This window comes from Micromonospora sp. ATA51, assembly GCF_016802855.1.
Taxonomy (GTDB): Bacteria; Actinomycetota; Actinomycetes; order Mycobacteriales; family Micromonosporaceae; genus Micromonospora; species Micromonospora sicca.
Window position 1 is genome coordinate 1 of record NZ_JAEVHJ010000004.1, and the last position, 87,500, is coordinate 87,500.

Here is an 87,500-nt window from a genome sequence, read left to right on the forward strand (position 1 = left end):
AGCCCGGTGCGGGGACGACCCGCACGCCGGGTTCGGCGGGCGGGGACGAGAAAACCGGCAGCCGAAACGCTGCACGGCGTCTCGTCCCCGACCCAACAGATTCAGGCGTTGGACCGTACCCAGCCGAGCCTGCCGCTCAAGCCCGGCCGGGCCGGCACGATGACCCACGACTACAAACGGCATGGCACCACGACCCTGTTCGCCGCGTTGGATGTGCTGACCGGCAAGGTCATCGGCAAGTGCTTCGCCCGGCACCGCCATGACGAGTTCCTGCGCTTCCTGCGCACCATTGACACGTCGGTGCCCCGCAAGCTGCAGATCCACATGATCGTGGACAACTACGGCACCCACACCCACCCGAACGTGAAGGCCTGGCTGGCCAAGCATCCACGCTTCCACCTGCACTTCACCCCGACCAGCTCGTCCTGGCTGAACATGGTCGAGCGCTGGTTCGCCGCACTGACCGACAAGATGATCCGCCGTGGCGTGTTCCGCAGCGTGGATGACCTCGTCACCGCGATCGAGGAGTACCTGCGGGTACACAACGACGACCCGAAGCCGTTCGTGTGGACCGCGACCGCCGAATCGATCCTCGCCAAGGTCCGACGTGGACGCGTCACCCTCCAACAACCGGCTAGTCAAAACTGAGACGGAACACTAGCAGCTCACGCGGACGTCCTTCAGGCGCCGGTCGCGGCCGGCCAGCCGGCGTGCTCCACGGCCCAGGCCAGGACGTGGTCGCGACCTCCTCCCACCCCTTCTGCGCGGGCAGCAGGTGCGCCATGCCTTCGTATTCCTTGATCTCGGTGATGGTCTTCGACGACTTGTAGTGCTTGGCGTTGGACCGCTGCACGCTCGGCGGCATGAGGTGGTCCTCGCTGCCGGAGACGAACAGCAGCGGCGCCCGGTTGTCGTTGTGGTAGTCGACGTGGATGTCCTGCGGGCCGGGCTGGAAGTTCGCCAGCACGCTGTTCCAGAGGATCCGCCCAGATGCCGGGATGTGGTACCGCTGGTAGAGCTCGAGGGACTCTTCCTCGGTAAAGGTGTTGGCGAACGTGTACTTCCACTGCTCGGGCGTCAGGCCGACGCCCTTGTGCCGGTTCGCCGGGTTCTTCAGCACCGGGAACGTCGACTTGATCTGGGACAGCGGCGTGACGAGCACGCCCTCGGTCGCCGCGGAGTTGAGTGCCACGCCCGCGGCGCCGAATCCGTGGTCCAGCAGGACCTGCGTGAACGCACCGCCCGCGGAGTGGCCGATGATGATCGGCGGCTCATCGAGGGCGCCGACCACCGACTCCAGGTGCGAGATGATCGCCGGGGCCGTCACCTCCCCGATCGGCGTCGGGTCGGCGTTGAGTGCCTCGACCTCCACCTCGAACCCTGGGTAGGCGGGCGCGATGACGTGGTAGCCGGCCCGCTGGTAGCGGTCGATCCAGTGTTCCCAGCTGCGCGAGGTCACCCAGAAGCCGTGGACGAGAACGATGGTCTTCATGCGGGGGCGGCCTTTCCGGCGAGGTACTCGATCTGCTGAGTTACACCTATTAGACCGAATAGCTCGGCGAAATGTGACAGGAACGAATCAGGCGGAGCACCCCACCCGGCGTGTCACCAACACGGTGAACCTTCTCGGTCAGCGCACTGTCGATCACCCCGGCACGGCCGGGCTTCGGGCTGTCGTAGGCCGTTCAAAACAGAGTCAGGCCCATTCGGGCGTACGGGCCGTGCCACTGCAAACCCGGTGGCACGGCCTACGGGTTCTTTTGCATCAAGTCGGTGGCAATCGCGACGGCCGCAGGGGCCGGGGTGGTGCGTACCTGGTGAATGCCGGTGGCATGGGCGCGTCGGTGAAGGTGCGTCCAAGGTCCAGGACGAGTTGGTACGGGTCGCCGAGCCCACGGGCGGTCTCGTTCAGGGTTCGGGGACTGGTGTCCGGCCAGCGACCGGTGTGGATGCGGGTGAACAGGGTGCGGAGCATGGCGATCTCCTCCGCCGCGCTGAAGGAGCAGTGCCCACCCCGGTTGACGTAGAGCTGGCGCAGCATGTCAGGGTTCCCGGCACGACGGACCTGCTCGGCGTACCAGCGTTCCTGGTGTGGCGGCGCGCCTCCGTCGCCGAGGGTGTGCATGGTGATCACCGGCACCGGGGTGCGGCCCTGTGGGACGGCGATGTGGTGCATGTAGTCGACCGCAACCGGGTCGGCGGCGATCCGAGGTGCGGCGGCGAGCCGGTCCAGGTCTGCCCGCAGGTTGAGCCCGGCCGTCCGGTACGCCTGCTCGACCTGGCTGGTCTGGGCGGATCGGGTTAGTTGACGCCGGTAGTCGACGCCGACGTTGGAGGACGGGTTGCCGCCGGCCCGCCGCTCCAGGTCCAGCCGTCCCGGCGGACCGTAGCCCAGGGTGTACGCGTACTGCAGCCACTCGGCCTGGTTGTGGATCTGCTCGACCGGGTCGGTTGGTCGTGGCTCGTGCGCGGAGTACCAGCCGGTGACGTTGCTCAGCGCGGCGGCCAGCGCCAGCCGCGCCTGCCCGTGCTTGGTGGTGAGCGCCTGCTGGATCGCGTCGGTGAGGGCCCGGGCGCCGCCGGTCGGGTCGTCCGGGTGTACCAGGTCGATGTCCTGGTCCGGCGCGAGCAGGGTGCGGATCGCGAACAGTACGTCCAGCCCGGAGTTGAAAGTGGCATGGGTGTCGTATGCGCCGCACATCGTCGCCACCCCGGCGAACCGCTGCGGGTGACGCTCGGCGAGTTGGGTCGCGATCCCCGCGCCCATCGACTGCCCGGTGGCGACTGTGTGCCGCGGCGCACCCACGTTGGCGTCGAACCAGTCCAGTAGCGCGATCTGGTCGTGCAATCCACGTTCGACCGCGTAGCCGAAGCCCTCGTCGGCGAACTGGGATGCGGCCAGGGCGTACCCGTGGTCGAGCAGCCATGCCTCGGTCTCGGACCGGTCCGGCGGCCTGTTCGTCAGCCCGATCCCGAACGACGGGAAGCGTCTCTGGTTTCCTATGTGATCCTCAGCGAGCCGGACTCCCTGCCGGTACTTCCGTCCCGGTGGGTGATCGGGGTGGCGCGTACGTGGCGGTGGAAGCCGCGGCCGAGGACGGCCCCGCGGACCCGGTGTGGGTGTCGCTGGGCGGTGGTGGGAACCGTGTGCGGCACCTGGCGAACCGGCCCTGACGGCTGGGTTTCCTGGGGTGTCCGTCCCGCCGGACGCTTGCCGGCAGTTCCCGGTGGGGGTTCTGCCGGGGCGGGAACCTGCCGTCGCAAGGGCAGCAGGCGTGAAGTCTTGACCGTTGCAGGTCGGACCTGCCTCGGGGTAGGTGCGGTCTTGCGTCGATCCCGCACCGGCCTGATCGTGGCGGTTGGGGTTGGTCGACGCGGCCGGCGCCGGACGGGTGTGTCGGTGGCTGTCCGGATCGCGGTGTTGCCGTTACGGTCGCGGCGGGTTTTGGCCTGGTTGGCCAGGCCCCGGGCGGCGATCCGCTGCGCGGCGGCGTGGTCACGGTCCAGTGACAGGCCACACGAGCAGGTGGCCCACCGGCACCCGGCCACGCGCCCCTGCGGTGTTTTGACGTGTTTGACCACAGCCCCGCAGCGGGGACAGCCCGACGATGTGCCACGCGCCGGGACAGTGACCACGGCGATGCCTGCTTTCGCGGCAAGGTGGGCGATGGCGGTGAACACGGTGCCGCGCACCGCACCAGACAGTCGCCGGTTGAGGCTGCGTGACCGGCCACCGGCCTCGAGCGTGGCGAGGTCCTCGACGTAGATGGCGGTGGCGCCGACCGCGGTCGCGTGGTCGACGAGCCACCGCGCCGCCGACCAGGCAAGAGCCTTGTTGAGATGCCGGATCCGGGCGCACACCGCCGAATGCTCAGCCTCCAGGACGGCAAGCTTCGCGGTCAGTTCCGGGTCGGCGGGGACGTGGGTGGGCCGGCCGTCACGCAGCCGCGCCAGATGGTCGGCTTTGGTGTGGAGGTGTTCGCGGTGGCGGCGTAGCCGCACCAGTTTCGCCGACACCCCGGTCGCGTCGAACCGCAACGGACGCCCCCGCACCACCACCGAGCCCTCCTCGAGGTCGGCCACGGTCGCGGTCAGCAGGGTGTTCACACCCCAGTCGACACCCAGCGCCCGAGCGTGACCGTCCACCGGCGGCGGGGTGCGCGGGGTCTGCCAGGGCAGGTCGACCCGCACCTTGCCATCGCGGGGCCGCAGCGTCGGGCTGCACACCTTCACCCGGGCGGGCACCGGCGCCGGCAGCACCAGGTCGAAGGCGTGCCACACCCAGTCGCGGTACGAGGCCGGTGCCGCGCACATCGGAAGCTGCGACCACACCCGCACGATGCGGTCGTCGACCCGGTCGACGACGACCTGTTGCCGGTCGGCCGCGGCGAGGCTCACCTGCCGCGCCACGACCGGCGGACCCTCCAGCTCACACAGGTCCACCGGCAGCCGCCCATGCCTGCCGAGATATGCGGTGATCTGCCGGGTGCGGTTGCGGATCGTCGCGTTGTCGGTGCCCTCGGGTAACTGCGCACGCAACGCCGACCATTCCTCACCGGTCCGGGCGAACGGATCGGCCGGCCACGTCGCGAGCAGCGCGGCAACGACCGCACGACGGTGGCATCCCAGACGCAAAGCGCGGGCGGCTTCCTCCTCCGCGATCCGACGAACCCGGTCCGACACCACCACACCCGCCGGCGCCACCGCACCCCAACCGAGCCGGCGCAAAGCCATCCACCCGCTGCTCGGCAGACGCCTCCCATCAACCCCGACGCCACCACCAAACACCGCAAGATCGGCATCCGACCAGTGCGCCGCGATCACCCCGTCGGCCATGCCCCGAACCAGGTCCGCCAGCCACCCCACCCGGTCGGCGAACACCCGCCCAGCCACAGGCCTCTGAACTCCGGGTGCGTCGGGCTTACCACCGCACAACGCCCGGTACGCGGTGCACGTCGCGGTCGACGTCAACCACGCACCAGCCACTACCCCACGCCCCTACCCGCAGCTACCAACAGTCGACGCTCCACCATACGGGACCGGATCCCGCAAATCCGGCCGGCGAGCACGGCCACCAGCGAACCGAAACACCACATAGGATCACTTAGCCAACCAGCCAGCAGTGGCACACCCTTCCGGGAGGTACCCGTGGCTGTACAGCACGAGTGTGCCGTTCCAGCTCTGCGGCAGTTCCACCCGGAAGTCGGCGCCGTCGATGGTCCCGGTGATGGTGCGCCGACCCGATGCCGTCGTCGACGCCGCGCTGACGGCGACCGGGGGAACGGCCATGCCGCCGGCGGCTACCAGGGCGGCCGTCAGAGTCAGCCGTCGGGTCAGAGTACGTACCGCTCGCCGCATCCCCTGCTCCTTCCGTCGTCGCAGGTTCAGGCGTAGAGGGAGCGGCCGGTTTCCAGCAGTGACTTCAGGTCGCTGAGGACCTCCGCCCAGCCGCCACCGGCGCTTTCGATCTCGCCGTTGACCTGGGCCAGGGTCTGTGGCGCGCCGGCCAGCTCATGGGTCACGGTGAGCGAGGTGACACCGTTGTGCTGCTCGGCGATCTCGTATGTCAGCCGAGTGGCCGGCTCGTCCAGCCAGGTGGGCCGCCAGGTCTGAACCAGCTTGAACGGCGGGTCCACCTCGACCACCTCGCCCTCGACCGGCACCTCCGGCATGCCCGCCTGCTGGTGCTCCTCGATGGCGAGGGCCCGGTATCGACCGCCCGGCCGCAGGTCGTATTCGGCGATGCCCTGGTAGCCGTACTTCTGGGTCCACTCGGGCTTGGTGATCGCGTCCCAGATCGCTTGGGGTGTGGCCTTGATGTACACCCGGTAGACCTTCGTGGTCCCGGCCGTCGTCGTGGTGGTCATCGGTTCTCCTCCGGTTCGTCGCGTTCGAGCTCAGCCTTGAGGTCCAACAGCGCCGCGGCGTGGCCCTCGGTGTACTTGTCGATCCACCGGTCATGGATCAACCTGATCGGCACCGGGTTGAGGAAATGCAGCTTCTCCCGGCCCCGCCGTCGAGTGACCACGAGACCGGCGTCCTCGAGCAGGCGCAGGTGCTTCATGACACCGAAACGCGTCATCGCCAGCTCGGCCTCCAACTCCGTCAACGTCTGGCCGTCGCGGACGAAGAGGCGATCGAGCAGGGCACGTCGCGTCGGATCGGCGAGCGCCTTGAACACCAGGTCGTCGTCGCTCACAGGAGCCAGAATAGGTGACCGAATGGTCACATGTCAACGCCCGTACCCGAGGACGCCGCACCGACCGGACGACCATGCCGAGACAGCCCTTGACCGCAGGACGTGATCGGCTTAGCTTCATCAATCAGCAAAGTCTCTTTACGATTCGCTCCATTCCTCGTGGGAGTGCCGATGCGATCTCTCCGTCACCGCCGCCTCGCTGCTCTGGTCGCCCTGGCGACCGTGCTGGTCACCGCCGCCCCACCGACCGCCGCGAGCGCGGGTGAAAGCCCGAACCGCCGTGCCGGCTTCCACCGGGTCGGCTACTTCACCCAGTGGGGTATCTACGGCCGGGCCTTCCCGGTCAAGAAGCTCGACACGTCCGGGGCGGCAAGCCGTCTCACCCACGTCAACTACGCCTTCGGCAACGTGAGCGAGGACGGGCGCTGCTATGTGGACGGCGGGCCGGGCGAGGGCGACGCCTGGGCCGACTACCAGCGTCCGGTCCCGGCAGAGGAGAGCGTCGACGGGGTTGCCGACGCCTGGGGCGAACCGCTCAACGGCAACTTCGGGCAATTGGCCAAGCTCAAGGCCAAGCACGCCGACCTGAAGGCGCTGATCTCGCTGGGCGGCTGGACCTGGTCGACGTACTTCTCCAACGCCGCCCGCACCGACGCCTCCCGCAAGGCCTTCGTCGCCTCCTGCATCGATCTCTACCTGAAGGGGAACCTGCCGGCCCTGGACGGTGGCAGCGGCGGCCCCGGTGCGGCCGCCGGCGTCTTCGACGGCATCGACCTCGACTGGGAGTGGCCGAACTGGCCGGGCGAGCCCGGCAACGTGATCCGCCCCGAGGACCGGCAGAACTTCACCAAGCTGCTCGCCGAGTTCCGCCGGCAGCTCGACGCGTACGGCCGGCAGACCCACAAGCACTACGCGCTGACCGCTTTCCTGCCGGCCAGTCCGGCGACGATGGACGCCGGGTACGAGGGTCGCAAGATCTTCCGGTACCTGGACTTCGCCACCGTGCAGGGGTACGACTTCCACGGCGCCTGGGACGCGGTGACCAACCAGCAGTCGGCGCTGCGCGTGCCGACGGGAGCGCCGGACAACCCGGACTTCTCCGCTGAGGTGGCGATCGACGGCTGGATCGCCCGGGGTGCACCGCGCGACAAGCTGGTCCTCGGCATCCCGTACTACGGTCGGGGCTGGACCGGCGTCACCGGTGGTGGAAACGGCCTGTTCCAGCCCGCGGCCGGGCCCGCGCCGGCCACCTTCGACGCCGGGTACGAGGACTACCGGCAGCTCAAGACCCTGGCGGGCAATAGCTTCACCGTCCATCGCGACCTGCGTGCCGGGCACGCCTGGCTGTTCGACGGCACCACGTTCTGGACCTACGACGATCCGGCGGTCGTGCTGCAGAAGACGCTGTACATCCGGCGGGCCGGCCTGGCCGGAGCCATGGCCTGGTCGTTGGACGGCGACGACGACAACGCCACCTTGACCAGGACGATCAGCCTCGGCCTCGCAACGCCTTGACGTTCTCTCCGCCCTGAGGGGTGGAGGCTCCCTCCCAGCGTCCCCCGGGCGAGTATGTTGATCGCTGGGTTGACGTCCCGGTCGTGCACCGCCCCGCACAGGCAGGTCCACGACCGGACGAACAGCTCGGCCCAGACTCAGGTGTGCATCTGCCTCACGTTTCGCAAACACCTGAACACGCATCCATGCCTGCATAAACTCGCGCTTGGGGGGCGGGCATGAGTGCGATCGCTGAATTCTTCGTCGGTCTGGGGCCGCGAGGTCGCTCACTGTTGCCGCCACGGGTTCACGGGACGCTCCGTATTGATCTTGTCGACCAGGACTGCACCAGCCACTGGTATGTGGACATGACGGCGGCGGACAGGGTGTTGGTGACCCGCGACAGCAGGCCCGCCGACGCGGTGCTGACCACCACTCACCGCTTGCTCGAGCGCTTGGTGTGCGGGGACCAGTCGGCAATAGCCGCGCTGCTCCGCAACGAGGCAACATTCGCCGGGGACACCCGCTTGATCCTGGCCTTCCGCCGGTTCTTTCCGTCGCCCGCTGGCACCCGCGACCCGCGGGAGGTGGCGCGACAGCATGCACTGCACGGGCAGGCATGGCGGGAGCGCCTGCAGACACGGATCTCGTGAGTGCCATGGGCAGACCTATCAGCATGCTGGACGGCAACACCTTCCTGGTCTGCGACGACACGGGAGACATCGACGCCTCACGTAAGGTGCCGACAGGCCTGTTCTCCTATGACACCCGGTTCTTGTCCAACTGGCGGTTGAGCATCAACGGGGAGCGGTTGCACGCGCTGTCCGTCGACGACGTCCGGTACTTCGAGACCCGGTTCTTCCTCGTTCCCGGAGAGCCGACCCACTACGTCGACGCGAAGGTGTCCGTCATCCGGAACCGCACGATTGGCGGCAGTTTCACCGAGGACCTCGCGGTCCTCAACCACGCCGATCACGAGGTGGACCTGACGGTTCGGCTGGACATGGCGTCCGACTTCGCGGATATCTTCGAGATCAAGAATCCGCAGAGCAAGAAGGCGACTGTGTCGGCCACCGTGGAGGAGAAAAAGCTACGGCTGCGCTACCGCCGGGACCGGTTCCACCGAGAGACGGTGATCTCCACCTCGGCCGACGCGCAGATCGACTCCGGTGGGATGACCTTCCGCATCCGTGTTCCGGGCCAGTCTGAATGGCAGACACAGCTGCGCGTGCAAACCCTGGTGCTCGGTGCACACGAGCGGGACTTCCGCGACAGCCTTGAACTGCGCCACGTGCGTAATCCAGACGAGCTCGACGAGCAACTACGCGAATGGATGGCAGCAGCCCCACGGCTGTCGTGTGACAGCCTGGACATCGTCTCCACCTACAGGCGCAGTTTGGCGGACCTGGCGGCGCTGCGCTACTCGTCGATCACGATGGCGGCAGAACTGGTCGCCGCCGGGCTGCCGTGGTTCATGACCGTCTTCGGGCGCGACAGCATCTTCACCTGCCTGCAGGCTCTACCGTTCACCCCGCAGCTGACCCCGACCACCCTCGGCACCCTTGCCTACGGGCAGGGCAGCCGGATCGACGACTTCCGCGACGAGGAACCGGGCAAGATCCTTCACGAGCTGCGCTATGGCGAGTCCGCGGGGTTCGCCGAACAACCACACTCGCCGTACTACGGCGCTGCGGACAGCACCCCGCTGTTCGTGATCCTGCTCGACGAATACGAGCGGTGGACCGGCGACGACACCCTCGTACGCGCCTACGAGTTCGAAGCCCGCGCAGCCTTGTCCTGGATCGACACCTACGGCGACCTGCTCGACACCGGCTACATCTGGTACCAGACCCGCAATCCTGACACCGGCCTGGCCAACCAGTGCTGGAAAGACTCCTGGGATTCCATTTCCTATCGCGACGGCCGACTACCGCCGTTTCCGCGGGCCACCTGCGAGCAGCAGGGCTATGCGTACGACGCCAAGATGCGGGGGGCCCGTCTGGCCCGCCTGTACTGGAACGATCCCGCCTTCGCCGAGCGGCTGGAGCGGGAAGCCGCCGAGCTCAAAGACCGGTTCAATCGCGAGTTCTGGATAGCCGACGGCGAGTACTACGCGCTCGCCCTCGACGCCGACGGCGGCCAGGTCGACGCCCTGTCCTCCAACATCGGCCACCTTCTGTGGAGCGGCATCGTCGACGAGTCCCGGGCCGGTAGGATCGCCGAGCTCCTCCTCGGCGACCGCCTGTTCTCCGGCTGGGGTGTGCGCACCCTCGCCACCGACTGCGCCCGCTACAACCCCGTCGGCTACCACGTCGGCACGGTTTGGCCCTTCGACAACTCCATCATCGCCTGGGGCCTGTGGCGCTACGGCTACCGCCGAGAGGCCGCAACAATCTGTGAGGCCATGTTCGACGCCGCCCGGCACTTTCAGGGCCGGCTACCCGAAGCCTTTGCCGGCTACCCACGAGTCCGCACCAGATCTCCCGTGCAGTATCCGACGGCATGCAGTCCCCAGGCCTGGTCGGCCGGGACTCCCCTCTTGCTGCTGCGCGTCATGCTCGGCCTCGAACCACACGACGAACACCTCATCATCGATCCAGAGGTACCCGCCGGCATTGGACGAGTCGAACTCCTCGACATCCCCGGGCGATGGGGCAAGATCGATGCCCTCGGACGCAGCCGCACACCGGACGACGATTCTGAACAAGCAACGAGCCGGAACGGCGCCGGGGCCCTCACCGAAGGCAGACGCGGGGCCTGAACCAGATGATGTGCTCGGCATTCGCACAGGGCGCACGGGGTTACCGCAGCGAGACACCAGCAACCGACGCCTCTCGCCGAATCCCACGGGTGGAGGAGCCCGCGGCAAGCCGCCGGATGCCGCTACCAGGCTCCTCCACCACCACTGGCCTCACTACCCGGCCGTCAACCACATCGGGGGTAACGAGTCCCTCCGGCACGACTGGCACAGCCAGCCATCCCGCCTCCGGCGTGGGTCGGTGTGCAGGCGTCAGTGCCCGCGGTAGAGCGCTTCGACATCGTCGGCGAAGTGGCGCTGCACAACCTCTCGCCTGATCTTCAAAGTAGGGGTGAGTTCTCCGTCGGCTTCGGTGAGGTCCCGCGGCAGGATGCGGAAGGTCTTGACCTGTTCGGCCTTGGACACCGTCTGGTTGGCGCTGTCCACGGCGCCCTGGACCGCCGCACGCAGCTCAGCGTTGTCCTGCAGCTCGGCGACCTGTGCGTCCGGGTGGCCGTGTCTGACCCGCCACCGCGACCACGCCTGGGGGTCGATGGTGACCAGCGCCGCGACATAGGGGCGGTCGTCGCCGACGAGCATGCTCTGGCTGATCAGCGGGTGCGTGCGGATCTTCTCCTCGATCGGCGCCGGGGCGAGATTGTTCCCCGTCGCGGTCACGATGATCTCCTTTCTGCGTCCGGTGATGCGTAGGAAGCCCTCGTCGTCGAGACTGCCGAGATCACCGGTGCGCAGCCATCCGTCTGCGGTCAACGTGTCGCTCGTGGCCTCGGGGTTGTTCCAGTACCCGGCGAAAACGACGTCCCCGCGGACGAGAACCTCGCCGTCGTCGGCGATGCGGACCTCCACGCCCGGCAACGGGCGGCCGACCGTGCCGATCTTCATCGCCGAGGGCCTGTTCGCCGTCACCGCCGGGGACGTCTCGGTCAGCCCGTACCCCTCCAGCGGGGTGATGCCGGCGCCGCGAAAGAAATGCCCGAGCCGCTCCCCCAGTGGCGCCCCACCCACGATCGCCGTACGGCATTGTCCGCCAATCGCGGCGCGCAACCTGCGGTACGCCACGACATCACACACCGCGCGCGCCACCCGCCACAGCACTCCCGGGCCCCGCGGCGTGTCCATCGCCCGGCTGTACCGCACGGCCACGGCATCGACGACGGAGAACAGCCGTCCCCGGTGCGCGTCTTCGGCTTTGCGCCGGGCCTGGTTGTACATCTTCTCGAACACCCGGGGTACCGCGAGGATGAACGTCGGGCGGTACTTCCGCAGCTGGTCCAGCACCCCGGCAGCGGTGGCGCTGTGCACCATGGTCGCCCGCCTGTACACCATCCCAACTTGAATGAGCCGGGCGAACGCGTGCGCCAGCGGCAGAAACAGCACTGTCGACGCACCTGGACGCAACAAATCCGGCAGCACCGCGGCGGCACCCCTGACGTCGCAGAGAATGTTGTGGTGGGTCAGCACGCAGCCCTTTGGACGGCCCGTCGTGCCGCTGGTGTAGACGATGCTGGCCAGGTCACCGCCCGACACCGCCCGACGCCGGGCCTCGACCTGCATGTCGTCGACCATGCGGCCGGCACCCGCCAGGCCGATCAGGTCCCCGGCGTCGATCTGCCAGATTCGGCCCAGGGCAGGGAGCCTGTCATGCAGGCCGGCGAGCAGCGCGCCTTGCCCGCTGGTCTCGACCACACACGCCACCGCACCCGAATCCGACAGGATCCACTCCACCTGATCGGCGCTGGAGGTGTCATAGACGGGAACGGTGATCGCCCCGATGGACCACAGGGCGTAGTCGACGAGGGTCCACTCGTAGCGGGTGCGGCTCATCAGCCCCACCCTGTCGCCGTGACCCACACCGGCCGCGATGAATCCGCGCGCGATGCTGAGGACATCGTCGCGGAACTGCAGACAGGTCACCGGCACCGGACCGCCCTGCACTGACCGACTCGCCGGCCATGACCGGGGAACCGGATCCGGGCGGACGAATTGCACAGCGTCAGGGGCCTTTCGGGCGTTCTCCCACACCATCTCGGCCAAGCCGGGCATCCCCGTGCCGCTGACCGTCGGGTCCGCCGTCACGTCCTGCACGTCCGCTCCTTCGCTCGCTGCACCGTGACTCAACCGGCACCGAGTCATCATGACCTGATGAGCAGCTCAGCCGGGGTAAACCCGCGAACTTGACCAACACTGCGAACGCCAGCGGTGGATATCGGGCCCGAGGGCCGTCGAACCGTCCGTCATTCCAGACTCTCCCGACCACCTCGGCGCCCTCGGCGATGGCGGGGCGAAGGCCTACGAGGAGCCAGCTTGCGTGGGCGCTCGCTGGCGGATCCGCAAACGGACGTTCGTCGAAGCCTCGTGCTCGTCTCCCAAACTGGAGCCGGCCTCGCCGCGCCCACCTTCCGTCGCCGAACAATCACTCTAGGATGCACTCGTCGACGTCGGAGTAGGTGATCGCGGTGAGCACGACCGATCCTGCCGCCACTGCGGAAGTGGTCCCCGAGTCCGTCGCACCGGCTGCGCCTGAGCAGGCCGCGCCACCCGCGGGCGCTGGTCCGGCGCCACCGCCGCGCGACCGGCGGATCGGCTCCGTCGAGGTGCTCTTCGTGGTCCTCATCCTCATCGGCGTCCTGCATCGGCAGCTCGGCGGCCTGATGGCCGACCCGCGTCTGCAGACCTGGCTGACCGTGTTCGTGTCGGTGATGGTGCAGGCCGTGCCGTTCCTCGTCTTCGGCGTGGTCCTCTCGGCCGTCATCGCGGTGTTCGTACCCCGGTCGATCTGGGCCCGGGCCCTGCCCCGCCACCCGGCGCTCGCGGTTCCCGTCGCCGGCGTCGCCGGCGTGGTGCTTCCCGGCTGCGAGTGCGGCTCCGTGCCGATCGCCGGCTCCCTGATCCGCCGCGGCGTGACCCCCGCCGCCGCCCTGGCGTTTCTGCTCGCCGCACCGGCGATCAACCCGATCGTGCTCACCGCGACCGCCGTGGCCTTCCCGAAGAACCCGGAGATGGTCGCCGCCCGCGCCGGCGCCAGCCTGGTCGTCGCGATGCTGATGGGCTGGTTGTGGCTGCGACTCGGCCGCGCCGAGTGGATCCGCCTGCCATCTCGCGCCCACCTCGACGGTCTGCCCCGGATGGCGGCGTTCTGGGCCGCGTGCCGGCACGACATCGTTCACGCTGGCGGCTTCCTCGTCCTCGGGGCGATGGCCGCCGCGACCATCAATGTCGCCGTGCCCCAGACCTTTCTCCACGAGCTGGCGAAGCACCCGGTGCTGTCCGTGCTCGCCCTGGCCGTGCTCGCCGTACTGCTGTCGATCTGCTCCGAGGCTGACGCGTTCGTCGCCGCGTCGCTGTCCCAGTTCTCCCTGACCGCCCGGCTGGCGTTCCTCGTGGTCGGCCCGATGGTCGACCTGAAGCTCATCTCCATGCAGACCGGCATCTTCGGCCGGCGCTTCGCCGCCCGCTTCGCGCCGGCGACCTTCGGCCTCGCCGTGCTGGTCGCGGCCGGACTCGGGACGGTGATCTGGTGAACCGAGGCGCCCAGGCCCTGGTGGTGATGCTCCTCGGCGGTGCCGTACTGCGCGCCACCTGGACCGACGTCTACCTGCGCTACGTCAAGCAGGGCCTGCGGCCCTTCCTGATCGCCGCCGGCCTGCTCCTGGTCACCACCGCGGTGATGACATTGATCTACGAGCTGCGCGACATGCACCGGCCGGCAGACCACCCGGACGACGACGACCACGGCCACGCCCACGGCGGACCGGTCGTGGGCTGGCTGCTGCTACTCCCCGCCTTCGGACTCCTCATGATCGTGCCACCGGCTCTCGGCGCGGACACCGCCGCCCGCGCGGGCTCCGCCCTGACCAGCATCGAGGACACGGCCTACCCGCCACTGCCGCCGGGCGACCCGGCGAAGCTCACCCTGCTCGAGTACGGCTACCGCGCCGTCTACGACTCCGGCCGCACCCTCCGGGACCGCGAGATCCAGCTCACCGGCTTCATCGCCACCGGACCGGACGGCCAGCCGATGCTCGCCCGCATCATCCTCGCCTGCTGCGCCGCCGACGGCGTACCCATCAAGATCGGCCTTCGCGGCGACGTGCCCCGACTGGCGTCCGACACGTGGGTGCAGGTACAGGGTCGGTGGATCCCGCACACCGCCAAGGATCCGGTCAACGACTCCGACATCCCCTACCTCGAGGTCGACATTTGGCAGAAGATCAGCCCGCCCGCCGAGCAGTACGAGTGAACCGGTCGCTGGCACCAGCGGCAGTGCCAAGAACATCGAGAAGGCGCTCGCCGACCTGGTTGGCCGGACGCTGGCCAGCGCGGCCCGCCAATCACGATAGCTCGGCGGCTACTTGAGCTTTCGAGTCGATCGGGCCACGACATCGTCGTACTCCGGGTGCTTACCCAGCCACTCGCCGAGGAAGGGGCAGATTGGCACCACGAGCCGGCCCTTGGCCCGCGCGTCGTCCATCACCGCACGAGCGAGGGTCGATTGAGGCCCCTGCCCTCGAACTCCGGATCGACATCGGTGTGGGTGTAGACGATGATGTTGCCGGTCAGTTGGTAGGTGACCACCCCTGCCACCGCGCCCGCCTGGTCCCGTGCCTCGAACCGCTCCCGCCCTGGCGCGTCTGTCACGGTGAACTCCACCCGACCATCCAAGCACGGCTCCCGCAGCTTGACGTCTGAGGGCGCTCCCCTCGTAGGTCGGAGCCCATCCACCGCCGGGCGCCAGCCGACCTGGACCTGTCTGGCATCGGTCCCACGGCCGCTCCGCCCAGGCCGGCGGCTCGGCAAAAGGCGCATAAGACCGAATCGCGGCGCATCGAGGTCAGAGGCTGAGCCCCCGGTAGTAGCAACGCCGCACGGTCAAGGCGGCGCGATGGTTGTGAAAAGGGGCGCGTCGCCAACCGCCGGCGCGCGGCGACTATCACGCATGGTCGCGGCCGTAACGGGAATCGGAGATCCGCCAGCAGGACTTACGGAGGAGACGCGCCATGACGGACCCATCGCGCAGCGGGTCGAATCGTGCCCGTCCGCCGGAGTCGCCGCTGCAGCCGCATGACGTCGCGCCGACGGGCGGCTTCGCCGTCGTGGAGCTGTTCACCTCCCAGGGCTGCTCGAGCTGTCCTCCTGCGGAGGAAGTGCTGACCGAGATCGAGCGCGACGCCCGGAAGCGGGGACAACCCGTGTTCGCCCTCGGCTTTCACGTCGACTACTGGGACTACCTGGGCTGGCCCGACCAATTCGCCGACGTGGCGTACAGCGCGCGGCAGCAGGCGTACGCGCGCGCCTTCGGCTCCGGGCAGTTGTACACCCCGCAGATGGTCGTCAACGGCACCGTCGAGTTCGTCGGTTCCGACCGTCGGCGGGCGGCGACCGCGATCGCGTCCGCCCTGACGGTGGTGGCCACCACGCCGCTCGCACTGTCGGTCGAGGACGCCGCCGGGGGCACGGGCGGCGGGCACCGGGTGGTGGTGGACTACCGGACCGAGCGGCCGCCGGAGCGGGCGGTGTTGAACGTGGCGATCGTGGAGCGTGGCCTGGAAAGCGAGGTCGCCCGGGGTGAGAACGCCGGGCGGACGCTGCGGCAGGACAACGTGGTGCGCGGCTTCACGTCGTTGGGTCTGGACGCCGAGCGTGGGCGGGTGGAACTGGAGGTGTCGCCAGACCTTGATCCTCAACAAGCCTCGGTGGTCGGCTACGTGCAGCACGACGGTGACAAGGCCATCGTCGGCGCCGCGGCCATCGGCATGTCCGCCGAGCCTGGATGAGAGCTGCTGGTGACGGCATGAGCGGCGACGACGCGCCCCGTCCGAACCGGGCGGGGCGCAACGGCGCAGCTGCATCCTGACCGACGGAGCGATGATCGGCATGCTGCTGAACGCCCACAGCCTGCCTGGCGATCGCGGCCACACGCTTCAAACGGCGTCCATGATTCAGGATGGGCGGCTGTCAGAGGTTGTGGCGGTCGTCGGCCGGCAGCCGGGGCGGCTCCGGTGACTCGGCGGACTGGTCGGGCTGACCGAGCTGCGCGACATGGGTCGGGTCGAGGACCCGGGAGAGGAACGAGCGGGTCCGTTCGTGCCGCGGCGCGCCGAGTACCTCCTGGGGCGGCCCCTGCTCGACCACCACGCCGCCGTCCATGAACACGACCCGGTCGGCGACGTCCCGCGCGAACGCCATCTCGTGGGTGACCACCAGCATCGTCATGCCGTCCTCGGCCAGCTGGCGCATGACGGTGAGCACGTCGCCGACCAGTTCCGGATCGAGCGCGGAGGTCGGCTCGTCGAAGAGCATCAGCTTGGGGTCCATCGACAGCGATCGGGCGATCGCCGCCCGCTGCTGCTGCCCGCCGGAGAGCTGCGCCGGGAACGCGTCGGCCTTGTCGGTCAGGCCGACCCGCTCCAGGTTGCCCCGCGCGATCCGCTCGGCTTCGGCGCGGCCACGCCGGAGCACCCGGCGCTGGGCGATGGTGAGGTTGTCCAGCACGGTCAGATGCGGGAAGAGGTTGAACGACTGGAAGACCATGCCGATGCCGCGGCGGACCGAGTCGATCTCGACATCCGGGTCGGTCATCTCGGTCCCGTTCACCCAGATCTTGCCGGCGGTCGGCTCCTCCAACAGGTTGACGCAGCGCAGCAGGGTCGATTTGCCGGACCCGGACGGCCCGATGACGCACACCACTTCGCCGTGGCCGACCTCGAAGTCGATGCCCTTGAGCACTTCGAGCGACCCGAAGGACTTGTGCAGGTCGCGGATCTCGACGGCGGGCTGGGTTTGAGGAGTGGTCATGTGGGTCACCGAGCCTTGGCGTAGCGGAGTTCGAGGCGACGTACCACCTGGGACAGGGGCAGGGTGATGATCAGGTAGGTGAGGCCGGCCACCAGCAGCGGGGTGGCGTTCACCCGGTCGTTCAGCGTGTCCCGACCGAACTTCGTGACCTCGATGGTCTGCGCCGTCACGCCGAGCACGTAGGCGAGCGACGAGTCCTTGGTCAGCAGAATGAGCTCGTTCGTCAGCGGCGGGATCACGATCCGGAACGCCTGCGGGATGACGATGGTGCGCATCGCGGTGAAGTGCGACATGCCGAGGGTGCGCGCCGCCTCCATCTGCCCCTTCGGCACGGCCTGGATGCCGGCCCGGATGGTCTCGGCCATGTACGCCGCGGCGGTCAACCCGAGACCGATCGCGATCGATCCGAACACGCCGCCCGGAATCTCCCGCTCCGGGAAGGCGATGGGAATGCCGTATCCCACGAGGAAGAGCACCAGCAGCGCGGGCAGACCGCGGAACAGTTCGATGTACGCCGTCGCCACCCAGCGGTACGGAGCCACCCGGGACAGCCGCATCAACGCGAGGACGGTGCCGAACACGAGGCCGAAGGCGAACGCACCCAGCGTGTACAGGATCGTGTTGCGGAGCGCAACGGTGATGATCGTCGGGAACATCGACTCGATGATGTCGACCCGGAAGAACGCCTCGCTCAGCCTGCCCCAGTCCGCGGCAAAGATCACCACGGCGATGATGGCGACAAAGGCCAGGTACTGGAGCCAGAGGGACAGCCGCTCTCGCTGGCGGCGTCGCAGCTTCACCGTTCGACTCTCCTTGACTGGGCGGAGGTTGCCGACGCGCAGGGCGCGCGCCAGGCGCGCGCCCTGCTGCTACAAGGTTCGATCACTTGTTCGGCTGCTTGCCGATCCACTTCTCGTAGATCTTGTCGTACGTGCCGTCCTGCTTGGCCTTGGCCAGCACCTCATTGATCTTCTTGAGCAGTTCCGGGTTGCCGTCCTTCTTCACCGAGAACCCGTACTGCTCTCCGGTGTCGAACTCGGCCGCCACCTCGAACCCGCCCGAGTGCTCCTTGATGTACTCGGTCCAGACCGGCAGGTCGTTGATGGCGGCCTCGATCTGGCCGTTGGCCAGGGCCTGCTGCTCGGCGGCGAGGTCCTCGAACTCGACGAGCTGCAGGCCCTTCTCGTCGGCGAGCTTCTTGGCGTAGTCACGGCCAGTCGTCGCAGCCTGGACGCCGAGCTTCTTGCCCTTGAGGTCGTCGAGCGACTTGTACGGCTTGCCGGTCTTGACCAACATCGCCTGGGTTGCGTCGAAGTAGGGATCGGAGAAGTTCATCACCTTCTGCCGCTCCTCGGTGATCGTCATGCCGGCAGCCGCGGCGTCACACTTGCCCGTGTTCAGGTCCTGGCCGGACTTGATCCCCTCGAACGGCGTGTCGACGATCGTCTGTTCGACGCCGAGTTCCTTGGCGACCAGGTCCATCACGTCGACGTCGAACCCGACCACCTTGCCGCTGGAATCCTTGGACTGGAACGGCGCGTACGGCAGGTGGGTGCAGACGGTCAGCTTGCCCTTCTCGATGAGCTTGACCCCGCCCGCCTGGACCTCGCCCTCGTCCTTCTTGGCGCATCCCGCGCTCACCGCGAGGGCGGCGATCGCCACGACGAGGCCGGCCTTGCGGACTGCGCTATCGAACCTCACGGCTATGTCCCTCCGAATTCAGCCCCCATATGACGGGCAGCCAGGGTTGGTGCAAAGACGGTGTGACAGGCGACGGTACCTGATCTGACGAGCCGTACCAAGATCACGACGGGGCGCTAGACCAAGCTGCAACCGTTCCGCTCGGTAAACCCGGCACTCGCCACGCAACCGCACCTGGAAAGGCTGTGCCCGACTCCTCCGGGAGCCCCGGACGGGGCCACTCGGCTGCCGTACTTCGAGGAGACGATGTCCGGTCCCGGGGTGGTCGCCACCTTGCCGCCAAGGACTGAATGATGCTTCAATTCTTTGCGTGGCCTACCGGAGCACCGAGCGCGTGAAAGCTCGGCTGACCGCCTCCCGGGAGCGGATCATTGCCGCCGCACTGGAGATCATGGCCGGGCACGGATACGCCGGCTGCTCGGTAGCCGCCGTCGCAGAGCGGGCCGGTGTGGCGACCGGCAGCGTCTACCGCCACTTCCCCACCAAGGCCGACCTGTTCGCCGAGGTGTTTCGCACAGCCTCCCGGCGCGAGATGGACGCGGTCGCGCGCGCCGCAGCGCTGAAGACCGCCGTCGCCGAGCGCGTGTCAGCCGTCATCGAGACGTTCTCCGGTCGCGCGCTGCAGTCCCCGCGGTTGGCGTACGCCCTGCTCGCCGAGCCGGTCGACCCGGCGGTCGACGCCCAGCGGCTCGTGTTCCGCCGTGGATACGCCGAGCTGATCGCCGGGTACGTCGCGGCCGGTGTGGCGAGCGGTGAACTACCTCCGCAGGACCCGGAGCTGACCGCGACGGCTCTGGTCGGCGCCCTGGCCGAGGCCATGGTCGGTCCGCTGGCCGCCGGGGTCGCCGGCCCGAGCACCATCCCCAGCCTGATCACGTTCATCCACCGCGCGCTTGGAGTATCGCCGTGACGACACACGAGGTCTTCAACCAGGTTCCCCCGCTGACCGGCTACGACGCGGCGGACGACCCGCCACTGCTCGACGGGCTCGAGCGGGAGGGCGCCGGCTGGGCCGCCGCCGAGCTGCACGAGCTCGGCCGGATCGGCGGCAGCGAGCAGGCGATCGAGTACGGGCGGCTGGCGAACGAACACCCGCCGGTCCTGCGCACCCACGACCGCTACGGCCACCGGATCGACGAGGTCGAGTTCCACCCGGCCTGGCACGAGCTGATGCGCACCGCGGTCACGCACGGCCTGCACGCCGCACCGTGGGCGGACCACCGGCCGGGCGCACACGTGGCCCGGGCGGCCAAGTTCTACACCTGGCGCCCCGACGCCGGCCACGGCTGCCCGGTCTCGATGACCTACGCGGCCGTGCCGGCGCTGCGGCACAACCCGGAGCTGGCCGCGCAGTACGAGCCGCTGCTCACCGCCAGGGCGTACGACTTCGGGCTGCGTCCGCCGCTGACCAAGCAGGGGCTGCTGGCCGGCATGTCGATGACGGAGAAGCAGGGCGCTCGGACGTGCGCGCCAACACCACCACCGCCCGCCCCGAGCCGGACGGCACCTATCGGCTTCTCGGGCACAAGTGGTTCACGTCGGCGCCGATGTGCGACATCTTCCTCACCCTCGCCCAGGCGCCGGGCGGACTCACCTGCTTCCTCGTCCCGCGTGTCCTGCCGGACGGCACGCGCAACCCGATGCGGCTGATGCGCCTCAAGGACAAACTCGGCAACCGGTCCAACGCCTCGGCCGAGGTCGAGTACGAGCACGCGGTCGCCTGGCGCGTCGGAGACGAGGGCCGCGGCGTGCGCACCATCATCGACATGGTCAACCTGACTCGCCTCGACTGCGTCATCGGCGCCGCGGCCGGGATGCGCCAAGGCGTGATCACCGCCGCCCACCACGCCACCCACCGGCGGACCTTCGACCGGTACCTCGTCGACCAGCCGCTGATGCGCAACGTGCTCGCCGACCTCGCGGTCGAGTCCGAGGCTGCCACCGTCCTCATGATGCGGCTCGCCGGAGCGACCGACCGATCGGCGCGCGGCGACGCCGGCGAGTCCGCGTTCAAACGGCTCGCCCTCGCCGTCGGCAAGTACTGGGTCTGCAAGCGCTGGCCGGCGCACGCCGCCGAGGCCCTCGAATGCCTGGGCGGCAACGGCTATGTCGAGGAGTCGGGCATGCCGCGGCTGTTCCGCGAGTCGCCACTGAACTCGATCTGGGAGGGCTCCGGCAACGTCGCCGCGCTGGACGTACTGCGCGCTCTCACCAGGGAATCCCAGGTCATGGAGGCGTTCCGGGCCGAGGTGGCGGCCGCCGCCGGCGCCGACGCGCGGCTCGACGCCGCGCTACGCCAGGTGCAGGTTGACCTGTCCGACCACGGCGACCTCGAACTACGGGCCCGCCGCATCGTCGAACGGCTCGCACTGGTCCTGCAAGGCTCGCTGCTGGTGCGGCACGGCCACCCCGCCATCGCCGACGCCTTCTGCGCCTCCCGGCTCGGGGGCGACCACGGTCAGGCATTCGGCACGCTGCCGAGCGGTGTCGACTTCGCCGCGATCATCTCCCGCGCGGCACCCAAGCTGGGCTGACCGGAACCGCCGGGGCCCACGGCGGTTGTGCATCCGCGGTGAGCCATCGGCGCGGCGCGGCGGCACCGCACCCAGCCAGCTCATGGTCAGTAACCGGCGCGGGATGTCTCGGAGACGCGCGGTGCGCGTACAGTTCCGGGTCGGACTTGGGGTGGGCCGGGTAGATCCGGCGCAGGGAACGGGACGAGACAGCGACGGCATGACGGCGGACAACATTACCGAAAACGGTCAATACGGCATTGACCCCGGCCGGCTGGAGACCTGTCTCAGCGTCTTCGAGGCGTTGGAGGACCTGCCTCCCGATCACCCCGACGTGGTGCGGGTGCAACAGGCCACCGCGAAGCTCTACAAGGTGATCAAGCAGCGGCGACGCGAGGAGCGGCGGGATGCCATCGCGGCGGCCGACCGCGCGGTGACGGCGGCCACCGCCACCGGCGCCCCCGGCCGAATCGACGACGAGACCCAGGGCATCCCGCTCGCCTCCCCCACCGCGGGTGCCACGGCCGGTCTTTGCACAATCCGCGCGGCTGCTACGTCTGCAAGCAGCGCTACCGCGAGGTGGACGCCTTCTATCACCAGCTCTGCCCGCCCTGCGCCGCGCTCAACCGGGAGCGCCGGAACGCCCGCACCGACCTGACCGGCCGGCGCGCGCTGCTCACCGGCGGCCGGGCGAAGATCGGCATGTACATCGCGCTGCGGCTGCTGCGCGACGGCGCGCACACCACGGTGACCACGCGGTTTCCGCACGACGCGGTCCGCCGATTCGCCGCGATGCCGGACAGCGGGGACTGGCTGCACCGCCTGCGGATCGTCGGGATCGACCTGCGCGACCCCGCCCAGGTGATCGCCCTCGCGGACACGGTCAGTGGCCAGGGACCACTCGACATCCTGATCAACAACGCGGCGCAGACCGTCCGGCGCACTCCCGGGGCGTACGCGCAGCTCGTCGCCGCGGAGGCGGCGGCCCTGCCGGACGGCCCGCTGCCGGAGATGATCACGTTCGCCAAACCGGCCGGCCGGGGCGACTCGGCGGGCAGCCTGATCGCCCCGCCGCAGCCGGCCCCGATCAGCCCGCAGGCGCTCACCGCGCTGGCGCTGACGAGCGGCTCCGCCTCGCCGGAACGGATCGCGGCAGCCACCGCCATCGACGCCGGCGGTCTGGTGCCGGACCTCGACCCGGTGAACAGCTGGGTGCAGCGGGTGCACGAGGTGGACCCGGTCGAGCTGCTCGAAGTGCAGCTGTGCAACGTGACCGCGCCGTTCGTGCTGGTCAGCCGGCTGCGACCGGCGATGGCCGCAGCGCCCGCCCGGCGCAAGTACGTGGTGAACGTGTCGGCGATGGAGGGCCAGTTCGCCCGCGGCTACAAGGGGCCGGGGCACCCGCACACCAACATGGCCAAGGCGGCGCTGAACATGCTGACGCGGACGAGCGCCCAGGAGATGCTGGCCGACGGCATTCTGATGACCAGCGTCGACACCGGCTGGATCACCGACGAGCGGCCGCACCCGACGAAGGTGCGACTGGCGGACGCCGGCTTCCACGCCCCGCTGGACCTGGTCGACGGCGCGGCCCGGGTCTACGACCCGATCGTCCGCGGCGAACAGGGCGAAGACCTGTACGGCTGCTTCCTGAAGGACTACGCGCCCTGCGCCTGGTGATCAGCGCACCCCAGTACGGACGCTGGCGGGGCACGTCGACGGCGGTGAGCGCGCCAGTAAGCGGCTCGGCAGGAAGGCGCGTCAGCGCAACCGCCGGGCGGTGAAGCTGGCTGGCGGCTCGGCGATCGCGGCCTGGGCCGCGATCAGCTGGATCTCCCGGGTGCCCGCCGCGAGGGTCGCCTCCAGGACGGCGAAGACGGAGGCGATGGTGCGTTCCAGTGCCGTCGCGGGCGAGCCCGTCGTCCACAGATGCGCGAGGTACAGCGCGGCGGTGACGTCGCCGCCGCCGTTCGGGTTGATCGGCAGCAGCGGCGTGGTCACCGCCCAGGCGCCCTCGTCCGAGACGGCCACCACCTCCAGCGACCCCACCGGCACGTCGCCGTGCAGCACGCTGGTCACCAGGACGTGCCGCGGTCCCGTCTCGCGCACCACGTCGACCGCCTCCAGCACCTCCGCCAGCGAGTTCGTCCTACGGCCGGCGAGAAAGTCCAGCTCGAACTGGTTCGGGGTGATGATGTCCGCCCGCGGGACCACGATGTCCCGCATGTACTCCGGAATGCCCGGCCGCACGAACATCCCGCGGCCGGCGTCGCCCATCACCGGGTCGCAGCAGTACACCGCGTCCGAGTTGGCCGCCTTGACCTTGTCCACCGCGTCGAGGATCACCGCGCCCATCGCCGGGTCGCCCTGGTAGCCCGACAGGACCGCGTCCGCGCTGCCGAGGACCCCGCGGTCCGCGATGCCGGCGATCACCTCGGCCACGTCGGCCGGCGCCAGCAGCGGCCCGCGCCACGCGCCGTACCCGGTGTGGTTGGAGAAGTGGACCGTCAGTACCGGCCACACCTCGTGCCCGAGCCGCTGAAGAGGGAAGGCGGCCGCCGAGTTGCCGACGTGGCCGTAGGCGACCGAAGACTGGATCGACAGGATCTTCACCGGCTCATGATGGCGGTTCCCGCCGGTGCCGCACCTACTGCCCGCCGTTTCTGTCGGGTGACCCACTCCCGGGCCGTTCCTCGATGAGGAGGCCACGGGGACGGGTCTCTCACGCCATGGTGGCGGCCCCGGCCAGGCAGGCCACCACAAGCGGCGAGACCCGCACGGTCCGTGACGCGGCAGCACCCTTCCTCCAGCTACCCCCGGTCGGCATGAGCGCGCACCGGCTACGTCGGTGTCTTCGACGCCGTCCAGGCGGGATCAGCGCCGGGGCGACGGCTACATCCGGGAGCGAAGGCCGTTAACCTGTCGCCGAAGAGGTTCGGCTCGGTCGTGCGGTCGGCGAGCCACGTCGTGTCGTCAACGGCCCGTACGGGCCCGAGCGCGAACGGCGGCCGTAGCCGAGACACGGCGTCGGAGTCGCACGGCTGCGAACAGGCTGCCAGCAACACCCGCAGGCTGGCCTCCCGCAAGGAGTCGGAGGAGTCCTCGGTGCATTCCCACTCGGCGGCTGAGGAGGCGCCCACGTCGGGCAGGCTGAACACCACGCAGTGCCAGGGGTATGTGCTGGGCAGCATGAACACGATGGGCAGCCCCTGCTGGCGGAAGGCCGTCGCCTCGCCCGAGGCGAACAGCGCTCCGCTGCCGGTGCCCGAGCCGCTGATGGACGGCAGTGGCATCGGCGTCGACAGGGGATAGTGGGGGTCCCGCGGCAGGGATGGCATCGGGACCCGCGCGGCAGCCCGGTCCACCACCGCGGCCTGGGCCCGCCCCAGCGGCGTCGCGGCGGCCCTACCCAGGGTGCAGCCGCCCCAGGAGAGTGTCCCGACGATGAGGAGCACCGCGATCCAGGACAGCTTCATCCGCCGGCGCCGCGACCGCTCGGCTTCCAGCCAGTTGCCGGGCGTCTCCTCATCCGGGCGGGCCACCCCGCTCAGCACCTTGCGTAGCATCGTGCGGCCATCTCCTGCGCCACGATCCGCGTCGCTTCGAACATGGCGTCGCGGGCCGCGTACGGCGTGTCCAGCTGCGCCTCGATCGTCACCGTGCCGATGCGCACGCGCACCTGCGCGAACTGCCGGACGCCCTCGTATGTCCCGCCGTACTCGAAGGACTCGTCGCCGATCCGGACGGGCGTCGGCTTCGCCTGGCAGTTGGGGCAATAGGCGTTGACGACCTCGTACCGGGCCCGCTGCGCCGCCGATTCCCCCTGCGATCGCGTCGACCGGACGTAACCGAACCACAGGTGCACCTCCGCCCGGTGGGCGCCCTCGCCCGCCCAACCCGAGAACTCGCACCAGCTTTTCGCGGGCCCGATCTCGGGCGGTGACTTCGACGCATCCGGCACCAGCCGGGCGATCGTCTCCGGGCGGACGAAATCGCACACGTCGATCGAGCGGTCTTTGGCCGGTACGTCGGCGGTCACGGCCTGCCAGCCGAAGAGGCCCACACCGAGTGCCCAGCCAACCATCAGCGCACAACATAGCCAGATGCGGGTCTGCCGCGGCATACCACGGAAGTGTGGAACCTCGCCGCACTCATCCCTACCGACGAGCACCAACCCGACAATCTGGTGTGACCCCGGCGCGTGCGTTCGTGATCCCGAACCTGCAGCCACCCAATTTCGCTGCGAGCGCTCGCCGAGACCGGCCTGGCCTGACTGCCGCAGCAGCGACTGGCGGGGCGGTCAGCTACGGGAGCGCGGCAGGCAGCACTTCTTGTACTTGAGGCCCGAGCCGCACCAGCAGGCGTCGTTGCGCTCCGGCGGCCACGGAATCTGCGCGCCGGGGCGGGTCGCCAAGTCTCGCGCGTAGCGGGTGCGGACCTCCGGATCCGTCGGCTCCCCGTCGTGCCGGCTGGCGTAGTCGGTCAGCCCATCCACCGATGCGCTGAGCACGCTCAGCCCGGTCCGACCGGCGTTGGTCTGCTGGACGAGGTGCCGTTCCAGGCGGCCCCGGTGCGCGTCCCAGTCCGGCCCGTACGCCTCGGTCAACTCGGCGTGCTCGGCGAGCAGGCGGTCGAACTCGGCCCGGGGCCAGAAGAGCAGGTCGGGCTCCGTGCCCTGCCGCTGCTCCGCCCGGCGGAGGAGCTGAGTCTCCAGCCGGTCCGACAGATCGTCCTGCCGATCATGCGGCAGGTTCAAGTCCCGGCGCACCCGGTGCCGCTGCTGCAGCAGGAAGAACAGGACGCCGGGCGCCTCCGGAGGGCCGACCTCCACCGTCGCCTCGGCGGCGGGTACGGCCTCCGTGGGTGCTCCCGCCGCGGTGGCGCGCCTGCCGAGCACGGTATCGACCGCCTCGCTCAGCCACTCCTCGGCGATCACGGAGAGACCGCCGGCGTCCAGGGCCGCGCTGACGTACACCGGGGCCTCGGGCTGCTCGATCAGGAGCTGGCGCAGCGCGGTGAGTTCCGCCATCGCCTCGTCCTCCCGGCCGCCGGCCCGGAACATGATCCGGGCCCGCAGCGCCCGGGCGAAGCCGGCCCGGGCGTCCTCCACCGACGGGTACGTCTCCAAGGCCCGGTCCGCGTACCGGAGCGCGGCGTCCAACCGCCCTCGGATCTCGGCGATCTCCGCGGCCAGGGTCAGCGCGTCCCCGGCGTCCTCCGGCTCCGCCAGCCGGCCCTGCTCCACCGCGTCTGCCAGGCCGGCGGCGACGCCGAGCGGATTGGCTGTGCCGAGCGCCGAGCGGCGAAGCTCGTCGAGGTCAGCGCTGGTGATCACATCTCTCGTCGGCACGATCTCACGGTACGTCCGGCTCCGCCGGTAGCGCTGGCTGATCACCTGTTACGCCGATCTCACGCAGCCTCGGGCCGCCGTCCGGGCGGGGATCCGGGCCGCGCCGCCGCCAGCGCGCGACGTGAGTCCGGATGGCATGGGGCCGGGGCGGCGGTGCCGCTCCGGCCCCCTGACGAGCCGTGCCTACCGTACGGTCAGCGGCACCTCGATCTTGTCGACGTCGGGTGAGTAGACCGGCGTCGTACTGTCGATCTCGATCGTGTTGGCGCCGGCATGCAGCTGCACGGCCACGGTCAGCGTGGCCGGGATGTCCCAACCACCACTGGGCGGGAAGGCCAGGGTGACGGCGTTCTGGCCGTTGGCCGAGATGGTCGCCGAGCGCGGGTCGTTCGTGGTGTAGCGGATGTTCACCTGGTAAGTGCCCGTCTTCGGCACGGTGACGCCGTTGATGCGCAGCGCGCCGCCGTTGTAGAGGTTGCCGACCTTCGCGCCGCCGGAGCAGTTGGCGCAGCCGCCGACCGAGGCACCGCGTACGAGGCTGTTCGTGCTGGCCTCGGCCTCGTAGCTGGCCATCTTGACGGCCCCGTCCTTGGGCGTGACCTTGAACAGCCGGGAGCCGTGGGACGGCAGGGTCGCCGAGATGCTGCCGTCGTAGCCGCCGAGCTCCTTGTGCTGCCACAGGTCGCGCACGGTGGCCTTGCCGCCGAAGCCGAAGCTGCTCCAGTTCGCGGTGACCTGTGCCGGGAAGCTGCCCATGTTGAACAGCGCGATCGTGTAACTGCCGTCGACGTTCTTCATGCCCCAGACCTGCGCGGAGCCGGTGGGCGTCACCGGGCGGGCCGGAACGCCCTGCTGGTCGATCGCGATCACCTCGCTGTTGGTGAGCAGGGACAGGCCGTAGGCGTCGAGCTTGGTGAGGTCGTCACCGGCGTACAGCGGGGCCGCCGAGATCGCCCACAGCGTCGTGTAGCTCTGCCGCTCGTCCTCGGTGAGGCCGTCCATCTCGCCGTTGCCGACGTTGAGCGAGTCGAGGTTGTTCCAGCCGCCGGGGCCGGCCCAGGGCGTCCAGCCGGGTACGTCGTCCCACCGGATCTTGACGGAGTTGTTCCAGGTCACCAGGGTGTCGCAGTAGCACTCCACGTCGGTGTCGATCCGCCAGCCGTTCGAGTGCTGCTTCCAGTCGGCGGCGTGGTTGCGGTCCAGCGACCAGGACAGGACAAACTGGATCGGGCGCCGGTCTTGGCGATGGCCGCCTGCCAGGCGGCGACGTCCGCGACGTTGTTGTAGTTGTCGCCGCCGCGGAACGAGCCCGGCCCGACGCCGTCGAACTTGAGGAAGTCGTAGCCCCAGTCGGCGATCAGCTGGGCCTGCGAGTCGATGTACTTCTGGGCGCAGGGCTTGGAAAAATCGATCTTGTACGCCCCGTCCCAGCCGTTCGTCGTACGCAGGTCGGGGTAGACGATGTCGGCGGTGGTGCAGCCGGGAGCGTTCCAGATCGGCACCGTGCCGTTGCCGTACAGGGGCTTGTTCAGCCCGACGGTGAGGTAGATGCCGGCCTTGAGGCCCTTGGCGTGGATGGCGTCGGCCACGTATTTCATGCCGTGCGGGAACCGCTCGGGTGAGGCGATCTCACGCGCGTACCCGTCGAAGTTGAGCGCCCAGTCGTAGTTGGTGGACCAGCCGGCGTCGATGTTGACGTACTCGTAGCCGTAGGGCTTGAGCTTCGTGGCGAGGGCGTCGACCTGCTGGAGCAGGTTGGCCTCGTTCAGCCAGCTCGCGTTGCCGTTCGGGTTGACCCCGGGGTAGTTGGTGGCCTGCAGGCTCCAGCTGCTCCACCCCATGTAGGGGCGGTCCGCGACGCCCTGCGCGGCTGCCGCGGCGGCCGCCTTCTGCGCGGCCGCCCGGTCCGCGGGCGACGGGTCCTTCGTGGTGGCGCCGGGCGTCGCGCTGCTCGGCGTCGGCCTCGGCTTCGGACCGGGTACGGCGGCCTGCGTCCTCGGGACGGGTGCGGCAGCCTGCGCCGGGATGGCGCCCGCGCCGAGGGCCACCGCGAGGGTGGCGGCCAGGGCCACGCCGGTGCGGACTCGGCTCTCGCGCCGGGCGGGGGGTTCGACTCGCTGCGCGGTGGTACGTAACGGTGACTTCACAGTCACACCTCCTGGTTTGGGGGAGCCGGGGGTGGTGCCTGTTGCGAATTGGCCGGCCGGGGGCCGGATTGACGCCGGTGGGTCAGGGAACGACGAGCGACTGGACGCTCACGGCAGCCGGTCCGCGCGCCCACTCCTGACCCGTGTCCATGAGTGGGCGCGCGAACGTGGTGACGGCGGCGGAGGTCAGCCCGAGCCGGGGAGCGAGGCTGGCCAGAGGCAGTGGTCCTCCGGCCAGCACCGCCGTTGCCGATGGGGCCGCGACGAGCGAATCGGCGCCGGACTCGGGATACATGGACGAAACCTAAAATGAATAATTAACTTCGTCAAGCATTGATTTCCGTGCGCTCCGGGCGCTGCCCGTCCCGCTGCGGATCGTCGGCCTGACCAGCCACCCGGACTGACCAGGGCGCCCGGCAGTCAGGGCGGCCCGGCACCGTCGAGTTCGATGCGCACGTCGAAGCAGGACCGCAGGACGATGTCGGGCGTCTCCTGGCCGCGCTGGACGATGCTGTTGTCCCGGAAGCGGATCCCGCGTGTGCTCTTGGCGTCGAGCGCGGGCACGCCGTCGAGCACGAACTGGTTCTCCGTCACAACCACGCCACTGTGGACGGCGTGCCCCGGAGCGCGTCGGGTGCTCCTCGGATCGAGGTGGATTGCCGGTCCCCCCGGTTCGATGAACTTGTTGCCGCGGATCGTCAGGTCGCGCACTGGCCCGGACTCCCACCATTCGGCGGCGTCGCCGGAGACGTAGATGCCGGCCATTCCCATGTGCTCGAAACGGTTCTCCTCGATCAGCACGGCGCGGCGGGTCGTCACGAGCACTCCGCGCGTGGGGACGTTGCGGAAGATGTTGCGGACGATCCTCACGGTCGGCGTCCGGGTGACGTTCTCGACCGCGGTCCACCCGACGAGACCGTCCGGCAGTTCCACGTCGACAGTCACGAGGATGGTGCGCAGCGGTTGGTCGTGGTCGCGACCGCTCGGCTGTCGCACGGTCCGTACCGTGGCCGTGGCGATCGCCTGGAGCGTGGCGCGATCGACGAGCTCTACCTGGTCACCGGCCGCGAACTGGGGAAAGCCCGCCGTCTCCGGGTGTGGGTACGCCAGTTCGAGGGTACGAGGGTCCGGCTGACCGGCAAGCCGCAGATAGCTGCCGTGCACGTTGATCGGATCGTCATGCGGCCCGTCGAAGAGGCAGTCGCGCACGACAGCCCGTCCCGAGCAACCGGAGAACTGGATGAAGTCGGCGAAGCCGGCGCTGTGCCGCCCGCTGTCGGGCGGAGCCCGGAACTCGCACCCCTCCACCGTGACGTCCCTGCTGGTCTGAGCGACCACGCCGAAGCCGTGCAGGAAGCGGAACCGCAATCGCGACAGCGTCACGTCGCAACTGTCGAGCACGAGCGCACCGGGATGGTCGCGGGTCCTCGACCGCATCGAGTAGACCAGTCCCAGGTCGGCCGGTTCCTCGGCGTACCCGTAGTCGATCCGGATGTCGCGCTCCCTCACCAACCGGATCGACCGGACGTCCTCGAAAAGGGGGTTCGGGCCGCGCCACGTCCGCTGACCGGCGGGATCGTGGATCTGGGTGTACGCGAGCGCGTCGCGCCCGGACCAGGCAAACCCGCCCGATTCGAGCGCTTCCCCGTGCCAGCGGATCGACGCACCTTCGACGGAGAAGAGCGTGGCCGCGGGCACCCGGATCAGTCGGTAGGCCCGGCCTGCGGCGACGCCCGCGCCGACCACGGTGGCATCGACGACCGTCGGCACCGCGATGTCGAACTCGAGCCCCTCGACGCGTACCCGCTGCGAGTCGAGGACGGCGAAGGTCGTCTGGAGCCCGTGCAGGACGAGACGGGCGCCCTCCCCGGCGATGACCAGGTCGTCCGTCGCCTCCACGAGCAGCGCGATCGACTTGACGCGGTGTCGCGGGTCGTCCCCCACCGTGTTGGAGACGTACAGCTCACGTCCGTGCGCGCGGTCCGGCCACAGGTGGTATTCGCCTGGCGGGAAGCGAAGCTGCACCGGGCCGGCCGCGGCCCGTGCGGCGCGCAGCGCCGCCCGGACCGCGGGCGCGGCGTCGGTGTGCGGGTGCCCGGGAAGCGCCCCGAAGTCGGTGACGTCGAGCAGTGCCGGCATCTGCGTCACACCCCGGCCCGGTTGGCGACGGGCATTGCCATCGCTAACCCGCCTCGGGGACGAAGTCGAAGCCGAGCCGTACCCGGGCGGCGCGGTAACGCCCGGATGACCGGACCGGTGGACCGCAGCTCGCCGAGCCCAGTCCGGTGACGCCCGCCGCCAGGTGCACCCACAGGAGTCCCGCCTCGGCCAGCTCCGCCGCGTGCTGGGCGCGCTCGAGCTGCTCGGTCGACCAGGGCCGTACCGCGACCTCGAATGGCTGGACGCCCTCGATGCGCAGGCCGCCCTCGGGCACGGTCAACCGCAGCCGGCGCACGTCGGACCGATTGCCGTTCTCCTGCGGTACGACGTACGGGACCTGCGCGTCCCGGACCGTCATGCGGTGCCGGCCGTACCAGTTCGCGGAACGCGAGTCGGGGTAGCTCTCCCCCGGTCCGAGCCCGAGCCACTCGAGCTCCGTCGCGCCCGGCTCGGCGCAGCGCAGGGCGAGGACGACACCCAACCGGGGCAGGGGCAGCCGCCACTCGCCGCGGCGCTCGATCACGACGTCGAGCCGGAGGCGATCATCCCGCGCCGTCCAGTGGTAATCCACGTCGAATCCGCTGTCGAGACCGGGGGAACCGTAGCGCGCGACGCGTCGTACGGATCCGTCGCCCAGTCGAACCTCGACCGTACGATCCACCAGGCGATCGAAGCCGGCTGCCCGCCAGCGGGTTTCCAGCGACACTTGCTCGCCGAGTCCCGGGCACCGGTCGTTCTCCGTCGGCGCGCGCCAGACGTCGAGGCCGACCTGCGCGACCGCGAACGGACCCAGCGCCGTCGGTCGCGCCAGGTGATCGAACCGCTGGTCGACTGTGGTCGGCCGCGCCTCCGGGGCCGGCGGCAGTAGCTCCGCAGCCGTTGGCGGGGCAGCGGCACGGCGCCGCTGTTGCGTCCGCGCCAGGACGTGCCCGGCGTCGATTCCGGGGCGCGCGCTCCCGGTCGCCGCCGTAATCGTGAGCCACAGCTCCCCGCCCGCCGGTGTGTCCCGCTCCGCCCGGCGTACGGCGGGCGGGAGAGCAACCCGGCACTCCGACCGCGGCCCGACCACGATCGGGTCCAGCAGTCCCGCGTCGACGACCTCGCCGTCCAGCACCAGGAGCCACCGGAAGCCCACATCTTCGGTGGTGCTGAAACTCCAGCGGTTCCGCACGGAAAGCTGGTCGCCGTCCAGGCGCATCCGCACCGGCGCGATGACGGCCGCGAGTTCCGCGAGTCCCGGCGATGGGGTCCGGTCCGGGAAGAGCAGGCCGTCGATCACGAACGAGCCGTCGTGTACGGGCTCGCCGAAGTCCCCGCCGTAGCGGTACGCACGGCGTCCGTCCGGGCCGTCGCCGGCCAGGCCATGATCGATCCACTCCCAGACGAAGCCGCCGGCCAGCCTCGGGTACGCGTCGACGATCGCCTCGTAGTCGGCCAACCCGCCCGGCCCGTTCCCCATCGCGTGCGCGTACTCGCACATCAGCATCGGCAGCCCGCGCCGGCGACCGTCGCGGGCGGGGTCGGCGAGCGCAGCTTCGTCGTGCCGTCCGATCGCGTCGAGCTCGTCGAAGGTCGGGTACATCCGGCTGTAGACGTCGACCGCCTCGCATTCGACGTCCGGCTCGTAGTGGATCGGCCGGCTCGGGTCACGTTCCGCGGTCCACCGGGCGTTCGCCGCCAGGTTGACGCCCCACCCGGCCTCGTTGCCGAGTGACCACATCACGACGCTCGTCGAGTTCTTGTCGCGCTCGACCATTCGCCGCATCCGGTCGAGGTACACCTCGCCCCAGGCGGGGTCGTCGGAGGGGTTGCCCCGCCAGTCCACCAGCGAGAAGCCCTGCGTCTCGATGTCGCATTCGACCATCACGTACAGGCCGTACCGGTCACAGAGCTCAAGGAAGTACGGGTCGGGCGGGTAGTGACTGGTCCGCACCGCGTTGACGTTGTGCCGCTTCATCAAGATGACATCGCGCTCCAGCACGTCCCTGGTCAACGCACGCCCGGACCGGGCATCGAAGTCGTGCCGGTTCACTCCGCGGAACACCAGTGGCGCGCCGTTGAGCAGGAGCCGGCCCCCGTCGACGCGTACCGTGCGGAAGCCGATGTCGGCCGAGATCGTCTCGGCCCCGGTGGCGACCAGGATCCGGTAGAGCCGCGGCAGCTCGGCCGACCACGGTTCCACCGACGCGACCCGGATGGTCTCGCCGGCTACGCCGCGGACGCCAAGCTCGGTCAGCTCCACCGTCACCGGTTCGCGGCTGCGCGCCTCGACCCGGAGGAGGCCGTCGCCGGTGTGCTGGTCGTAGTCCGCGACGATGTGGACGTCGTCGATCCCGCCCGCGGGGCGGTGCAGCAGCGCGACCGACCGGAAGATGCCTGACAACCACCACTGGTCCTGGTCCTCGACGTAGCTGGCGAAGCTCCACTGGTGCACCCGCACCGCCAGGAGGTCGTCGCCCCCGGTGAGCAGCTCGGTCACGTCGAACTCGACGGTGAGCCGGCTGCCCGACCCCCGACCGACGAGCGAACCGTTCAGCCACACCTCGAACCAGGAGTCGACGCCGTCGAACCGGAGCAGCACGCGTCCGCCGTCCCAACCGGGCGGACGCCGCACGATTCGGCGGTACTCGCCGGTGGGGTTCGCCTCAGGCACGTACGGCGGGTCGATGGGAAACGGATAGCGCAGGTTCGTGTACGCGGGGGCGCCATAGCCGCACAGCTGCCAGTGCGCGGGAACCTGGATCTCGTCCCAGGTATCCCCGGGATCCGCGGGGTCCTTGCCGGAGAGCGCGGTCGGCGACCACGCGAACCGCCATCGCCCGTCGAGCGAGAGCTCACCCGCGTCCGAGCGGGTCCGGGCCCGGGGCGGCTGCGCTCCGACAGGCAGTGAGATGATCTCGTGAACTCCGGTCACCGCTTGCCTTCTTCGTGATCGTCGGTCAGGTCGCGCGGGCCGGCAGGCGCAGGCCCGACATGCCCCCGTCGACGGCGAGTGAGGTGCCCGTCACCGCCCCGGCGGTCGGCGACGCCAGATACACCACAGCCTCCGCCACCTCCTGCGCGGTGACCAGGCGGCCGGTGGGCTGGCGGGCGGCAAGCCGGCGCTTCTCGGCCTGCGGGTCGGCGGCGTTGGCCAGCAGCCGGGCCACCCACGGCGTGTCCACTGTGCCGGGTGCGACGCAGTTGACCCGGATTCCCTCGCCGACCAGGTCGGCGGCCATGGCCAGCGTCAGCGCGTGTACCGCACCCTTCGATGCCGAGTACAGCGCCCGCTTCGGCAGACCGGCGCCGGCCGCGATCGAGGAGATGTTGACGATCGCGCCCGCTCGGGATCGGCGCAGGTACGGCAGCGTGACAGCGGTGGTCCGGGCGACTCCGGTCACGTTCACGTCCAGGACGCGTGCCCATTGCGCGTCATCGTTCTCCTCGACCTCGCCGACGGCGGAGATCCCTGCGTTGTTGACCAGGATGTCCACCCCACCGAACGTGTGCGCGACCGAGGCCAGCGCCGCGGTGAGCGAGGCCCGGTCGGCCACATCGGCCCGTACCGCGTGGACGCGCGGATCCTCGGGTGCTTCCGTCGGATCGAGGTCGAGCACGCCCACCTGGGCGCCGGCGGCGTGGAAGGCCTCCACACAGGCGCGCCCGATCCCCGAGGCGCCACCGGTCACCACTGCCACCAAACCGTCAAACATGAAGAGTGCTCTCTTTCAGATCCGCCCGGTGGGGATTGACGCCGGGGATGCCCATGCCGGCCGTCGGGGTAGGAGTAGGTGGCGAGGCTTTCCTGGCTCATTTCGGCCGAAAAGCCGGGCTGGGTCGGGGCGACGTAGTGGCCGTTGCGGACGATCGCCGGGGCGAGGAAGTGCTCGTGCAGGTGGTCGACGAACTCGAGGACGCGGTTCTCGGTCGTTCCCGACACGGCCACGAAGTCGAACATCGACAGGTGTTGGACGAGTTCGCACAGACCGACGCCGCCGGCGTGCGGGCACACCGGCACACCGTACTTCGCGGCCAGCAGCAGGATCGCGACGTTCTCGTTGACGCCACCGACCCGGCACGCGTCGATCTGCACGAAGTCGACCGCGCCCGCCTGGAGCAGCTGTTTGAACACGATCCGGTTCTGCACGTGTTCACCGGTCGCGACCCGGATCGGCCTGCCCTCGGGTGCGGCGGTGGCCAGAGCGGCGCGGATCGCGGCGTGCCCGAGCACATCGTCGGGGCTGGTGGGCTCCTCGATCCACCACGGGTCGTACGGGGCCAGCGCCGTCATCCACTCGACTGCCACTGCGACGTCCCAACGCTGGTTGGCGTCGACCGCGATCCGGATGCCCGGGCCCACGGCCTCGCGAGCCAACCGGAAGCGGTGGACGTCGTCGGGCAGATCAGCACCGACCTTCAGCTTGATCTGGGTGAACCCGTCGGCCACCGCCTGCTTCGCCAGCCGAACCAGCTTCTCGTCGTCGTACCCGAGCCAGCCCGGTGAGGTGGTGTAGGCGGGGTATCCGCGGGCCTGCAGCGTTGCGATCCGCCCGGCCCGGCCGGGCTCGGCGGCCCGCAGGATCCGCAACGCCTCCTGTGGGGTGAGCGCGTCGGTGAGGTAGCGCCAGTCGACGAGGTCGACGATCTGCTCGGGGGTGAGGTCGGCGAGATAGCGCCAGACAGGTTTACCGGCGCGCTTGGCGACCAGGTCCCACATCGCGTTGATGAGTGCTGCGGCGGCGAGGTGTACGACCCCCTTCTCCGGCCCGAGCCAGCGCAGTTGCGAGTCGTGGGTGAGACTGCGGGCGAACGCGCCGAGGTCGACGGCATCGGGATCGACGCCGACGACGAACGGGGCGAGCACCTCGATCGCCACTCGACAGATGTCGTTGCCGCGGCCGATGGTGAACGTGAACCCGTGCCCGTCGGGCCCCTCGTCGGTGCGCAGGACGACGTAGGCGGCCGAGTAGTCCGGGTCGGGGTTCATCGCGTCCGAGCCGTCCAGCTCGCGCGAGGTCGGAAACCGTACGTCGAAGGTGTCGACGGCGACGATCACGGCCATCAGGCGCTCCTCAGGAGCGAACGCTGCCGGCCGAGGCCGTCGATCTCGACCTCCATCACGTCACCCGGCGCCAGGTACGGGAAGCGGCCCGAGAGCGCCACACCCTGCGGCGTGCCGGTGTTGACGAGGTCCCCCGGATCCAGGACGGAGTACTGGGACAGGTGCCACACCAGGTACGCCACGTCGAAGATCATGTCTTTGGTGGAGGAGTCCTGCCGGATGTCGTCGTTGACCCACGAGCGCAGCCGCAGCGCCTGCGGGTCGGTGATCTCGTCGGGCGTCACCAGCCACGGTCCGAGCGGCTGGAAGGTCTCGCACGACTTCCCCTTCGACCACTGCCCGCCCGACTGCGCGAGCTGAAAGTCCCGCTCCGACACGTCGTTGGACAGCACGAAACCGGCGATGTGCCCGAGCGCTTCCTCAGGGGAGGACAGGTACCGAGCGCGCCGGCCGATCACCACGCCCAGCTCGACCTCCCAATCGGTCTTCGCCGATCCGGGCGGGATCAGCACGTCGTCGAACGGACCGACCACGGTGTTCGGGGCCTTGTAGAAGATGATCGGCGTGGTCGGCGGCTGCGCGCCGGACTCGGCCGCGTGGGCGGCGTAGTTCTGGCCGACGCAGAGGATCACGCCGGGGCGCGCGACGGGTGCCCCGATCCGCTGTCCCACGATGTCGATCTCGGGCAGGCCGGTCGCCTCGCCTACGCGCCGCAGCCCGTCGGAGGCGAAGAACGCCGGGTCGAGATCGGCGGTGACCGATGACAGATCGAAGTGACGGCCGTCGGCGTACAGAACGGGCTTCTCCTCCCCCGCCGGTCCAACACGCATGAGCTTCAAGAGCCAACCTCCAGACGATAGGTACGGATCGCGGTGCCGGCCGCGATGGCGGTCCGCTCGCCTGCCGACAGCTCGCTCAGGCAATTGTCGATCGCCTCGAGGGCAGCGGGGTACGAGGCGACGAGTTCGCAGACCGGCCAGTCGGAACCGACCATGAGCCGCTCGGGACCGAAGAGGTCCAGAGCGGTGTCGACGTACGGCCGGATGGTGGAGACGTTCCACCGGGGGCCAGCCTCGGTCAGCAGGCCGGACAGCTTCGCGACGACGTTGCCACAGGCGGCCAGTCCCGCCACGGCCGCGCGCCACTCGGCGAACCCCTCGGCTCCCGCGCCGATCCGGGGCTTGCCGAGGTGGTCGAGCACGAAGGTGGTGCCCGGGGTGGCGCGCGCCGCAGCGGCGCTGGCGGCCAGCTGTCCGACCCGGACGATCAGGTCGTAGGTCAACCCCGCGGCGCCGATGGTGGCCAGCGCCGCCCGCACGTCCACCCGGGCGAGGAACGCCGGGTCGTCGACGCCCTGCACCTGGTCGCGGATACCGACGAGTTTCGCTCCGCCGGGCAGGTCGCGGTAGCCGGCCAGGGTGGCGGGCAGGTCCGGGTCGGTGAGGGACGCCCAACCGACCACGCCCGCGATGTGCGCAGTGGCGGCGGCCAGGGCGAGGAACTCGGCGGTTTCGGCGACGTCGCAGCGGCCCGCCTCGACCAGCACGCCAGCCGTGACGCCTGCCGCCGCCAGCCGGGGCGTGAGGTCGGCGACCGTGTAATCGCGCCGGATCGCCGCCAGACCCGGCGCGGCGAGCCACGGGTAGTCGGCGGTCCACAGGTGGTGGTGTGCGTCGACGATCACGGTGTGGGCACCTCCTCCGGCAGCAGGCCGTCCTTCTTCAGATCGGCCCACAGCGCCCGGGATCTCCCATTCGAACATCTCCAGGTTGTCGGTGATCTGCTCGGGATCCCGGGCTCCGACCACGACGCTGGCGACGGCCGGATGGCCGAGCGGGAACTGGATCGCCGCCGCCCTCAGTGGCACCGAGTGCCGCTCGCACACCGCCTGGATCGCCAGCGCCCGTTCGATCAGGGTCCGCTCGCGGGCGTAGTCGTAGTGGGCGCCCGGCTTCGGGTCGGCGAGCAGGCCCGAGTTGTACGCCCCGGCCGCGAGAACCGAGATGCCCCTCTCCAGGCACAGCGGCAACAGCTCGGCCGACCCCGATTGATCCAGCAGCGTGTATCGCCCGGCGAGCATGAAACAGTCGAAGTCGCCGGCCCGAGCGAGGTCGACCAGCATCTCCGCCTGATTCATGCCTGCGCTGACCGCGCCGATGTCGCCCCGCGCGCGCAAGTCGGCCAGCGCCGGGTAGGCCCCGCTCACCGCTTCGTCGAAGTGGTGGTCCGGGTCGTGGATGTGCGCGATGTCGACTCGGTCCAGGCCCAGCCGCTGGAGGCTCTCCGCGTGCGAGCGCAGCACCCCGTCGTAGGAGAAATCGAAGACCGGAGTGAGCTCGCTCGGCTCCGCCCAGAACTCCTGCTCCGCGACGCCGCCCGGCACGAGCAGCCGACCGACCTTGGTCGACAGCGTGAACTCCTCGCGCGGCTTGCCCGACAGCACCGCACCGGCCCGGCGCTCCGACAGGCCGCCGCCGTAGAGCGGGGCGGTGTCGAAGTAGCGCAGTCCGAGGTTCCAGGCCGCCTCGACCGTGGCCCGGGCGACCTCGTCGCCGACGGCGGTGAACAGCCCGCCGATTGGTGCGAGCCCGAAGCCCAGCCGGGTCACCTCCACCTCGGTGCGCCCCAGTCGGACCTTCTCTGTGGCTTTCACTCGCCCTCCCGCGAACCGTGGCTGAGATCGAGCTGGGCGTGGGGCGCCGGGGGCGCCGCCGCCGGAGTGATGGCGGTCGTCACGCGACTCGCCTGGACTCGATCGCGTCCCGGTCCCAGTCGATGCCGAGCCCGGGGGCGGTCGGAGCGAGAGCGTGGCCTCCCGCGACGGCGATCTCGGACCGGGTTACCGCCCGCAGCTGCGGGATGTACTCAAGGTATCGACTGTTGGGCACCGCGGCACACAGGCTCACGTGCAGCTCCATGAGGAAATGCGGGCAGACTTCGACGTTGCACGCCTCTGCCAGGTGGGCGACCTTGAGCCAGGGGGTGATCCCGCCGACCCGGGCGACGTCGACCTGGATGATGCCCGCAGCCTGGCGGCGCAGGTATTCGGCGAACTGCCCGATCGAATACATCGACTCGCCGACGGCGATCGGGATGCTGGTCGAGCGGGCGAGCAGCTCGTGCCCGGCGACGTCGTCGGCAGGCAGCGGCTCCTCGAACCAGGCGAGCCCGTACGGTTCGAGCAGCCGCGCCCGGCGGATGGCCTCCGCGGCGGTGAGCGATTGGTTGGCGTCGACCATCACGTCGAGCCGGTCGCCGACGGCGGCTCGGACCGCAGCGATGCGCTCGGCGTCCTCGGCCGGATCGGGCTTGCCCACCTTCAGCTTGACGCCCGGCCAGCCGGCCGCCTGTGCCGCTTTCGCCCCGGCGACCAGCTCCTCGGTGCTGAGCTGCAGCCAGCCGCCCTCGGTGTCGTAGAGCGGAATGCGGTCCTTGGCCCCGCCGGCCAGCATCCACAGGGGCAGGCCGGCGGCCTTGGCACGCAGGTCCCACAGCGCGGTGTCGACAGCGGCCAGGGCCAATGAGGTGATCGCGCCGACGGCGGTGGCGCGGGTGCTGGCGTAGAGATCTCGCCACACCGCCTCCACCCGGGCCGCGTCCAGGCCGATCAGGCGGGGCACCAGGTGGTCGCGCAGGAGCGCGAGCACGGCGGTGCCGCCGGTCCCGATGGTGTACGAGTAACCAGTACCCTGCTGGCCGTCGGCCGTGCGAACCTCGACGAAAACCGTCTCCTGCTTGACGAACGCCTGCACCGCATCGGTGCGGACCGTCTCGACGGCGATATCGACCAGGTACGCCTCGGCATGCGTGATCGTGGACATCACTGGCACGTCAGGTATTCCGCTCGATGAGAACCAGCCCGACACAGGCCAGCACAGTGAGCTCAAGCCGGTCCGCGAGGACATCTCGCAGCGTCGACCGTCGCGCCCAGCCGGCCGTCGCCGACCGCAGCGGCCTCCGCCTGCTCTGCGGCCGGCGCCGGCCGGCTGGGCGTAGTGTCACTTGCCGGCCTTGTACCCGTCGTAGTCCTTCTGGTTCAGTTCCAGGTACCGCTTCAAGCCGACGCCGTCGAGACCCTTGACGTAGGCGTCCCATTCGGTGTCGATGTTCTTCGACCCCGTGATGAAGGCCAGCTGGCCCTGGGAGACATAGCTGTCGAGGTTGGTCTTCAGCGTGGCGATCTCGGCGCTGGCACTCGGGTCGGTCCAGACCGAGACGGTCGGGAAGAATTGCGCCTTGTCATCGTGGCCCTCGTACAGCTTGGTTGCCTGGAACAACCGCCGCTCGTATCCGGCCTCGGCGTAGATGTCCATCGGCACCACGTTGGCGTTGCGGTAGGCGAGGGTCAGGTTGTACTGCGCCATCGCGTCCCAGGAGAGGTTCTTGGGCGCCTCCGTACCGGGCGTGCGCTTGTACAGCGGCTGGACACTGTTGTCGAGCGCGATGTCGCCGGCTCCCGGCTTGTTCCAGCCCACGCCCTCCGGACCCATCACCGCGATGTTGGTGCCCTCGGTCGTGTAGATGTAGTCGAGCATCTTGATCGCCGCGACCTGCGCCTCCTTGCTGGCCTTGTTGGTCAGCATGAAGGTGAAGGTGCTGGAGCTCGGGTAGTTCAGACCGCTGTAGCTCTTACCGGACGGCCCGGTGAGCGGCGGCGCGGCGTCGTACTGCTTGTCGCGGCCGTCCTTGGAGCCCAGCTGCACGAAGATAGCCGGGTGCAGGAGAGGCGACGAGCCGATCATGACGGCGTCGGGGTCGTTGCCGGTCGCCTGTAGTGCCTCGGCGTTCTGGGTGAACGAGGCCTGGTCGATCAAACCCTCCTGGAACAGCGAGTGGATGTACTTCAGGCCTTCGCGCCACTCGGGCGTGTTCACCGGAGTGGTGACCTTGTCGCCGTCGAGGGTGAGCAGCCCGAGACCGCCGTTGTTCGCACCGGCCGGCGGGTAGGCGAACCCGCCCATCAGGTAGTCGATCAGGTGACCGTCCTGCACGTCGGCGGTCATCGGGATCTCGTCGGCCTTGCCGTTGCCGTTCGGGTCCTTGGCCTTGAACGCCCGCAGGACCGTACGCAGCTCCTCGGTGGTCTTCGGCATCGGCAGGTTCAGCTTCTTCAACCAGGCACTGTTGATCCACAACTTGTCCGGGTAACTGCAGTGGAAGCAGTCCGACCATTGCGGCAACGCGTAGATGTGCCCGTCGGGCGCAGTCGACATCTCCCTGAGCGTCTGGTTGGAGTCCAACGCCTTCTGGATGTTCGGCGCGTTGTCCTTGATCAGCTTCTCCAGCGGCACCGCGACGCCCTGCTTGCCCAGCTTCAGCACGTCGGCCTGGGAAAACCCGTCCACCCAGGGGATAAGCATGAACAGGTCCGGGTAGTCGCCGCTGGCGAGCGAGATCTGCCTCTTCTCCCTGGCCGGCCCCGCGTCGAACGTGGTGGTCTGCCAGCGGAACTGGATCTTGAACTTGTCACTCATCAACTTCGTGACCGGGTTGGTGTCCAGATTCAGGTCCGCGTTGGCGGGCGAGAACGTGTCGACGATGACCTTGCCGTCGGGGCCCATCTCGGCCTTGGGGGCGTCATTCTTGTTGTCGGAACTGCACCCCGCCACCGCCAGTGCCGCGGCTATCGTCAGTGCAGCGACTTTCCTGATAGAACGCATTTCTATGGTTCCTTCCAATCGCGAATTGCTATCCCTTGACGGCGCCGACCAGCACGCCCTTGGTGAAGTGGCGGGCGATGAACGGGTAGATGATCAGTACGGGCAGGCTCGACACGACGATGAGGGCGTACTTCAAGACGTTGGCGAGCTGCTGCTGTTGGAGCTGCTGCGCCACGTCCGTTGCGCCGACGTTGCGCTGGTTCAGGATGAGCATGTTCCTGAGCACGATCTGCAGTGGATATAGATCGGGATCCTTGAGATAGACCAGGGCGTCGAAGTAGGTGTTCCATTGGTAGATCGTGTACATCAGCACGAGGACGGCCAGCAGCGGCTTCGACAGCGGCAGCACTACCGACCGGAGAAACCGCAGCTCGCTCGCCCCGTCCAGCGTCGCCGCCTCATAGAGCTCGTCCGGGATCGAGTGGGCGAAGAAGGTGCGCGCGATGATCACCTGCCAGACGCCGATCGCGTTGGGGATCAGCAGCGCCCAGCGGGTGTTCAGCAGGCCGAGGTCCTGGACCACCATGTACGTCGGGATCAGGCCGCCCGAGAACAGCATCGTGAAGATCAGGACGGTCATCAGCACGTTGCGCCCGAAGAACGTCTTGCGCGACAACGGGTAGGCAATGGCCACGGTCAGCGTGACGCTGATCAGGGTGCCGGCGACGGCGTAGATCAGTGAGTTGTAGTACCCCCGCAGGACCTGCGGGTTGCTGAGAGCGACTTTGTAGGCGTGCAGCGAGAACTCGACCGGCCAGAACTTCACCCGGCCTGCGCTGACGGCGGTCGCGCTACTGAAGGAACTGGCGACGATGTAGATCAACGGCAGCAGCACCAGCGCCAGCATCACGGCGAGCATGAGCGTGATGACGACCAGGAACACTCGGTCGCCGAACGGCTCGCGGACCTTCTTCGTGGCCGCCGGCTTCCGCCGCGGCCTGGACACGGTCGACGTCGTCGGCGTGCTCATCGCCATAGTCCACTCCCGGTGATCCGCTTGGCAGCGAAGTTGACCAGCAGCAGCAGGCAGAGGTTGACCACCGAGTTGAACAGGCCGACGGCGGTCGCCATGCTGAAGTCCGCGTTGATCAGGCCGGTCTTGTAGACGTAGGTGGGGATGATCTCCGACTGCGCCAGGTTCAGATCGTTCTGCAGCAGGTAGGCCTTCTCGAATCCGATCGCCATCATGTTTCCCACGCCGAGGATCAGGACGATCACCGCGGTGGGCATGATTCCCGGCAGGTCGATGTGCCGAATCCGTTGCAGCCGGCTGGCGCCGTCGATCTTGGCCGACTCGTGCAGCGCCGGATCGATGCCGGCGAGCGCGGCCATGTAGATGACGGCCGAATAACCCGCGGTCTGCCAGACGTCGGACCAGACATAGATGTGCCGGAAGTAGTTCGGATCGCCGAGGAAGTTGATCGGCGCGATCCCGAACAGCCCGAGCCCGTCGTTCACGACGCCGAGCCGCGGCGACAGCACGAGGATCGTCATCGAGACCACCACGACGGTGGAGATGAAGTAGGGCGCGTAGGTGACCATCTGCACGGTGCGCTTGAACCAGCCGTTGCCGATCTCGTTCAGCGCGATGGCAAGCATGATCGGGATCGGGAAGCTCGCCAGCACCAGGTAGAACGCCAGGATGAAGGTGTTCTCCAGCAGCGTGCCGAAAACCGGGTTGGTGAAGAACAGTTCGAAGTTCTTGAAGCCGATCCAGTCGCTGCCCCACGGCCCCTGGATGACGTTGTAGTCCTTGAACGCGATGACGGCGTTGCCGATCGGGATGTACTTGAAGATGACAAAGTACGCCAACGGCACGATCACCAGCAGGTACAGCTGCCAATGCAGCCGCCAGGATCGCTGCGCCTCGGCCCAGCGGCTACGCCGACGCGTGGGCGCGTTCCTGCGCCAAGGGGACCGGACCCGCAGCCGGGTCACGCCGGCCGGCGGACTCGGGCGCGGCGTGGTGATCGTCATCAGGCCACCCACAGGTCGTCGGTGGCGTCCAGGTCCCCACGGCGTACGCCCCGCGGCCGAACCGAGTCGTCCACTGGTCTGGTGCGGGTGATGGCACCCGGCTGCGGGATGTGCTCGACGTGCCTGCCGGCGGGGCTCGGCTTCGGACCGGGTGCGGCAGCCTGCGCCGGGACGTCGCTGGGGGCGGGCGTCGCGCCCAGCCGGGCGGCCAGCGCCGTTTGGCGGGTGCGGACGCGGCTCGCTCGCCCGGCGGAGAGGCCGCCGGGCTGCCCGGGGCTGCGTGACGGTGACCTCACAGTCACACCTCCTACTGGTGGGTGGGGGTGGTGCCGATTCGCGGTGTGGCCGGCCGGGGGCCGGATTGACGCGGGTGGGCCAGGGAACGACGAGCGACCGACGACTCACCGCGGGACTCAGCTGGGCGCCGGGTTGCGGGTGGACCGGTGACGGTCCGGGAAACATGGCCGAAACCTAGGCCCAATATTTAACTTCGTCAAGTATTGATTTAGGCTGGCGTGGGTCCTACTCTCGGCGGCACTCATCTGCGCGTCGCCCACCACCGCCGAGGACTTGATGCCCCCTGTGTTGTTCGATCCCGATCACCGCCTCTGGCTGTTGCGCGGCCCGACCACCGCGTACGCCATCCGGCTCGCCGACGACGACACCGTGCGACATGTCCACTGGGGAGCGACGCTGACGCTGACCGAGGCGGTGAAGGTTGCCGAGCGCATCTCCCCGGCGGCGAGCAGTTTCGAGGCGGTGGCCGCGGTGGACGAACTGGCGGTGGAGGGCGGCGCCCGCTTCGGACCACCCAGCCTGCTCGTGCGCTTCGCCGACGGCACCCGCGGCGTCCAGTGGCGGTACGCCGGCCACGACGTCGACGGCGGCCACCTGCGCATCCGGCTGCACGACCGGCACTACCCGCTGCGCCTCACCCTGCACTACCGGGTATGCGCCGACAGCGACGTGATCGAGCGGTGGACGACCGTCGAGAACCACGACGACCGCACCCCGATCACGGTGCTGCGCTGCGACTCCGCCGCCTGGGCGGCGCCGCACCGGACGGACTACCGGGTGAGCCACCTCGTCGGCGGCTGGAACAGCGAGTTCCAGCTCCGACGCACCGACGTCGCCGTGGCCGAGACGGTCTTCACCAGCCGGCGCGGGGTGACCAGCCACCACGCCAATCCCCGGCTCGCCGTCGACGACGGCACGGCAGGCGAGGAGCACGGCGAGGTCTGGAGCACCGCGCTGGCCTGGAGCGGCAGCTGGCGAATCACCTTGCACCGGGACCCGGTCGGCCGCACGACCTGGACGGGCGGCTTCGGCCACGAGGGGCTGACCTGGTCGCTGGCCCCCGGCGAGGCGCTGGACACCCCGGTGTTCGCCGGCCTCTACACGGCGGGCGGGTTCGGGGCTGCCAGCCGCGCCTGGCACGGGTACGTGCGCCGACACGTGCTGTCCCACCCGAACGAGACGCGACCCGTGCTCTACAACTCGTGGGAGGCGACCGGGTTCGACGTGGACGAGGTCGGCCAGATCGCCCTGGCGGCGCGCGCCGCGAGCCTCGGCGTCGAGCTGTTCGTGATGGACGACGGTTGGTTCGGCGCCCGCACCGGCGACCACGTGGGCCTCGGCGACTGGGTGCCCAACCCGGTCCGATTCCCCAACGGGCTGCGCCCGCTCGCAGCGGAGGTGCGGCGGCTCGGCATGCGCTTCGGCCTGTGGGTGGAACCGGAGATGGTCAACCCGGACAGCGACCTCTACCGGGCGCACCCGGACTGGGTGCTGCACATGACCAACCGCGACCGCACCGAGCTGCGCAACCAGCTGGTGCTGAACCTCGGCCGGCCGGACACCGCCGAATGGACCCACGCCTGGCTCGACCGGCTGGTGGCCGCGCACGACATCGACTTCCTCAAGTGGGACGCCAACCGGCCGTTCACCGAGGCCGGGTGGCCCGGGCACGGCGATCCCGACCGGCTGTGGATCGAGCACACCCGCGCGGTCTACCGGATCATGGACCGGCTGCGGGCCGACCACCCGGGCCTGCGCATCGAGGCGTGCGCCGGCGGCGGCGGGCGGGCCGACCTGGGCATCCTGGCCCGTACCGACCAGGTGTGGACGTCGGACAACACCGACCCGGTCGACCGGATCGACATCCAGCACGGCTTCAGCCAGCTCTACCCCGCCCAGGTCATGGGCGCCTGGGTCACCGACAGCCCGAACGCGGCCACCGCCCGGGAGACTCCGCTGCGGTTCCGGTTCCACGTCGCCATGGCCGGCGTTCTGGGCATCGGCGGCGACCTCGCCGCGTGGACCGACGACGAGCTCAAGGAGGCCGTCGAGCTGATCGCCGCGTACAAGCGCATCCGGCCGGTCGTCCAGCACGGTACGGCCTACCGGCTGCGCGGCGATGGCACGCTGACCGCGGTGCAGTACGCCCACGGCGACGAGCACGTGGTGCTCGCCTGGTGCCCGACCCGCCCGTACGGCCACGCAACCGCCCCATTGCGGCTGACCGCAGTGCGGCCGGAGGTGGTGTACCGGGACACCGACACGGGGGCGACGTACGCGGGTGCCGTGCTGCTCGGTTCCGGCCTGCCCCTCGACCTGCCGTCAGGCGACCACGCCAGCACGCTCGTCCACCTGCGGCCGGTGGGCTGAGCCGGGGCTCAAGGCCGGATCACGGATCAGGTTCGGGGCGGGCCGCGAGGCGCTGAACCTGCACCCGTCACCCCAACAGGTCTCGCAGCCAGCGCAACTGGATCGGTGGCTGGAACGTCGCGCCGCCCTCGTGCCCGTTGTACGGCCAGACCTGAAGCTCCTTCGGGCCCGCGTAATGGTTGTACGCGGCGAGCACGGTCGACGGTGGGCAGACGTCGTCCATCAACGCCACCGAGTAGAGCGCTGGTGCGGTGGCCCGCGCCGCGAAGTTGACGCCGTCGAAGTAGCCCAGCGTGCGGAACACCTGCTCGATCCGGTCACGGTTCGTCGCGCAGAAGTCCGCCAGCTCCTGATACGGGTGCGAGTCGGTGATCTCGGTGGCGCGCCGGAAGTGGGTCAGGAACGGCAGGTCGATCAGCGCGGCCCGTACCTGGCGGTGCAGGCCGGCGACCGCCTGCGCGATGCCGCCGCCCTGGCTGGCACCGGCGACGACGATCCGGGTGCGGTCCACGTCCGGGTGAGCGGCGGCCGCGTCCACCGCCCGCACCGCGTCGGTGAACAACCGGCGGTAGTAGTACTGCTCAGGGTCCAGCACGCCGCGCGTCAGCAGACCGGAGTGCTGCGGCGTGTCGCCGCCAGGCAGGTCGGGGGTGTCGCCGTCGCCCTGCCCGCGGGAGTCCACCACGAGCACCGCGTACCCGGCCGCCGGCCACAGCAGCCACTCGTGGGGCCGGCCCCGGCCGCCGCCGTAGCCGATGAACTGCACGACGCACGGCAGCGGCCCGGCCACGTCCGCAGGGGCGAGGAACCAGGCGGCCACGCGCTGTCCCTCGTAGCCGCTGAACCGCGCGTCCTGCACCCGCACGCCAGGCAGCAACGCGTCGTACGGGGTGAACTCCGGCTTCAGCTCGTGCCGCGCCGCGTCGGACAGCGTCGCCCGCCAGAACGCGTCGAAGTCGTCCGGCTCGACGCGTTCCGGGCAGTAAGTGAGCAGCTCGGCGAGGGGTAGGTCGAACAGAGCCACGCTATGCCTTTCCGGTTCAGAGGGGCGACGAAGCAGGGCGGTGACGGGCGGATGAGTGCGACCGAGCGTAGAATTTCCCAAGACACGAAATCAATACTTGACGAAGTTAAATATTAAGCCTAGGTTTGGGCCATGTATCCCAAGGCGGACGTCGTCGCGCCCGCGGTAACCGCCGTGTTCACCGCGGTGCTGACCGAAGGACCACTCAGTCGGGTCCGGCTCGCTCGCCGGCTCGGGTTGTCCTCCGCCGCTGTCACCAAGGCCGCACGGCCACTCATCGAGATGGGCTACCTGCACGAACTGGCCGCGACCGAGCGGACGGGACCGGGTGCCGGGCGGCCGGCCAGCCCCCTGGCCGTCCGGGCCGACCGCGAGTTCTTCGTCGGCGTGAAGATCACGGCTGACGAGCTGATCGGCGTCGTCTGCGATCTGTGCGCGCAGGTGCGCACCGCGATCCACCGGCCGCTGACCGACCCCGACGTCGAGGCCGTCCTCACCGAGCTCGGCCACCTCGTCGACGAGCTGCTCGACAGCCCCGGTGGCTACCGGGCGCGCACCCGCCGACTGGGGCTCGCCGTCTCCGGCGACGTGGACCCCACCACCGGCCTGGTCCGGTACTCGCCATTTCTGCGGTGGCACAACGTGCCGCTGCGCGAACGCGCGGAAAAGCTCACCGGGCTCACCGTCACGGTCGAGAACGACGTGAAGGCGCTGACCACCGCCGAGCACTGGTTCGGCGAGGGCGTGGGCGCGGAGTCGTTCGCCCTCGTCACGGTGGGCACCGGCATCGGCTGTGGCCTGGTCATCGGCGGCCGGCTCGTCTCCGGCTCGCACGGTGTCGCCGGCGAGATCGGCCACATCGGCATCGACGCGAACGGCCCCACCTGCCACTGCGGCGGCCGCGGCTGCGTGGAGGCCATCGCCGGCACCGATGCCATCGTCGGACAGGCGCGGCAACGCTCCGGACGGCCGGAGCTCACCTTCGACGAAGCGGTGGATCTGGCACGCCGCGGCGATGAGCGCGTCGGCGCCGTCTTCGCCCGCGCCGGCAACGCGATCGGCTGCGGCATCGCCGCGGTCGCGAACCTGGTCGGGCCGGCCCGGATCGTCGTGTCCGGCGAAGGCCTGGCCGCCTACGACCTGTTCGAGACACACATCCGTGCGGGCTTCGAGCGCCAGGCCTTCGGCGCCGCCGCCGAGTGCCCGTTGTCGATCCGCCCGCTGCCCTTCGAGGAGTGGGCGCGTGGAGCGGCCACGGTGAGCATCCAGGCGCTCGTCGCTTCCTGAATCCGGCGTCAACTCCACCCCAGCCGGAGTGCCGCCGAACGTCCCCGAGGACCCGCCGTGCGCATCGCCCTGTTCATCACCTGTGTCAACGACCTCGCCTATCCGCAGACCGGCATCGCGGTCACCCGCATCCTGCGGCGACTCGGTCACACCGTCGAGTTCCCCGTCGCGCAGACCTGCTGCGGTCAGATGCACGCCAACACCGGGTACCGGGCGGAGGCGGTGCCGATGGTCCGCGGCTTCGCCGACACCTTCGACGGCTACGACGCTGTCGTCGCGCCGTCCGGCTCGTGCACCGCCATGATCCGCGACCAGTACCCTCGCCTGCACCCGGCTGCGGCCTCCGTCGCCGGCCGCACCTATGAACTCTCCGAGCTGCTCGTGGACGTCCTCGGCGTCACCGACGTCGGCGCCGCGTTCGCGCAGACGGTCACCTACCATCCGACCTGCCACAGCCTGCGGATGCTGCGGCTGGGCGACAAGCCGCTCACCCTGCTGCGCCACGTCCGGGGGATCCGCCTCGTCGAACTCGACGACGCTACCGAGTGCTGCGGCTTCGGCGGCACCTTCGCGCTGAAGAACGCTGCGGTGTCCACCGCGATGCTCGCCGACAAGTGCGCCCGGGTACGCGAGACGGGCGCGGCGGTGCTCGCGGCGGCGGACAACTCATGCCTGGCCCACATCGGCGGCGGCCTGGACCGCGCCCGCTCCGGCGTACGGGCGATGCACTACGCCGAGATCCTCGCCATGACGGGACACTACGCATGAGACACCCCGCCACCCCCGCCGGAGTTCCGTCCACCGGCGGTGGCCGCATCCGCGCCCCGCTGCCGTTCCCTACCGCCGCCCGAAGCGCGGTCGCCGACGACCAGCTGCGCGCCAACCTGCACCGGGCCACCCGCACGATCCGCGGCAAACGGGTCCGGGCCGTCGACGAGGTCCCGGACTGGGCGGCGTTGCGCGATGCCGGGGCGGCGATCAAGGCCGATGTGCAGCGGCGGCTGCCCGAGCTGCTGGAGCGGTTCGAGGCGGCGGCCACGGCCGCCGGCGCCCGGGTGCACTGGGCCCGGGACGCGGCCGAGGCATGCCGGATCGTGGTCGAGCTGACCCGCGCGGCCGGCGCCGATGAGGTGGTGAAGGTCAAGTCCATGGCCACCCAGGAGATCGAGCTCAATGAGGCCCTGGCGGCGGCCGGCATCGCCGCCCACGAGACCGACCTCGCCGAGCTGATCGTGCAGCTCGGCGACGACACCCCGTCACACATCCTGGTGCCCGCGATCCACTACAACCGGACGCAGATCCGGGACATCTTCCGCCGCCGGATGGCCGACGCGCCCGCCGACCTGGGCGCGGAGCCGCGGGAGCTGGCCGAGGCGGCCCGCCTGCACCTGCGGCGCCGGTTCCTGGAGGCGAAGGTCGCCGTGTCCGGGGCGAACTTCGCGGTCGCCGACACGGGCACCCTGGTCGTGGTGGAGTCCGAGGGCAACGGGCGGATGTGCCTCACCCTGCCGCAGACCCTGATCAGCGTCGTCGGTGTCGAGAAGCTGGTGCCGAGCTTCGCCGATCTGGAGGTCTTCCTGCAACTGCTCCCGCGCTCCTCGACCGGCGAGCGGATGAACCCCTACACCTCGATGTGGACGGGGGTCACCCCGGGCGACGGCCCGCAGGACGTGCACGTGGTGCTCGTCGACAACGGACGTTCGGCGGTGCTGGCGGATCCGGTCGGCCGGTCGGCGCTGTCCTGCATCCGTTGCTCCGCCTGCCTCAACGTCTGCCCCGTCTATGGGCGGGCCGGTGGGCACGCGTACGGATCGGTGTATCCGGGGCCGATCGGGGCGATCCTGTCTCCGCAGCTGACCGGGGTGGCCGACAACGCGTCGCTGCCGTTCGCGTCCACGCTCTGCGGCGCCTGCGCCGACGTCTGCCCAGTCAAGATCGACATACCGGAGATCCTCGTCCACCTGCGTCAACAGGCACCGCACCCGGTGGCGGAGCGGACGGCCATGCGTACCCTCTCGTGGATCATGCGCAGCCCACGACGGTGGGCCCTCGCGTTGCGGGTTGCCCGCCGCGCCGCCGGCCCCCTGGGCGCCTGGCGGCATCGGCGGACCGGGACGCGCACCCTGCGCCGGCTGCCCTGGCCGGCGTCGGCGTGGACGCGGTCGCGCGACGCCCCGCTGCCCGCGCCGCAGACCTTCCGTGAATGGTGGGAAAAGCAGTGACCGCCCGAGCCGAGGTCCTCGCCCGCCTGCGGGCGGCGCTGGTCGACGCACCGACGCCGGTCGACGTGCCGCGCCACTATCGCCGCGTCGCCGAGTCCGTCGATCTGGTCGAGCTGTTCGTCGACCGGCTGGTGGACTACCGCGCGGTGGTCCACCACGGTTTCGATGCTCTCCCGCGTCTGCTGGCCGGCGTCGACCGGCTCGCGGTGCCCGACGACATCCCCGGGCACTGGCTGACCGGCTTCGCCGGGCAGGTCCGCCGGGACACACCCCCTCTGTCGCCGGCCGACCTCGACGGCATGGACGCCGTACTGACCGGCTGCGCGGTAGCGGTGGCCGACACCGGCACCATCGTGCTGGACGCCGGTCAAGCCCAGGGACGCCGGGTGCTGACGCTCGTTCCCGACCGGCACATCTGTGTCGTCCGGACCGGCCAGATCGTGGGCCTGGTGCCCGAGGCCGTCGCCCGGCTCGACCCGCGCGCGCCGCAGACCTGGATCTCCGGCCCGTCGGCGACCAGCGACATCGAGCTGGACCGGGTGGAGGGGGTGCACGGGCCCCGCCGACTGGAGGTCGTCCTGATCCCCGACGACGACGTGATCGCACCCGGCCGCTGACCGAAGTCACGCCGCGGCCCGGGCCCCGGCCGCGCTTCAGATCCGGTTCTCCGCCAATCGGCGGATAGCCGAGGCTGCGGCGCCGCGTGCCCAGTCCTCAAAGGTGTGCGGGCGCGTGACGATCCGGCAGCGGCTCGCCGCGCCGAATGCGTGCTCGGCGTACGCCGCACGCAGGTGTTCCTCGAAGAGGTCGAAGTCGCTCACCGCCTCGCCGCCGATGATGACGAGTTCGGGCCCGGCGAGGTTCACCAGTGTCGCGATCGCCGTGCCGATCACGGTCGCTGCCTGCTCGAACGTCCGGACGGCGATGGGGTCGCCGCGGTGCGCCAGGTCGAGGACCTCGTCGATCGACAGATCCTTGCCGTGGCCTCGGGAGACCTCGGCGACGATGGCGGGGGTGCCTGCGACCGCCTCGACGCAGCCGCGGCGACCACAGGGGCAGATCCGGTCCGGCGAGGTCAGCGGGAGGTGCCCGATCTCGCCCGCGACGCCGTAGGCACCTTCGACGACCGCCCCGTTGACGTGTATGCCGCTGCCGATGCCGCGGCCGATCGTGACGATCGCGAAGGAAGCGGTGCCCACGCCCACGCCGAACCAGTGCTCCCCGATCGTGAGGGCGCGAACGTCGTTCTCGACCAGCACGTCGCGGTCGAGGCGGCCGGTCAGGATCTTCCCGAGCGGCACATCGGTCCAGCCCATGATCGCAGACTCGCGGACGATGCCGCTGTGCGCGTCGACGTCGCCGGAGACGGTGACCCCGACGGCGCAGATGCGTTCGGCTCGCACGCCGAGCAGGTCTACGAGTGTGGTCCCGGTCGCCTCGATGGCGTCGACGACGATGTCGAGGTTGGTGGAACGGAGCGGACGCCGGTCGCTGGCCAGGATGCTCGTCGTCAGATCGGTCGCCACGCCGACGATTTCGTCGGCGTTGACCTTGATGCCGACGAAGACCAGCGCATCGGGAACGACCATGACCGGGTTCGCCGGCCGCCCTGGCTGCCCGTCGCGCTGCGACTCGAGCTGGTCGGAGACGAGGCCGGCCCCGATGAGCGGCGCGACCGCCTTCGTGACCGCCGCTTGCGAGAGGCCCGTGAGCCGGGCGATGTCGATGCGGGTGATCGGGCCCCGCGTGAGGATGCTCTTGAAGACCTCGGCCGCCGCCGCGGAGGCCCCTCGGAGCAGCGAGACTGCGGCGGCTGCTTCGCTCATTCCCGGGATCCCTCTTGCTTGGACGCCGGCCAGGGCGTGGTAACGCGTCGATCGGACACTACGGTAGTCAGCGAGCGGGGCGGAGCCGGCGCCGTCACTGACGCCCGGTTGGGTGGGTGTGGTGGGTCTGATGTGCCGGCGCGTTCATACGCTCGGCGGTGAAGGCCGGCGGGTGCGCCGATGGCGCTGACGCTGTCGGCGAAGATGCGATGTCCAGGTCGGCGCGGGGTGGTCGGACGGCCGTAGCGTGACCTCGCCGTGTGCCGGGAGCTCGAATTCGAGCAGCCGGTCGCCGTGCTCGACGACGATCCGGTGCGGGGCGCCGCGAACGTCGCGGATCACGGCGGTCTCGACGGCGCTGTCCGCCCAGGCGAGGTCGACCTCGAGTCCGCCGCGTGCGCGCAACCCCGCTACCCGGCCGCAGGGCCATTCCGCAGGCAGTGCGGGCAGCAGCCGGATGCGGCCGTGGTGGCTCTGCACGAGCATCTCGGCGATCCCCGCCGTGAACCCGTAATTGCCGTCGATCTGGAAGGGCGGGTGCGTGCTGAACAGGTTCGGCAGGAGCCCGCCCCACTCGGATCCGTCGACGGGGGCGAGCCTGCGGTGGTCGCGGTCGAATGCGGTGATCGCCTCGAGCAGTAGTGCTCGGGCTTCGGCGGCGTCGCCGAGCCGGGCTCGAAGCGCGATCTTCCACGCCCACGACCAGCCCATCGCCCCGGGTCCGCGGGCGTCGAGGAAGCGGCGCGCCGCTTCGGCGAGCTCGGGCGTGCGGACGGGGTCGATGAGACCGAGCGGGTAGAGCGCGACGAGCGGAGACATGTGCCGATGGTGCGGGTCCTCGTCCGCGACATCCGTCGACCATTCGCGCAGCCGGCCGTCGGGGCCGACCTCGAGCTCGGGGAGCCGTTCGAGGGCGGCGGCGAGGTCGACGTCGAGCGGGTCGTCGAGGCCGAGCACGGCGATGGCCGAGCGGGCGCGCTCGAACAGCGCTCGGATGAGGGCGATGTCCGTCGTCGTCGAGACGCTGAGCGCTTCGGGCCGTCCATCGGGGCCGACGAACAGGTTCTCGGGCGAGGTCGACGGGATGGTGCGCAGCTGGCCGGTCACGGGGTCGTCGACGAGCCAGTCGAGGCAGAACAGCGCTGCCCCGCGCATGAGCGGCCATACGGTGTGCTCGAGCAGTTTGAGGTCGCCGGTGAACTCGTAATGGTCCCAGAGGTTGTGGGTGAGCCAGACGCCGCCCATCATCCAGATCGCCCAGCTCGGGCCGCCGTGACCCATGCCGACCGGCAGGCTCCAGCCCCAGAGGTCGCTATTGTGGTGGGCGACCCAGCCGCGGGCGCCGTAGAGGCGGGCCGCGACGTCGGAGCCGGTGCTCGCGATCCGCCGCACGAGTGCGATCAGCGGGTCGGTCGAATCGTCGAGTCCGACCACCGGTGCCGCCCAGTAGTTCATCTGCGTGTTGATGTTGATCGTGTAGTTGGACGACCAGGGCGGTCTGAGCTCGTCGTTCCAGATCCCCTGCAGGTTCGCGGCGGGATTGCCCGAGCGAGACGACGCTGCGAGCAGGTAGCGGCCGTACTCGGCGAGCACGGTCGCCCGGAGGCCATCGTCGTCGCCCTGGAGAATGTCGCGCTCGACGTCCCAGGTGCCGGCCCGCCGACCGCCGATCGCGAAGCGCGCCCCCGAGGCATGGTCCCGCACGTCCGCGAGGTGCTCGGAGAACCGCTCGTCCGCCGTCTGCCGCAGGGCGGCCGTCGCGTTCGAGAGCGCGCGCTCCCGGATCTCCTCGCGGGAGGAGCTGCGCCAGTCGGCGCCGTCAGGGTCGGCCCACCACGATGCGGCCCGGCTCGACGTGGAAAGAGCGATCAGCAGCCGGCTCGCCCCGCGGATCCGCAGGGTGTCGCCGACGGAACCCTCGGTTCCGTCGCTTCGCACCGCGAGCGCCGCGACCGCGAAGTGGTCGAAGCCGTCGGCTTCACCGGAGAGGAAGCGATGAGCCGGCTCCACGGCCGTTTCGTGCAGGGGGGCACCGTCGATCGGCGCGACCACGTCGAGGGTGATGCCTGTCGCGGCGGTGTCGCGTCCCGCCTCGCACAGGCGCGTCGACAGGCGTATGTCGACGTCGAGCACCGGCCGGTCGGCGAGGTACTCGACGAACAGGCAACCGGCAGGCGCGGAGACGAAGGTGCGGCGCGTGGCGGCGGCGCCGTCGATCGCGAGCGATTCGGTCACGTGCGCCTCGTCGAGGTCGAGGATGCGGGCGGGCCGGCCTTCCGCGACGGCCGCGCCGCGCGTCTCGAGCTCCAGATCGACGAACGGCAGGAACTCCTGGGAGTACGGGCCCTGAAAACTCATCAGGAGCGCTTCGGCACGTCGGAGGTCTCCGGCATCGATCGCCGACCGGATCTCGGCGAGGCGTTCGGGCCCGGCTCCGTGCGCCACGAGATCGGCGAGCGCGTCGGCCGGCCCGTCGGGGTGACCCGACCAGATGGTCGCGTCGTTGACCTGGATGCGCGTCTGAGCGCCACCGAAGACCATCGCACCGATGCGGCCGTTGCCGAGGGGCGTGGCCTCCACCCACTCGCGTGCGGGCTGCCGCCAGGCGAGGCGGAGCGTCTCGGCCATCAGTTGATTCCCGCGCCGAGCGAGCACCAGAAGAACTGGTCGCCTGCGAGCTTCACGTGGTTGCCGAAGCCGACCCAGCGGGGCCGGGTGAGGACCGCGTAGCCGGCGAAGCTCAAGCAGAGGCCGCGGAGCGCCGGGTAGACCGCGAAGCCGACGAACGAGGGCGCGATGAGCGCCCAGGCGAGCCGTGCGTCCCCGCGGTGGGCCGGGGAGCTCGCGTTGATCGGGCGGCGCGGCGTCTTACGCCGCATCGCCTGTAGCGGTGGCCGCGTTTCGCGAGCCGTTGATTTCCAAAGCGCCATTGGTCTTCCTGCTCCCGCATGTTCGACCTGTCGCGCGGTGCTCGACGGCGAGGTGACCGACTTCCCCTGCGCTTGCCGCGACAGCGTAGACATGATTAATTTACGGCGTCAAGTAACTTCCCTGTAGCCGTCCACGGAGGCTGTGACCCATGCTTTCCGGCGCCGAAGCCGTACTCACCCTGCGTGCCGGAGGCACCGCCTTCATCGTCGAGGTGCGCCATCCCACCCCCCGAGTCCTGCACTGGGGGGCGGATCTCGGAGAGCCGACGGACGGCCGCGACGAGGAGCTTCGGCTCACCGCCGAACCCGCCATCCTCAACAACTCGCCCGACGAACCCAGGGTCCTGTCCGTGTGGCCGAGCGAGTACGACGGCTGGTCGGGCACCACCGCGCAGTCGGGGAACGCGGCGGGGTACGCGACGACCCCGCGGCCCCTGCTCGAGTCGCATCGCATCGACGTCCCGGGCGACGGCGTCGGCGGCAGCATCGAGTTCCGATTCGTCGACCGGGTGACGGCGCTTCGGTCCACCGTCGTCTACGAACTGGACCGTTTCGGCGTGCTCGCCGTTCGGATGAGCATCGAACGCGACGCGGCCCTCAACGCGTCGACCGGTGGCGCGCCGTACACGCTCGACGGCCTCCTCGCGCTCATGCCCGTGCCCGAACGGGCGACCGAGCTGCTCGACTTCACCGGGAAGTGGTGCCGTGAGCGCGCTCCGCAGCGCACGCCGTTCGGGTTCGGCACGCACGTGCGCGCCGCGCATCGCGGCAAGCCCGGGCACGACTCGCCCTACCTCCTCGTCGCGGGGACGCAGTCGTTCGGCTTCGGCCACGGCGAGGTCTGGGCGATGCACCTGGCGTGGAGCGGCGAGCAGCGCTACCTCGCCGAACGCCTCCCCGAAGGAGCCGGCGCCTTCTCCGCCGTCATCGGCGCGGGTGAGTCCCTGCACTCGGGCGAGGTCATCCTCGCCGACGGGGACCGCTACGAGGCGCCGACGGTGCTGTTCATCTGGTCGGATGCCGGCACCGACGGCGTCGCGGATCGCCTGCACCGCCGACTGCGCAGCCGGCCGAGCCATCCCTCGACGCCGCGACCGCTGGTGCTGAACACCTGGGAGGCCGTCTACTTCGACCACGACCTCGACCGGCTCACCCAGCTCGTGAAACGAGCCGCCGAGGTGGGCGTCGAGCGGATCGTGCTCGACGACGGCTGGTTCCATCGGCGCCGCGCGGCCGACGCCGGCCTCGGCGACTGGTTCGTCGACCGCGACGTGTGGCCCGACGGCCTTGGCCCGTTCGTCGAGGTCGTGCGTTCCCACGGCCTGCAGTTCGGGCTCTGGTTCGAGCCAGAGATGGTCAACCTCGACTCGGCGCTCGCCGAACGGCATCCGGATTGGATCCTCGGGCCGAGCGCCGGTCTCGGGTCGAGTTCAAGGCAGCAGTACGTGCTCGACATCGCCCGCCCCGAGGCGTACGAATACCTGCTGACCCGCATCGACGCTCTCGTCCGTGAGCACTCGATCGACTATCTCAAGTGGGACCACAACCGCGACCTGCTCGAGGCGGTCAGCCGCGAGGCGAGCGGCGACCGGCCGAACGTCCGCCGGCAGACGCTCGCGCTCTACCGGCTGCTCGACGAGCTGCGCGAACGGCACCCGGGCCTGGAGATCGAGACGTGTTCCGGCGGCGGCGGGCGTGTCGATCTCGGCATCCTCGACCGCACCGATCGGGTGTGGGCCTCGGACTGCAATGACCCGGTGGAACGTGTGCAGATCGAGCGGTGGACGCGGGCACTCGTGCCGCCGGAACTCATCGGCTCGCACGTCGGACCGGCCCGGGCCCACACCACCTCCCGCACCACCGACCTGTCGTTCCGGCTCGTCGCGTCGCTCACGGCGCACGCGGGTATCGAGCAGGACCTCACCGTCGCGAGCGACGACGAACTCGCGACCATCGCCGCGTGGTCGCAGCTGTACCGCGAGTTCCGCCCGTTCCTCCACACGGGGCGGGTCGTCAACGCCGACCTCGCTGACGACGCGACCGCGCTCTACGGCACCGTCGCCCGCGACGGCTCGAGGGCCTTGTTCACCTGGGTGCGGTTCCAGACCTCCGCGGCCGGCCAGTCCGGCCGGGTCCGCTTCCCCGGACTCGACCGCACCGCCCGCTACCGAGTCGTCATCCGAGAGGAACTCGGCGCGGCGAGCCGGCACCAGGGGCGAGACCCCGAGTGGGTGGCCCGAGCCGCCGAACACCCGATCGAGCTCTCCGGCGCCGTGCTCGCGGGGGCCGGCGTTCCCATGCCGACGCTCAACCCGCAGCAGGCGATGCTCATCGACATCGGAAGGATCTCATGAACCAGCCGACCATCCTCTTCGCCGGCGACAGCGTCACCGACTGCGGGCGGCGTGAAGACTCAGCCGGGCTCGGAGACGGATACGTCCTCCGGATCGCTGAGACCCTGGGGGGCGAGGCGCACTGGCTCAACCGCGGGATCAGCGGCGATCGGAGCCGCGATCTCCGCGAGCGGTGGGACCGAGATGTGCTGGCGGCGCGGCCGGCGCTCGTTAGCGTGCTCGTCGGCGTCAACGACACCTGGCGACGCTACGACAGCGACGACCCGACCCCGGCGGCGGACTTCGAGGCGAACTGTCGCGCGCTGCTCGAGCCACTCGCCGCCGACCGCGTCGGACTCGTGCTCATCGAGCCCTTCCTGCTCCCGGTGCGGGCGGAGCAGGTCGCCTGGCGTGAGGACCTCGAACCGAAGATCGCGATAGTGCGGAGCCTCGCGCGGGACTATGACGCCGCGCTCGTGCCGGCGGACGCGGCCCTCAACGCCGTCGGCGACGCAGCCGGACTCGCGCCCGACGGCGTGCATCCAAGTCATCGCGGTCACGAGGTGCTCGCGGCGCTGTGGCTTGAACACGCGGCTTCCCAGTTGACGGCGGTGCTCCGACGTTGAGGTGACGAGCCGGCCCGCCGCCTCCGGCAGGCCGTCCCTGTTCGGGGCCGGCCCCACCCACGCCTGGCGCGACCGTAGCCGGTCCGGCCGCCAGGCGTGGGTGGGGTCAGGACTTGGACAGGGTCACGATCGACGTGTCGTCGACCGTGACGGAGTCGCCGTACTCGTTGTAGTAGGCGGTCGCCTGGGTGCTGACCTCGGCGTCGCCCTTCCCGAACGGCGTAGTGCCATTCGGCGTGGCCGAGGCCGTCCACTCCACCGCCGTACCCGGCGTGCAGTTCACCAGGGCACCAAAGGTGCCGCGGACCAGCTCCTTCTTGACCACCTGGAAGACGGCGCCGGTGAGCGATACGGACGCGGGCTGGTCGCACGTCACGGTGCCGTGCACCATCGCTTTGCCGCTCACCGCACTGGCCGTGCCGTCGCTGGCGACGGCGAGCTGAAGGTCCAGGGCGGCCATGGTCTCGGCCTGTGCCGGCGCCACAGTGGCCAGTCCAGCGAGCACACCGGTGATCGACAAGGCGGCCGCGACAGCCGCCCTGCGCCATTGTCTTTGCATCCCCGTTTCCTCTCTGTGCGACAAACAGCCGCCCGGGCGGTTTCCCGGAGACAGCTGTCCGGCAATTACCGCATGTCTCACCGATCCTGTTGGACCCTGGCGGCATACTCCCCCAAATGGTGTCAACGACGGTGACCGGACGGCCGCGCCGTTGGCGACCGGCGGCGAGAGGAGGAGCAGAGATCGAGGAGCGGGTTCGGCAGATCCACCGCTGGCTGTCCATTGCCTTTACTTCTTGATGTAGTCGGCCCGCCGGTCCGCATCCTCCTTCGTCGCGAACACCTCGACCACCAAGCCACGGTCGGTGACATCGACGTACAGCCTAGGGTGGGCGGCATGGCAACCCCTGCCCCCTCGGCCGACGGCTTCGCGGCCCAGAATCCGCTCACCCTGCTCACGCTGGACGAACTCCGGCAGCGCAGCAGCGTGAAGTGGCGCATGCACCCGCCCGACGTGCTCCCCCTCTGGGTCGCCGAGCAGGACGTACCCCTCGCTCCTCCCGTGGCCGACGCGCTCCGCCGCGCGATCGACCTCGGTGACACCGGCTACGCGCACGGGACGGCGTACGCCGAGGCGCTCGGCGAGTTCGCCGCCCGGCGCTGGGGCTGGCACGACTTCCGCGTCGACCACACCAGGGTCGTACCGGACGTGATGATGGGCGTCGTCGAGGCACTCCGGCTCGTGACCGACCTCGGCGACGCGGTGGTGGTCTGCTCCCCCGTCTACCCGCCCTTCTACGCCTTCGTCAGCCACGCCGGCCGGCAGGTGATCGAAGCCCCGCTCGGACCCGACCTGCGGATGGACCCCGCCGCTCTCGACGAGGCCTTCCGCCGGGCCCGGGCCTGCGGCCGCCGGCCGGCGTTCCTGCTGTGCAACCCGCACAACCCGACCGGCGTCGTCCACCGCCGTGACGAGCTCGAAGCCGTCGCCGAACTGGCCGGCCGGCACCGCCTGCGGGTGATCTCCGACGAGATCCACGCCCCCCTGGTGCTGCCCGGGACGCACTTCACTCCGTACCTCACGGTGGCCGGCGCCCAGAACGCGTTCGCCCTGACCTCCGCCTCCAAGGCGTGGAACCTCGCCGGCCTCAAGGCGGCGCTCGCGGTCGCCGGGCCGCAGGCCGCCGCCGACCTCGAGCGCCTGCCGGAGGAGGTCAGCCACGGGCCCAGCCACCTGGGCGTCATCGCGCACACCGCCGCGTTCCGCGCCGGCGGGCCGTGGCTCGACCTCCTCCTCGGCGGCCTCGACGGCAACCGCACGCTGCTGGCGACGCTGCTGGCGAAGCACCTCCCATCCGTCAAATACCACCGCCCCGAGGGCACCTACCTCGCCTGGCTGGACTGCACGGGCCTGGGCATCGCCACCGAGCAGCCGGACGGCGAACCCGGCGTGGCCAGCGACGTCGCCGGGCCCGCGAAGATGTTCCTCGACCGCGCACGGGTCGCCCTCAGCTCCGGGCACGTCTTCGGCAGCGGCGGGGCAGGCTTCGTACGACTCAACTTCGCCACCTCACCCACGATCCTCACCGACGCCGTCACCCGCATGGGCCGGGCAGTCGACGCGCACCACCCGTCGGCGGGCTGAGCCCGCGGTCCCGGCACGTGCCGTCACTGCCGTTCGCACCCGCCTGACGAGAGGCGTGGGCAGCCAAAAAGTTTTGTTCGGTTCCTACAAATGGTGCCGCCTCGGGTTCGGTGGTTACGACATGGCGCTGCCAGCCGGCAGGCGGAAAGGTGATCACTGCCGGAGGCCGGGGTCTCGCGGCGCGTACATCGTGGGTCTACCGGAGGGGTCGTTCGGGTGTTCAGCCGTGTCGCCATCGTCAACCGTGGTGAGGCCGCGATGCGGCTCATCCACGCGGTCCGAGAGTTGGCCGCGGAGACCGGGGCCCGGATCGAGACCGTCGCCCTGTACACCGACGTCGACCGCACCGCCACGTTCGTGCGTGAGGCGGACATCGCCTACGATCTCGGTCCCGCGTCCGCGCGCCCGTACCTGGACCTGAAGGTGCTGGAGCGCGCGTTGGTGGAGACCGGGGCCGACGCCGCGTGGGTCGGCTGGGGCTTCGTCGCAGAGGACCCGGCGTTCGCGGAGCTGTGCGAGAAGGTCGGGGTCACCTTCGTCGGGCCGAGCGCGGAGGCCATGCGCAAGCTCGGGGACAAGATCGGCGCGAAGCTGATCGCCGAGGAGGTCGGCGTGCCGGTCGCGCCGTGGAGCCGTGGCGCGGTCGAGACCCTGGACGCCGCCCTGGCGGCGGCGACCGAGATCGGCTATCCGCTGATGCTGAAGGCGACTGCGGGCGGCGGCGGGCGCGGTATCCGCGTGATCACGAACGCGGCCGAACTCGCCGACGCGTACGAGCGCACCAGCCAGGAGGCGGCGCGGGCGTTCGGCAGCGGCGTCGTGTTCCTGGAGCGCCTGGTCACCGGTGCCCGGCACGTCGAGGTCCAGGTGATCGCCGACGGCCAGGGCACTGCGTGGGCGCTCGGTGTCCGTGACTGTTCGGTGCAGCGGCGCAACCAGAAGGTCATCGAGGAGTCGGCGTCGCCGGTGCTCAGCCCGGCCCAGGTCGCCGAGCTCAAGGCGTCGGCGGAACGGCTGGCCGTCGCGGTCGGTTACCGGGGTGCGGCGACCGTCGAGTTCCTCTACCACCCTGGCGACCGGCTGTTCGCGTTCCTCGAGGTCAACACCCGCCTGCAGGTCGAGCACCCGATCACGGAGTCGACGACCGGGTTCGACCTGGTCAAGGCGCAGCTGCACGTCGCCGCGGGCGGGCGGCTCGAAGGCGAGCCGCCGGTGGAGCGCGGGCACGCCATCGAGGCCCGGCTGAACGCCGAGGACCCCGACCGCGACTTCGCGCCCTCCCCGGGCCGCATCGCGCGGCTGGACCTGCCCGCCGGGCCGGGCATCCGGGTGGACACCGGCGTCAGCGAGGGTGACACCATCCCGGCCGACTTCGACTCGATGATCGCGAAGATCATCGCCTACGGTCGCGACCGCGACGAGGCGCTCGGCAGGCTGCGCCGGGCGATGGCGAACACCACGGTGATCATCGAGGGCGGCGCGACGAACAAGAGTTTCGTGCTCGACCTGCTCGACCAGCCCGAGGTGATCGACGCGAGCGCGGACACCGGCTGGATCGACCGCGTCCGCGGCGCGGGCAGGCTCGTCGCGCAGCGGCACTCCGCCGTCGCGCTGGCGGCCGCCGCCATCGAGGCGTACGAGGAGGAGGAACGCATCGAGCGGCAGCGGCTGCTGTCGACGGCGTTCGGCGGGCGGCCGCAGGTGCAGCACAAGAGTGGCCGACCGCTGGACCTCAAGCTGCGCGGCGTCAGCTACCGGGTGCGGGTGGCGCGGGTCGGCGCGCACCGGTTCCGCGTCCGCATCGAAGCGGGCGCGGCCGTCCGCACCGCCGACGTCGAGCTCGACCGTTTCGACCGGCACACCGGGCAGATCGTCGTCAACGGCGTCCGGTACCGCCTGCTCACCGGGACGCACGGGCCGATCCATCTGGTCGAGGTGGACGGCGTGACGCACCGGGTCGGCCGCGACGAGGGCGGCGTCGTCCGCTCACCCATGCCCGCGCTGGTCGTCGCCACGCCGTTGGAGGTCGGCGCCGAGGTCGAGGCGGGCGCGCCGGTGCTGGTGCTGGAGGCCATGAAGATGGAGACGGTGCTGCGGGCTCCGTTCAAGGCGCGGCTGAAGGAATGCGCCGTCTCCGTGGGCAGCCAGGTGGAGGCCGGCGCACCGTTGCTGCGGCTGGAGCCGCTGGCCGAGGAGGCCGACGAGGCCGCGGACGGCCCCGCCGCCGCGTCCGTCGAGCTGGACCTGCCCGCCGCGCCCGGGGAGATCCCGGCGCGCAAGCGCGCCATGCGCGGCCAGGAGGACCTGCGCGGCCTGCTGCTCGGCTTCGACGTGGACCCGCACGACGACCGTCGGGTGCTCGACGACTACCTCGCCGCGCGTCGGGCGGCAACCGAGGACGGCCACCGGCCGCTGGCCGAGGAACTCGACCTCGTCAACGTGTTCGCCGACCTCACCGAGCTGAGCCGCAACCGGCCCACGGGCGAGGACGGCGGCGGCGACGCCCACGTGCACAGCGCCCGCGAGTACTTCCACACCTACCTGCAGAGCCTCGACGTCGAGCGGGCCGGACTGCCGAGTTCGTTCCAGGCGAAGCTCGCCAAGGCGCTCGGGCACTACGGGGTCACCGACCTGGAGCGCTCCCCCGAGCTCGAAGCCGCCGTGTTCCGGATCTTCCTCGCCCAGCAACGCGCGTCCGCCGACGCCACGGTCGTCGCGGCGCTGCTGCGCGCGTGGCTGCGAGAGTCGCCGCCGGACGAGACGCTGCGCGAGCCGGCGGGCCTCGCGCTGGAGCGGCTGGTGGCCGCGACGCAGGTCCGTTTCCCCGTGGTCGCCGACCTCGCCCGCGGCGTGGTGTTCGCCTGGTTCGCCCAGCCGCTGCTGCGCCGCAACCGCGCCCGCGTCTACGCAGAGGTCCGCAAGCACCAGCGCCACCTGGACGCGCACCCGGACGCGCCGGACCGCCCCGAGCGCATCGCCGCGATGGTACGCAGCACCGAGCCGTTGGTTCGGCTGCTCGGCCAGCGGCTCGTCCGCGACCACCTCGACAACGCGGTCATGCTGGAGGTACTGACCCGGCGGTACTACGGCAACAAGGGGCTCACCAGCGTCGGCATCCGTGAGGTCGCGGGCTGCAGCTTCGTGGTCGCCGAGCGCGCGGACTCGAGCGTGGTCTCCGCTGCGGTGAGCTTCGACGCGCTGGGCGGCGCGCTGCACGGGCTCGCCGAACTCGCCGGCGGCGAGGATGCCGTCGACGCCGACATCTACCTCGCCTGGGAGAGCCAGCCGCAGGACTTCGACGCGATGGCCACCGCGTTGCTCGAGGTCATCAACGCGCACCCGCTGCCGCACCAGGTCCGCAGAGTCACCACCACCGTCGCGGGTCGCGGCGGAGCAGTGATGCACCACCACTTCACGTTCCGCCCGTCCGGCGCCGGGATGGCCGAGGAGCGGCTGATCCGCGGCCTGCACCCGTACATCGCGCAGCGAATGCAACTGGAGCGGCTGCGCAAGTTCGACCTGACCCGGCTGCCGTCGTCGGACGAGGAGGTCTACCTCTTCCAGTGCCTGGCGCGGGAGAACCCGTCCGACGAGCGTCTCGTCGCGTTCGCGCAGGTGCGCGACCTGACCGCGCTGCGCGAGCACGACGGCCGGCTGGTCGCGCTGCCCACGACCGAGGACACCGTCGCCGCCTGCCTCGACTCGATCCGCCGCGCGCAGTCCCGGCGACCGTCGAAGACCCGCTTCAACACCAACCGGATCGTGATCTACGTGTGGCCGCCGAGCGACCTCACCCGGGAGGAGATGGAGATGATCGCCGGGCGGGTGCGCCCGACGACCGTCGGCGCCGGGCTGGAGGAGATCCTGTTCATCGCGCGGCAGCGCGACCGCCAGACCGGCGAGCTGACCAAGATCGCCGTACGGATCTCCTTCGACGCCACCGGCGGCGCCGAGCTGACCGTCGGCGAGCCGCCGGTCGAGCCGGTCGAGCCGCTCGACGACTACCGGCTGAAGGTGCTGCGCGCGAGCAGCCGCAACACGGTGTACCCGTACGAGCTGACCGGCCTGCTCGGCGACTTCGTCGAGCACGACCTGGACGACGACCATGCGCTGGTGCCGGTCGACCGGCCGAAGGGGCGCAACACCGCGGCGATCGTCGCCGGCATCGTCACCACGTCGACCCCGCGGCACCCGCAGGGCGTCACCCGGGTCGTGCTGCTCGGTGACCCGACGAAGTCGCTGGGCGCGCTGTCGGAGCCGGAGTGCCGCCGCGTGATCGCCGCGCTGGACCTGGCCGAGCAGATGCGAGTGCCGCTGGAGTGGTACGCGCTGTCCGCCGGCGCCCGGATCTCGATGAAGTCGGGCACGGAGAACATGGACTGGGTGGCGGCGGCGCTCAAGCGGATCGTCGAGTTCACCCAGGACGGCGGTGAGATCAACATCGTGGTCGCGGGCATCAACGTCGGCGCGCAGCCGTACTGGAACGCCGAGGCGACGATGCTCATGCACACCAAGGGCGTCCTGGTGATGACACCGGACTCGGCGATGGTGCTCACCGGCAAGCAGTCGCTCGACTTCTCCGGTGGCGTGTCCGCCGAGGACAACTTCGGCATCGGCGGCTACGACCGGGTGATGGGCCCGAACGGGCAGGCGCAGTACTGGGCGCCGAGCCTCCCCGCCGCGCGGGACGTACTGATGTCGCACTACGACCACACGTACGTCGCACCCGGCGAGGACGCGCCGCGGCGGGCGACCACCACCGACCCCACCGACCGCGACGTCTCCGACTTCCCGCATGCCGCAGCCGGCAGCGACTTCACCACCGTCGGGGAGATCTTCTCCGCCGAGGCCAACCCGGACCGCAAGAAGCCGTTCGACATCCGGACCGTGATGCGGGCGCTGTCCGACCAGGACCACCCGGTGCTGGAACGCTGGGCGGGCATGGCCGACGCGGAGACCGCGGTGGTGCAGGACGCGCACCTGGGCGGCATGCCGGTGTGCCTGCTCGGCATCGAGTCCCGGACGGTGCCGCGGCGTGGCTTCCCGCCCACCGACGGCCCGGAAACCTACACCGCGGGCACGCTGTTCCCCCGGTCGTCGAAGAAGGCCGCGCGGGCGATCAACGCGGCCAGCGGCAACCGACCGCTGGTGGTGCTGGCGAACCTGTCGGGCTTCGACGGCTCGCCCGAGTCGATGCGAAAGCTGCAACTGGAGTACGGCGCCGAGATCGGCCGCGCGATCGTGAACTTCCGGGGGCCCATCGTGTTCTGCGTGATCTCGCGGTACCACGGCGGCGCGTTCGTGGTGTTCTCGAAGGCGCTGAACCCCAACATGACCGTGCTGGCGCTGGAAGGCTCATTCGCCTCGGTCCTCGGCGGCGCTCCCGCCGCTGCGGTGGTCTTCTCCGGCGACGTCGACGCCCGCACCGCGGCCGACCCCCGCGTACGGGACCTGGAGGCCCGCGCAGCGGCCGCCTCCGGCGCCGACCGCGCCGCGTTGACCGCGGAACTCGACGAACTCCGCTCGTCGGTCCGAGCGGAGAAGCTCGGCGAGGTGGCCACGGAGTTCGACCGCGTGCACAACATCCAGCGCGCTGTCGAGGTCGGCTCCGTGGACGCCGTCATCCGCGCAGCTGAACTCCGTCCGCGCATCATCGAGGCCATCGAGTCACATCTGCGTTGACCGGTCGGGGGCGACCACCAGGCCACCCGCCGTCGCGGCCAGGGCGGCGGTGGCCAGGTGAAGCCCCGGCGAGCGGTCGCGACGTCCCTCGTAGGGTAATGGCATGGCTGAGCGATCTCTGACCTTGATGGCGGTGCACGCCCACCCCGACGACGAGGCGACGAGCACCGGTGGTGTCCTGGCTCGCTACGCGGCGGAAGGGATCTCGACAGTGCTCGTGACCTGCACCGACGGGCGATGTGGCGACGGCCCCGGCGGGGTCAAGCCCGGCGACCCGGGGCACGACCCGGCCGCCGTGGTGGCGATGCGCCAGGAGGAACTGGAGGCCAGCTGCGCGTCGTTGAAGGTCACCCACCTGGAGACGCTCGGCTACGCCGATTCCGGGATGATGGGCTGGCCGACCAACGACCTGCCCGGCGCATTCTGGACCACGCCGGTGGCGGAGGCGGCGGACCGGCTGGCGGAGCTGATCCGACAGTACCGGCCGGACGTCGTCGTCACCTATGACGAGAACGGCTTCTACGGCCACCCGGACCACATCCAGGCCCACAGAATCACCATGGCCGCGGTCGCGATGACGGACATCCCCGCCAAGGTGTACTGGACCACCGTGCCGCGCTCGGCGTTCGCGGAATTCGGCCGGATCATGCAGGAGCTCGGCGTCGAGTGGGCCGAGCCGGACGCGGCGTCTGCGGAGTCGGTGCCGCAGCTCGGCCTGCCCGACGACGAGATCACCACCTGGGTGGACACGAGCAGCTACGGCGCGCAGAAGTTCGACGCGTTGGCCGCGCATGCCAGTCAGACCGAGAACATCTTCTTCCTGCAACTCGGCAGGGACCGGTTCACCGAGCTGATGGGCATGGAGACCTTCGTCCGGGTCCGCGACACCACTGGCGCGCCGGTACCCGAGGACGACTTGTTCGCCGGACTGCGCTGACCGGGCCGGTGCCAGTCGGGGTCCTCCGGGAGACCGGCGCCGGCCACTTCCTGACCGAGACGGCCATCCCGGCACCGTGCTGCCATTGAGCACAGGGCCGTGCCAAGCCGCCTCCGATCACCACTTGTCCCACGGTACGGTCCAGTCGCCCACCCCGTCGGTGAGCGCCATGTGCCGAGGAGTGTTGCGCACATCGACCACGTCGCCGGGCCGGAACGTCTCGTAGAACCATCGAGCGTCGGCCGGTCCGACGTTGATGCAACCGTGCGAGGTGTTCCGGTTGCCGTGGGCACCGATGTTCCAGTCGGCCATGTGGACGAACTCGCCCGAGTAGGAGATCCGCAGACAGAGCTTGATGACCTCGTCGTAGTAGTTGGGATCCTTGGGATCGACGAGCCCGTAGCTGGCCGAGGTCATCCGGTGTGAGGGCTCCCGGGTCATCACCACGTGCGGGCCGGAGCGAGTCCAGTAGCTGATGACCTCCCCGTTCGCGCCCACGGCGGTGCCGCCCTTGCCCATGCTGATCGGGATGTCCCGCACCATCTTGCCGTCGATGTAGACCTTCATCCGGTGGGTGGTGGCATCGGCGATGGCGATGCGGGACGGGCCGATGGCGAAGTTCGTGCTGGCGTTGGCCCCGCCGTAGACGCCCTTGCCGAGATCACGGCCGAAGAGGTTGACCTTCACCGAGATCTTCGTGCCCGGGGTCCAGTACTTCGCCGGCCGCCAGTGCGCGTTCTGGCCGTCGATCCAACGCCACCGTCCCTCGACGGCCGGCGTGGTCTCCACCAGCATCGCCTTCTCGGCCTCGGCGCGGTTCTTGACCGGCTTGCTGAAGTTCACCATGACCGGCTGACCGACCCCGTACGTGCCGCCGTCCCGGAGGGCGGTCAGTGCGCTGGCCTGGAACGTGACGGAAGCGACCCCGGACGGCTTGACCGTGCGGAAGCTGCTCTTGTGCTGGCTCAGCGCGCCGGCGGAGTCGGCCGCCGACACGGCAACCGTGTAGGTCTTGCCATAGGCCAGTTTGCCGGTCGAACGCCACGTCTGACCGTCGCTGCCGAGCTTGCCGGCGACGGTCTTGCCTCCGGTGGCCACCGATACGTCCTTGAGCGTGCCGCCCTCCACCGCCACGACCACCTGCTCGAGCGGCGACACCTTGGTCGCATCGGCAGCCGGGGTGACGGTCACACGCACCTCGCCCGCGGGCGCACTCGCCGCAGCCAGACCAGGCTGCGACCACGCGGCTCCGGACGCGGACCCACGGCTGCAACCTGCGGTCACCAGGCCGGCCGTGACACCCAGACCGGTGGCGATCAACTTTCGACGATTGATCATCTCGTTCCTCTCCGCCAGGAGAGTACTTGTTGGCGGCGCGCCAGGGGATCCCGATGTCGGGTGCCTTACGTCGGGTCCAGTCGGACTATCAGGCATGGCCCGAGACAGACTGGTCACGGACGTCAGAGGCCCGGCAGCGGTGTCAGAGGACAAGGTCCCTGCGACGGCGTCGCCTCGGACTTCGGCAGGATCTGTTGAAGAGTTTTACGACGTTGCGCTTCTTGTCGGCAACTCGGTCGAAGGCTGGTGGTCGCCCGCCGGCGAACACCCTCGGTAGACGGCCCGATCAAACTCAGCGAGCGCTGTCTCCGGTGAGCCCTGCCGGACTGCCGGCGCCTCGCCGGTTCGTCTGGTGCGCGTCACTGCGCGACGCCGTCGAGCAGCTCCGGCACCACATCGGCGACGGCCGCACCGCTGGTCCGCCAGGTGCGCCGAGACGTCCTCAACAAGGCCCTCTCGGCTGCGCGGGCACCGCTGTGGCAGCAGGCGTCCGACCTCGAACGATTCACCGCGCACGGCGACTTCCACTGCTTCGCCACCGCTTGGGGCGGACAGTATCCGGCGATCATCAAGCTGTGGCGGGCGGCCTGGTCGGAGTTCGTCCCGTTCCTGGACTACGACGTGGAAATCCCCCGGATCATCTGCTCCACCAACGCCATCGAGTCCCTCAACGCCCGCTACTGCCGCGCCGTCCGCGCCCGCGGCCACTTCCCGACCGAGCAAGCCGCCCTGAAGTGCCTCTACCTGATCACCCGATCCTTGGACCCCACCGGCCGAGGACGAGCCAAGCGGGCAGTGCGGTGGAAGCCCGCCCTCAAGGACACCGTCATCGTCACGCCGCGGCAGACCGTCGCGGTGGACCTCGACGCCGACAACCCGGGCCAGTGGATGACCCACTGCCACAACATCTACCACGCCGAGACCGGCATGATGATCAACCTCGCCTACCAGGCCTGATTAGCCACCAAGCGACCAGCACACCGACCGCTGACTGCGGCGGCCGTCGGCCGGGCCTTTGGCCTGGCCGTCTCGCCGCACGCAGGTCACGGCCGGCGTGCCGAGGCCACGAACAGTGGAAGCGCCAGGAACAGCCGATCATTCGCGGCTCGGCGCCGCTGGTCGGTAACCCACGCGTCGGCCTGGTCACCGGTCACGGCGCCGGTCGTCCTCCCTGCATCGGCGAACCCGGCGAGCATGGGAAGCATCGTCGCGTCGGTGAAGACACCGGTGCGGACCTCCACGTCCGGCCGGAGGAAGCCGGCCTCCATCAGCAGGTTGCGGTATCGGCGGGCGGCTCGGGGCGCGGGAATGGTGTCGGCGCGGGCGTGGACGATGGTCCGGGTGAGGGCGGGGTCGTCGGAGTCGATGACGATGGTGTCCCAGTCCTGGCCGATCAGGACGATGCGGCTGCCGGGGGCGAGCACCCGCCGCGCTTCGGCGAGGGCGCGCGAGGGGTCGTCCAGTTCGTGGAGGACCTTGTCCGCCCGGTACCCGTTGACCGATCCGTCGGGCAGCGGCAGCTGGTAGGCGTCACCGAGGCGTAGATCTGCCTGGGGCAGCCGGGCGCGGGCGACCGCGATCATCCGTTCGTCGCGGTCGACGCCGATCGGTCGCACACCCCGGGCAGCGAGTTCCGCCACCGCACGGCCCGTCCCGCAGCCGACGTCGACCACCGCGCACGACGCGGTCAGCTGCAGCAGGTCGTAGGAGCGGGCGCGTAGGGCGGCGGCAGCGGGGAGAGCGTCGGCGGCGTCGAGCAACCGGATCAGGCGGTCGGTTCCGGAGGCCGGCTGGGCGGTGTTGTGCTGCATTGACATGCTGATCAGCCTGCGACTTAATGTCGACATGACGTCAAGCGGCTGCGCGTCGGGGATGAGCATCGGGGAGGCCGCCGGCCGGTTCGGCCTGCCCACCCACGTGCTGCGGCACTGGGAGTCCGTCGGGCTGCTCGTGCCTGACCGGACCCCAGCCGGGCGCAGACGCTACGGGCTTGACCATCTGCACCGCATCGCCGCCATCCTCCGCGCAAAGGAAGCCGGGTTCCGGCTCGACGACATCCGCGAGATCATCGAGGCCGACGGCGCGACCAGACGGGACCTCATGCGCCGGCACCGCACCGACCTCGCCCAGCGGATCGCCCGGTCACAGGGGTCGTTGCGGCTGATCGACGCGGCGTTGGCCTGCGAGCATGACGACTTCACCCGCTGTCCGGCCTTCCGTTCAACTTTTGCCGCCCTGGCCGGCGGTCCCGCTTCCGTTAGCGAGCCAGGACTGCACCACGCCTGCACGGCGTAGTCCGGCCCAGCCCGCGCCCTCGAATGTCCGACGGGTGACGACGCCAGCTCTCAGTTCCTACTGCTGGCTGGCCAGCTGCCAGAGCGGACCCGCCGCGAGACCCGCGGCGAGGCTGAGTGCGGCCGCGATGACGGCGGTGCGCGCGGACCACCGTCGAGGGCTGACCTGCTCCGTAGCCACCATGTCGGCGTCGGCGGTGCGGTAGGCCGGCACGATCCAGCGCAGGTAGTAGAACAGGCTGAGCACAGTGTTGACGAAGGCGACGACAGCGAGCCATGCGTAGTCGCCGTCCCAGGCGGCGGTCGCGGTGGTCAGCTTGCCGACGAACACTGCGGTGGGTGGGGTGCCCACCAGGCCGAGCAGCGCCACCAGCAGCGCTGCGGCCAACCAGGGCCGCCGCCGGGCCAGGCCCCCGTAGGCGGTGAGCTCCCGGTGCTCGGGCAGTGCGGCCGTGACCGCGAACGCGGCGATGTTGGTCACCGTGTAGCCGGCGAGGTAGACCAGCAGCGACGGCAACGCGAGGTCGCTGCGTCCGGCCACCGCCACGGGTACGAGGAGAAAGCCGACCTGGCTCACGGTCGACCAGCCGAGCAGGCGTCGTGGATCGTTCTGCCAGTAGGCGGCCAGGTTGCCCAGGGTCATGCTGGCGACCGCGAAGATCGCCACCAGCAGCGCCCACGACGTGGTGCGGGGAAGCACCAGGACGAACCGGTACACCGCGATCAGAGCGCCGATCTTGGGCACCGTGGTCAGGAAAGTCGCCACGGTGCGCCGGCACCCTGCGCGGCGTCCGGCACCCAGAAATGAGCCGGTACGCCGCCGGCTTTGAACATCAGCCCCGCAACGACGCCGACGGTCGCCGCTGCGACGGCCACCGCTGGCGCCTGGGTAAGTCGGTCCGTCAGGTCCCCGTACATGGTCGTGCCGGCGACTCCCGACAGGATGGTCACGCCGAGCAGCAGGAGGATGCCGAACAGCGCACCCATCAGGTAGGTCTTCATCGCGGCTTCCGCGCCGCTGGCGGTGTTCACCAGGCCGATCAGCCCGTAGAGCGGGATGGTGGCCAGCAGGAACCCGACGGCGAGGACGAGCAGGTCGTCCGCGCCCGCGAGGACCACTGTCCCGGTGGTGACGAACAGGAGCAGCGCGTAGGTCTCGCTTTCCCGCGCCGACGCCGCGATCTCATCCGCGGCGAGGGTCAGGACGAGCAGTGTTCCGAACGCGGCGAGGATCCGGGCGACGCCGGTGGCGGTGTCGACGGCGTAGGTGCCCTCGAACGCACGCTGCACCGGCCCACCGAGCTGGACCGCGGCGGCGGCCATGGCGGCGACGAGGACGACGGCGGTGAGGACCCGGATCAGCCACTGTCGCTGCCGAGGGACGAACGAGCCGCCGATCAGCGCGCCGAGGCCACCGACGAGCAGCAGCATCTCGGGTAGCAGGAGCAGGGGCCGCATCCCCATCTCGGCGTCCACCGGTCACCTGCCGACGAGATCGACGACGGCGGCGGAGGCCGGCTCGATGACGTCGAGTAGCGGTCGGGGCAGGATGCCGATGGCGAGGGAGAGCAGCAGCAGGGGCCCGGCCGACCAGATCTCGCTCGGGCGCAGGTCGGTGAATCCGATCGAGTGTCCTCGGGTTTCGCCGGTGAAGACCCGTTGCAACGCGCGCAGGAACAGCGCGGCGGTCACGAGGATGCCGACCAGCGCGACCGCGGTGACGGGGGCGACGGCGACGCTGCCGGTGAAGATCTGGAACTCAGCGATGAACCCGGCGAACGCGGGCAGGCCCAGGGACGCGAAAGCGCCGACGGCGAAGAGCGTGGCGAACGCCGGTGCGGGCGCGGCGAGCCCGCCGTAGGCACCCACGTCATAGGTGCCGACGCGGTCGCGCAGGACGCCGGCGAGGAGGAACAGCGCCCCGGTGATCAGGCCGTGGCTGACCATCTGGGTGACCGCCCCGGTGACCGCCACGGTCCGAGCCTGGGTGGTGTCGGCGGCGACCAGCCCGGCGGCGCCGACCGCGAGCGCGATGTAGCCCATGTGGTTGACCGACGTGTAGGCGATCATGCGTTTGACATTGGTCTGGGCCAGCGCGACGAGCGCGCCGTAGATGACCGACACCACGCCGACGACGATGACGACCCACGCCCAGGCCCGCCAGGCCTGCGGCAGCATCGGCATGGCGATGCGGACGAAGCCGTAGGTGCCCATCTTCAGCAGCACCCCGGCCAGCACCGCCGAGCCGACGGCGGGCGCGTCGGTGTGCGCGGGCGGCAGCCAGGTGTGGAACGGCACGGTCGGGGTCTTCACCGCCAGGCCGACCAGGATCGCGGCGAGCACCAACCCACCAGCGAGAGGCCGGCCGGCCAACGGGGTGGCGGCGGCTAGCGCGGGCATGTCGAAGGTGTGAGGTTCGGCGGCGACGTAGAGGCCGATGAAGCCGACGAGCAGGGCCAGGGAGCCGAGGAAGGTGTAGAGGAAGAACTTCATCGCTGAGTGCCCGCGGTTGCCGTGGCCCCATCCGGCGATCAAGAAGTACATGCCGACGAGGGACAGGTCGAAGAAGACGAAGAACAGGATCAGGTCGGCGGCCACGAACAGGCCGAGGCTGACGCTCTGCAGGAACAGGAACAGCGCCGCATGGGCGCGGGGCCGGTGCCGCTCCCGCAGCGCGTACACGGCGCAGGCCAGGAAGATCACCGCGGTCATCGCGACCAGCGGCAGCGAGAACCCGTCGACCCCCAGGTGGTAGCTGCTGTTCACACCCGGGATCCAGGCGGCCCGCTCCTCGAAGGCGAGCCCGCCGGGAGCGGGTTTCTCGTACCTAACCCACACGACGATCACGAGCGCGAGGTCGACGGCCGCCACCGCCACCCAGGCCCAACGCGTCGGCGCATCGCGGAGCCGGGGCAGGCCGACCAGCGCCAGTGCGGCGGCGAGGGGCACGAAGACGATCAGACTGAGCACGCTCACCTCAACGCGACGAGTAGGAGGACGCCGACCACGACCACCACGACGGCCTGCAGGTAGTACTGATGCAGTTGGCCGGTCTGCGGCCGGCGCGCGAGCTGACCCAGCCGGCGCGTCCAGCCGGCGAACCGCTCCACGGCACCGTCCAGCCACCGGTCGTCGGCGCGGGCGGACCGGTCCGCCACCCGCAGGGTCGCGGCCGCGACCCGCTCGACGCCCCGGTCCAGCACCCGGTCGTCAAAGCGGGCCAGGGCGTCGGCGAGCCACAGAGTAGGGCGTACGACGAGCAGCCCTGCGGCGCTCTCCAGTCCGAGCCAGCGCAGCGCCCACCGCGGCTCGGGGACTCGCCTGCGGGCCACGGCCAGGACGATCACCAGCGCGATGGCCGCGGACACACCGAGTTCAAGCGGAGCGGCCCGGGGCGCTCCCCCGTTGCCACCGCTCGGGCCAGCAGGCCGTCGACCGGCGGAAGGGCGAGGACCCCGAGTACGGCGGCGGCCACCGCGAGCACGACCACGGGCAACTGCTGGAACAGGTTCACGCCGCCGATGCCCTGCTCCGCCTCGTGGTGGGCCTCGACGTCGGCCCGCCGGTCGGCGGGCACCCGCCGCCACATCACGATCAGGATCTTCCCGGCATACGCGGCGGACAGGGCGGAGGCGACCAGGCCGACGGCGTAGAGCCATGGGGACTGCGCCAGGGCGGCGGCGAGGACGGCGTCCTTGGTCGCCCAGAGCGACAGCGGCGCGACGCCGGCGAGGGCGAGCGCGCCGACGGTGGCCGACCAGCCGACCAACGGCCAGCGCCGAGCGACGCCGGACAGGCCGGCGAGCCGCTGGGTGCCGAGGGCGGTCAGCCACGCCCCGGCGGCGAGGAACAGCAGCGCCTTGGTGGCGGCGTGCGCGACCAGGTGTACGGCGCGCCAGCGACCGTACCGGCCCCGGCGGCCATCACCACGAACCCCAGCTGCGCGGCGGTGGAGGCCGCCAGCAACTGCTTGAGGTCCCGCTGGGCGACCGCCACAGCGCCCAACAGCAGGGCCGTCGTGGCACCCAGCCAGCTGGTCACCGTTCCCGCCCAGCCGGTCGAGACCAGCAGCGGCTCCACCCGCAGCAGCAGGTAGCCGCCCATGGCGACCATCGCCGCGGAATGCAGCAGGGCGCTGACCGGGCTGGGACCGGCCATCGCCCGGGACAGCCAGAACGAGAACGGCAGTTGCGCGGCCTTACCGAGCGCGGCGACCAGGATTCCGGCGGCGATCACGTGTCGCCACCCCATGCTGCCGCCGGGCAGGTCAGCCAGGGCCAGGCCCGCCCCGCCGGCGAGCGCGGCGGCCGCAGCGAGGTAGAGGCCCAGATCTGCGGTGCGGGTGGTGACGAACGCGGTCAGACCGGCCGACATGCGGTCGTCGTCGCGCCACCAGAAGCCGATGAGCGCGTACGAGGCCGCACCCATGATCTCCCAAGCGAACAGCAGCGTGGGTAGCGTCGCCGCGGTCGCGGTGAGCGCGGCGGAGGAGGCGAACAGCAGCATCAGGCCGTGGAACCGGGCCCGCGCCCGCTGGATCTCCCCGGCCGCGAAGACCAGCACCAGCAGGGTCACCGCCGCGACAGTGGGCACGAGCAGGGCGGCCAGGCCGTCGACGGTGAGCGCGAAGTCGGCGCCGGCCATGAACGGCACCGCCACGCTCGGCCGCTGGAATGCCACCACCGCCGACAGCGCCAGGGTGAGCGCGGCTGCGCCCAGGGAGACCGCTACGACGATCCGGTCCGCCCGCCGGGTGAGGGCGAGCAGACCGCCGACCGCCGCCGGCAGGATCACCAGCAACCAGAGCGAGGCCTGGGCGAAGTCACTCATCCGTTGAGGTCCGCCGCCATGTCGGTCATGTCCACCCGCCGTACCCGATGCAGGTGGGTGGCCACGGCGAAGCCCATCGCCATCTCCACCGTCATCGCGACGATGATCACGAGCAGCAGCACCTGCCCGGAGGGGTCCGGGGCGAGGAACCACCAGAAGCCCGCGGCGGCCAGGATGAGCCCGTTGAGCATCAGCTCCAGCCCCATCATCACCATCACCACGACCTGCTGGGACAGCGCCCCGTACAGCCCGACGCTGAAGAGTGCCGCGGCCACCAGCAGAACCGTCTGGAGGGTCATCGGCCGACGCCTCCCGGTTGCGGGTCCTTCGCCGGTCGGCGGCGAAGGTCGTCGCCAAACCGGTCGTAGCGGGTGCGGTGCGCGGCCAGCACCACTCCAGCGACGATCGTGGCCGCCATGACCGCGCCGACCACCCCCATCACCAGCATCTTCGGACCCATCAACTCCTCACCCAACGCCACCGTCACGCCGGCGGGCGGCCTACCACGGCGGGCCGGCCAGGGAATGAGCACGGCCCCGGCGGCCAGGAGCACGAAGGAACCGACGGCGGCGGCCAGGGCGTGCCGCTTGTCGTGCACCATGCTCATCGGCATCAGCGCCGGGTTCATGCCCATGAACATGACCATGTAGACGGCCATCACGGCCATCTCCATCACCATCATCAGGATCGTCACGACGCCGACGTAGTTCTGCTGCAGCAGCAGCACCTGCACGCCCACCGCGATGAACGACACCGCAAGGGCGTAGCTGGCCCGGGCCATCGAGTTGACATAGAAGACCGCGGCGCCGGCGAGCACAGCCACGACGGCGAGGGCCCAGAACGAGATGTGAGTGATCATGGGTCACGTCCTCCACACCACGACGACAGCGACGAGCAGGTCCTGCACGAGCACCGCGGGCAGCAGTACCAGCCAGCCGACCTCCATGAACAGGTCCGGTCGGAACGCGGGCAGCCGGCGGCGCAGCCACACGAACACCGCGAGCAGGGCGACCGTCTTCACCAGCACCCAGGCCCAGCCGGGCAGCAGCGGGCCGGCCCCACCGCCGAGGAACATCGGCACGGCGAACGCCGCCCCCGCGACCAGCAGTGCGTACCGTCCGCCCTGGAAAACCAGCCGGTCGACCCCCGACAACTCCGCCGTGACGCCACCGGCGATGTCGGATCCCAGCGCCGGCGTGAACGGTCCCCAGACCGCGATCGCGACGACTCCGGTGCAGTAGACCAGGAACGCGACAGGCATCCATACCACGAACCACAGGTCCACCTGCGCGGCCGCGACCGTCCCGACGTTCAGGCTCGACGCGGCAACCGCGGGCGCTACCAGCGCGAACATCAGCGGGAGTTCGTACGCCAGCCCGTGCGCCAGGAAGCGGTAGCCGCCGACCAGCGAGTGCACGGAATTGGCGCCCCACCCCGTCAGCCACACGAAAGCCCACGCCAGGACATCCATCGCGTTGAACCACATCACCCCGACGTCGAGGTCGAACAGCGTCCACTCCCCCAGCGGCACCACCGTCACGATCATCAGCGCCATGAAGAGCAGACCGGAACTGCCGATCCGCCACAGCAGCGTGTCAGCGGCGACCGTGGTCCTGCGCCGCTGCCGCATGAGCCGAGCCATCTCCCCCAACGGTCGTGTCAGCCCGGACGGCCCTGCTCCCGCGGCCCGCGCCGTGAAGACCCCGTCAAGCACAGCGGCGAAGGCCGCGAGTAGGCCCAAGATGGCAGCCGCACCCAGTGCCCATCCGGCGGGGACCGTAGTGACCGTGTCAGGCATGCGCCACCTCGCTCGCCGCCGGCAGCGGATCGAGGTCAAGGCTCGCGACGACCAGCCGCGCGGTGGCGACGTCCAGCCCACGCACCACGTCGCAGACCTTGACGATCAACACCGGCTCGCTGGCACCGCTGCTCCCGCCGTCGGAGCCGGCAATGTCATCGGCCACCCGCTCGATCATGGACAGCAGTCGGTCGTAGGTGTCTCCTCGTAGATGGCCGGGAAGACCCAGGCGCGCAAGGTCGGCCTCGGTAAGGAGCCCGACTCCTCGCAGCGACCAGCGCAGCAGCCACGCGCGCTTGATGCGGTGACGCAGCCGGTCGAGATCCTCGGCCGCCTTCCCCGCGCCTCGGTCGGTCAGCAGCAAGTCGCGCAGACGCCGGGCGTGGCTGGCCGCGTCGTCCCATCCCGCAAGGGCGAGCAGTCCCGCTGCGTTGTCGCAGCGACGCGCCGCGTGGTGCCGTACGTCGGGGTAGCTCACGTCACCCTGGTCGGAGGGGACGCGGGCGTCGACCACGGTGACCTCGGCGTCGACGATGAGGTCGCCCTGCAGCGAGCAGCGCAGGACAAGGCCCGCCGGCCAGTGCGGCAGAACCGAACCCATCCGAAGGTGCAGGACGTCCATCTCCAGGCCGTCACGGTCGTCGCCTCCCTGCGCGAGCGGTATCCCGGCCGGCGTCATGTCCATCGCGCCGTGGTCCATCCCACCGTGGCCGCCGTGCTCCATCCCGCCGTGGCCCATTCCACCCTGGCCGCCGTGCTCGTGGTGCTCCATCCCGCCGTGGTCGTCATGCGCGCCGTGGCCGCCGTGCTCGTGGTGGTCCATGCCGGCGTGCTGAGCGTGACCGACCTGATCGGTGTCGCCCCCCTCGCCATCGCCGGCGTGGTCGCCGTGGTGATGGCCGCCGTGGCGCACCTCCCGGTGCTCGTCACGGTGCGGCTCGTCGTCTGGAATGGCGGATCGGCTGCGACTGTCGTCCTGCTGCCGGCCCACATCGAGAAGCTCGGCCTTAGCCCTGTCGAACGCCGCCGCCGCGAGGTGCGGGGCATCGATCTCGACTCGGGCGCGTGGCCCGGGCATCTCGTCCCACAGTCGCGCGACCACCGCCGCCATCTCCGAGCCGGAGGTGCCACACACTGCCAGCACGTCCGCGTTGGCGGGCGTGGACACGGGCAGCCAACCTCGCTCGCGGATGTGCAGCTCCGCCGCGACACGCGTCAGCCAGTGCCCCGGCACCTCGACCACAAGGACGTGCGCCTGATCGACCGCATACTTGGCAAGAACGTGACTCAGACCCACCGCAGGGCCCCCTCCCGCCACGCCCACAGCACCGCAACGAAGACCGCACCGAGGAACAGGAACATCTCGACGATCGCCGTGACCCCCACCTCAGCGACGACGACCGCCCACGGGTACATGAACAGCATTTCCACGTCGAAGGCGAGGAAGAGCAGCGTCGCGAGGTACCACCGGACGTGGTACCGGGACAGCGCGTGTTCCTCGGGCCCCCAGCCGGACTGAAACGGCAGGACCCTGAGCGCGTCGGGCGCGAGGGCGACCAGACGGTGCAGGCCGTACAGCCCGGCAACGAAGACCGAAGCGACCAGCGCCATCGCTGCGGCTCCTGCATACATGTCGCCTCCTTCAGGGCCGTTACGAGTCTGCCCGTCCGGAACCGGTCGCCGGGCGCATACCAGCACGAAGCTTCGGGTGGGCACCACAGATGCCATGGCCCAGAGGTGCACCCGCGAGACAACGCGGGACGGCGATCAAAGCACCAGGGGCCACACAGCCACGAGTCATGGCTCCGGCACGAGGGTGTCCGTGTCAGTGGGGGCGGACGGAGGCGTGCGGCTACGTCCGGCGTACCGCCATGTCGGCCAGCAGCAGCCCGACCGACGGCCCTCCGTCAGGTCGTACGCCTGCCGGGGCACGAGAGCGGCGTTCGCACCGTCCCTGCTATGCAACCAGGGCAGCAGCGTGGGAACTGATGTGGCGACGATCGCGGGGAAGGTGGAATCGAGCCAGCCGTCGCCCGCTGGCAACCCCAGGTCGAGTCTTCAGCGCGTCTCCTCGATCGCCTGCTCGGCAGCGCGGCGTACGTCGTCGAGCAGGATCTCCATGTCGCGGCGGGTGGTGCGGTAGTTGAGCACGCAGCCGCGCAGCGCGAAGCGGCCGTTGATGGTCGCGTTCGACAGGTACGAGCTGCCAGCCTGCTGCAGCGCCAGCATGATCCGTTCGTTGAGGCGGTCGAGTTCCTCCTCGTCGGACTGGGACCGCGAGCCGGCATGTGCGCCCCCCGGCAGGTAGCGGAAGCAGAAGATGGAGAGTTCGACCGGGGCGAGCAGCTCGAAGTCAGCGCTGGCGTCGACGAGCTCGGCCAGGTGACGGGCGCAGTCGAGGTTGCCCTCGACCGCGTCGCCGACAGCTCGCGAACCAGCGTGCGCCAGCGCCATCCAGACCTTGAGCGCGCGGAATCGCCGGGACAGGTCCGGGCCGTAATCCCAGAAGGCGAAGGCCTCGGCCGGCTCGGTCTGCATGACCCGGGTGTAGTCGGCGTCCAGGCTGAAGGCCCGCCGCGCCGCCTCGGGGTCGCGGTAGATGAGGCAGCCGCAGTCCGCGGGCAGGTAGAGCCACTTGTGCGGGTCGAGGGCGATCGAGTCAGCCTCCGACATGCCGTCGAAGAGCGGACGAGCCGAGGGGGCGAGCCGCGCGAAGCCGCCATAGCACGCGTCAACGTGCATCCACAGCCTGTACCGCCGCGCGACCGCAGCGATATCGGCGAGCGGGTCGACCGCGCCGGTGACGACGGTGCCGGCGTTCGCCACCACACAGAACGGTTCCGCCCCGGCGGCCCGGTCCTCCTCGATGGCGCGGACGAGGGCGTCGACGTCCATCCGGAAGCAGGCGTCCACCGGGATCTCGCGGACGTTCGCCCGCCCGATGCCGAGCAGCGCGGCGGCCTTGTGGATCGAGTGGTGGGTCTCGGTGGAGGCGTAGACGCGCAGCGGCGTGGGGTATGCGGCCGCACCGTGGGTGGCGACCGCGTCGCCGCAGTGGCGGTGTCGTGCGGCAGCGAGCGCCGTGAAGTTGGCCATCGATCCGCCGCTCATGAATAGGCCCCCGGCGCCCGGGTCGCAGCCGAGAGCCTCCTTGATCCAGTCGATGGCCACGTGCTCCAGCTCGCCGGGAGCCGGTGCCGACCGCCACGCGGTGAGGTTCGCATTCAGCGCCGACGCGAGGAAATCGGCCACCGCGGCGACCGCGGTGCCCGGCGCCGAGACGTACCCGAAGAAGCGGGGATGCCCGTTGTGCCGGCTGCCGGGCACGATCACCTCACGGAAGACCGTGAGCAGGTCGGTGAAGTCACGGCCCTCGACGGGCAGCGGCTCGGCGAGCAGCTCCTTCAGTGCGGCAGCGGAGGTTCGCGGGCCGATCGGCAGGTCCCGGATCGAGTCGTGGTAGGCGGCGATCCACTCGACGGCGCGCCCACCCATGTCCCGGATCTGCTCCGCCGAGGGGTCCAGGGCGGAGTCGACGCTGCGCCGATCGGGTGAGATCGAAGTCATGACCCGGAGGATAGTTTGGATCATGTCCTGGCGTTCGCCCGCGCCGCCGCCCCCGCCCCGGCCTAGGTGACTGGTGTTAAACGATGACTGCCACCGGCGCCGCGGTCATCGTCTTGCATCTATTTTCGGTAGTTTGTTGGGATGACGTTGGGCAAAGCGTCGCAGCAGCTGGATCTCTTCGATCCGGTCAGCCGGTTCTGCGCCGAGACGCTGCCGGCGAACTCGATCTACGCGTTCCTGCACGAACACCGCGACCGGCTGTTCCCGGATGGCCTGTTCACCGACCTGTTCGCCCAGACCGGCCGCCGGTCGGTGCCGCCGTCGGTGGTGGCGACGGTGATGGTCCTGCAGCGCCTGGAAGGACTCTCCGACCGCGAAGCCGTCGACCGGTTCGCGTTCGATGTCCGCTGGCAGTATGCGGCCGGGGCAGGTGGCTGGGACGGCGCCGGCCGGGCCGGGTTTGCGCACACGGTCCTGGTCGACATGCGGGAACGGCTGCGCGGCTCGAACCGCCCGGACCGGATCTTCGAGGTCGCCCTCGCCGCCGCCGGGCAGGCCGGGCTGGTGGGCCGCCGCCGGGTGCTGGACTCGACACCGTTGTATGACGCGGTCGCCACGATGGACACGATCACCCTGATCCGCTCCGCGGTCCGCGGCCTGCTCGCCGCAGCCGGCCGGGGTCGGGCTGCTGAGCTACGAGCGGTGCTGACCAGCGGTGACGACTACACCAGCACGGCGAAACCGGTCGTGGACTGGGACGACAAGACCGCCCGCGAAGCATTGATCGACTCCCGAGCCCGCGACGGCTACGCCTTGCTGGCCGCCCTCGACGGCCGCAAAGACCTACCCGAACCCCTCGTCCAGGCGATGACGCTGCTGGCCACGGTGCTGGGTCAGGACCTGGAAACCGGCGACGACGGGGTACTGCGGATCGCCCGGAAAGTCGCCGCGGACCGGGTGATCTCGACCGTCGACCCGCAGGCCCGGCACGGTCATAAGACAAGCCACCGCGGCTTCGACGGCTACAAAGGGCACATCGCAGTCGACCCGGACAGCGAGATCATCACCGCCACGCAGGTCACCGCCGGCAACACCGGCGACGCCGCAGCGGCCGCCGACCTGATCACCGACCTCACCGAACCCGTCGACGCCACCGACACCGCTGCCGGTGACGCGGCGGTCTACGGCGACGCCGCTTACGGCGCCGGCGAGGTCCTCGAACGGCTGCACGACGTCGGGATCGACATCAAGACCAAGGTCCAGCCCCCGAACGCACCGGCCGGCAAGTTCACCAAGGACCAGTTCACCATCGACCTCGGCGCGGGCACGGTGACCTGCCCGAACCAGGTCACCACCGCGATCCGGCCGATCAGCGAGCACCCCCGCCATGCCGGGAAAGCCGATTTCGGCAAAGCCTGCACCACCTGCCCACTGCGAGCACAGTGCACCGCGTCGAAGACCGGCCGGCAGATCACCATCAGCCGCTGGGAAACCCACCTCACCACGGCCCGCAACCGGCAGACCGACCCTGCCTGGAAGGCCGACTACCGGGCCACCCGCCCCAAAGTCGAGCGCAAGATCGCCCACCTGATGCGCCGCCGCCACGGCGCCGCCGCGCCCGCATGCGCGGCCTGCTCCGCGTCGCCGCCGACTTCACACTCCTGGCCGCCGCCACCAACCTCACCCGGCTCGCCACCCTCGGCCTCACCCACCAACCCCGCGGCTGGACCCTCGCCTGACCACCACAGAACGCCCTCCACCAGCCACTATCCGCCCCAGCAGCGGCCCGCCGGTCCTCACCGGCATCAGTGAACCGCTGATCAGCACAACCAAACGCCGCCGCGCACCAGACCAGCCCGCAACCCCAAAGACCAACACGGGTAGACCGGAACTCCGGCCAACCCGCGTTTAACACCAGTCACCTAGGACGTGGCCGCCGCCTCGACGGCCGGCTCCTGTGGCACACGAGAGGCGACGGCGATGACGAGTACGAGCGGCACGAACAGCAGCGCGGGCTCCCAGGCGGGCTGAAGCAGGGCGACCAGGGCGCCGACGGCGGCGCCGCTCAAGAGGGCCAGCAGGATCTCGACCTTGGCAGAGCGCACGACAACCGGCAGTTACGGCCAGCGCGGCGTTGCGCAACGCGGCGTCGCCGTACCTCGGCGGCGGTATGTGCCCGTAGCGGCCTGCGCTGCTCGACGTACCCCGGGTGCCGCTGCCTGACCGACGATGCTGCCGGTGTGGCCGGCGCACGATCTCAGGGAACGGCGCAGAAGCAGCCCACACGACAGGAGATTGCAATGCCGGCAGAACTGATGAGCTTCACGCTGCACGCCCACCCGTACCCGGGATGGTCGGAAGGGCACGGTCCCTGGAATGGCGGGGGACCGGGTTGGTGGCTGATCTTGCCGATCCTGTTCTGGGTCCTCGTCCTGTCCGGGATCGGGTACGTGGTCTACCGCAGGTCGCCCGGGCAGTCCGCCCGCGGCGCCGCCGAGCGCACGCTCGCCGAACGGTACGCCCGCGGCGAGATCGGCGAGGACGAACTGAAGCAGCGCCGCGCCGTCCTGCGCGGCAAGTCGTAGGTGCGCCGAGCAATGAGGCGTCGGCGCTCCGCCTGGCGCCGACGGACCGTCATCGAAGTTGGGAGGTGAAGACCGGCCGGCCGTGCGTGGTAACGGTGGAGGGCGAAGCCGCTGAGCTACCCGGCTGGCTCCTGGGCCGGCAGCAGGCTGATGGGCTGCTGGTGCGGAGCCGATGAAGCTCCCGATCCGCCGCTCTGGTTGTAGGGCTCGGTTGTCCCCGGCAGGCCATCGCCTCGGTGTTCTCTGGGAGGTCACGCCGGCCCGCTCGCCCACCCGTGAAGCGTGATCGGTTGACCGCCCAAACGGAAGCACGAATGGCTTCCCTTGCGCCGCCACGACGCACCAGGGGCACACGTACAGTATGCAGGCAAAGCTTCTCTTCATTCAGTTGCTTGGTCGCTGCTGATCTTGGAGGGCCCGTTCCTTCTCGCCCTCGCGCCACGCCGTGGATCTGGACACCACGAGACGGTGCACCCAGGCTCAGCTACGAGAGCCCCAAAAAAAAATCGGACGGCGCTGTCGAGAACTGGTGACCGGCTCCGTCCCTGGGGTGAACGTGACCACGATGGGTCGCACCAGCGCTCAGGAGAATCACGATGGCCAAGTACTTGCTGCTCAAGCACTATCGCGGCGCTCCGGCTGCGGTCAACGACGTGCCCATGGACCAGTGGACGCCGGAGGAGATCTCGGCGCACGTGCAGTACATGAACGACTTCGCGGCCCGGCTCGAGAAGACCGGCGAGTTCGTCGACGGTCAGGCGCTCGCCCCCGAGGGGACGTTCGTCCGGTACGACGGTGAGGGGCGCCCGCCGGTCACCGATGGCCCGTTCGCCGAGACCAAGGACCTCATCGCCGGCTGGATGGTGATCGACGTCGACAGCTACGAGCGCGCCCTCGAGCTGGCCGGGGAGCTGTCGGCCGCCCCCGGGGCGGGCGGCAAGCCGATCCACGAGTGGCTCGAGCTGCGCCCCTTCCTGACCGCGCCGCCCACCATCACGGAGTGACCTGATGGACGAGGCCCTGCTCCGGAGCCTCACGCCGAGCGTGCTCGGCATCCTCGTCGCCGCGGAGCCGACTTCGCGGCGGCCGAGGACGCCGTGCAGGACGCGCTGATCGAGGCGCTCCGCGTCTGGCCGGCCAACCCGCCGCGAGACCCGAAGGGCTGGCTGGTCACCGCGGCCTGGCGCAAGTTCCTCGACACGACCCGGGCCGACGCCGCCCGCCGCCGACGTGAAGAGCTCGTCGACGAGGAGCCGGCGCCCGGGCCCGCACCCGCGGCGGACGACACGCTCCAGCTCTACTTCCTGTGCGCCCACCCGTCGCTGACGCCGTCGTCCGCGGTCGCGCTCACGCTGCGCGCCGTCGGCGGGCTGACCACCCGCCAGATCGCCCACGCCTACCTGGTGCCCGAGGCGACCATGGCGCAGCGCATCAGCCGGGCCAAGCGCACCATCTCCGGCGTGCGGTTCGACCAGCCCGGCGACGTCGCCACCGTGCTGCGCGTCCTCTACCTGGTCTTCAACGAGGGCTACTCCGGCAACGTCGACCTCGCCGCCGAGGCCATCCGCCTCACCCGGCAGCTCGCGGCCGCGATCGACCACCCCGAGGTGGCGGGGCTGCTCGCCCTCATGCTGCTGCACCACGCCCGCCGCGCCACCCGGACCGCGCCCGACGGCAGCCTGGTACCGCTCGCCGAGCAGGACCGCAGCCGATGGGACACCACGTCGATCGCCGAGGGCGTCGACATCCTGCAGGCCGCCCTCGCCCGCGACCGGCTGGGCGAGTTCCAGGCCCAGGCCGCCATCGCGGCACTCCACGCCGACGCGCCCACCGCCGAGGAGACCGACTGGGTGCAAATCGTCGAGTGGTACGACGAACTCACGCGCCTGACCGACAGCCCGGTCGTCCGGCTCAACCGCGCAGTGGCCCTCGGCGAGGCCGACGGACCGCGCGCCGGACTGGCAGCGCTCGCAGCACTGGACGACGCACTGCCCCGCCACACGGCGGTGGCGGCATACCTCCACGAACGCGACGGCAACCTGGCCACGGCGGCCCGGCTGTACGCCGAGGCGGCCCGCAAGGCCCCCAACCTCGCCGAGCGCAACCACCTGACGCGCCAGGCCGCCCGCCTCAACGCCCGCCGAGGTCGCTGACCGGCCACGCTCGGATTTCCTTGCAGCATTTGGTGCGGACCTGTGGTTGAGACCACGCGGGTCCGAGCTGCGGCGCACCGGACCGTTAGGTGGTTGAGGCGACGGGAGCTCGTTGACAGGGCGGGTGTTCGCTGCACGGGCGTCCGTCGGGCGCCGTGACCACCAGTCGCAAAACAGTGCGCGCCACGTCGAGGAAGATTGGAGGGCGTGGTACCGCTACTGCCGGCCCATGCCGACATCCATGATCAGTAGGATCCGGCGGGTGAGCGAGAACCTGCACCCAGTCCGCAGGGTCAGCGTGGGCGGCCTGAGCGCCGACATCGACGAAGAGCTTGCGCCGATTGTCGAGGTCATCTGGCGTCTCGGGTTGACGACGTGGACCTGTTGTCAGAACGCGGGCGAGAGCAACGCCGACTGGCCGGAGCAATTGCCGCACATGGCCCCGGTCATCGCTTCGCAAGTGGGATGGGCCTACATCGACTTCCCGATCGACGACGGGTTGGCGTTCCTGACTGCGCTCGCCCAAGCCGGCCCTCGCGACGCCTTCTACCTGCGGATGACCCACTGGGCAGCACCGGACTCGTGGCACGTGTCCGCCCGGCCGATGGACAGGGCGACCTTCGACCAGCTGTGCGAGTCGCAGTTCGAGCTACGGCTCCTGTTGGTCCGCTTTCCGAGCTACGACCGCACGGAGATACTGCGTCGGCTGACCGCCTACGAGGCAGGCCGACTTACGCCGCCAGGGCCGATCGATCGGTCAAGCATGGCTGCCAGGCACTTGGCATGATGCGCCACTTCATGCACCCGGCTTCATGGCTGGTGCATGGTTGACGAACAGGCCAGTTACCGGCGCCCGCGGTCTGCGGCATGAGCGTGCACACCACGGCAACCCGATCGGCGGCACGTGTCAGGGGCAAATACCTTGGCTGGCATCCGCGGATCGGGAAAGATCGACCGCGAGGTGACCCACGTGCGGACTCGACTGCGGCAGCTGCGAATCGACGCGCGGACCGTGTGGCGCGCGGGGATTCATCACGTGCAGGGCAGCGGTGATTGCCACAGGTGCATTCGCCTGCGGGTCTGGGGCGCTGGGAAGACGAGCCAGGCACTCCAGGCGGATCTGCTGTCGGTCGCCTGGCCGGCACCGTGGGGGGCATGCGCGACTGACGGCGCCTATCCGGCATCGGCCGACGTACGAGCCGTCATCAGCTACGCCCTGAAGCACGGGTGGCAGCCTGAGGTCGGGTCGCCCGGGGGGATTTCACCCCCGGGCTCCCACAGAACCGTGCGTAACAGTCTCCCGTTACACGGCTCTTGTCATCCTGATCACCAGAAGCGCGGTGTCCATGCCCAGTGGGCGAAGAGCCTCGGGTACTGGCGGGTGATGCGCTGCCAGCACTGTTGGGCCTTCCTGAACGGCCGCAGTCGTTTGTACTTCTTGCGGATCCAGCGCACCAGGT

General features: G+C 70.2%; 66 protein-coding genes and 7 pseudogenes. 28 read left to right on the plus strand and 45 right to left on the minus strand.

The window, feature by feature from the left end:
- Positions 1-96: 96 nt before the first annotated feature.
- Positions 97-648 (plus strand): annotated as a pseudogene (locus tag JNW87_RS01565) (IS630 family transposase); the annotation flags it as partial.
- Here JNW87_RS01565 and JNW87_RS01570 read toward each other — a convergent pair.
- From JNW87_RS01570 to JNW87_RS01595, 6 genes are all read right to left on the minus strand, one after another.
- Positions 635-1,492 carry an alpha/beta hydrolase gene (locus tag JNW87_RS01570; protein WP_238452817.1) on the minus strand — a complete coding sequence of 286 codons (858 nt, stop codon included), beginning with the start codon at positions 1,490-1,492 and terminating at the stop codon, positions 635-637. The pseudogene JNW87_RS01565 and the gene JNW87_RS01570 overlap by 14 nt on opposite strands.
- 273 nt (positions 1,493-1,765) lie before the next feature.
- Complete coding sequence (locus tag JNW87_RS01575) at positions 1,766-2,848, minus strand: alpha/beta fold hydrolase (RefSeq protein WP_238452818.1); 1,083 nt, start codon at positions 2,846-2,848, stop codon at positions 1,766-1,768.
- Positions 2,849-3,000: 152 nt separating this feature from the next.
- A complete protein-coding gene (locus JNW87_RS01580) occupies positions 3,001-4,893 on the minus strand; it encodes a transposase (protein WP_238452819.1) in 1,893 nt (630 codons plus the stop codon).
- Between the two features lie 207 nt (positions 4,894-5,100).
- Positions 5,101-5,358 (minus strand): hypothetical protein, encoded by a 258-nt coding sequence (locus JNW87_RS01585; protein WP_109803133.1) that lies wholly within the window; start codon positions 5,356-5,358, stop codon positions 5,101-5,103.
- Between the two features lie 26 nt (positions 5,359-5,384).
- On the minus strand, positions 5,385-5,867 hold the full coding sequence (locus JNW87_RS01590) for an SRPBCC domain-containing protein (RefSeq protein ID WP_109803132.1): 483 nt from the start codon (positions 5,865-5,867) through the stop codon (positions 5,385-5,387).
- Complete coding sequence (locus JNW87_RS01595) at positions 5,864-6,199, minus strand: helix-turn-helix transcriptional regulator (RefSeq protein ID WP_109803131.1); 336 nt, start codon at positions 6,197-6,199, stop codon at positions 5,864-5,866. The genes JNW87_RS01590 and JNW87_RS01595 overlap by 4 nt, the downstream gene beginning before the upstream one ends.
- A gap of 171 nt (positions 6,200-6,370) precedes the next feature.
- Here JNW87_RS01595 and JNW87_RS01600 point away from each other — a divergent pair, with 171 nt between their 5' ends.
- The 3 genes from JNW87_RS01600 to JNW87_RS01610 all read left to right on the plus strand — a co-directional run bounded on the left by JNW87_RS01600 (position 6,371) and on the right by JNW87_RS01610 (position 10,454).
- The gene (locus JNW87_RS01600; protein WP_109803130.1) at positions 6,371-7,714 is read left to right on the plus strand and encodes a glycoside hydrolase family 18 protein; all 1,344 of its coding nucleotides are present in this window, start codon (positions 6,371-6,373) and stop codon (positions 7,712-7,714) included.
- Positions 7,715-7,932: 218 nt separating this feature from the next.
- Positions 7,933-8,346: an SCP2 sterol-binding domain-containing protein gene (locus JNW87_RS01605; protein ID WP_146231158.1), complete on the plus strand. Its 414-nt coding sequence runs from the start codon at positions 7,933-7,935 to the stop codon at positions 8,344-8,346.
- Between the two features lie 5 nt (positions 8,347-8,351).
- Complete coding sequence (locus JNW87_RS01610; RefSeq protein WP_238452820.1) at positions 8,352-10,454, plus strand: glycogen debranching N-terminal domain-containing protein; 2,103 nt, start codon at positions 8,352-8,354, stop codon at positions 10,452-10,454.
- Positions 10,455-10,703: 249 nt separating this feature from the next.
- Here the strand turns inward: JNW87_RS01610 and JNW87_RS01615 are convergent, their stop codons facing one another.
- Positions 10,704-12,494, minus strand: coding sequence for a long-chain fatty acid--CoA ligase (locus JNW87_RS01615; protein ID WP_238452834.1), 1,791 nt, complete (start codon positions 12,492-12,494; stop codon positions 10,704-10,706).
- 536 nt (positions 12,495-13,030) lie between these two features.
- On the opposite strand from JNW87_RS01615, the gene JNW87_RS01620 reads away from it, so the two are divergent.
- Entirely contained in the window at positions 13,031-13,972 is a 942-nt protein-coding gene (locus JNW87_RS01620) for a permease (protein ID WP_236648116.1), read from the plus strand.
- On the plus strand, positions 13,969-14,691 hold the full coding sequence (locus tag JNW87_RS01625) for a TIGR03943 family putative permease subunit (RefSeq protein ID WP_109803127.1): 723 nt from the start codon (positions 13,969-13,971) through the stop codon (positions 14,689-14,691). Before JNW87_RS01620 ends, JNW87_RS01625 begins: the two co-directional genes overlap by 4 nt.
- A gap of 108 nt (positions 14,692-14,799) precedes the next feature.
- On the opposite strand, the pseudogene JNW87_RS41205 reads toward JNW87_RS01625, so the two are convergent.
- Positions 14,800-15,257: pseudogene (locus JNW87_RS41205) on the minus strand (GNAT family N-acetyltransferase).
- A gap of 191 nt (positions 15,258-15,448) precedes the next feature.
- On the opposite strand from JNW87_RS41205, the gene JNW87_RS01640 reads away from it, so the two are divergent.
- Positions 15,449-16,225 (plus strand): thioredoxin family protein, encoded by a 777-nt coding sequence (locus JNW87_RS01640; protein WP_109803125.1) that lies wholly within the window; start codon positions 15,449-15,451, stop codon positions 16,223-16,225.
- A 181-nt stretch (positions 16,226-16,406) separates the two neighbouring features.
- Here the strand turns inward: JNW87_RS01640 and JNW87_RS01645 are convergent, their stop codons facing one another.
- The 3 genes from JNW87_RS01645 to JNW87_RS01655 form a co-directional block, all read right to left on the minus strand.
- A complete protein-coding gene (locus JNW87_RS01645) occupies positions 16,407-17,246 on the minus strand; it encodes an amino acid ABC transporter ATP-binding protein (protein WP_109803137.1) in 840 nt (279 codons plus the stop codon).
- 5 nt (positions 17,247-17,251) lie between these two features.
- Entirely contained in the window at positions 17,252-18,046 is a 795-nt protein-coding gene (locus JNW87_RS01650) for an amino acid ABC transporter permease (protein WP_109803124.1), read from the minus strand.
- Between the two features lie 82 nt (positions 18,047-18,128).
- Positions 18,129-18,947, minus strand: a complete 819-nt coding sequence (locus tag JNW87_RS01655) for a basic amino acid ABC transporter substrate-binding protein (protein ID WP_109803123.1) — start codon at positions 18,945-18,947, stop codon at positions 18,129-18,131.
- Positions 18,948-19,281: 334 nt separating this feature from the next.
- Between JNW87_RS01655 and JNW87_RS01660 the strand changes: the two genes are divergently transcribed.
- The 3 genes and pseudogenes from JNW87_RS01660 (at position 19,282) to JNW87_RS01670 (ending at position 23,140) form a co-directional block, all read left to right on the plus strand.
- Complete coding sequence (locus JNW87_RS01660; protein WP_238452822.1) at positions 19,282-19,857, plus strand: TetR/AcrR family transcriptional regulator; 576 nt, start codon at positions 19,282-19,284, stop codon at positions 19,855-19,857.
- Positions 19,854-21,481, plus strand: a pseudogene (locus JNW87_RS01665) (acyl-CoA dehydrogenase family protein). Before JNW87_RS01660 ends, JNW87_RS01665 begins: the two are co-directional and overlap by 4 nt.
- 199 nt (positions 21,482-21,680) lie before the next feature.
- Positions 21,681-23,140 (plus strand): annotated as a pseudogene (locus JNW87_RS01670) (SDR family NAD(P)-dependent oxidoreductase).
- Between the two features lie 81 nt (positions 23,141-23,221).
- On the opposite strand, the gene pdxY reads toward JNW87_RS01670, so the two are convergent.
- The 15 genes from pdxY to JNW87_RS01745 form a co-directional block, all read right to left on the minus strand.
- On the minus strand, positions 23,222-24,073 hold the full coding sequence (gene pdxY / locus JNW87_RS01675; protein ID WP_109804188.1) for a pyridoxal kinase PdxY: 852 nt from the start codon (positions 24,071-24,073) through the stop codon (positions 23,222-23,224).
- A gap of 227 nt (positions 24,074-24,300) precedes the next feature.
- A complete protein-coding gene (locus tag JNW87_RS01680; RefSeq protein ID WP_238452823.1) occupies positions 24,301-25,026 on the minus strand; it encodes a hypothetical protein in 726 nt (241 codons plus the stop codon).
- On the minus strand, positions 25,008-25,583 hold the full coding sequence (locus tag JNW87_RS01685) for a hypothetical protein (protein WP_146231216.1): 576 nt from the start codon (positions 25,581-25,583) through the stop codon (positions 25,008-25,010). Before JNW87_RS01685 ends, JNW87_RS01680 begins: the two co-directional genes overlap by 19 nt.
- Before the next feature lie 177 nt (positions 25,584-25,760).
- Positions 25,761-26,810 carry an SEC-C metal-binding domain-containing protein gene (locus tag JNW87_RS01690; RefSeq protein ID WP_109804202.1) on the minus strand — a complete coding sequence of 350 codons (1,050 nt, stop codon included), beginning with the start codon at positions 26,808-26,810 and terminating at the stop codon, positions 25,761-25,763.
- Positions 26,811-26,993: 183 nt separating this feature from the next.
- The gene (locus tag JNW87_RS01695) at positions 26,994-28,037 is read right to left on the minus strand and encodes a CBM35 domain-containing protein (RefSeq protein WP_309233876.1); all 1,044 of its coding nucleotides are present in this window, start codon (positions 28,035-28,037) and stop codon (positions 26,994-26,996) included.
- Positions 27,923-28,957 (minus strand): hypothetical protein, encoded by a 1,035-nt coding sequence (locus tag JNW87_RS01700; RefSeq protein ID WP_238452824.1) that lies wholly within the window; start codon positions 28,955-28,957, stop codon positions 27,923-27,925. The genes JNW87_RS01695 and JNW87_RS01700 overlap by 115 nt, the downstream gene beginning before the upstream one ends.
- 420 nt (positions 28,958-29,377) lie before the next feature.
- The gene (locus JNW87_RS01705) at positions 29,378-31,096 is read right to left on the minus strand and encodes a right-handed parallel beta-helix repeat-containing protein (protein WP_238452825.1); all 1,719 of its coding nucleotides are present in this window, start codon (positions 31,094-31,096) and stop codon (positions 29,378-29,380) included.
- 43 nt (positions 31,097-31,139) lie between these two features.
- The gene (locus JNW87_RS01710; RefSeq protein WP_109804193.1) at positions 31,140-34,031 is read right to left on the minus strand and encodes a glycoside hydrolase family 2 TIM barrel-domain containing protein; all 2,892 of its coding nucleotides are present in this window, start codon (positions 34,029-34,031) and stop codon (positions 31,140-31,142) included.
- A 25-nt stretch (positions 34,032-34,056) separates the two neighbouring features.
- Entirely contained in the window at positions 34,057-34,788 is a 732-nt protein-coding gene (locus tag JNW87_RS01715) for an SDR family NAD(P)-dependent oxidoreductase (RefSeq protein ID WP_309233875.1), read from the minus strand.
- On the minus strand, positions 34,785-36,161 hold the full coding sequence (locus JNW87_RS01720) for an L-fuconate dehydratase (protein WP_238452826.1): 1,377 nt from the start codon (positions 36,159-36,161) through the stop codon (positions 34,785-34,787). Before JNW87_RS01720 ends, JNW87_RS01715 begins: the two co-directional genes overlap by 4 nt.
- Positions 36,161-37,000 (minus strand): fumarylacetoacetate hydrolase family protein, encoded by an 840-nt coding sequence (locus tag JNW87_RS01725; protein WP_109804196.1) that lies wholly within the window; start codon positions 36,998-37,000, stop codon positions 36,161-36,163. The genes JNW87_RS01720 and JNW87_RS01725 overlap by 1 nt, the downstream gene beginning before the upstream one ends.
- Positions 36,997-38,814, minus strand: coding sequence for an aldo/keto reductase (locus JNW87_RS01730; protein ID WP_238452827.1), 1,818 nt, complete (start codon positions 38,812-38,814; stop codon positions 36,997-36,999). The genes JNW87_RS01725 and JNW87_RS01730 overlap by 4 nt, the downstream gene beginning before the upstream one ends.
- Before the next feature lie 79 nt (positions 38,815-38,893).
- Positions 38,894-39,982 (minus strand): mandelate racemase/muconate lactonizing enzyme family protein, encoded by a 1,089-nt coding sequence (locus JNW87_RS01735; RefSeq protein WP_109804199.1) that lies wholly within the window; start codon positions 39,980-39,982, stop codon positions 38,894-38,896.
- A gap of 177 nt (positions 39,983-40,159) precedes the next feature.
- Positions 40,160-41,821 (minus strand): extracellular solute-binding protein, encoded by a 1,662-nt coding sequence (locus JNW87_RS01740; RefSeq protein WP_109804200.1) that lies wholly within the window; start codon positions 41,819-41,821, stop codon positions 40,160-40,162.
- 28 nt (positions 41,822-41,849) lie between these two features.
- Positions 41,850-42,668 carry a carbohydrate ABC transporter permease gene (locus tag JNW87_RS01745; protein WP_238452828.1) on the minus strand — a complete coding sequence of 273 codons (819 nt, stop codon included), beginning with the start codon at positions 42,666-42,668 and terminating at the stop codon, positions 41,850-41,852.
- A gap of 19 nt (positions 42,669-42,687) precedes the next feature.
- On the opposite strand from JNW87_RS01745, the gene JNW87_RS39140 reads away from it, so the two are divergent.
- Positions 42,688-42,813 (plus strand): hypothetical protein, encoded by a 126-nt coding sequence (locus JNW87_RS39140; protein ID WP_255543293.1) that lies wholly within the window; start codon positions 42,688-42,690, stop codon positions 42,811-42,813.
- On the opposite strand, the gene JNW87_RS01750 is transcribed toward JNW87_RS39140, so the two are convergent.
- Together JNW87_RS01750 and JNW87_RS01755 are read right to left on the minus strand one after the other, a co-directional pair.
- On the minus strand, positions 42,788-43,798 hold the full coding sequence (locus JNW87_RS01750; protein ID WP_109804204.1) for a sugar ABC transporter permease: 1,011 nt from the start codon (positions 43,796-43,798) through the stop codon (positions 42,788-42,790). The genes JNW87_RS39140 and JNW87_RS01750 overlap by 26 nt on opposite strands.
- Positions 43,798-44,094, minus strand: a complete 297-nt coding sequence (locus JNW87_RS01755; RefSeq protein WP_146231218.1) for a hypothetical protein — start codon at positions 44,092-44,094, stop codon at positions 43,798-43,800. The genes JNW87_RS01750 and JNW87_RS01755 overlap by 1 nt, the downstream gene beginning before the upstream one ends.
- 277 nt (positions 44,095-44,371) lie before the next feature.
- On the opposite strand from JNW87_RS01755, the gene JNW87_RS01760 reads away from it, so the two are divergent.
- A complete protein-coding gene (locus JNW87_RS01760) occupies positions 44,372-46,465 on the plus strand; it encodes an alpha-galactosidase (RefSeq protein WP_238452829.1) in 2,094 nt (697 codons plus the stop codon).
- A gap of 67 nt (positions 46,466-46,532) precedes the next feature.
- Here JNW87_RS01760 and JNW87_RS01765 read toward each other — a convergent pair whose 3' ends face one another.
- Positions 46,533-47,489 carry an acetylxylan esterase gene (locus JNW87_RS01765; RefSeq protein WP_109803090.1) on the minus strand — a complete coding sequence of 319 codons (957 nt, stop codon included), beginning with the start codon at positions 47,487-47,489 and terminating at the stop codon, positions 46,533-46,535.
- Between the two features lie 132 nt (positions 47,490-47,621).
- Here JNW87_RS01765 and JNW87_RS01770 point away from each other — a divergent pair, with 132 nt between their 5' ends.
- The 4 genes from JNW87_RS01770 to JNW87_RS01785 are packed head-to-tail and all read left to right on the plus strand — an operon-like array spanning position 47,622 to position 51,615.
- Complete coding sequence (locus JNW87_RS01770) at positions 47,622-48,776, plus strand: ROK family transcriptional regulator (RefSeq protein ID WP_109803091.1); 1,155 nt, start codon at positions 47,622-47,624, stop codon at positions 48,774-48,776.
- Positions 48,777-48,833: 57 nt separating this feature from the next.
- On the plus strand, positions 48,834-49,544 hold the full coding sequence (locus JNW87_RS01775) for a (Fe-S)-binding protein (protein ID WP_109803092.1): 711 nt from the start codon (positions 48,834-48,836) through the stop codon (positions 49,542-49,544).
- Positions 49,541-50,998, plus strand: coding sequence for a lactate utilization protein B (locus JNW87_RS01780; RefSeq protein WP_109803093.1), 1,458 nt, complete (start codon positions 49,541-49,543; stop codon positions 50,996-50,998). The genes JNW87_RS01775 and JNW87_RS01780 overlap by 4 nt, the downstream gene beginning before the upstream one ends.
- Positions 50,995-51,615, plus strand: coding sequence for an LUD domain-containing protein (locus JNW87_RS01785; protein ID WP_238452830.1), 621 nt, complete (start codon positions 50,995-50,997; stop codon positions 51,613-51,615). The genes JNW87_RS01780 and JNW87_RS01785 overlap by 4 nt, the downstream gene beginning before the upstream one ends.
- A gap of 36 nt (positions 51,616-51,651) precedes the next feature.
- Here JNW87_RS01785 and JNW87_RS01790 read toward each other — a convergent pair whose 3' ends face one another.
- The 3 genes from JNW87_RS01790 to JNW87_RS01800 form a co-directional block, all read right to left on the minus strand.
- The gene (locus JNW87_RS01790) at positions 51,652-52,824 is read right to left on the minus strand and encodes an ROK family transcriptional regulator (RefSeq protein WP_109803094.1); all 1,173 of its coding nucleotides are present in this window, start codon (positions 52,822-52,824) and stop codon (positions 51,652-51,654) included.
- Between the two features lie 144 nt (positions 52,825-52,968).
- Positions 52,969-55,452 (minus strand): glycoside hydrolase N-terminal domain-containing protein, encoded by a 2,484-nt coding sequence (locus JNW87_RS01795; protein WP_109803095.1) that lies wholly within the window; start codon positions 55,450-55,452, stop codon positions 52,969-52,971.
- Entirely contained in the window at positions 55,452-55,703 is a 252-nt protein-coding gene (locus JNW87_RS01800; RefSeq protein WP_109803096.1) for a sugar ABC transporter permease, read from the minus strand. Before JNW87_RS01800 ends, JNW87_RS01795 begins: the two co-directional genes overlap by 1 nt.
- Positions 55,704-55,903: 200 nt before the next feature.
- On the opposite strand from JNW87_RS01800, the gene JNW87_RS01805 reads away from it, so the two are divergent.
- Positions 55,904-58,108, plus strand: a complete 2,205-nt coding sequence (locus JNW87_RS01805; RefSeq protein ID WP_109803097.1) for an alpha-galactosidase — start codon at positions 55,904-55,906, stop codon at positions 58,106-58,108.
- Positions 58,105-58,713, plus strand: coding sequence for a GDSL-type esterase/lipase family protein (locus JNW87_RS01810; protein ID WP_109803098.1), 609 nt, complete (start codon positions 58,105-58,107; stop codon positions 58,711-58,713). The genes JNW87_RS01805 and JNW87_RS01810 overlap by 4 nt, the downstream gene beginning before the upstream one ends.
- Positions 58,714-58,819: 106 nt before the next feature.
- On the opposite strand, the gene JNW87_RS01815 is transcribed toward JNW87_RS01810, so the two are convergent.
- On the minus strand, positions 58,820-59,272 hold the full coding sequence (locus tag JNW87_RS01815; RefSeq protein ID WP_146231156.1) for a hypothetical protein: 453 nt from the start codon (positions 59,270-59,272) through the stop codon (positions 58,820-58,822).
- A gap of 336 nt (positions 59,273-59,608) precedes the next feature.
- Between JNW87_RS01815 and JNW87_RS01820 the strand changes: the two genes are divergently transcribed.
- From JNW87_RS01820 to JNW87_RS01830, 3 genes are all read left to right on the plus strand, one after another.
- Positions 59,609-60,856: a MalY/PatB family protein gene (locus JNW87_RS01820; RefSeq protein WP_109803100.1), complete on the plus strand. Its 1,248-nt coding sequence runs from the start codon at positions 59,609-59,611 to the stop codon at positions 60,854-60,856.
- A gap of 216 nt (positions 60,857-61,072) precedes the next feature.
- The gene (locus JNW87_RS01825) at positions 61,073-66,538 is read left to right on the plus strand and encodes a carboxyl transferase domain-containing protein (RefSeq protein ID WP_109803101.1); all 5,466 of its coding nucleotides are present in this window, start codon (positions 61,073-61,075) and stop codon (positions 66,536-66,538) included.
- Between the two features lie 103 nt (positions 66,539-66,641).
- Positions 66,642-67,475: a PIG-L family deacetylase gene (locus tag JNW87_RS01830; RefSeq protein WP_109803102.1), complete on the plus strand. Its 834-nt coding sequence runs from the start codon at positions 66,642-66,644 to the stop codon at positions 67,473-67,475.
- Positions 67,476-67,592: 117 nt separating this feature from the next.
- Here JNW87_RS01830 and JNW87_RS01835 read toward each other — a convergent pair whose 3' ends face one another.
- Positions 67,593-68,666: an Ig-like domain-containing protein gene (locus tag JNW87_RS01835; protein ID WP_236648112.1), complete on the minus strand. Its 1,074-nt coding sequence runs from the start codon at positions 68,664-68,666 to the stop codon at positions 67,593-67,595.
- A 573-nt stretch (positions 68,667-69,239) separates the two neighbouring features.
- Between JNW87_RS01835 and JNW87_RS01840 the strand changes: the two genes are divergently transcribed.
- Positions 69,240-69,770, plus strand: a complete 531-nt coding sequence (locus JNW87_RS01840; RefSeq protein WP_375373448.1) for a transposase — start codon at positions 69,240-69,242, stop codon at positions 69,768-69,770.
- An 86-nt stretch (positions 69,771-69,856) separates the two neighbouring features.
- Here the strand turns inward: JNW87_RS01840 and JNW87_RS01845 are convergent, their stop codons facing one another.
- Complete coding sequence (locus tag JNW87_RS01845; RefSeq protein ID WP_238452831.1) at positions 69,857-70,630, minus strand: methyltransferase domain-containing protein; 774 nt, start codon at positions 70,628-70,630, stop codon at positions 69,857-69,859.
- On the opposite strand from JNW87_RS01845, the gene JNW87_RS01850 reads away from it, so the two are divergent.
- Positions 70,629-71,108, plus strand: a complete 480-nt coding sequence (locus JNW87_RS01850) for a MerR family transcriptional regulator (RefSeq protein WP_238452832.1) — start codon at positions 70,629-70,631, stop codon at positions 71,106-71,108. The two genes, JNW87_RS01845 and JNW87_RS01850, sit on opposite strands and share 2 nt — an antisense overlap.
- Positions 71,109-71,165: 57 nt before the next feature.
- Here JNW87_RS01850 and JNW87_RS01855 read toward each other — a convergent pair.
- The 9 genes and pseudogenes from JNW87_RS01855 to JNW87_RS01895 all read right to left on the minus strand — a co-directional run bounded on the left by JNW87_RS01855 (position 71,166) and on the right by JNW87_RS01895 (position 81,302).
- A pseudogene (locus JNW87_RS01855) lies at positions 71,166-72,583 on the minus strand (NADH-quinone oxidoreductase subunit N).
- Positions 72,584-72,586: 3 nt separating this feature from the next.
- Positions 72,587-74,077: a NuoM family protein gene (locus JNW87_RS01860; protein ID WP_109803106.1), complete on the minus strand. Its 1,491-nt coding sequence runs from the start codon at positions 74,075-74,077 to the stop codon at positions 72,587-72,589.
- A 2-nt stretch (positions 74,078-74,079) separates the two neighbouring features.
- Positions 74,080-75,937: pseudogene (locus JNW87_RS01865) on the minus strand (proton-conducting transporter membrane subunit).
- On the minus strand, positions 75,934-76,236 hold the full coding sequence (locus JNW87_RS01870; RefSeq protein ID WP_109803108.1) for an NADH-quinone oxidoreductase subunit K: 303 nt from the start codon (positions 76,234-76,236) through the stop codon (positions 75,934-75,936). Before JNW87_RS01870 ends, JNW87_RS01865 begins: the two are co-directional and overlap by 4 nt.
- Positions 76,233-76,796, minus strand: a complete 564-nt coding sequence (locus tag JNW87_RS01875) for an NADH-quinone oxidoreductase subunit J (protein ID WP_109803109.1) — start codon at positions 76,794-76,796, stop codon at positions 76,233-76,235. Before JNW87_RS01875 ends, JNW87_RS01870 begins: the two co-directional genes overlap by 4 nt.
- Before the next feature lie 3 nt (positions 76,797-76,799).
- Complete coding sequence (locus JNW87_RS01880) at positions 76,800-77,735, minus strand: complex I subunit 1 family protein (RefSeq protein WP_109803110.1); 936 nt, start codon at positions 77,733-77,735, stop codon at positions 76,800-76,802.
- The gene (locus tag JNW87_RS01885) at positions 77,728-79,032 is read right to left on the minus strand and encodes a hypothetical protein (protein WP_109803120.1); all 1,305 of its coding nucleotides are present in this window, start codon (positions 79,030-79,032) and stop codon (positions 77,728-77,730) included. The genes JNW87_RS01880 and JNW87_RS01885 overlap by 8 nt, the downstream gene beginning before the upstream one ends.
- On the minus strand, positions 79,023-79,346 hold the full coding sequence (locus tag JNW87_RS01890) for an NADH-quinone oxidoreductase subunit A (RefSeq protein WP_201749759.1): 324 nt from the start codon (positions 79,344-79,346) through the stop codon (positions 79,023-79,025). The genes JNW87_RS01885 and JNW87_RS01890 overlap by 10 nt, the downstream gene beginning before the upstream one ends.
- Positions 79,347-79,793: 447 nt before the next feature.
- On the minus strand, positions 79,794-81,302 hold the full coding sequence (locus JNW87_RS01895) for an aminotransferase class I/II-fold pyridoxal phosphate-dependent enzyme (RefSeq protein ID WP_161557906.1): 1,509 nt from the start codon (positions 81,300-81,302) through the stop codon (positions 79,794-79,796).
- 141 nt (positions 81,303-81,443) lie between these two features.
- Here JNW87_RS01895 and JNW87_RS01900 point away from each other — a divergent pair, with 141 nt between their 5' ends.
- Positions 81,444-83,114, plus strand: a complete 1,671-nt coding sequence (locus tag JNW87_RS01900; protein ID WP_238452833.1) for an IS1182 family transposase — start codon at positions 81,444-81,446, stop codon at positions 83,112-83,114.
- Between the two features lie 110 nt (positions 83,115-83,224).
- Here the strand turns inward: JNW87_RS01900 and JNW87_RS01905 are convergent, their stop codons facing one another.
- The gene (locus tag JNW87_RS01905; protein WP_109803114.1) at positions 83,225-83,407 is read right to left on the minus strand and encodes a hypothetical protein; all 183 of its coding nucleotides are present in this window, start codon (positions 83,405-83,407) and stop codon (positions 83,225-83,227) included.
- A gap of 195 nt (positions 83,408-83,602) precedes the next feature.
- On the opposite strand from JNW87_RS01905, the gene JNW87_RS01910 reads away from it, so the two are divergent.
- The 4 genes and pseudogenes from JNW87_RS01910 to JNW87_RS01925 all read left to right on the plus strand — a co-directional run bounded on the left by JNW87_RS01910 (position 83,603) and on the right by JNW87_RS01925 (position 86,827).
- Positions 83,603-83,887 carry an SHOCT domain-containing protein gene (locus JNW87_RS01910; RefSeq protein WP_161557907.1) on the plus strand — a complete coding sequence of 95 codons (285 nt, stop codon included), beginning with the start codon at positions 83,603-83,605 and terminating at the stop codon, positions 83,885-83,887.
- A 596-nt stretch (positions 83,888-84,483) separates the two neighbouring features.
- Positions 84,484-84,891, plus strand: coding sequence for a YciI family protein (locus JNW87_RS01915; protein ID WP_109803115.1), 408 nt, complete (start codon positions 84,484-84,486; stop codon positions 84,889-84,891).
- Between the two features lie 4 nt (positions 84,892-84,895).
- Positions 84,896-86,040, plus strand: a pseudogene (locus JNW87_RS01920) (RNA polymerase sigma factor).
- Between the two features lie 262 nt (positions 86,041-86,302).
- A complete protein-coding gene (locus JNW87_RS01925) occupies positions 86,303-86,827 on the plus strand; it encodes a hypothetical protein (RefSeq protein ID WP_146231157.1) in 525 nt (174 codons plus the stop codon).
- Positions 86,828-87,500 lie beyond the last annotated feature (673 nt).

What these genes read in the sequence shown, in the direction of transcription:
- JNW87_RS01810 (WP_109803098.1), top strand. Translation starts at nt 58,105, where the DNA reads ATGAACCAGCCGACCATCCTCTTCGCCGGCGACAGCGTCACCGACTGC.
- JNW87_RS01815 (WP_146231156.1), bottom strand. Translation starts at nt 59,272, where the DNA reads ATGCAAAGACAATGGCGCAGGGCGGCTGTCGCGGCCGCCTTGTCGATC.
- JNW87_RS01740 (WP_109804200.1), bottom strand. Translation starts at nt 41,821, where the DNA reads ATGCGTTCTATCAGGAAAGTCGCTGCACTGACGATAGCCGCGGCACTG.
- JNW87_RS01915 (WP_109803115.1), top strand. Translation starts at nt 84,484, where the DNA reads ATGGCCAAGTACTTGCTGCTCAAGCACTATCGCGGCGCTCCGGCTGCG.
- JNW87_RS01800 (WP_109803096.1), bottom strand. Translation starts at nt 55,703, where the DNA reads ATGCGGCGTAAGACGCCGCGCCGCCCGATCAACGCGAGCTCCCCGGCC.
- JNW87_RS01895 (WP_161557906.1), bottom strand. Translation starts at nt 81,302, where the DNA reads ATGACTTCGATCTCACCCGATCGGCGCAGCGTCGACTCCGCCCTGGAC.
- JNW87_RS01795 (WP_109803095.1), bottom strand. Translation starts at nt 55,452, where the DNA reads ATGGCCGAGACGCTCCGCCTCGCCTGGCGGCAGCCCGCACGCGAGTGG.
- JNW87_RS01605 (WP_146231158.1), top strand. Translation starts at nt 7,933, where the DNA reads ATGAGTGCGATCGCTGAATTCTTCGTCGGTCTGGGGCCGCGAGGTCGC.
- JNW87_RS01610 (WP_238452820.1), top strand. Translation starts at nt 8,352, where the DNA reads ATGGGCAGACCTATCAGCATGCTGGACGGCAACACCTTCCTGGTCTGC.
- JNW87_RS01745 (WP_238452828.1), bottom strand. Translation starts at nt 42,668, where the DNA reads ATGCTGGCGCTGGTGCTGCTGCCGTTGATCTACATCGTCGCCAGTTCC.
- JNW87_RS01875 (WP_109803109.1), bottom strand. Translation starts at nt 76,796, where the DNA reads ATGATCACTCACATCTCGTTCTGGGCCCTCGCCGTCGTGGCTGTGCTC.
- JNW87_RS01870 (WP_109803108.1), bottom strand. Translation starts at nt 76,236, where the DNA reads ATGACCCTCCAGACGGTTCTGCTGGTGGCCGCGGCACTCTTCAGCGTC.
- JNW87_RS01900 (WP_238452833.1), top strand. Translation starts at nt 81,444, where the DNA reads ATGACGTTGGGCAAAGCGTCGCAGCAGCTGGATCTCTTCGATCCGGTC.
- JNW87_RS01805 (WP_109803097.1), top strand. Translation starts at nt 55,904, where the DNA reads ATGCTTTCCGGCGCCGAAGCCGTACTCACCCTGCGTGCCGGAGGCACC.
- JNW87_RS01845 (WP_238452831.1), bottom strand. Translation starts at nt 70,630, where the DNA reads ATGTCAATGCAGCACAACACCGCCCAGCCGGCCTCCGGAACCGACCGC.
- JNW87_RS01705 (WP_238452825.1), bottom strand. Translation starts at nt 31,096, where the DNA reads ATGCCGGCACTGCTCGACGTCACCGACTTCGGGGCGCTTCCCGGGCAC.
- JNW87_RS01615 (WP_238452834.1), bottom strand. Translation starts at nt 12,494, where the DNA reads ATGCCCGGCTTGGCCGAGATGGTGTGGGAGAACGCCCGAAAGGCCCCT.
- JNW87_RS01735 (WP_109804199.1), bottom strand. Translation starts at nt 39,982, where the DNA reads ATGTCCACGATCACGCATGCCGAGGCGTACCTGGTCGATATCGCCGTC.
- JNW87_RS01720 (WP_238452826.1), bottom strand. Translation starts at nt 36,161, where the DNA reads ATGGCCGTGATCGTCGCCGTCGACACCTTCGACGTACGGTTTCCGACC.
- JNW87_RS01820 (WP_109803100.1), top strand. Translation starts at nt 59,609, where the DNA reads ATGGCAACCCCTGCCCCCTCGGCCGACGGCTTCGCGGCCCAGAATCCG.
- JNW87_RS01770 (WP_109803091.1), top strand. Translation starts at nt 47,622, where the DNA reads ATGTATCCCAAGGCGGACGTCGTCGCGCCCGCGGTAACCGCCGTGTTC.
- JNW87_RS01850 (WP_238452832.1), top strand. Translation starts at nt 70,629, where the DNA reads ATGCTGATCAGCCTGCGACTTAATGTCGACATGACGTCAAGCGGCTGC.
- JNW87_RS01600 (WP_109803130.1), top strand. Translation starts at nt 6,371, where the DNA reads ATGCGATCTCTCCGTCACCGCCGCCTCGCTGCTCTGGTCGCCCTGGCG.
- JNW87_RS01645 (WP_109803137.1), bottom strand. Translation starts at nt 17,246, where the DNA reads ATGACCACTCCTCAAACCCAGCCCGCCGTCGAGATCCGCGACCTGCAC.
- JNW87_RS39140 (WP_255543293.1), top strand. Translation starts at nt 42,688, where the DNA reads ATGACGACCAGGAACACTCGGTCGCCGAACGGCTCGCGGACCTTCTTC.
- JNW87_RS01880 (WP_109803110.1), bottom strand. Translation starts at nt 77,735, where the DNA reads ATGCCTGACACGGTCACTACGGTCCCCGCCGGATGGGCACTGGGTGCG.
- JNW87_RS01780 (WP_109803093.1), top strand. Translation starts at nt 49,541, where the DNA reads ATGAGACACCCCGCCACCCCCGCCGGAGTTCCGTCCACCGGCGGTGGC.
- JNW87_RS01790 (WP_109803094.1), bottom strand. Translation starts at nt 52,824, where the DNA reads ATGAGCGAAGCAGCCGCCGCAGTCTCGCTGCTCCGAGGGGCCTCCGCG.
- JNW87_RS01640 (WP_109803125.1), top strand. Translation starts at nt 15,449, where the DNA reads ATGACGGACCCATCGCGCAGCGGGTCGAATCGTGCCCGTCCGCCGGAG.
- JNW87_RS01570 (WP_238452817.1), bottom strand. Translation starts at nt 1,492, where the DNA reads ATGAAGACCATCGTTCTCGTCCACGGCTTCTGGGTGACCTCGCGCAGC.
- JNW87_RS01750 (WP_109804204.1), bottom strand. Translation starts at nt 43,798, where the DNA reads ATGACGATCACCACGCCGCGCCCGAGTCCGCCGGCCGGCGTGACCCGG.
- JNW87_RS01680 (WP_238452823.1), bottom strand. Translation starts at nt 25,026, where the DNA reads ATGCTACGCAAGGTGCTGAGCGGGGTGGCCCGCCCGGATGAGGAGACG.
- JNW87_RS01685 (WP_146231216.1), bottom strand. Translation starts at nt 25,583, where the DNA reads ATGCCGCGGCAGACCCGCATCTGGCTATGTTGTGCGCTGATGGTTGGC.
- JNW87_RS01590 (WP_109803132.1), bottom strand. Translation starts at nt 5,867, where the DNA reads ATGACCACCACGACGACGGCCGGGACCACGAAGGTCTACCGGGTGTAC.
- JNW87_RS01760 (WP_238452829.1), top strand. Translation starts at nt 44,372, where the DNA reads ATGCCCCCTGTGTTGTTCGATCCCGATCACCGCCTCTGGCTGTTGCGC.
- JNW87_RS01890 (WP_201749759.1), bottom strand. Translation starts at nt 79,346, where the DNA reads ATGGCGCTGGTCGCTTCGGTCTTCGTTGCCGGGCTGTACGGCCTGCAC.
- JNW87_RS01910 (WP_161557907.1), top strand. Translation starts at nt 83,603, where the DNA reads ATGCCGGCAGAACTGATGAGCTTCACGCTGCACGCCCACCCGTACCCG.
- JNW87_RS01830 (WP_109803102.1), top strand. Translation starts at nt 66,642, where the DNA reads ATGGCTGAGCGATCTCTGACCTTGATGGCGGTGCACGCCCACCCCGAC.
- JNW87_RS01585 (WP_109803133.1), bottom strand. Translation starts at nt 5,358, where the DNA reads ATGCGGCGAGCGGTACGTACTCTGACCCGACGGCTGACTCTGACGGCC.